The 102,090-nt window shown below is 52.6% G+C and carries 88 protein-coding genes, 2 rRNA genes and 2 riboswitches; of the genes, 20 read left to right on the forward strand and 70 right to left on the reverse strand.

Annotated features, from left to right (window positions below):
* A partial coding sequence (locus BLR08_RS31260) for an RICIN domain-containing protein (protein ID WP_176835584.1) occupies positions 1–1,077 on the forward strand: 1,077 nt, incomplete at its 5' end.
* Positions 1,078–1,418: 341 nt separating this feature from the next.
* On the opposite strand, the gene BLR08_RS22535 is transcribed toward BLR08_RS31260, so the two are convergent.
* The 22 genes from BLR08_RS22535 to BLR08_RS22635 all read right to left on the reverse strand — a co-directional run bounded on the left by BLR08_RS22535 (position 1,419) and on the right by BLR08_RS22635 (position 30,214).
* Positions 1,419–2,120, reverse strand: a complete 702-nt coding sequence (locus BLR08_RS22535) for an AlkZ-related protein (protein WP_072335595.1) — start codon at positions 2,118–2,120, stop codon at positions 1,419–1,421.
* Positions 2,121–2,311: 191 nt separating this feature from the next.
* Positions 2,312–3,250 carry an ABC transporter permease gene (locus BLR08_RS22540; protein WP_072335592.1) on the reverse strand — a complete coding sequence of 313 codons (939 nt, stop codon included), beginning with the start codon at positions 3,248–3,250 and terminating at the stop codon, positions 2,312–2,314.
* Complete coding sequence (locus BLR08_RS22545) at positions 3,243–4,175, reverse strand: ABC transporter ATP-binding protein (protein WP_072335589.1); 933 nt, start codon at positions 4,173–4,175, stop codon at positions 3,243–3,245. The genes BLR08_RS22540 and BLR08_RS22545 overlap by 8 nt, the downstream gene beginning before the upstream one ends.
* Positions 4,176–4,198: 23 nt before the next feature.
* Positions 4,199–5,278, reverse strand: coding sequence for a DUF4097 family beta strand repeat-containing protein (locus tag BLR08_RS22550; protein ID WP_176835585.1), 1,080 nt, complete (start codon positions 5,276–5,278; stop codon positions 4,199–4,201).
* Between the two features lie 2 nt (positions 5,279–5,280).
* Positions 5,281–6,012, reverse strand: a complete 732-nt coding sequence (locus BLR08_RS22555) for a hypothetical protein (protein WP_072335582.1) — start codon at positions 6,010–6,012, stop codon at positions 5,281–5,283.
* Entirely contained in the window at positions 6,013–6,711 is a 699-nt protein-coding gene (locus tag BLR08_RS22560; protein ID WP_072335579.1) for an ABC transporter ATP-binding protein, read from the reverse strand. It abuts the gene before it with no gap.
* Positions 6,712–6,714: 3 nt separating this feature from the next.
* Positions 6,715–7,092, reverse strand: coding sequence for a GntR family transcriptional regulator (locus tag BLR08_RS22565; RefSeq protein ID WP_083537445.1), 378 nt, complete (start codon positions 7,090–7,092; stop codon positions 6,715–6,717).
* Positions 7,093–8,153: 1,061 nt separating this feature from the next.
* Positions 8,154–8,993, reverse strand: a complete 840-nt coding sequence (locus BLR08_RS22570; RefSeq protein WP_072335576.1) for a hypothetical protein — start codon at positions 8,991–8,993, stop codon at positions 8,154–8,156.
* A 2-nt stretch (positions 8,994–8,995) separates the two neighbouring features.
* Positions 8,996–10,474, reverse strand: coding sequence for a DUF3696 domain-containing protein (locus BLR08_RS22575; RefSeq protein ID WP_072335573.1), 1,479 nt, complete (start codon positions 10,472–10,474; stop codon positions 8,996–8,998).
* A 93-nt stretch (positions 10,475–10,567) separates the two neighbouring features.
* Positions 10,568–10,819: an AAA family ATPase gene (locus BLR08_RS32165; RefSeq protein ID WP_371117618.1), complete on the reverse strand. Its 252-nt coding sequence runs from the start codon at positions 10,817–10,819 to the stop codon at positions 10,568–10,570.
* Positions 10,820–11,415: 596 nt separating this feature from the next.
* Positions 11,416–12,684, reverse strand: a complete 1,269-nt coding sequence (locus BLR08_RS22580) for an ISL3 family transposase (protein WP_072335570.1) — start codon at positions 12,682–12,684, stop codon at positions 11,416–11,418.
* 4 nt (positions 12,685–12,688) lie between these two features.
* Positions 12,689–15,931, reverse strand: coding sequence for a type I restriction endonuclease subunit R (locus BLR08_RS22585; RefSeq protein ID WP_072335567.1), 3,243 nt, complete (start codon positions 15,929–15,931; stop codon positions 12,689–12,691).
* A gap of 11 nt (positions 15,932–15,942) precedes the next feature.
* Positions 15,943–17,238 carry a restriction endonuclease subunit S gene (locus BLR08_RS22590; protein ID WP_072335564.1) on the reverse strand — a complete coding sequence of 432 codons (1,296 nt, stop codon included), beginning with the start codon at positions 17,236–17,238 and terminating at the stop codon, positions 15,943–15,945.
* On the reverse strand, positions 17,235–19,262 hold the full coding sequence (locus tag BLR08_RS22595) for a type I restriction-modification system subunit M (RefSeq protein ID WP_072335561.1): 2,028 nt from the start codon (positions 19,260–19,262) through the stop codon (positions 17,235–17,237). Before BLR08_RS22595 ends, BLR08_RS22590 begins: the two co-directional genes overlap by 4 nt.
* 450 nt (positions 19,263–19,712) lie before the next feature.
* Complete coding sequence (locus BLR08_RS22600) at positions 19,713–20,441, reverse strand: hypothetical protein (protein WP_072335558.1); 729 nt, start codon at positions 20,439–20,441, stop codon at positions 19,713–19,715.
* A gap of 196 nt (positions 20,442–20,637) precedes the next feature.
* On the reverse strand, positions 20,638–23,475 hold the full coding sequence (locus BLR08_RS22605; RefSeq protein ID WP_072335555.1) for an AAA family ATPase: 2,838 nt from the start codon (positions 23,473–23,475) through the stop codon (positions 20,638–20,640).
* Positions 23,472–24,050, reverse strand: a complete 579-nt coding sequence (locus BLR08_RS22610; RefSeq protein ID WP_072335552.1) for an ABC-three component system middle component 1 — start codon at positions 24,048–24,050, stop codon at positions 23,472–23,474. The genes BLR08_RS22605 and BLR08_RS22610 overlap by 4 nt, the downstream gene beginning before the upstream one ends.
* A 4-nt stretch (positions 24,051–24,054) precedes the next feature.
* Positions 24,055–25,488: a restriction endonuclease gene (locus BLR08_RS22615; RefSeq protein ID WP_143014436.1), complete on the reverse strand. Its 1,434-nt coding sequence runs from the start codon at positions 25,486–25,488 to the stop codon at positions 24,055–24,057.
* A 363-nt stretch (positions 25,489–25,851) separates the two neighbouring features.
* Positions 25,852–27,396, reverse strand: coding sequence for a 23S rRNA (uracil(1939)-C(5))-methyltransferase RlmD (gene rlmD / locus BLR08_RS22620; RefSeq protein WP_176835586.1), 1,545 nt, complete (start codon positions 27,394–27,396; stop codon positions 25,852–25,854).
* Entirely contained in the window at positions 27,383–28,372 is a 990-nt protein-coding gene (locus BLR08_RS22625; RefSeq protein ID WP_072335545.1) for a diacylglycerol kinase, read from the reverse strand. Before BLR08_RS22625 ends, rlmD begins: the two co-directional genes overlap by 14 nt.
* 361 nt (positions 28,373–28,733) lie before the next feature.
* Positions 28,734–29,513: a sirohydrochlorin chelatase gene (locus tag BLR08_RS22630; RefSeq protein ID WP_072335542.1), complete on the reverse strand. Its 780-nt coding sequence runs from the start codon at positions 29,511–29,513 to the stop codon at positions 28,734–28,736.
* 410 nt (positions 29,514–29,923) lie between these two features.
* Positions 29,924–30,214 carry a YerC/YecD family TrpR-related protein gene (locus BLR08_RS22635; RefSeq protein WP_072335539.1) on the reverse strand — a complete coding sequence of 97 codons (291 nt, stop codon included), beginning with the start codon at positions 30,212–30,214 and terminating at the stop codon, positions 29,924–29,926.
* Positions 30,215–30,530: 316 nt separating this feature from the next.
* Here BLR08_RS22635 and BLR08_RS22640 point away from each other — a divergent pair, with 316 nt between their 5' ends.
* A complete protein-coding gene (locus tag BLR08_RS22640; protein WP_083537443.1) occupies positions 30,531–31,109 on the forward strand; it encodes a hypothetical protein in 579 nt (192 codons plus the stop codon).
* Positions 31,110–31,690: 581 nt separating this feature from the next.
* On the forward strand, positions 31,691–32,701 hold the full coding sequence (gene namA, locus BLR08_RS22645) for an NADPH dehydrogenase NamA (RefSeq protein WP_072335536.1): 1,011 nt from the start codon (positions 31,691–31,693) through the stop codon (positions 32,699–32,701).
* Positions 32,702–32,812: 111 nt separating this feature from the next.
* Here namA and BLR08_RS22650 read toward each other — a convergent pair whose 3' ends face one another.
* Both BLR08_RS22650 and BLR08_RS22655 read right to left on the reverse strand, forming a co-directional pair.
* Positions 32,813–34,063 carry an ATP-binding protein gene (locus BLR08_RS22650; protein WP_072335533.1) on the reverse strand — a complete coding sequence of 417 codons (1,251 nt, stop codon included), beginning with the start codon at positions 34,061–34,063 and terminating at the stop codon, positions 32,813–32,815.
* Between the two features lie 196 nt (positions 34,064–34,259).
* Entirely contained in the window at positions 34,260–34,991 is a 732-nt protein-coding gene (locus BLR08_RS22655; protein ID WP_072335531.1) for a ThuA domain-containing protein, read from the reverse strand.
* A gap of 232 nt (positions 34,992–35,223) precedes the next feature.
* On the opposite strand from BLR08_RS22655, the gene BLR08_RS22660 reads away from it, so the two are divergent.
* Together BLR08_RS22660 and BLR08_RS22665 are read left to right on the forward strand one after the other, a co-directional pair.
* Positions 35,224–36,174: an AraC family transcriptional regulator gene (locus tag BLR08_RS22660; protein ID WP_072335659.1), complete on the forward strand. Its 951-nt coding sequence runs from the start codon at positions 35,224–35,226 to the stop codon at positions 36,172–36,174.
* Between the two features lie 91 nt (positions 36,175–36,265).
* Complete coding sequence (locus BLR08_RS22665; protein ID WP_072335529.1) at positions 36,266–37,153, forward strand: hypothetical protein; 888 nt, start codon at positions 36,266–36,268, stop codon at positions 37,151–37,153.
* A gap of 296 nt (positions 37,154–37,449) precedes the next feature.
* On the opposite strand, the gene BLR08_RS22670 is transcribed toward BLR08_RS22665, so the two are convergent.
* The 9 genes from BLR08_RS22670 to BLR08_RS22710 form a co-directional block, all read right to left on the reverse strand.
* Positions 37,450–38,835: a sulfatase family protein gene (locus BLR08_RS22670; RefSeq protein ID WP_072335527.1), complete on the reverse strand. Its 1,386-nt coding sequence runs from the start codon at positions 38,833–38,835 to the stop codon at positions 37,450–37,452.
* A gap of 48 nt (positions 38,836–38,883) precedes the next feature.
* Entirely contained in the window at positions 38,884–39,765 is an 882-nt protein-coding gene (locus BLR08_RS22675) for a carbohydrate ABC transporter permease (RefSeq protein ID WP_218131598.1), read from the reverse strand.
* A gap of 12 nt (positions 39,766–39,777) precedes the next feature.
* Positions 39,778–40,668: a carbohydrate ABC transporter permease gene (locus BLR08_RS22680; RefSeq protein WP_072335525.1), complete on the reverse strand. Its 891-nt coding sequence runs from the start codon at positions 40,666–40,668 to the stop codon at positions 39,778–39,780.
* A 42-nt stretch (positions 40,669–40,710) separates the two neighbouring features.
* Positions 40,711–42,054 carry an ABC transporter substrate-binding protein gene (locus BLR08_RS22685; RefSeq protein ID WP_072335522.1) on the reverse strand — a complete coding sequence of 448 codons (1,344 nt, stop codon included), beginning with the start codon at positions 42,052–42,054 and terminating at the stop codon, positions 40,711–40,713.
* A gap of 179 nt (positions 42,055–42,233) precedes the next feature.
* Positions 42,234–43,874 carry a response regulator gene (locus BLR08_RS22690; protein WP_072335519.1) on the reverse strand — a complete coding sequence of 547 codons (1,641 nt, stop codon included), beginning with the start codon at positions 43,872–43,874 and terminating at the stop codon, positions 42,234–42,236.
* On the reverse strand, positions 43,871–45,664 hold the full coding sequence (locus BLR08_RS22695; RefSeq protein ID WP_072335516.1) for a cache domain-containing sensor histidine kinase: 1,794 nt from the start codon (positions 45,662–45,664) through the stop codon (positions 43,871–43,873). The genes BLR08_RS22690 and BLR08_RS22695 overlap by 4 nt, the downstream gene beginning before the upstream one ends.
* Positions 45,665–45,762: 98 nt before the next feature.
* Positions 45,763–47,190: a family 43 glycosylhydrolase gene (locus tag BLR08_RS22700; protein WP_072335513.1), complete on the reverse strand. Its 1,428-nt coding sequence runs from the start codon at positions 47,188–47,190 to the stop codon at positions 45,763–45,765.
* 672 nt (positions 47,191–47,862) lie between these two features.
* Positions 47,863–49,017 (reverse strand): glycoside hydrolase family 88 protein, encoded by a 1,155-nt coding sequence (locus BLR08_RS22705; RefSeq protein ID WP_072335510.1) that lies wholly within the window; start codon positions 49,015–49,017, stop codon positions 47,863–47,865.
* Between the two features lie 31 nt (positions 49,018–49,048).
* Positions 49,049–51,709 carry a glycoside hydrolase family 2 protein gene (locus BLR08_RS22710; RefSeq protein WP_083537439.1) on the reverse strand — a complete coding sequence of 887 codons (2,661 nt, stop codon included), beginning with the start codon at positions 51,707–51,709 and terminating at the stop codon, positions 49,049–49,051.
* Positions 51,710–51,825: 116 nt separating this feature from the next.
* On the opposite strand from BLR08_RS22710, the gene BLR08_RS22715 reads away from it, so the two are divergent.
* The gene (locus BLR08_RS22715; RefSeq protein WP_072335507.1) at positions 51,826–52,734 is read left to right on the forward strand and encodes a helix-turn-helix domain-containing protein; all 909 of its coding nucleotides are present in this window, start codon (positions 51,826–51,828) and stop codon (positions 52,732–52,734) included.
* Between the two features lie 373 nt (positions 52,735–53,107).
* Here BLR08_RS22715 and BLR08_RS22720 read toward each other — a convergent pair whose 3' ends face one another.
* Complete coding sequence (locus tag BLR08_RS22720) at positions 53,108–54,709, reverse strand: ABC transporter substrate-binding protein (RefSeq protein WP_072335504.1); 1,602 nt, start codon at positions 54,707–54,709, stop codon at positions 53,108–53,110.
* A complete protein-coding gene (locus BLR08_RS22725; protein WP_083537438.1) occupies positions 54,706–55,254 on the reverse strand; it encodes an RNA polymerase sigma factor in 549 nt (182 codons plus the stop codon). The genes BLR08_RS22720 and BLR08_RS22725 overlap by 4 nt, the downstream gene beginning before the upstream one ends.
* A gap of 212 nt (positions 55,255–55,466) precedes the next feature.
* On the opposite strand from BLR08_RS22725, the gene BLR08_RS22730 reads away from it, so the two are divergent.
* Positions 55,467–55,742, forward strand: coding sequence for a GlsB/YeaQ/YmgE family stress response membrane protein (locus BLR08_RS22730; RefSeq protein ID WP_072335501.1), 276 nt, complete (start codon positions 55,467–55,469; stop codon positions 55,740–55,742).
* Positions 55,743–55,801: 59 nt separating this feature from the next.
* Positions 55,802–56,263, forward strand: a complete 462-nt coding sequence (locus BLR08_RS22735; RefSeq protein WP_072335498.1) for a YtxH domain-containing protein — start codon at positions 55,802–55,804, stop codon at positions 56,261–56,263.
* 1,092 nt (positions 56,264–57,355) lie between these two features.
* Here the strand turns inward: BLR08_RS22735 and BLR08_RS22740 are convergent.
* From BLR08_RS22740 to BLR08_RS22760, 5 genes are all read right to left on the reverse strand, one after another.
* A complete protein-coding gene (locus BLR08_RS22740; protein ID WP_072335495.1) occupies positions 57,356–57,673 on the reverse strand; it encodes a hypothetical protein in 318 nt (105 codons plus the stop codon).
* Between the two features lie 147 nt (positions 57,674–57,820).
* Complete coding sequence (locus BLR08_RS22745; protein WP_072335492.1) at positions 57,821–58,609, reverse strand: sigma-70 family RNA polymerase sigma factor; 789 nt, start codon at positions 58,607–58,609, stop codon at positions 57,821–57,823.
* On the reverse strand, positions 58,606–59,055 hold the full coding sequence (gene rsbW, locus BLR08_RS22750; protein ID WP_072335488.1) for an anti-sigma B factor RsbW: 450 nt from the start codon (positions 59,053–59,055) through the stop codon (positions 58,606–58,608). Before rsbW ends, BLR08_RS22745 begins: the two co-directional genes overlap by 4 nt.
* Positions 59,056–59,075: 20 nt before the next feature.
* Positions 59,076–59,438, reverse strand: a complete 363-nt coding sequence (locus BLR08_RS22755; RefSeq protein ID WP_371117626.1) for an STAS domain-containing protein — start codon at positions 59,436–59,438, stop codon at positions 59,076–59,078.
* Between the two features lie 161 nt (positions 59,439–59,599).
* The gene (locus BLR08_RS22760; RefSeq protein WP_072335485.1) at positions 59,600–60,052 is read right to left on the reverse strand and encodes a DUF948 domain-containing protein; all 453 of its coding nucleotides are present in this window, start codon (positions 60,050–60,052) and stop codon (positions 59,600–59,602) included.
* A 285-nt stretch (positions 60,053–60,337) separates the two neighbouring features.
* Here BLR08_RS22760 and BLR08_RS22765 point away from each other — a divergent pair, with 285 nt between their 5' ends.
* Positions 60,338–60,826 carry a Dps family protein gene (locus tag BLR08_RS22765; RefSeq protein WP_072335481.1) on the forward strand — a complete coding sequence of 163 codons (489 nt, stop codon included), beginning with the start codon at positions 60,338–60,340 and terminating at the stop codon, positions 60,824–60,826.
* Positions 60,827–61,015: 189 nt separating this feature from the next.
* Here BLR08_RS22765 and BLR08_RS22770 read toward each other — a convergent pair whose 3' ends face one another.
* On the reverse strand, positions 61,016–61,483 hold the full coding sequence (locus tag BLR08_RS22770; RefSeq protein ID WP_072335476.1) for an ATP-binding protein: 468 nt from the start codon (positions 61,481–61,483) through the stop codon (positions 61,016–61,018).
* Entirely contained in the window at positions 61,480–61,863 is a 384-nt protein-coding gene (locus tag BLR08_RS22775) for an STAS domain-containing protein (RefSeq protein ID WP_072335473.1), read from the reverse strand. Before BLR08_RS22775 ends, BLR08_RS22770 begins: the two co-directional genes overlap by 4 nt.
* Positions 61,864–62,061: 198 nt before the next feature.
* On the opposite strand from BLR08_RS22775, the gene BLR08_RS31275 reads away from it, so the two are divergent.
* A complete protein-coding gene (locus BLR08_RS31275; protein WP_176835588.1) occupies positions 62,062–62,220 on the forward strand; it encodes a hypothetical protein in 159 nt (52 codons plus the stop codon).
* A 252-nt stretch (positions 62,221–62,472) separates the two neighbouring features.
* On the opposite strand, the gene BLR08_RS22780 is transcribed toward BLR08_RS31275, so the two are convergent.
* From BLR08_RS22780 to BLR08_RS22810, 7 genes are all read right to left on the reverse strand, one after another.
* On the reverse strand, positions 62,473–63,048 hold the full coding sequence (locus tag BLR08_RS22780) for a hypothetical protein (RefSeq protein WP_072335470.1): 576 nt from the start codon (positions 63,046–63,048) through the stop codon (positions 62,473–62,475).
* A 34-nt stretch (positions 63,049–63,082) separates the two neighbouring features.
* Positions 63,083–63,463: a YflT domain-containing protein gene (locus tag BLR08_RS22785; protein ID WP_072335467.1), complete on the reverse strand. Its 381-nt coding sequence runs from the start codon at positions 63,461–63,463 to the stop codon at positions 63,083–63,085.
* Between the two features lie 52 nt (positions 63,464–63,515).
* Positions 63,516–64,688, reverse strand: a complete 1,173-nt coding sequence (locus tag BLR08_RS22790; RefSeq protein WP_072335464.1) for a glucose-1-phosphate adenylyltransferase — start codon at positions 64,686–64,688, stop codon at positions 63,516–63,518.
* Between the two features lie 207 nt (positions 64,689–64,895).
* A complete protein-coding gene (locus BLR08_RS22795) occupies positions 64,896–66,092 on the reverse strand; it encodes an ATP-binding protein (RefSeq protein ID WP_072335461.1) in 1,197 nt (398 codons plus the stop codon).
* Positions 66,093–66,102: 10 nt separating this feature from the next.
* On the reverse strand, positions 66,103–66,969 hold the full coding sequence (locus tag BLR08_RS22800) for a CheR family methyltransferase (RefSeq protein WP_072335647.1): 867 nt from the start codon (positions 66,967–66,969) through the stop codon (positions 66,103–66,105).
* Positions 66,970–67,019: 50 nt separating this feature from the next.
* Positions 67,020–70,700, reverse strand: coding sequence for a response regulator (locus tag BLR08_RS22805; protein ID WP_072335458.1), 3,681 nt, complete (start codon positions 70,698–70,700; stop codon positions 67,020–67,022).
* A 61-nt stretch (positions 70,701–70,761) separates the two neighbouring features.
* Positions 70,762–71,919: a PP2C family protein-serine/threonine phosphatase gene (locus BLR08_RS22810; protein WP_072335456.1), complete on the reverse strand. Its 1,158-nt coding sequence runs from the start codon at positions 71,917–71,919 to the stop codon at positions 70,762–70,764.
* A 305-nt stretch (positions 71,920–72,224) separates the two neighbouring features.
* On the opposite strand from BLR08_RS22810, the gene BLR08_RS22815 reads away from it, so the two are divergent.
* From BLR08_RS22815 to BLR08_RS22830, 4 genes are all read left to right on the forward strand, one after another.
* Positions 72,225–72,641, forward strand: a complete 417-nt coding sequence (locus BLR08_RS22815) for a YflT domain-containing protein (protein WP_072335453.1) — start codon at positions 72,225–72,227, stop codon at positions 72,639–72,641.
* A 314-nt stretch (positions 72,642–72,955) separates the two neighbouring features.
* Complete coding sequence (locus tag BLR08_RS22820; RefSeq protein WP_072335450.1) at positions 72,956–73,846, forward strand: polysaccharide deacetylase family protein; 891 nt, start codon at positions 72,956–72,958, stop codon at positions 73,844–73,846.
* Positions 73,847–73,983: 137 nt separating this feature from the next.
* A complete protein-coding gene (locus tag BLR08_RS22825) occupies positions 73,984–74,559 on the forward strand; it encodes an RNA polymerase sigma factor (protein ID WP_072335447.1) in 576 nt (191 codons plus the stop codon).
* Positions 74,540–75,841: a hypothetical protein gene (locus BLR08_RS22830; RefSeq protein ID WP_072335444.1), complete on the forward strand. Its 1,302-nt coding sequence runs from the start codon at positions 74,540–74,542 to the stop codon at positions 75,839–75,841. The genes BLR08_RS22825 and BLR08_RS22830 overlap by 20 nt, the downstream gene beginning before the upstream one ends.
* Here BLR08_RS22830 and BLR08_RS22835 read toward each other — a convergent pair.
* The 19 genes from BLR08_RS22835 to BLR08_RS22925 all read right to left on the reverse strand — a co-directional run bounded on the left by BLR08_RS22835 (position 75,835) and on the right by BLR08_RS22925 (position 95,517).
* Complete coding sequence (locus BLR08_RS22835) at positions 75,835–76,986, reverse strand: DUF3048 domain-containing protein (RefSeq protein WP_072335430.1); 1,152 nt, start codon at positions 76,984–76,986, stop codon at positions 75,835–75,837. The genes BLR08_RS22830 and BLR08_RS22835 overlap by 7 nt on opposite strands.
* 36 nt (positions 76,987–77,022) lie before the next feature.
* On the reverse strand, positions 77,023–77,775 hold the full coding sequence (locus BLR08_RS22840; RefSeq protein WP_371117632.1) for a dioxygenase family protein: 753 nt from the start codon (positions 77,773–77,775) through the stop codon (positions 77,023–77,025).
* A 245-nt stretch (positions 77,776–78,020) separates the two neighbouring features.
* The gene (gene trxA / locus BLR08_RS22845; RefSeq protein WP_072335424.1) at positions 78,021–78,335 is read right to left on the reverse strand and encodes a thioredoxin; all 315 of its coding nucleotides are present in this window, start codon (positions 78,333–78,335) and stop codon (positions 78,021–78,023) included.
* A 169-nt stretch (positions 78,336–78,504) separates the two neighbouring features.
* A complete protein-coding gene (locus BLR08_RS22850; protein WP_072335642.1) occupies positions 78,505–78,936 on the reverse strand; it encodes an RrF2 family transcriptional regulator in 432 nt (143 codons plus the stop codon).
* 142 nt (positions 78,937–79,078) lie between these two features.
* Positions 79,079–80,077 carry an ABC transporter substrate-binding protein gene (locus tag BLR08_RS22855; protein WP_072335421.1) on the reverse strand — a complete coding sequence of 333 codons (999 nt, stop codon included), beginning with the start codon at positions 80,075–80,077 and terminating at the stop codon, positions 79,079–79,081.
* 306 nt (positions 80,078–80,383) lie between these two features.
* The gene (gene purD, locus BLR08_RS22860; RefSeq protein ID WP_072335637.1) at positions 80,384–81,646 is read right to left on the reverse strand and encodes a phosphoribosylamine--glycine ligase; all 1,263 of its coding nucleotides are present in this window, start codon (positions 81,644–81,646) and stop codon (positions 80,384–80,386) included.
* Between the two features lie 166 nt (positions 81,647–81,812).
* The gene (locus tag BLR08_RS22865; RefSeq protein ID WP_072335418.1) at positions 81,813–82,544 is read right to left on the reverse strand and encodes an IMP cyclohydrolase; all 732 of its coding nucleotides are present in this window, start codon (positions 82,542–82,544) and stop codon (positions 81,813–81,815) included.
* A 26-nt stretch (positions 82,545–82,570) separates the two neighbouring features.
* On the reverse strand, positions 82,571–83,758 hold the full coding sequence (locus BLR08_RS22870; protein ID WP_072335415.1) for a phosphoribosylaminoimidazolecarboxamide formyltransferase: 1,188 nt from the start codon (positions 83,756–83,758) through the stop codon (positions 82,571–82,573).
* Positions 83,755–84,402, reverse strand: coding sequence for a phosphoribosylglycinamide formyltransferase (gene purN, locus BLR08_RS22875; RefSeq protein ID WP_072335412.1), 648 nt, complete (start codon positions 84,400–84,402; stop codon positions 83,755–83,757). Before purN ends, BLR08_RS22870 begins: the two co-directional genes overlap by 4 nt.
* The gene (gene purM / locus BLR08_RS22880) at positions 84,399–85,439 is read right to left on the reverse strand and encodes a phosphoribosylformylglycinamidine cyclo-ligase (protein WP_072335409.1); all 1,041 of its coding nucleotides are present in this window, start codon (positions 85,437–85,439) and stop codon (positions 84,399–84,401) included. The genes purN and purM overlap by 4 nt, the downstream gene beginning before the upstream one ends.
* A gap of 152 nt (positions 85,440–85,591) precedes the next feature.
* Entirely contained in the window at positions 85,592–87,142 is a 1,551-nt protein-coding gene (gene purF, locus BLR08_RS22885) for an amidophosphoribosyltransferase (protein WP_072335406.1), read from the reverse strand.
* Entirely contained in the window at positions 87,127–89,370 is a 2,244-nt protein-coding gene (purL, locus tag BLR08_RS22890; RefSeq protein WP_072335403.1) for a phosphoribosylformylglycinamidine synthase subunit PurL, read from the reverse strand. The genes purF and purL overlap by 16 nt, the downstream gene beginning before the upstream one ends.
* On the reverse strand, positions 89,348–90,043 hold the full coding sequence (gene purQ / locus BLR08_RS22895; RefSeq protein WP_072335400.1) for a phosphoribosylformylglycinamidine synthase subunit PurQ: 696 nt from the start codon (positions 90,041–90,043) through the stop codon (positions 89,348–89,350). The genes purL and purQ overlap by 23 nt, the downstream gene beginning before the upstream one ends.
* A gap of 21 nt (positions 90,044–90,064) precedes the next feature.
* Positions 90,065–90,313 carry a phosphoribosylformylglycinamidine synthase subunit PurS gene (purS, locus tag BLR08_RS22900; protein WP_072335397.1) on the reverse strand — a complete coding sequence of 83 codons (249 nt, stop codon included), beginning with the start codon at positions 90,311–90,313 and terminating at the stop codon, positions 90,065–90,067.
* 26 nt (positions 90,314–90,339) lie between these two features.
* Complete coding sequence (locus BLR08_RS22905) at positions 90,340–91,227, reverse strand: phosphoribosylaminoimidazolesuccinocarboxamide synthase (protein ID WP_072335394.1); 888 nt, start codon at positions 91,225–91,227, stop codon at positions 90,340–90,342.
* Between the two features lie 98 nt (positions 91,228–91,325).
* Positions 91,326–92,621, reverse strand: coding sequence for an adenylosuccinate lyase (gene purB, locus BLR08_RS22910; protein ID WP_072335391.1), 1,296 nt, complete (start codon positions 92,619–92,621; stop codon positions 91,326–91,328).
* A 110-nt stretch (positions 92,622–92,731) separates the two neighbouring features.
* Entirely contained in the window at positions 92,732–93,931 is a 1,200-nt protein-coding gene (gene purK, locus BLR08_RS22915) for a 5-(carboxyamino)imidazole ribonucleotide synthase (RefSeq protein WP_072335388.1), read from the reverse strand.
* Positions 93,928–94,413 (reverse strand): 5-(carboxyamino)imidazole ribonucleotide mutase, encoded by a 486-nt coding sequence (purE, locus tag BLR08_RS22920; RefSeq protein WP_072335384.1) that lies wholly within the window; start codon positions 94,411–94,413, stop codon positions 93,928–93,930. The genes purK and purE overlap by 4 nt, the downstream gene beginning before the upstream one ends.
* Before the next feature lie 174 nt (positions 94,414–94,587).
* Positions 94,588–94,689: riboswitch (purine riboswitch) on the reverse strand.
* Between the two features lie 138 nt (positions 94,690–94,827).
* The gene (locus BLR08_RS22925) at positions 94,828–95,517 is read right to left on the reverse strand and encodes a DUF6483 family protein (protein WP_072335381.1); all 690 of its coding nucleotides are present in this window, start codon (positions 95,515–95,517) and stop codon (positions 94,828–94,830) included.
* Between the two features lie 162 nt (positions 95,518–95,679).
* Positions 95,680–95,840: riboswitch (cyclic di-AMP (ydaO/yuaA leader) on the forward strand.
* A gap of 3 nt (positions 95,841–95,843) precedes the next feature.
* Between BLR08_RS22925 and BLR08_RS32035 the strand changes: the two genes are divergently transcribed.
* From BLR08_RS32035 to BLR08_RS22955, 6 genes are all read left to right on the forward strand, one after another.
* Positions 95,844–96,701: a stalk domain-containing protein gene (locus BLR08_RS32035; protein WP_072335378.1), complete on the forward strand. Its 858-nt coding sequence runs from the start codon at positions 95,844–95,846 to the stop codon at positions 96,699–96,701.
* Between the two features lie 179 nt (positions 96,702–96,880).
* The gene (locus tag BLR08_RS22935) at positions 96,881–97,579 is read left to right on the forward strand and encodes a polysaccharide deacetylase family protein (protein WP_072335375.1); all 699 of its coding nucleotides are present in this window, start codon (positions 96,881–96,883) and stop codon (positions 97,577–97,579) included.
* Positions 97,580–97,926: 347 nt separating this feature from the next.
* On the forward strand, positions 97,927–98,487 hold the full coding sequence (locus BLR08_RS22940) for a DoxX family protein (RefSeq protein ID WP_072335372.1): 561 nt from the start codon (positions 97,927–97,929) through the stop codon (positions 98,485–98,487).
* Positions 98,488–98,642: 155 nt separating this feature from the next.
* Positions 98,643–99,416 (forward strand): AAA family ATPase, encoded by a 774-nt coding sequence (locus BLR08_RS22945; RefSeq protein ID WP_072335370.1) that lies wholly within the window; start codon positions 98,643–98,645, stop codon positions 99,414–99,416.
* Between the two features lie 109 nt (positions 99,417–99,525).
* Entirely contained in the window at positions 99,526–99,870 is a 345-nt protein-coding gene (locus tag BLR08_RS22950; protein WP_072335367.1) for a PadR family transcriptional regulator, read from the forward strand.
* Positions 99,854–101,179, forward strand: a complete 1,326-nt coding sequence (locus tag BLR08_RS22955) for an FtsW/RodA/SpoVE family cell cycle protein (protein ID WP_072335364.1) — start codon at positions 99,854–99,856, stop codon at positions 101,177–101,179. Before BLR08_RS22950 ends, BLR08_RS22955 begins: the two co-directional genes overlap by 17 nt.
* A gap of 155 nt (positions 101,180–101,334) precedes the next feature.
* Here BLR08_RS22955 and rrf read toward each other — a convergent pair.
* Both rrf and BLR08_RS22965 read right to left on the reverse strand, forming a co-directional pair.
* Positions 101,335–101,451: ribosomal RNA gene (gene rrf, locus BLR08_RS22960) — 5S ribosomal RNA — on the reverse strand.
* Between the two features lie 222 nt (positions 101,452–101,673).
* Positions 101,674–102,090 (reverse strand): 23S ribosomal RNA (locus BLR08_RS22965); the annotation flags it as partial.

Genomic DNA, 102,090 nt, shown 5'->3' on the forward strand with positions numbered 1-102,090 from the left:
TTCATCACCAACAACACCAACGTAACAAATATAAGCATAGCCGACTCGAATGACGGTACACAGTTCAAAACCGCTGCGAAGGGAACGGTCAACTCGAAGGAGCAGATCTTCCTGTTCCAGCGGCAGAGCGACGGATCTTACAAAATAACCAATTCCCTCACCGGAAAGGTGATGGAGAACAAGAACGGCGTCCATGTTCTGGCCAACCCGGTGGCCCAGAACGCAAGCAACGATACGGCGGCGCAGCGCTGGTGGATCGTCCAGAACGGTACGAAATACAACCTGGTCAACGCGGGAAGCGGTATATTCCTGGACATCACCGCCAGTTCCGTTTCGCCAGGGGCGAACATCTTGATGTGGTTCAACTCGGGAAGCGCGAACGGGCTAAACTTCAGCTTGAATCCCGCGGGTCTGTCTATACGCTACGACTCCAACGGCGGCACGAACGCGCCGGCGCCGCAGATGAAGTATAGCGGCATCAACCTGAACCTGTCAGGGGAGATCCCGACCCGCACGGGCTACTACTTTGACGGTTGGGATACAAACAGCGCGGGAACTACCCGAGTATACACGCCGACACAGAGCTATACGGCAGACGCCAGCGTCACCTTGTACGCCGTATGGAAGCCAATCATTCTGGCGGCGGCTATCCAGGATGCCTATTATTTCATCACCAACAACACCAACGTAACAAATATAAGCATAGCCGACTCGAACGACGGTACTCAGTTTAAAACCGCTGCGAAGGGAACAGTTAACTCGAAGGAGCAGATCTTCCTGTTCCAGCGACAGAACGACGGAACATACAAAATAACCAATTACCTCACCGGAAAGGTCATGGAGAACAAAAATGGCATCAATGTTCTGAGCAACCCGGTGGTCCAGAACGCAAGCAACGATACCGCGGCACAGCGCTGGTGGATCGTCCAGAACGGTACGAAATATAACCTGATTAACGCGGGAAGCGGTATATTCCTGGACATCAGCGCCAGTTCCGTTTCGCCCGGGGCTAACATCTTGATGTGGTTCAACTCCGGAAGCGCGAACGGGCTAAACTTTATCTTGAAACGCACGTGATCGTATAAGGAGGGAGCTCAGTTAAGGCCACTCGCTGGGAAAAGTGGGAAATCCATTGTTCAAGTTTACGCTGAATTAATGTGGTAAGGCTTGTCGAGAACTGTGGAATTGATGAGGGAGCGCTATGGTACCCGCTCGCGACTGAGACGGATTATCCCGTGATCGGGGCGATGATGGTTTAATTGCTGAACCGAGCAGAGCTGTAAAATATCCCGTTCCTCGTTGTCAGCAGGAACGGGATTTTCTTGTGTAGACCCAGCGAGCGTTCTTGGATCGGCTACAATTGGATGGACAGTAAAATAGGGCTTGTAGAATAGACCTATCATACACGCCCTCCAATCTTAAAGTACAGATTTTTCATCTCGACCGCTGCTGTGATTTGTTTCTAAATGTAGTTTCTTTGCGAAGTATTTATAGGATTTATCGGTGCAAATTCTGGATAGTTCCGCTGCCAATAACATCTTTGCATCATTAAGGGACACATTGTCTTTAGGCCCCTTATTTGATTTAATCCATAATTCTGATGGTTCGTAACACATGCTGCTCCAACCTGAATCATTATCATTTTGCTTTGCTGTCCCAGTGATGACTACATCACCATAATTTTGTAGTTCAACAAGCGATTTTTCATACTCTTTTTTGGCTTCTTTTGCATCCAACCCTGATAATTTTCGTAAATTCCGTGAATCCATATTTCCATGCTCTTTCAAGACTTTATAAATGTGATAAGCCGTACTTGAAATAAGACCATCCTTATATCTCTCGTCTACCGTTTTGCCGGATGTTAGGATGGATCTGACTACAGGGAATAGTTGCGTATGAATAAAACATGCTTTTGAACCAAAAAACTTTCCATATGCAGCAATACCGTCTTGTACAATCCGAATTCTCCATAGCCACGGATCCGTTTCATTCCCTGTATGCCAATGATTATTTGCAGTCACAGCCGTCAACGATGGATATTCAGGAACAAAGTCTGAAAAAGGAAAAATCTTAAACTTTTCTACCAACTGTATAAATTCATCGTAATTTGAAACTCCCATTTTCGGCACACATCCTTAATCCATTGAGATTTCGTGATATAACTCAATTAAATTCCCTGCGGGATCTCTGAAATTTGCGGCAGCATAGCCCGAAACATTGCTCGCAATCCGCACGGTACTGTTCCATGCACCCTCACCCTCTGCCGACACGTTCCTTACATTATACAAACCGCTGCAGAGCGTGTACACCGTCAGGCCGCCACGTCCCGCCGGGTAAAGACCAGCCAGGAAGTGAGATTGAACAGCAGGTAGTAGACCAGCAGCATCATCACAGAGAAGGTGAGCGTCATCCCCTCCTGGTACGGCTTCCCGTGAAAATACTGCGTCAAGTCGAGATTCGCTAACAGCAGGTACTTGCTCCAGGCGTACGGCTGAAGCACCTCCAGCAGCATCATGCTGGCGAACAGCGCGAAGATCGAGAAGCCGATGGCCAGGGAGCTGCTGCGGAAGACGGTGGAGATCATGAACGCCATCGTCACATACATGATGGTGGCTACTCCATTCAACAGGTACGTCTGCCACAAGGTGGCGAACATGTTCTTCTCGACAATCTGTCCGGATGCATCGAAATCAAGCAGCGGTAAGTCCAGATCCTCGAACCCATAGAGCAAGCCATTCGTTAGCACCGAGATGACAAAAAGCAAGACGAGCAGCAGCAACCCGAACTGGATCATCGCTATATACTTGGATGCCATGATCTTGAGCCGGCGGGCCGGACGGATGAGCAGCAGCTTAATCGTGCCTGTGCTAAACTCCCCCGCCATGCTGTCGCCGGCGACAATCACGGTGAACAAGGTAATCAGAACGACCATCTCAGCGGCGGACATGGTGCCATCCCACATGGTTCCTTCTTCCGTGTGAATATTATGCTGCAGATGATAGTCGAGACGCAGGATCTGCTTCCGGAAATAGTCCTTCTGTTCCTCATTAAAGTTGGGCGCCTGAAGCTGCATTTCATAGTGCTGTTTCTTCAGCATGACCGCGTCCTGCCAGACCCCTCCCCGGCTTTCGTCGTAATACCATTCCATGATCGACAGCAGCAAGACGGCGGCGATCATCAGCCCGATCATCAGCAAGGTACGCGGCCGGCGATACAGCTTCATATTTTCGTTACGGATCAGATTAAGCATGGGTCGCACCTCCGGTCATCTCTAGGAACCGATCCTCCAGCGACGGTCGAAGCGCCTGGATCTCGTAGACCCGGACTTGCCGGCTCACGAGCTGAGCCAGAATGTCCGGAATGCGTTCGCGGTCGGTCTGAATCTCCAGGCCGGCCTCCAACGCCTGAACGGAGATCACGCCGTCAAGCTCGCCAACCGCCGCCACCGTGCCTTCGTCCACAGCATCCGTCTCGATTCGGTAGGTGCGAGCGACGTTCGCCCCAGCGACCAGCTCCCCGATCGGCTTTATATCGACGAGTCGACCCCGCTGAATAATTGCCACCCGATCGCACATCAGCTCCATCTCCGAAAGCAGATGGCTGGACACAATGACCGTAATTCCTTCATCCCGAGTCAGCTTGCGCAAATAGTCACGCAGCTCGCGAATCCCCGCCGGATCAAGGCCGTTCGTCGGCTCATCGAGAATAAGCAGCGACGGCCGGTGCAGCAGCGCCTGTGCGACGCCGAGCCGCTGACGCATGCCAAGGGAATACTTGCTGACCTTATCATGGATACGTTCCTCCAGCTTAACGAGTCGGACAACCTCATCGATCCGCTCCTTCGTCACACCCTTCACCATTCGTGCAAAGTGAATGAGATTCTGGTAGCCGGTCAGGAACTTGTACATTTCCGGATTCTCAACGATCGCGCCAACATGACGGATCGCTTGCTCGAAGCTGCTTCGAATACTGTGTCCCTTGATGCGGATATCCCCCGCCGTTAAGGTCATCAAGCCGACCATCATGCGGATCGTGGTGGTTTTGCCCGCTCCGTTCGGCCCGAGAAAGCCAAAGATTTCGCCAGGTACAACGTCAAAGCTGAGATCGTCGATAATGGTCGCGGGCCCAATGCGCTTGCTGACCCCGAGCAGCTGGACAATCGGCTCATTTGGCATCGGCTGGTCACTCCTCCCGTAGATTAGTTTGAATGAATCAGGACATCGCCACCGTGCGACTTCACGACCACGTTCCATGTTCCCTTGCCAATGGTTCCTTTCAACCGCGCCCCATATTCGCCGTCCTTCAACCGTTCAATCGGAAAAGGAAGCGTTGTCCGAACTGCGCCTCCGCTGACCTGTACATCGAGGGCATATCCGACTGTCTCCGGCAGAATGAGCGTGTTCGCGTCTCCCTCGGATTCCATGCGAATGTTGCCCTGAACCCGCTCGACCAGCGTCTCCGCCGATCCCTCGCTGCGTAGCTCAAGCGTGCCTGTTACCTCCCGAACCTGAACCTGGCCGCCCCGCATAGTACCGGTGACGTTCCCGATCATCCGTTCAATGACGTTGCGTCCTGACTCACTTTGGAGTGTCATGCCGCCAGTCCCGTTCTTAACCACCACCTGGCTGTTGTGGTTGGACAGTTGAATCCCACCCTTAATATCCTTCATATACACGTGGCCACGGGATGTCTTAACGTCGAGCGGACCGCTCGTACCGACAACCTCCACCAGACCGCCTTCGGATGACACCATAATCTCACTCTGAACCCCTGCAACAGCAAGCGTCCCTCCCTCATTCTGCAGCTGCAGCTTGACCCCATCCGGAACCGTCAGCACATACTCCACAGAAACCCCATCCATGTCCAGCTTCCGACCATTCGCCTCGGGATGCAGGTTCAGCACCCCTTGATCTACCTGGTCCTTTACTTGAACCGAATCCATACGGCGGCGAGCTGCAAGCGCATCTGGCGCCGTTACGGTCACCGTATAGTTCAGCCGCATACCCGAATCTGTGGAGCGCTGCACCGTGAGCTTGTTACGGACCGTGGCAAGTGCTACCTCCCGGACGCCAGATAGCTTAAGCTCGAGCTCGCGCTTTTCAGTCAGACTTACCGCCGATTGCACCTGGTTATGGGCAACCGTCCGCTGTTTATTTTCAAATACATCGCCAAACCGGTCAAACAGCTCTTCCTTGCGAAACGTTACGTCCAGAATGGAGAGGATGAACAACGCCGCCACCATGACCAGAACCACCAATCGCTTGCTACGCAGCCGCATCGTCATACCTCCACTTCCTTATCGTAAATATAGCCGCTCAGTCCAATGAGACACGCCCCAGCCAGGAACAGGATCAGAAATGGCCCGGAATGGAGAACATCGAACTCGCTGCCCAGCACAATATCCGGCGTCCATAGCAGAAGGCTGGCCAGCGGCGGACTTATCCGCAGGATCAACCAAAGCGAGCCGACAAACGCAAAGATCATGAACAGCCACTTCATCCGGGCAACGAGCTGGCCACAAAGGAAAGTGAACTGTACAAGAGCCACTAACACGAAGACGATCAGCAGATACATCCAAAACATGTGAGCCGTCAAATTCAGAAGCGAAGGCCAGAAGCGCGACCACTCCGCGTTTTGCAGATCCGCCCATTGTGTTCGCAGCAGCGAGAGAGAGAAGCTGAGGAGAATCCAGCATAGCGTGGCCACCAAGTGAGACACCACCGCCACCAGCTTGGCGGTCAGCACCTTCCATCCCCGAACCGGCAAGGCAAGGAGCAAATAAATCGAGTTGGACCGCCATTCCGTGTGTAACTGGTAGAAGCCAGTACCCACCGCAAGCACACCAACGAGGATCGCAGGCAATAGAAGCGAAAACACGAAGACGATGTCCTTCACCAAGGACGCGTTCTTGTACAGCAGGATCAGATGAATCAGCGTGACCAGACCGCCATAAACTGCAAATACCGGAAAGGTGCCTTTCCATTCTTTCTTGAATAGTTGTCGGAAGCCCATCTAGGCGTACACCTTCTCCCAAATCAACTCGAGCGAGCAGCCGTATTCGGCACGCAGCGCTTCGGCGGTATCGAATGTATGGACGCGGCCCTGCTGCAGGAATATCACGTCATCGAGCATCGGCTCCGACTCATTCACCGAGTGGGTCGAGAGGATAATCGTCTGCTCCTCCGAGCGGAATTCACTGATGATCGAGCGAATTATCTTCACCCGGGAAGACGGATCTATACCCGAAAAAGGTTCATCCAGCAGCACCAGCGGCACCTTCCGTGAAAGCGCAGCGATCAGCTTCAGGCGGGCTCGCAGCCCCTTCGACAGGTGACGAACCTTCTGGTTCGCGTCGAGCTCCATTCTCATCAGCATCTCGGCAGCCTTCTCCGGCTGCCAATCGGGATAGAATCCAGAAATAAACTGCAGCGTCTCGGTCACGGTCATCCACCCATATAGATGGTCGATCTCGGGAAGATAGGCCACATGCCGCTTGTTCTCCACGTCCGGCTCCCGACCGTTCACACGAATCGTGCCGGAGCTGGGATAGATCAGGCCGGCCATCATCTTCAGCAGCGTCGACTTGCCGCTGCCGTTCGGACCGAGCAAGCCAATAATACGGCCCTTGCGGAGCTGAAGGTCGACCCCGCGCAGCGCGTGCTTGAGCAAATATCGTTTATGAATGTCCTGCAGCTCGACGATGTTTTCCATAGTCTATCCCTCCCCGTCCTCTTGCGCCAGCTGCCGATGCAGCATCTGTTCCATCTCTTTGGCGTCAATCCCAAGACCACGCATTTCTGCGATGAATTGCCGCATGGCCTCCTGCGCCATCTCCGAGCGAAGCTGCTCCAGCAGCGTTGGGTTATTGCGGACGAACGTGCCTTGCCCCCGCAGCGTCTCGGTCAGGCCTACCCGCTCCATCTCCTGATAAGCGCGCTGCACCGTATTCGGATTCACCTGGGACATCTCCGCCCTTTCCTTATGCGACGGGATTTTATCGCCGGGCATGAGCTCCCCTCGCACCAGCGCTCTCTTGACCTCATCGACCATCTGCAAATAAATCGGCTTCGGGCTGTTAAAGTTCAGCTGCACAAGCCCCACCCTCCGTTCTTACGAACCAGTTCACTAGACAACTAGTGCACTATTATAATATTGGATTCTTCATGTGGTGTCAACAGCGTCTGGGCGTCATTTTACGGCGGGTCCCATAAGCGCTGCAATGAACGTAGCCATTCACGGGAGGTTGGTCGAAAATGATAGGTTATTTTGAGCATACAAGCACGAAACCCCAGTCTTAAGTTGACTGGGGTTTGCAGAAGTTTTGTTGATGAAGGCTTAGCTACCGTAGTTTGAGCAATATCTGTCATATCTCATTAATTTCGAATCTTCGAGATTACACATGTCTAGTGACGTCTGATATTTACATATTGGGTTTGGGTGTTCTCGTTAATTGTCAACACGGTATGTTGAGACTATGCATTCAACATGCACCGTATGCGGGAACATGTGGGAGTTGTTTGGGTTCTGTGTTAGTTGGATAAAACCCTTGATTTATAAGGGTTTTGTCCAATGCGTATTGATTGTTTTGTTTGAGTTTTATTGCTTGTTGACGATATTTGTCAACATGTCGTCAAAAATAAACAACATAGGATTACATAATCAACAGAGTCGAACCAGACCTCATCGATTCCAATGGAATAAACAGTAGGAACTCTTGTTATACAACGCATTTTTCGGTTTTATTTTCTACTGTATTTCTGCTGTAAAAAAAGAGACCCGCCAACAGAGCCTAGGTCTCGGGATTTTAAGGAAATTTCATGGTACATGATGTAAGGAACAGCTTGTTTTATATCCTTATATATCAAGGGTTTAGATCGATTTTCGAAAATCGCGGCATATTATTTTCAATGCGTCGCGGAAAGCCGAATTGCTCATTTCCTTCCAATCCGCCTTATAAAACTTGTTACTGACCTTTAACTCTTATACCATTTGGCCCCATCGCTGCCAGTGGAGAGATGGGCTTTGTACGCTTAGGAAAGAAGGAGAGAAAAACCTTGTGGGACAGCCTTTTTTTGAGTTTTATGTTTCTACGTTCGAGTGCGCCGCAACGATCAAAAATGAAAAACGTGACCAAAATGTGACCAACATCAAATTTATTTTTCTCCGTTTTGTTTTCTAGTTTTTTTTGATGGATGCTCTTTCAAAAAGTATTGCCTGATGTCTGAGGGTATCTCGTTAGGATTATCATTTTCATAGGCGTGATATACGTTATCCGTATGGGGACGGAAAACAATAAAAACTTCTTTATCATTATCATAAAAGTATAGAGCTTGAGAATTTCCTCTAGAACTGATTATTGAGTTAAATAACATCCTTTTTGCTATACTTTTATTAGCACTAAAAGGAGAACCCCAACCATATTCGGGATCATGCTTTGGATTCATTTCATACTTTCTTTTTGAACGTATCAAGAAATCGCTTAGCAATTCGCTATTTTGAATTGAAATAATTTCTTTTTCATCATCTGCAACAATAAGCTTCAGAAAATTGTTCCCTGGGTCTCTAAGATTACCCACCGTTACAAATGTTAACTCTTCATCGTCATCTTCATTTTTACTATAATTGTACAATGCTGAGAGTAAAATCTTAATTTCGTTTTGAAAATCTTCACTTAATAAATAATTGATGACCAATGGATCGGAATATATGTTTGGATACGAAAATTCCGGATATTCAATAATTCTATCTTGAACTTTTGCTAAAAATCTGTATATGCTCCTTGTTACATCAGAATTTTCATCTATTGCAGGGTAATGATTCTCTAACTCATCCTGAAAGTACTTCTTTAAAATAATTTTGTTATTGTTGGACTCTAATACGTCAATGATATCCATTAATTCAAATAAAATAATCTTGTACTTTTCAGGATACATTTCAACATCATTTGTTTCCCAGAGAAACATATTAGGGTCAAGGGCTGTAATATGATTCATTTCTAATTGCCGCCTTTAAAATTACTAAACATACTTACATTTTTTTTCATACTTTGTGCTTTAACAATTGCCCGAATGTCTTTATCTAGTTGATCAAAGAAATCCTGTGGCCAGTATTCTAAGGAACCTGCTTCGGTAAATTTCAAAACTTTGTATTCTTTATTTTCTATAAAGGTCAAATTTACCTTTTTCGCATCTAAAGTTCCTTCCGCAATTCTTCTTCTAAGTCTAGTTATAAAATGATCACTATGTGTCTCCACAATAACTTTCTTACCCGAAAGAACTAAACTATAAATAAAATCCAATAGTAAACTTTGAACGTTGGGATGTAGGTGTATCTCAGGTTGCTCTAAAATAAGGGTACTTCTAGATGGCGATATAAGTCCTTCAACAACTATAGGAAGTATCTGACTTACACCAAATCCAACATGATTAATTGGAACTTTTTGCCCCAAATCATTAAGCACTTCAATACGGTACATCATCCCACTTTGAATTGGGTTTACTTTTATTCTCAATGCCATTTTAAACACTCTACATATCCAATAATTAACTGCACTCTCAAGAGTATCCTTATCATCGTAATATTCAATGCTACCATTTTCATAATGTTTAAATTTATAAAAACTAACTAAACTAGTAGCCTTCTGTTCAAGTATATGAGCAGCATATTCCCCTTTATTTCCAATTTTTAAATTCGTATCATCATCATTTACATAAAAAGAACGGGGTTCATCCCTCAGTGGCCCTAAATAAGATACTCTCGAAAAATACCTAGTCATAACTTTTTCCAAAAAACTGTTAGATAAAACTGAGAAGAATTCGTCACTATAGTCCGCATCTGGATCAGAAGAGGTGGGTAGGCTTTCGTATGGAAAAAATTTATTGAAAGATATATTCGCTTTCCATCCATCAATATTTTTAAATACTATTGGTGCACCAGGACGGACCCTTTGTCTCAAATATTGAGAATAATCCTCTTTAAAAAAGAGCGCGCTATTAGTTACAACACTGTATTTATTTCCTCTTTCTCGTTTTAAATGTAAAAACAATTCAAAATCCTTAACTTCAAACTTCCAATTAACAAAAAATTCTTGAATATATAGGTTCGAATTGTTATTTTCGTATTTCACTTGCACTTCCAGCTTTTTTATCGCGCCCTTTTCAATTTTTTTGAAAAAAAGATGACTTTTCACTGCCTGTGGTATATCTTCATTAAAGAAGTTGAATCCCCATGACAAGTTATTTTTATTTTTCCCTTCATATACTATATCTTTATATTTTCCAAGAGAAACGTATGGCTTATTCAGTATAAGCTTTTGTGATGTTAGATTGTTTTCTAAAGTTTGTTTTATAACCAATAATAGCTGAATTAATGTGCTTTTTCCTCCACTATTTGCTCCAGAGATAATTGTCAAAGGTTTCAAATCATAATCATTAAGTTTTTCAATAGCTTTAAAATGTCCAATTGAGATTTTCAAATTTAATTTCCTTCCCAAATTCAAGTTTTAATTTTTAAGCTAATACATCTAAATAATGAACCCAACCCAATATAATCAACTTTGCTTTGTTATCTAAATAGACTGATTCATTTTGAACAAACCGAGCAAATCAGTCTTCTTTTCCGAGTCTAAAATATCTCGACTTTGTGTTAACAATACAAACTTGATTGAATCGATTACTGTCCATTTTCCAGCATCATTTTCACCAATAAGGACATTAAGACCTTTATTTAAGACGAGAATCAGTCCGGTGTTCACTGTTAGTTTCTTGACCAAATTTTCTGAAGTTTGTAATTCTGACTTCTGAAAGATACATAAAATCACCCCTCAATACATTGTTCATCTACTTCATTAATTCGACATTTTCCGCCATTTCCCTTTTATGGATACTAAAAACGAGAAACAACACCTATTGCTAAATGAAAATCCAGTAAATAAAACGTGTGACAACGCCCCAAATCATGACATCCTGGCAAAGATAAAAGCCTTTAAACACTCAGTAATCCATGTGTTTAAAGGCTTTTATAGTTATGGAACCTAGGGGATCACCCCTGGCCTCATCGCTGATAGTGGAGCGATGGGGTTTTGTATGTTAATGAAAATGCGAGAGAAAGCCTTATGGGACAAGACTTTTTTGTTTTTTATATTTTAACGTTCGAGTGCGGCGCGGCCCCCATGGAAAAATTGATCAAAAATGTGACCAAAGAAACTAAAGACTCAGCCAATATGCAATGTAAAGCTTAGTGGAGTCTATAAAATAAACCTGACTACAAAGTACGTAATCTTCATATTTGTAAATACCAGGCTGTATGATGTAACTTTATTTTTATAATAGTCTATTTCTAGGGTTGGAAACATCTATTTCTAGCCCTAGATCGTCAATCTGAAAGAAATCTTTACTTGGTTGGATTTTCTGATCCCTATTCCAGCTCACCGCTCTCAGCTTGCTTAAGTAGAGTTGGAATATGCGGCCCATACTCAACCTTCCCATGACCCGAGCGAATACCACTACCAACCTTGCGTGCCTCTGCCGAATACAACGTCTTTGCGCGAATAATCTCATAGCTGTACCCACGCCCTAAACGATTAGACATTTTGATAAAACCATTCAAACCTTCCGTGTAGGCATTGGTAATTGAGAATGGGGCATCCCAATATGCAAAGATGTCGTCATAGTGATTGTGAACCGTTTTGACCAGCCTTTTGAATGGTTCCATGCCTTCATCTGGCAAACTGTTTTTCCATGATTCAAAAGCGTTCTGAGCCTGCTGCTTGTCTGGTTCGTCATAGATTGCAAAGAAGCTCTCCTTAAAGTCATAAGCAATGGCCAGTTCTGGAATTTGTTGACGAACGATAGCAAGGGCTTCATGCTCGGCAGGTGTCAGATTGTCAGGTCGTTTAAGCGTCAGCCATCGAAAGGACTTTTTAACGTTAATTCTATCATCCTTGCTAAGTTGTATCTGATATTTCTTCCGCTCTTCTTCCAGCGCTTCCGATGCCATTTGGACAACGTGAAACTTATCAATAACCAGCTTGGCATTAGGCAAAAACTCAGCAAAGTAGAGTTTGAAAGGCTGCCACATGCCGGTACAAACCCACTCAACTTTTTCACAGTCGGGCAGATCCTTAAAGAATGGCTTCAGATGGTCTTGCGTGCGTTCCTCCAGCATTTCAAACACGTTGTTGGTAGCTAGATTAGTAATGACGCAACGATAACCACCGGCTAGATTTACTTCAGCAATTCCCATGATGACTGGCGTTTCATAGCGAACGGTTTGCTCAAGCTCCTTAATCAAATCATGGGCAATATTTTTCACCGTATTAACGGCAACGCCTGTTTGGTCTGCCAAGGCGCGGAGTGTAGTGCTAAGGCATTGCTGTTGGATGGCATCAACCAAGCGTTTAGTTGCTCGCCGCTTATCGTCCAAGAAACTCAGCTCAGGCATCGCCATTTTTCCGCAGCTTTCACAGCGAAAACGCGGCCTTTGCACTTCAAGACGAACAGGCTCCATATACAGCGGCATATCAGAAAACTTGTTCTTGCGTGTCCCATGCTTGTGCATTGGGATCTTGCAATCTGGGCACATGAACGCCTCAGCATCATCCGCCACCGCAACAATTATGAGTGCCTTGCTTTCTTTATACATATCTACTGGTTTAACGCCCGGCAAATTTAATAAATCAAGCATGGTGCTAGTCCAAATCCAGGTCTATATTCTTGCCATCGCGTAGCATTTCATAAATCACGTCAACCAGTGCGGACATACCCTGACGGTCAGATTTAAGTACCTGCGTGGCAAGCTTTTGATGGCTTGAAAGCGCCCGAACAACGGCTTGTTGCACAGCACCAGGCAGGTTTCCTTTCATCGCCTGTTCGCGGGTATTGCTCTCGACTTGCGCCATGACCACATCACTTTCTCCGGCAATCGACTTGATCTGATTAACAAAGGCAACCTGATCCTGAATCGGTGTTACTTCACCAAACAGGCTATTAAGCTTTTCAATAATTTCTTTCACGAACTTGGGCTTATCACCTGCGCCACCGCTACCGCCTGGGCCTATAGGTTGTAAAACTGGGTTTTCTTCCTCTTCTGACGGCTCTTCAGTACGACCTTTAATATCGAAGCCTGTCAGTACTAAACCCTTAAGATCTATAGTTTCTGGCGTTTCATTGTGAAGGCGCTTTTGCAATAGCTTGGCAAAGGCGGCGAAGTTCTCAAGCTCTGGGTCGCCAAAATCAATGAGTTGGGCAACATAAGAGTAGGTGCGGCAAAAGCGCCCCAAGTCTGACTTAAAGCCCAGCAACGATTTGATTTGCTCTGCGTATTCATCTTGATGATGATCGGCAGACTTCATGCCCGCCTCATCACCTTTAGCATGAGCCTTTTCAAATGCCGATTCCCAAGTTGCCATTGCATCACGGAGCATCTTCATCTTGTCGTTGTAAAGACGGGTAGTGCCTTCTGTTGCTGCATACAGCTCTTTGTGTTGTGGCGCCTGCGCGTGAGTAATATCGCGTATCGTTTTGAAACGAGCCTCTTTGAAAGCGGCTAAATCTTTTTCGGTATAAAGCCCATGCTCCTCTAAGCGTTCTTTAATTTCATAGACCACATTCAAGTCTTGAATATCGTCAATGTGCGCTCCATCGTCATATAGTGAAAAAGCGTAACGGACGTTAGCAGGGTCATTCACAAAGTCGATGATGAACACCTCATCCTTTCCAGGGGCCATGCGATTCAATCGCGCAAAGGTCTGCACAATTTCAACGTGATTGGCGATTTTCTTGTCCACGTACATGGCGACCAGTTTCGGTTGGTCAAATCCCGTTTGGAATTTGTCCGCAACCAGCATCACGCGATATTCAGGGCGGTCAAAAGCAAAACGTAAATCCTGACCTTGCACCTTGGGGTTCATGCTTTGTTCTGTAAACTCCTCGTTTTCGTCAACAATAAACACATCATCTTTGAATGCCTCATCATCATTGTGCATCACCTGCTTTCCGGTCATCTTGCCTGAGAAAGCGACCAGCGAATGAATGAAGCTGTATTCACTGTGTTGCTCTATATAGCGGTCAAAGGCTTTTTTATAACGAATTGCAGAAGCACGAGAACTAGTAACAACCATAGCCTTTGCTTTGCCATCTAAACGATGAGCTACGTTTCTCGAGAAGTGCTCAATAATGAATTGCACCTTTTGAGTCACATTGGTGGGGTGCAGTGCCATCCATTGGGCTAAAGCGCGTTTTGCTGCCTTGCCACTCACTCGTTTGCTGTCTTCAAGCTGTTTAGAAAGATTAAAGGCGGTTTGATAAGGCACATAGCCTTTAAGTACGTCCAAAATAAAGCCTTCTTCGATAGCCTGCCGCATAGTGTATTTATGGAAGGCTTTCGGCGGGTTCTCTTTGGATGGTGGCTTTGTCATGTCGTCAGGGCGGCCAAACAACATCAAGGTTGCATGTTTAGGCGTACCCGTGAAGGCAAAATAGCTGATGTTGTCAGGGCGAACGCGAGACTTTTGCAGTTGTTCTAACAGCTCATCCACCGTCATAGTGGACATTTTACCCTGACCACTCATACCCAATGCGGTTTGTAATTTGGCAGCCGTAGAACCCGTCTGAGAGTTGTGTGCTTCATCAATAATGACCGCAAAGTTCTTCCCCTTGAGGGACTTATCGGTAATGATGGCTTCCATCGCATAAGGAAACGTCTGGATGGTCACAACAATAATCGGGGTTCCAGCCAGCAGTGCTTCAGACAACTGCTTGCTTTTGGATTTAGAAGACTTCTGGCGGTCAATCGCGGCAATCACACCAAATTGGTGGTCAATTTGCTTTACCGCGTCCTGTAGCTGTCCATCAAGTACATTACGGTCGGTCACAATAATGACGCTGTTAAACACGGCTTCACCATTGTCTTCACGCAGTTTCACCAAATCATGAGCAGTCCAGGAAATGGTGCTGGTTTTGCCTGAACCCGCACTATGGTCAGCCAGATAGGTCATGCCTGCGCCATTCTTTCGCGCATCAGCAAGCATAGCATTGACCGCTATCCATTGATGAAAACGTGGAAATATCAGCGTTTCTTTCTTCGACCAATTGCCCTGAATATCAACGACATCCTTTTTCTCCACATAAACGAAGCTGTGGAATATGCGTAGCCACGCATCGGGTTGACACACTTCCTCCCAGAAGTAGGCCACAGGGTATTCAATGCTGCCATCAGTTTTTTTCTCACCCGGTGGGTTGCCAGCCCGTCCATCATTCCCCTTATTGAATGGCAGGAAGAAGGTATTCACGCCATCCAGTTTGGTTGCCATCATGATTTCAGAATCAGACATGGCAAAATGCACGACTGCACCACGCTTGAAGGTCAATAGAGGCTCTTTACGCTTGGTTTTTGGATCAAATGGCAAGCGATCTTGGCGGTATTGCTCCATCGCAGCCTCTGCCGATTGAGTGAAGTCCGTCTTTAGCTCAACCGTAGCCACAGGTAAGCCGTTGATAAAGAACACCAGGTCAATCGCAAATTCACGAGCGGGGTGATACTTCAACTCGGGCACAACACGCAAAATATTTGCTTTATAACGCTCAATCACTGCTTCGTTGCGCTTATCTTCGGGTGCAGTTTCGGTCATTTCAATCAGACCGCATCCGGCAATCGAGAAGCCCTGGCGCAGTACCTGTACTGTGCCTTGCTGCTCCAGCGCCTTGGTCAACCGCTCCATAACGACTTCAAGGGTTTTTGAGCCGTTTAATCGTTCCAGCTTATCCCACTTATCCTTCTGGCCGCTGTTCTTAATCCAGCTTTCAAGGTCATTCGGAAACAGCGCACGTTCAGTATCGTAACGTTTAGGGTCACCCAGCTTCCAACCTTGCTCTACTAGCCGGTCAATGATGTAAGTTTGGAAGTGCTTTTCCTGATGGGCAGATGAATTCATGCCTGTTCTCCTCACAAGTCTATTTGTCCAGTCACAGCCGCTGTGATAAATGCCGAACGGCGTTCTTTGAGCAAGTCTATGCTTCTTTGTGTTTTTGTAACGAGCATATCAATAGATTTAATGGTTTTGTCCAAATAATCCGCAATCTGAGCTTGTTCTGACACACTCGGGCAAGGTACTTTTACCTGACGAAAGTTGTTATAACTTAGGTCTTGCCCGTCCCTAATAAACATAGAGGTCGCCTGTAGCCCTTGAATGTATGTTATTGATTTGAATAAATAAGTAAAATAACCTACATGTGAAGCGGGGGTTGGTTTTAAGACGACATATGACGAACGAACACAACCGTTCGCTTTGACTCGTTCAATTCCCCCTTGAAAGCTTCTCATACTAATAACAAAATCGTTAATCCTTGCATGTTTCCTCTTTTCCAGATTTTTCACCGCCTGAGTTACCCTTCTGCCCTCAAGCTCCTGGAACTCTTCAAGAGGAATTACTCCATACTTTTGTGTAGCTGAAAGATGTTGATCATCTTCAAAAGCGAGTTGCTTACTTTCACTAAATAACCGATTCCCTGAAATGACTTCCCAGTGCTCCGGCACTTCCCCAATCCACTCAACACCAGAATCCTTCAATTTTACATTAGGGTTTAGCCCTTTGGTGACAGCATGAGTAATCAGTGCCTGTCGCTTTTCTTTTAGCAGTTCAATAAAGCGAGTTTTCTTGGTTATTAGGGTGTCTATCCGAGTTGTTTCACTTTCGAGAACTGAAGCAATTTTCTTTTGCTCTTTTTGACTGGGAATAGCAGTTTTAAGTCCTACAAGGGTCGAAGGGTTAATTGCTGGATAGCTTAATCCTTCTGAGTGAGCTTCGACAGCCTGAATAAACAAATCATTAAGAACTAACCATTTAAGGAACTTTGGCTCCAATTTGCCGGGACGAGACCGGAGAACAGCAAAACCCGTAGAAAAAATGCAATGAGCAAACTCATCACCCACCGATGCGACTGCTTTTAGGTAAGTTCTGACTGTTGATACAATAACATCGCCGGAATTTGCTTTCCGTCTGGCTCGGGAAGGTGCATTACCAAAAGACATTTCTTCAACTTTTGATATGCCTTCGTTGTAATTAGCCGACGAAATATCAACATAACTAATAGTTTCCTCTGGCTCCGTTGAGTCAGGAAGAGAATCATCATTATGAGAAGCAACTATTTTTAAGGGCTTTAACTCCCAATGTTCCGGCACCAGCCCAATCCATTCAATACCAGAATCTCTATAAGTCGAGTAAGGTTTGTAATCACTCATTCTGTTGCCACCTCTGCCAGTAGTGCGGCGATCTCACCTTCAACCTGCTTCAATTCAGCATCAATATCATCCAGTTTGCGCGGTGGCTGATATTGGTAGAAGAAGCGGTTAAAGTTGATTTCATATCCTACACGACCAAGCAGCTTGTCTTTGTCATCGGTGAAGCTTTCGTCAATGTAGGCATCGGGAACATGCGGCAGCACTTCACGAGCAAAGTAATCCTGAATGGATTCTAAGTAGGGCACGTTTTCATAATCGGTTAAATCCGTATCGGGAACCATATTGCCTTGTGCATCCAGCACAGGCTCTGCTTGAGGATCTTTATGTCCAAACGTACTCAGTAGTTCAGCGATAAAGGTCTTATTGGCCTTCACCTTGATATATTTTGCTTCATCCGACTTTACAGCTTCCTTTACGAATGTTTCTGCCCAGTTATAGTCCTTGGTTTCCCCTTTTACTGGCTTAATGGCTGCAAGCCAGAAGTCTTGATGCGCTGGTGTGAGTTTTTTCCAAACATCAGAAGATTCAAGCCTAGATAGCCCTTGCTCATCCAGTAACAGTTTCATGCGCAATGGGCGAAGCACTTTGATGCGTCGATAACCAAAGACACGATAATCGATCATTTTTGAGAATTTATCATTCTCAGCCGCTGAATAGATGTCCAAAATCTGGCGACGTTGATCATCGCTCACAATACGGCGTTTGTTACCTTCATTCTTGATGGGAGTCCAGAGACTGGTTGCGTTGATAAGCTGAACTTTATCTTTGCGGTGTTCGGTTTTTTTGTTGGATAAAATCCACAGGTAAGTGGCGATATTGGTTCTGAAGAAAATGTCCGTAGGCAGTGCGATAATGGCTTCAACAAGGTCATTTTCAAGCAACCAGCGACGTATTTCAGACTCACCAGAACCGGCACCACCGTTGAACATTGGGGAGCCAGACAATACGATAGCAGCACGACCACCGCCATTCTGTGGTAGTTCTAATTTGCTTGCCAAATGCATTAGGAACAGCATTGAGCCATCGCTAATCTTAGGTAGTCCTGGCCCGAAACGGCCTAAGTCACCCTGCTTGTGCTCTTTTTCAACGGCAGTTTTATCTTTTTCCCATCTTTTACCAAAAGGTGGGTTAGAAAGGCAGTAATGAAATCGTTCACCAGCAAATTTATCATTTGAGAGCGTACTGCCCTGAAGTATGTTTTTGGATAGATCACGACCTGGATCTGACTCCAGACGACGAATCAGCATACCTGCTACACAAACCGCATGAGTTTCAGGTTCAAGCTCTTGCCCATGTGGAACCAATACTGGTGGAATTTTATAGTGGCTACCGTAATCAGCAACATGGTTCATTGCATCGGTCAAGAATCCACCAGTCCCGCAGGTAGGATCGTACAAGGTTCTGATAAGACCAGGATTCTCTTCAAACAACGCATCATCGGGATCAAGCAATAACGCAGTAGCTAAATGTACGATGTCGCGGGGCGTCATGAAGTCCTCAGCGCCTTCATTAACCTCAGCACCAAAGCGACGGATCAGATGCTCGTAGATATTACTCATCACCCGATCAGGCACTGTGTCAGGGTGCAAATCAATGCCGGCGAAGTTCTTACAGATAGTGTATAGCAGACCAGCTTTCTCAAGTCGGATTATCGTATTTCCAAATTCAAACTCTTCAAAAATGGCTCTAGCATTATCGGAAAATTGGGCAATGTAATCTTCTAAATTGCGGCGCGTTTTAGTGCTGCCAAGCGTCGAAAGCGAATACTCCGAGGTATTGTAAAATGGGTAGCCAGCGGTTTGGCGTAAAATCGGATCAAGCTCAATTTCAGCATCCTTGAAGTTGTCGTAAGCTTCTCTTACAGCGTCTCTCGTAGATTCAAGAGCGCATTCCAAACGACGTAACAAAGTGAATGGTAGGATAATCTTACCGAAATCAGTATGCTTAAAGTCGCCCCAAAGATCTTCTGCGTTCTTCCAAATAAAATCAGCCTGCGATGCAGCCGAACCTGCGAATTCTGTCATATTTTCCTCCAACCAACTTTTGCACAAACAATACATTATATATGTGATAGTTGTCAACTAAGTTTTGCAAAAGAAAGATTGTGCTATGTTAAATGAATTTTGACGATCCAACCTCAGATTGCAAATAGCCTTATAATAATGCCATCAGCTACAAGAACAAGAAACTTACCATCTCTGACTACCGATTTGTACAAGATTTCGTTCTCCTTCACCAACTGCTTCAAACAATCTTACCATAAAACGAACCCATCAATTAATTCGAATTTGTCGACTTCGCCTTCGAGACGTTGATCGTGTAGCCGAACAGGTGGCTGATGCTGTCGATGTTGTCTTTCTATCCATACTTGCTTTTTCGCATTATTTATTGGTTTCTGAATTAAGGATTGATCGGCAAAACCAATCTCTAAATTAAATCTACCATAAAACAAAAATATCAATATTTAATATATATTATCCTAAGTCACTCTGCTTCTCGTCTTCTTCAATCTCAATCAGTAGTTCTTCTAATCTATGCACTAAGTTCTTTTTGAGTTGTGATTCACTAATCCACACGAACTCAAACATTTCCTTAATAATCCATTTCGATATTGTTATAGATATCATAATAACAATAAGTAACAGCGTGATACTAACGGCTAATGGGAAAGCCCGTTCGCTTATACTTGTCTCTTTAAAAAGTATTGTCAGAAACTGAACCCAAATAGGAACAAACAGTGAAATAAAGATTGTTGGTGCAATTAGAGAAGGGAGTTTTTTCCTCTCTATTTCTTTATAACAAAGATCAATTAGCTGCTTTAACTTTTCTTCCTTATAGAGCTTCTTCTCTCGTAAGTGGTCTATTAAAATTCGTGATTGCATTTTTTCAAACTCATCAGTTCTCCAAGAGAATCCCTTGTTTCGAAATCTGAACTTCTTCCTTACTATTTTTTTGGCTTTTGAATTCACATGGAAAAATAATCCTACACAAAGTACAAGTGAAATTAAGAATGAATTAAATGTATTTAGCAGTGTTCCAGCAAAATAAAAATAAAGACCTACTTTCACAACTAATTGCAAAGTAGTTAGATACAAACTTAACGCGAAAACAATGAATAGATGATATCTGATCTTTATCTCCTTAAATACCAAACTATAAGCAATCACGTTATTTTTGTAGAATTTTGTAAGTTTGTCAATCAAAAAGTTCAACCATCCCTTGTTTACATGTACTGTGGTTTTAAGTGCACTTTCAACTTATTATTGTTTTTTTGAAATTTCACCCTAAATCTTCCCTTTGTTTAAAACTATGAAACATCAAAACAAGAGACAATATAACTATAAACATCTATCGTTATGATAGTGGTTTATTGGTAATGTCTCTTATATGATGCATTAATTAATAACTTATTACAGGCCCTGAGCTATTATAATCAATATATCTTAATTGCTGTGTATTTAGAAACCTTAATTTCTTATTTAGTAATCGATATATCTTCTCGTCATGGGTACTTAATATCATTTGCTTATTAAAAGAGCCACTAAAAGAATGATCACTACTCATACTTCTAAGGATATCGATAAACGAAAGAATATTTATATCATCCATACTTTGAATAGGATCATCCAGAAGAATAGTTCTCAAATTTGTACACTGTTGCCTTAACGCTAGAGCTAAAAAAATACTAATCGCAACTACGTTCATTTGAGCTGTACTGAATGTAAAAGTTGGATTAACTTCTAACTGACTGTTATCATCCTTAAAGCACTTTATTTGTAGGGTGTTATTTCCTTGATTGTTAGTCGTTAACTCAAGCTTAATATTTGTGAAAAACGGATGAGGGTATATTCTTTTATAAATGTTATTAATTAATTCTTCATTATCATGTAGAATTTGATTGTTCATTTCTTCAACAAGTTTGTCAACTGCATCCATGATATTATCTACTTGTATTAGTATCTTTTTCTCTTCTTGATACTTTGAATTATGCTCATTTAATGTTTGTTTTAGATTTTGGAGTTCAAGATAGTCCTTGTTATTATTTAATGTTTCTTGCTGCTTTGTAAATTTATCTGATAAAAGTTCTAAATTACTTATAACGTCTACCAACAATTTTACTTCTTCCGTTTGTCTAGCGATATACATTTTCAATTCAGGATCAAAGTTACCGAATCCCGAATTAGACAACTTTTGTTCAAGGTTATTAATTAAAATTTTGCATTTATCTAATGTCTCTTGAGATACTTCAATATCAAGATCTTTGTAGCTATTTGTAATATTTTTTATTTCCTTCAGTCTTTGGTTTACATATTGCAATAATTCATTTGAATTATCTGGTAAACGTAATAAATCTATAATTTTTCTTATTTCATCTTGCTGTTCCTGAAGATTTTTCAATTTATTTCTAAGTTCATCTTTTTGATTTCGAAGTGAAAACAATTCTTTTTCAAACTTATTTACTAATTCAGAAGTAATTGTATACTTCTCTCTATAAAATTCGTTATAGTTTATTAATTGTTCGTTAAAAGAATTTATTAATTTAGTAAATTTATCCTCTATTACTTTTACCTTTTGTTCTAAGTTTTCTTGTATTTTTATATTCTCAATGATTTGAGGATTATTAGATGAAATTTTCTCATTGAGAATATTTAATAATAGATCTTTTTGAAATGTACTATTACATACAGGACAATCCGTTTCAGTCTTATCATTATGTAAATGTTGCTTGAGTATATAGTCACGTGTAAGATTTAATACATTTTTATAATCTTCTTCAGTATCTAACATTGAATTAATAAGTAATTTTATATTCGATAATTCATTACTTACTTCTTGTTTTTGTTTATTTATAGATTCGATTTCGGAAGTAAACTTCTCAATTGATTCTTCAATATTATTATTCTGTAGTGACAAAAGTAAGTCATGAAAGTTAATTATTTTTGGCGAAATGTTATATATACCTATACTGTTTTGTAATTTTATTAAAGAAGATTCAATCTTTTGTATTGAGTTTTGGAAGTTTATATTGTTGACTTTCAAAGGACTCGCCATAAATTCACTTATCAAATTACTGATCCCTTTTAATTTATCAATATCAGATGAATATTGTTCGATTTGTGATGTATAGGTACTTATTCTTGTGTTTATTTCAGTTTCTTGATTAGAATAATCGGCATATGAATTCCAATTTCTTATTATTGATTCAAGGTTTCTTTCTTCAATTTGTAGTGGAATTAATATCTCTAAAATTTCGACTTTCTTCTGGTTCAAATAGAATAAATCTTTATTTGAATAAACTTCTTCTGCATTTCTTATTTCATTGCTGATTTTGTTTTTTCTAATATTAAGATCGTTTATTGATGTTAATACTCTACTACTAATTTGTTTGCTTAATTCATTTAATGTCGATACATCGTTAGCATTAATGTTCCAATTTATTTTATCAAGATTAACTTGGTTTATATTATAATTGTAATTCTCGATACTACTTTGAAGAAACAGTTCAAATTTACTATGTCCATCAAAGTTCGTTAATTGGTCAGTATTTATCCGATTATTTAAGAAATTGATTTTTGTTGTTGTATCGGATATCACCTTCTCAATTTTCTCCATTTTCTGCGAAATATCATTCTTAATCTGTTTATAGGTCAATCCATACTCTTTAAATCTAGAAGTTCCAAGAAGGTTTGATATTTGGTTATAGCGTGCTGGCCCTTTTAATCCTTGTATAAAGTGTTTTAATTTATCTTGAGTTAGTAAGTGAAACTGTGTAAATACACTGGGAAAATCTAATTTGTCTCTCCATTCTTCACTAATTAATAAATCATTTAATTTATCAACTGCTTCTTGTTCATAATATCTTTTACCATCCGAACTTGTTAATGAAAGAAATGACTTGTTTGGCCCGTAATCACTAGCTCCATCAAAGTTTACTGCTTGTCGTGTGAGGATAAAGGTAGCAGACCGTGTTTGCAGCTCTACTTTTACTTCAGCCGGCTTTTCAAATGGCTGGTAGTTTATAAAATGACTTTTTGATTTTTCTTCGTTTGGTTCTTCATATCTGAATAATTTCCCTGTAAAGACCCATTCGATAGCATCAAAAAAAGATGTTTTACCATAACCGTTAGATCCCGAAAGGACAGTGAAATTGGAACCTTTAGTTAAATCAAATATTTGTTTGTTTCTATATCCTCTAAAATGATCAATACTCATTCGAGAAATAATAACTTCTCTCATAACTTCACCCTTAACTTTTCAATTATTTCTATTTTGTTCTTTCCTACATCGGCCAATAAATTGTCTGGAAAATCTTCTTTATCTAAACTGGCTCTTTTACGAAGATTCTCCAAAAAAGACTCATTCGTTATATAATTCTCCATTTTGTTTAATTTGTAATAATTATTTGTTACAGGCAGTTTAAAATTTAATGCTTCTTCAACTTTTGTGTTTTCAGAAACAGATAAAACCACTTTTTTGCAACAAAAACGATCTCTTTCAATATTATGAAATTCTTCTAAAGTTAGATTGTCTTGTCCAACGTAGATTAGTAAAAAGTATATGTCCCATCTAATATCGTTTTTTGAAAAACAATCATTTTGTAAATAGAGAGCAATATCAGTGTCTTGATCAGATTCCCAATTCTCAAACAAACTTTGCTTGTCATGATATACCTTACAAGCGAATATATATTTTTTTTCTTCAGAATCTATATAGTAGCAATCAATATTTTTTAATTTTTCATCAGATTTCTTATGAATCATAAATTTTTCGAAAAATCCATCTAATTTTTCATAAATTTTACTTTTCTCCATACGATCACCTACACAAGATTAATTTTAGAGATTGTATTAATTGGTCTTCAGACTCAAGCGTGTTGTAATTAAATGCATGTGCACAATGGTAAATGAAATTAAATTTCTCTCTTAGATTAGAGAACTCTTCTTTTCCCTGTGGAGTTTCTATATCTACATTTGATATTTCTGGGATAATATAATCAAAATTAACTTGGGCAGATCCTTGGCCCAACAAACAATTTGCAGCAGCTACATTATCAACTATAACTGTCTCAATAGAAGTTAAATTAGTATTTTCCTTATTAAAATGTTTTAATAGCTGTAATACAACTGAGTTGTACTCACGATTATCACTGGAATGTATATATGAAATGATTTTTCCATTTGGTAAGTTAATGGCTTGACCAACTGCAGAATTTAACTTGATATCAGGAATTATTAAAGAAATTAAACTCATATTAACCACTAAGTGTTTGATAAAATCTAAATTGTCTGCAAATTTAAATTTGCGAGGATTCTCAAATTTTCGGATAAATTTAAAGGGAAGCTTTATAGCACATAAGATTTTCTTAAATTCCTCCTCCCCGATATCACCGATCATAGCTAACACGTCTTCGACTTGTCTCATGATAATATCCTTAATTTTCGAGCATCTAACATCATTTATATTCTCAATCTCTGAATAAATTACCCCAAGCAATTCATCTAATGCCATATCTGGAACATCGGTAATATATACAATCTTAACTTCGAAGAATAATGGTACTACATCTGTTTGATGTCGATGTACAAGAAGATCAAGATCGACAGAATTTATTTTCTTATATTTGAGTTTTTCTAGAATCGCCAATAAAGCATCTTTCACTTCATCAGCTTTTAAGCTATTGAACGCAGTATAACTCTCAATAACAGAAGCAATCCATGAATCTAAATCAGGATCATGTCTCAGTTTATTCTTAACATCTGTTATTAGTTCAAGTGCAGGCCCAGAAAAATCATTAGATACAGAAAAGAAATACGTGAATTGTGTCAGGTCAGAAATTATTTTTACATTACTTAACAGAATATGAAGTCCAAATTTAATTATTTCTTTGGCTACTGATGGTCTATCAATTTTATTAGCATATCTTTTACATTGGATGGCACCGTTGCATTCACCAGACGAGTTTTGTAGTAACACATCAATTCCTCTTTCACCAACACCTTGCATTAATGTTGCTACCGCATACTCTCTTCTGAATTCAGCATTCTTTTCAATTTCCAACTTATGTAGTAAATAATTTAGAATTTCAAAAGGACGATCCTCTAGTCTCGAATAAGGATATCCTTCGACATTTAGTGCAACCGGTTTGCTTATAAGGGAAATTTCTTCTTCAAGTTGAAAATTTGTGGTTTTCACAAACATTAATAACAGCCCCATTGTATGATTTAAAATACAATATTCTACAAATACCACTATTTCCCTCTAAATTCAATTCTAAAAATCGACTTTTATTAGCATTCCAAGTTAAGACATGGTACTAATCGTAGAATTATCATTCTACTTAGAATAAACAAGAACCCCCTACACATTAGCTGCATAAAATGCAATTGTTACACAAAAGGCAAAGGAGCTTCTCTACATTTTACAGTAGAAAAGCTCCTTTGCTTTTTGTGGATTTATCTTATGGAGACGAGGGAAGTCGAACCCCTGTCCAAACCAATCCAATACGAGCTATTAATTTCGTCAACAATCAGTCAACTCTACTACTTTCTAGCCTCTGTTTCACACTTCCACTTCATCTGTACTACTCCCCAAATCCGCTGTACAACTGCACTCTCAGCCCTCTGTATCATTCCTCACCAACAAAGCTACTGATTCTACGTGCACCGTATGCGGAAACATATCCACCGGCTGAACCTCCACCGTCCGGTACCCGCCATCCTCCAGCACCTTCAAATCTCGCGCCAGCGTCGACGGATTACACGACACATACACCACCCGCTCCGGCTGCATCGCCAGGATCGTCTCCAGCAGCGCTGGGTCGCAGCCCTTGCGCGGCGGGTCGACCACGATCACGTCGGGGGCGATGTCCTGGTCGCGCCAGGCCGGGATGACCACCTCCGCGGGGCCGGCTTCGAACTGCACGTTGCGGATGCCGTTCAGCGCCGCATTGGCGCGGGCATCGTCGATCGCTTCGCGGACGATTTCGACGCCGTAGACCTGGCGCGCGCGCTGCGCCAGGAAGAGCGAGATCGTGCCGATGCCGCAATAGGCATCGATCACCACTTCTTCGCCGGCCAGCCCGGCGAAGTCAAGGGCCTTGCGGTACAGCACCTCGGTCTGTACCGGGTTCACTTGATAGAACGATCGTGCCGAGATCGCGAAACGGATGTCGCCGATCGTGTCGTAGATCACGTCGCGGCCCCACAGCACGAGCGTCCGGTCGCCGAAGATGACGTTCGTCTGCTGCGTGTTTATATTGTGGCAAATGCTTGTCACGCCCGGCACGGCTTCACGGATCAGGCCGACGAGCTCGTCCCGGTGCGGGATGGATTCGCCGTTGGTGACCAGCACGACCATGATTTCGCCCGTATGAAAGCCATAGCGGGCGACGACGTGGCGCAGCAGACCGCGGCCGGTTTCCTCATGATAAGCGCGGATACCGAGCGATTCGGCGGCCTGCTTGACGGCGCGGACGACGTCGTCGTTCTGCTCGTGCTGGATCAGACAGGCGTCCATGTCGATAATCCGGTGGCTGCCCTGGGCGTAAAAGCCTGCGACAAGGCCTCCTTCACGCTCGGCACCACCGTTGCCGACCGGCACTTGGGCCTTGTTGCGGTAGCGCCACGGCTCGCTCATGCCGAGCGTCGGATGAACGAGGATGCCGGTGGCGTCAGGCGCATCGGCCACGGCCAGCTTTCCGATCCGCTCGAGATTGTCGACGACGAGCTGCCGTTTCCAGCGCAGCTGGGCCTCGTAGCTCAGATGCTGGAGCTGGCAGCCGCCGCATTGGCTGTAGACCGGACAGGGCGCGGACACGCGGTCCGGGCTCGCCTCGACGATGCTCAGCAGCTTGGCGTAGCCGTACTGCTTCTTGAGCTTCAGTGCCTTGACCCGCACCTTCTCCCCCGGCAGCGCCCCGGGAATAAAAAGGGTATAGCCGTTCACCCGGCCTACCCCTTCGCCTTCATGTCCGAGGCCGACGATATCGGCGACGTATTCTTCGTTTTTAGCAACCGGCAGATCGCGAGGCTCAGCGGACGCTGCCAACGTACGGTTGGTGCCCGGGCCCCCGGAACGACGCTCTGCAGCGGATCTGCGGCGGGAGCCGTCTACAGACTTTGCACCGCCGCTGCGGCGCTTCGTTTTATTCGTCTTCATTTTCGCTATCGTCTCCGGTCTTCGGTTTCCACAGATTCATCAGATTCAGCGGATTCGTGTTCTTGTAAGTGGTCTGCCCGCTTTCATCGACGAAGATTTGCAGATGCTGCGGCAGGTTGGTGAAAATACATGGCAGCGTACCGCCGAATTCGCCGTCCAGATTAAGCTGGACGTAGTCCGGTGAAGTCACCTGGATATGCTTCGTTTGCAGATAAATGACATGCGGGTCGTTCAAATGCTCGCCGCGCAGCGCCAGCGAGACGATGCGGATGAATTCCGCAAGGTTGCACTTGCGCAGGATCAGCACATCGAACAGCCCGTCGCTGAGCGACGCATCCGGCGCCAGACGCTCGAAGCCGCCAACGGAATTGCTGTTGGAGATGAGGAACAGCATGACCTCTTCATGCAGCTCAACCTCCGGCGTGCGGATATATACTTCGATCGGGCGCAGCCGCGGCAGCTTCTCGAGGCCTTTCATATAGTAGGCCATCTGGCCGAGCAGTGTTTTCAGCTTGCTGGGCACCTCGTAGGTCAGCTCGGTCATCGAGCCTCCCCCCGCGATGTTGATGAAGTAGCGCTGGTTCACCTTGCCCACATCGATGGGACGGGCATGCTGACGCAGGATGACGTCGACCGCCCCCTCCCAGTTGCGGGGGATGTTCAGCGCTCTGGCGAAGTCATTGGTCGTACCCAGCGGCAAAATGCCCAGCGGCGGCCTGTTTTCTTTCTCGGCCATGCCGTTGATAACTTCGTAGAGCGTTCCGTCTCCGCCTGCGGCGATGATGATGTCGAAGCCCCGTTCTACCGCATCGGCGGCAGCCAGCGTTGCATCGCCCTCGCCTATGGTCGCATGTGTGCTCGTCTCCAAGCCTCCGCGCTCCAGGCGCTGCAAAATCTCCGGAAGACGCTTTTTCATCTCTTCGCGTCCCGAAGACGGATTATAGATCAACCTTGCCCGTTTGGCCCGTTCTGCCATCTCTTCTCACCCGTTCACATCAGTGTGACGCCCGCGGCGCCCCGACCTAGACCCCTTGTTACATTTGAAAATGACTGCCGTCTTGGAAATGAGCAACGGATGACCGCAAAAGGAGCCAGATTGCGCTCCAGCCGCATATCTTGTAACGCTTAAGCGCTTCCCGATTCCGTAGTCCCGTTGGCCAGCAGCACCGACTTGCTCCAACATCTTAATCTTCTCTTAACCGTTCCCACGCCGCTTGCCACTTTTGATCGCTAATAGATCGTTTTTGGGGCAAGCACCTTGCCGGACTTGTAGGACGAACAAGAATGGTGCATTCCTGCAAAATTCTTCACATGCCTCAGCTAGCGGCTCTTTGCTCCTAAGCATCGTACCCGCACCGCTCCAGCTCGCCGGCAATCTGACGTTCTATCCAGCGCGAGATGCCGGGATGCGGCAGCAGCGAACGTCCATTGTACCGGTAGGCTTGGCCGGCGAACCTCTCGGGTATCACATGCCCGGTGAAATATCCCTCGCTCAGAAAAAGGGGAGCAACCAGCAGCATACATCCGGGCATCCGCCGATTCCATGTCTGCAGCTTCCCAGGCACCTGGTCAGGCAGCAGCATGACGCCGTCCGCTCCGGCGAAGCCGCCGAGCTTCTGTATCCTAGCGGCCAGCTTCTTCAGCCCCCGCCGCCAGGCAAGGTGAAAGCCCTGCTCCACGCTGCCATGTCCGACGAGCAGCACGAGCTCCTGCTCCGGATTGTCGGAGAGCGGGCGCAGCTTCTCATACAGAATCTCCGCGATGACAGGATCGTCGTCGATCGGGCCCGCGAGATGAATGTTCGCCCTGATCCGAAACGGCTCCAGATCGGTCGGAAGCTGCGGGGACGGCTTGACGCCCAGCGCGTAGGCAATCTCATCGAGATGCGTGCTGCCGGAGGAAATGAACAGCGGGATGACTACGATATCCGTCACGCCAAGCGCTTCGAGCTCGTCGATGCCATCCTGAATCAGCCGCCCCTCTACCAGCTCCAGATAAGCGGAGACAATCGGCAATCCGGCCGGTACGCGCACCTCCCGGACCGCTTCATCCACGAGCTTGATCCACGCTTCGCTTCGGGAGCCATGACTTATGGCTAATACCCCGTATTTTACCACACGACTGCCCCCTCTCCAAAAAAGAATCAGGCTTCCCATCCCTGAACATGAAAAATCCCGCTCAGCTGCGACCGAGTAGGATACGGTTCTTGCTATGGATATAGCTGGCCTGCGGCTATCCGCAGCGCCAAATTACTGCGCTTGCCCGGCAAGGCAAGGTCCGAGGCACGTTGAGGCCGTCCTCTGCGGGCAGCAAGCATAGCGACCCGAACGAGCTCGCCGCGGCAGAGCTCCATTTAGGCAAGGCTACGGCCTTGGACGGTCGCCTATTCGGTTGAGGCTGGCAGCGGCGGGGCCGACTAGCCGTCCTTACAGACTATCGAGTCTCCGCCGCTACGTACAGGCAGCCTGTGCCTGCCCCGTCCATCCTCACAGCCGCGCGCAAGCCAAGCCGCCTGCAACCTGGAAGGCTAGCGGCCGAGCCGCTCCAGCGTCATTTTATATCCGTCATTGCCATAGTTCAAGCAGCGCTTAACCCGGGAGATCGTCGCCGTGCTTGCGCCTGTCTCCGCCTCAATCTGGTTATACGTGTTGCCCTTGCGCAGCATACGTGCCACCTCCAGCCGCTGGGAAAGCGACTGAATCTCGTTGACCGTGCACAGGTCGTCGAAGAACACGTAGCATTCTTCCATATCCTTAAGCGTCAATATCGCTTCAAAAAGCTGGTCTATCGCTTTATCATTCAACTTCTTCAATTGCATGAACTGTTCAACCCCTCGATAATCTATCAAACCCTATCTTACTCCGAAACGGGTTCGGTTTACAATGGATTCACACACTAGACAATCAAAGTATTCGACATGGACGTGTGAAATCCTCCCTTTACGTTTGTGAAACGTTGCAATTTTTATGCGGCAGTGCGCTAAATCACATATAGGCCAAAATCTAAATAACCGTGACAGGAGTCCATACCATCCATTTGCCCAGCACATACATTATACAAGGAAACGGATGATGGATGAAAGTCCGACCGCAGCAGGACTGCGGAATTACATGAGATAAAGGGATGAATTAGCCATGACGATGACGAAACAAACGATCGGCAACCGGGGCGTGCACCCGCATGCTTCGATGGCGCCGCCGGCCGGAGCCAGGCGGCCGACGTACGGGCACGCCGGCAGACCGCCGCTGCAGACGCGCAGCTTCACGCAAGCCGGCTATGCCGAGCCCGGAGCCTTCGGCGGCTACCCCGGATTAGGAGGGGCGGAGCTGCCTGTGCAGCAGACGGCTCTCATGCCTCAAGCCGCTGCTCCATCAACGGGAGGAGGAGCACTGTCCTCTCTAGCCTCCTTGTTCGGAGGCGGGAGCGGAGCTGCGGGAGGCTCCGGGAGCAGCTTCAATTTGCAGCAGGTCAAACAGCTTGTTGATCGTATGGGAGGCATTGAAGGAATCGTGGATACCTTCGGCAAGATGCAGAAGATGGTCCAAAGCGTTCAACAAATGGCTCCTATGGTGAAGCTGCTGATGGGATCCTTCGGCAAAGGCAAAAAAGCCGCCGCTGATAACGACGACATCGACGAAACGCGGCCCCGCCGCAGACGCCGCCGCAAGCGCAAAGGCAACGGACGCTTACGCAGGACGAGAGCACGGCGCTGATTCGGCCGCCGCCGCTATCCCTTCACTCTCACAAATGGCTGCATTCGGCAATCAAGCCGATTGCGGCCATTTGCTCGTATCTGCCGCTTGTCCGCCTGCCGCTGCTCGGCACTTGCTAACTTTCGATGCCACACCACGGCATGCTCCCCCGCCTGGACTCCCCATGCCCCGCCCAGAGAACCACTGCCTCCCCCAGCAGGACGAAAAGCCACGTGACAAGCTGCATAGCAATGACAAAAACCGGGCATGCTCGGAAAAGCGTCCACCACACTTCGCCTTCGGCTGATCTTGTGGTACACCTTCAGCTGATCTCGCAACGCCTCTGCGGCGCTCCGCCCTCAGCTGAACTTGCGCTGCCTTTCCAGCGCTCCGTCTTCCGCTGCTCTTGCGATACATTGCAGCGTCTCGCCTTCAGCCAAGCCTGCGATAGCCTTTGCTTGCCTTTGCCTTTGCCCTTGCCTTTGCCTTCGCCTTCGCCTTTGTCTAATCCCCATCAATATGCTATGATTAAATAATCACAGAACAAATTATTAACAACTTACATTTTTAAAGATAATAACGGTTAAGGATGTGGAATCTTCATGCTGTTTACTTCTTACTCCATTAAAAATCTTACGCTGAAAAACCGGATCGTCATGTCGCCGATGTGCATGTACGCATGTGACGACGAGAGCGGCCGGGTGCATGACTGGCACCGCGTCCACTACCCTTCGCGCGCTGTCGGCCAGGCGGGACTCATCGTCGTCGAAGCGACGGCCGTCACGGCCCAAGGCCGGATCTCCGCACGCGATCTGGGGATCTGGAGCGATGAGCACATCGCTGGGCTGAGTGAGCTGACCGGTCTGGTCCACAGCCACGGCTCGCATATCGGCATCCAGCTGGCCCACGCCGGACGCAAGGCGCTCGTCGAAGGGCCGATCGTCGCCCCTTCGGCCATCGCCTTCGACGAGAAGAGCCGCACGCCGGAGGCGCTAACGGAGGAACAGATCGGCGAAGAGATCGCCGCTTTCGCCGCTGGCGCCAGACGTGCCAAGGAAGCCGGCTTCGACGTGATTGAGATCCATGCCGCGCATGGCTATCTGATCAATGAGTTTCTGTCCCCGCTCTCCAATAAGCGCGACGACGCCTACGGCGGCGATAAGGACCGCCGCTACCGGTTCCTGCACGATGTGGTAGACGCGGTGAAGCGCGAATGGGACGGGCCGCTGCTTGTTCGCATTTCCGCTCACGACTACCATCCGGAGGGCTTGACGCCGGACGACTACGTCGATTATGCCCGCCGTCTGAAGGCGCAGGGGGTCGATCTGATCGACGTCAGCTCCGGGGCCGTCGTGCCGGCGATACCGCCGAATATCGGGCCGGGCTACCAGGTGCGTTTCGCCCGGCAGCTTCGCAGCGAAGCCGGCATCGCGACAGGCGCCGTCGGCTTGATCACCGAAGGAGCGCAGGCCGAAGAGATTCTTCAGGCCGGCAGCGCCGACCTGATTTTCATCGGCCGCGAGCTGCTGCGCGATCCTTATTGGCCGCGGACCGCGGCCGCACAGCTGGGCGTCAAGCTCGACGCCCCTCCATCTTACACGCGGGCTTGGTAAGCTCCAACCAGCCCCGTACAAATTCGCCGCTCCCAAGCATCCCGCGCGCGGCGCGCACCGGCAAGCCGCAGAGCCTCTCATAAGAGGACTCTGCGGCTTTTTCAGCTGGATTCAGCAGGCCGGAAGCTTGAGCTCGAACCTGGTTCCTTCTCCCTTCCGGCTCGTCACCTCGATCCGGCCGTTCATCGCCCGGACGATGCTGAAGGCGACCATCGTACCGAGACCGGTGCCTTTCGTTTTCGTCGTATAATACGGCGTACCGAGTCTTCGGACCTCCTCCGGCGTCATGCCGCCGCCATTGTCCTGGATGACAATGTGCACCTGCTGCTGGCTGCAGACGGCGCTCACTTCCAGAAGGCCGCCCTGCGGCATCGCTTCTATGCCGTTTTTCATCAGATTGATGAGGCATTGACGAAGCTTCTGGCGGTCTCCGAGCACTTCCCCTCCTCCTTCCTGCAGCAGCCGGATCTCTACCTTGCCGATCAGCGCGTAAGATTCCAGTACGCCGGTGACGTAGCGCAGCTCCTCCTGGATCGCGAGCCGGACGACACGCTCCGCCTCTGGCTTGGCATAGGACAAGTAATCCGTAATGATATGCTCGGCCCGCTGCATCTCCTCCAAGGCCAGCTTCACATATCTCGACTCCGGCTCCCGGCCGGCGCTGCGCTCCAGCAGCAGCTGGAGGAATCCCCGGGATACGGTCAGCGGATTGCGCACCTCATGGGACACGCTGGCCGCCAGATCGCTGATCACCTGAAGCTTCTCCAGCTGGGTCAGCTCCTCGCGCATCTCGATCTGACGCCTCATGGCTTCTATGAAAGCCGCGGTAAAGCCCGCGCTCACCGCCTGAATGGCAAGGCCGAGCAGCAGATGTCCCCCAATCCCGGCACAGGCAGCCTCTTCCGCGGCATGAATATGCCGGACGTAGGTGAATAGGGGTACGAGAACCGACAGTGTGGAGAAGCCGGATACCAGCAGAACTCTCGTGCGAGGGCCATATTTCCAGAAGCGGGGGATGCAAAGCTGAAGCAGCAGGAAGAGCAGCAGGTCGGAAAGCCATGAATCGCCGATCATATTTTGCCCAACCGTAAGATGCAGCACGATCAGCACCGCTGTAAGCACAGCGGAGACGAAATGACCTCCGTAAAGGGAAGCTATGATCAGAATGCTGAATTGGAGCTTTATCCCATACCCGTCCGTCAGCGGGATCGGAATAAGCTCGCACAGCAGAAGAGACACGGAGCAAAGAAGTGCATGGACCGTCTGATTGGCCGTCCCCTTGCGAGGGTCTATCCCGAAGACGTAGATTACGAACACGGGAAAGATGAGGAACAACAAATTGCTCAGCAAGGTCGTCAGCATAGGTGACATGCACTCCTTCGGATAGACAGTTGACGGACAGTTTTCTTTACTTTAAGACACTGTTTCGACATGTAATAGAACAGTTCCTGCTGTCTGTACCCAAACGAAAGCCGTCCTGCGAAAAAAAATCCGGCAAGCGCCCAAAGTCGCGCAAGCCGGATAAAAATGAGGAGGCACGCCCCCTCTCAAATTACAGTTAGCCTCTGCCCTTGATGGTCTCAAGCGGCTTGTGGTTGCCGTACTTCGGATACTCCCGCGTCGTAGGCTTCGCCCAGTGCGCCGCATTGCGGATGACGCGGCGGATCTGCTCGTTGTAATAGGTCGGGTAAGCCTCGTGACCGGGACGGAAGTAGAAGATCTTGCCTTGCCCCCGGCTGAACGTGCAGCCGCTGCGGAATACTTCTCCGCCTTCGAACCAGCTGACCATGATCAGCTCGTCCGGAGCCGGGATGTCGAAATGCTCGCCGTACATTTCTTCCTCCGGAAGGTCGATATATTCCCCGATGCCTTCCACGATCGGATGGTTCGGAGCGACGACCCAGATGCGTTCCTTCTCGTCGGCCTCGCGCCACTTGAGGTCGCAGCCGGTGCCCATAAGCTTCTTGAACACCTTGGAGAAGTGGCCGGAGTGAAGCACGATCAGTCCCATGCCGTGCAATACCCGCTGGTGAACGCGTTCCACGATCGCGTCCTGTACATCGCCATGCGCTTTGTGACCCCACCAGATCAGCACGTCGGTGTTGTTCAGCACGTCCTCAGTCAGCCCGTGCTCAGGATCGTCGAGCGTCGCATAGGTAACCTGCACGCCTTCCCCGAGGCCTTCGCCGATCGCGGTGTGGATGCCCTGAGGATAGACGGAGCGGATGTGTTCGCTTTCTTTTTCATGACGGAATTCGTTCCATACGGTAACGCGTACTTGCTGACTCATCTTGTATCCCTCCATAGTTCGAAATTCATACTTTCAGTATAGTGATTCAAAATGGGAAAAGATATGCTGAATTGTGCCCGTTCTGTATGCAAAACTGCTATCCGGCCGCGGGCCGTGATATACTGGAGAACGAGTGCGGCAGTCTGTAGTCTAGGGAATGCCGCTGTTGCAAAGAGCTAGAGAGCGAGGTACCTCCGCCGTGAAAACAGTGTTCACCGGGCAGCCGGATGTCATGATTGAAGATGTCGTTTACCAGAACCCGTTGTTGTTCTTGAAAATATGGGAGATCCGCTCCGACCCGGCATCCGGCCCGGCCGCTGCGTCTGAGCGGCAGGAAGCCCCTGCCGGGCCGGACCTGGAAGCTGAGCCTTGGCTGTGGCATTTCCATAAGGAAGTTGAATTTCTCGTCATTAAGGACGGCCGGCTCGGCGTGCAGACCAAGCATGATTACACCGTACTTGGTCCCGGCGATGTGATCGTGCTCGGCTCCTCTCAGCTGCACCGCACCCATCGTCTATCTCCAAATGAGCCGCTGAGCTATATTGTGTTCCAGGTCGATCTGACGCAGCATTTCGACCAAAGCACGCTGCCTTACCTGAGCTCGTTCTCCGAGCATACCCAGCCTCTGAGCAAGCTGAATTACATATTCGCCGAGCAGCCGCTCGTCCGGCAGGCGGCGGGCTCTCTCGTCTTGACGATATACCGCGAGGCCCAGGAACTCGCCCGGGGTTATGAGCTGGCCGTCAGCGCCGCGATCAGGCAGCTGCTGCTGACCCTGCTGCGGGCCGATACGCGCGGCGTGCTCGGCGGCGCACTGGATGCGGATCTGGTCCGGCTGCGCCCGGCGCTTGACTATGTGGACCAGCATCTGAGCGAGAAGATTACCGTCGAGGACGTGTGCGGGCTGCTTCATCTGAGTTATCATTACTTCATTAAGCTGTTCCGCCGGGTCATCGGCCTCTCGTTCATCGACTATGTGAACTATAAGCGAGTCAAGGCGGCCGAGAGGCTGCTGCTGACGCAGAGCGTAAGCATATCCGAAGTCGGCGACCTCGTCGGCATTCCGAATATGGCGCAGTTCTACAAGCTGTTCAAGCGCCATAACCACTGCTCGCCCAAGGTGTTCAGGCAGCGCATGCAGGGCGGACATGCTCTACTGGAGGCAGCCGTCGCCCGAAGCTAGGGCGAACGCATATCCGGGTGTGCTGTCTTTTCTCCGCACATGCTGTCTGCGCCAAGCAAATATAACACCGCAAAGGAGTGAGGCATGACAGATGAATCGTCATCTGAGCATTCTGCAATTCAAGCAAGCCTGCGCAGATTACCACTATAGCCAGGCGCAAGCGGCCCTCAAAAATCTGGCTGCCGGTCAAGCGCATATCCTGATCGCCGAGTTCAGCGCCATGCTGGAAGTGCTCCATACCGGCATCCATTTGGCTCGGGTCTCTGCCTACAAGCAAAGCACCGTCGATGTCAAAGCTTACATGAATTCGCTCGACGCCGCGACGCTCGAAGAGCTGCGCTATCTGGAGCAGCTCGTCCAGGCCAACCGGATAGATCATCTGTTTGATATCTCCGATGCTCTGGACATCACGATCCAACCTATTCAGAAGCGTAATGAACGAGGGAGCTACGAAGCCAGAAGCTTGATCCCTTATATGAGCGAAGTGAAGCAGTTTGCGGACGGCCTCATCCAAGCCATGGTAAACATCTATACGAGCAGCTCCGCTCACTACGATCAATCCTGGAGAACGGTCGATCTGCACCGCGCTTCGTACTACTGCCGGGTCTGCGGAGCGCCGGTCACGAAGATCATGAGCCACCTGGGTAATCTGAGCGGTATTTCGCTCAAGGAGAAAGAAAGCTATCTCCCGCGTGCGACCTACGTTTACGGGCATGAGGTCATCAAAGCCGAGCTGCTCCCGTGGAACGGGTCCAACGAAATTACGGAGGATGAGCTTGTCATCTCCATAGATAGCTTGGGCAGAGATGTCCGCAAAGACCCCGCGCCCGGCTGCTGCGGACCGGATTCATCCGTGCTGAATGTGTTTTGCCGGGAAGGCCACCCTATCGGGAGGGAGGCGGCGGATTGTTATATGCCTCATTGTATCCGCTTGCCGCTAACACATGTACAAAGACTTGAGACCCTGGACTTTATCTGACATCAGTCTCGCCAGACGTCCGGACAGCTGTCTTCCCGGGGCGGCCAGCTATATCGCATACCGGGCAAGCCCGCTGATCCGCTTACCTGCTCCGGCCGAGAGTCCGGAGCACGCAGCTACTACATAGTTACCCAAATCGAGAAGGCCCATGCATAATCGCATGGGCCTCTCGGCGCTCCAACGGAGTTCACTCTCTTTGAGCATTCATTCCGCATTCATTCCGCATTCATTGAGCATTCATTCCGCGTTCATCCTGCTTTCATCCTGCTTTCATTCTGCTTTCTTTCACTGAGCTTTCATTCATGCTTCTCGCGAAGGTTTGCGGTACGCAGCTCGTCGATTGTGACGCGGCGCTGTCCCTTCTCCCTAGCTGCAGCCGGCACGATCTCCGGCGCCTCTTCGCCGGCGGCGACCATCCGCCGGATCAGCCGCTCGCGCAGATCCGCGGCAACCTCAGCGTATGATTCGAGGCCGGCCAGGTTGTCCAGCTCGTACGGGTCGGCGGTCAGGTCGTACAGGAATTCTTCGGTATACGATTCCGCCCCGCCGTCTGCGACCGCATCCTTGTGCGGAGCGGAGACGCTGTACTTGAAGCGCTTCGTGCGGATCGCGCGTCCGACCTGGGACTCGCTGATCTGCAGGAACACCTCCTCAGGCCAGTCGGTCCGCTCCCGGCGCACGAGCGGCATGAGCGATCGGCCCTGCATCTGCTCCGGCACCCCGATGCCTGCGGCGTCGAGCAGGGTCGGCGGCACATCGACCAGACTGGCCAGCTCGCGGATCTGCCCGCCGGCCATAAAGCCCGGACCGTAGGCCGCAAGAGGCGTGCGTATCGAGCTGTCGTGGCAGGAGCGCTTGTACTCGCTGTTTCGCGTCTTGAAATGGCAGCCATGGTCCGACGTGAACAAAATAATCGTGTTCTCCTGCAGCCTGAGGCTCTTGAGCGCATCCATCAGCCGTCCGAGCGCTTCGTCCAGCCGCTTGACCATGCCGTAGTAGCCGGGCAGATGCCGGGCCGACGTGCCCCCGAGCTCGGCCAGATCCGGCGGCACATACCGGCTTGTGTAGCGTTCGGCGTAGCCGTCGGGTGCGGGATAATCGTCCCGGTGGTTCTGGTGATGCGGCTCGATGTAGGACAAGAACAAGAAAAACGGATCGTCCTTGCGCTCGGCCACATATCGTATAGCTGCATCCGTCATCGCATCGACCCGGTATCCGGGCAGATGGACGGCTTCCTCGTCATTGTTGTACATCACCGTATCGTAGGCGTCGGAGCTGAACTCCAGCACATTGGACGCCAGCCAGTGCTCATACCCGCCGCGCTGCTCGGCCGGCACCGGCTCCTTATTCGCCAGATGCCACTTGCCGATATAGCCAGTCGTATAACCCGCATCGCGAAAATAATGCGCGATCGTCTTCGTATCCTGAGGCAGCGGGATGCCGTTGCGGTAGCAGCCGGAAGCCGTTGCATATAGTCCCGTCTGCATGGAGGAACGCGCCGGTCCGCAGACCGGCTGGCACGTAAACGAATGATAGAAATGCGTGCCCTCGGTCGCAATCCGGTCGAAATTAGGCGTAAGCCCCATTGGATTGCCGTGTACGCCGGTCGTATCCCAGCGCTGCTGATCGGTAAAAAACACAATCACGTTCGGTCCGGCAGATCTTGGCTGTGAAATGGGCATGTCACACACTTCGCTTTCGGTAAAATTAGTGCCTTAAGGTCATTGGAATTATTCCTTGACCCCTCCTGCTGTTAATCCTTCAACCATGTACCTCTGCAAAAACATGAAAGCAATCAGCAAAGGAAACGTTGCCGCGGCGGCAGCAGCCGTCGCGCCGGACCAGTTGGCCGAATATTCCCCCAGGTAAGTCAAGGAAAGACCGGGGCTAAGCGTTCTTTTGTCGATATCGCTCACCAGGGTAAGCCCGAACAAGAAGTCGTCCCACGCGATCAGGAACGTATAAATCGCGATCGCCATAATGCCCGGCTTGGACAACGGCACGATGATGGTAAATAAGGTTTTGAACCTCGTAGCTCCGTCGATTTCAGCTGCCTCCTCCAGCTCCTTGGAGATTCCGTTAAAAAACGTTCTCATCAGCATGATGCTGAACGGCAGCGCCGTCATGGTGGAGGCCAAAACCAGCACAGTCAGCGTATTGAGCAGGTGCAGCGCTTGATACTGCGAGTAAAGCCCGATGACCAGCGTGACGGTCGGAAACATTTGAGCGGATAAAAATAACAGGGTCAGCAGGTTGCTGCCTTTGAAGCGAAAGCGGGATAACGCATAACCAGCAAATATTGAAACGAAAATGCATAGCGCGGTTGCCCCTGAAGCGACGATGATCGTATTGCGGTAGAAGGTCAGAAAGACGGACGACCGGATGACCTCCATATAGCTTCCCAGGTAGATGTTGACCGGAAACCATTTGGGCGGCAGCTGCATAAGCTCGCTATTCGTATTCAACGATGTAATGATAATCCAATAAACGGGAAACAAGAGGAAAAGAAGCATCACGCCCAGGAGCGCATAAGTAAACCCTTCCCCTCCGCGCCGCGGCCGTTTTCGTTCCCGTGCGCCGGCCTTCGGATCAGCCAGGACCATATTGCTCATGCTTGAAGCCTCCTATCTCTCATCCCGATTCATGATGCGTGTAAAAAATACGGAGAAGGTAAATAACAGTACAAGCCAGATTACGCCGATCGCAGAGCCTATCCCCATCTCATACTTGGAAAACGCCGTTTCATAGGTGAGAATAGCAAGCGAAGTCGTAGAGCCAGCCGGGCCTCCGTTCGTCAGTGTAAAAAACAGCGTAAACATCTGGAAATTATTGACGATCATAATGAGCGTAACGCTTGAAATGACCGGCTTCAGCAGCGGAAGCGTAATGTTGGTAAACAGCCTCCAGCCGCTCGCTCCGTCGATTTTGGCCGCTTCGTATAAGCTTGCGGATATATTTTGCAGGCCGGCGAGCAGCATGACCGATACGAGCGGCGTCTGTCGAAATACCGCCACGACGATAATGGAGGCAAGCGCAAAATCCGTGCTTTGCAGCCAGTTGATATTCGAGTCCATCACGCCGGTGGAAACGAGCACGTAATTCAATACGCCGTAATCGCTTTGATAAATCCACAGAAAGATAAGCGCCGTCACAATCGTCGGAATCGCCCATGGGATCATCACTATACTTCGGAAGAAAGACCGGAACCGGATGTTCCGGTTCAGCAGGAAAGCGAGCGTTAAGCCGAGCAGCAAATCTGCCGATACGGCGGCAACGACATAAATCAAAGTGATTTTTAAGGAATGATAAAAATCCGCCGAGACCATCAGCTTTTTATAATTTTCGAAATTATTCCAGTTGACGTCCGGAGCAAGCAGGGAATAGTCCGTAAAACTCATCACAACTGATTTCACCAGCGGGCTGACAATCGTCAGCCCGAGCAGCAGTACGGCAGGAAGCAGCAGGATCGCCGCGAACGATACATCTCTCTGATGCCTGGATAACCGCAAATTCATATGTGTTCTCTCCATTCCTGGCAAGCTGTACCCTAGCGCGCTTTATTTATACAGCTCTTTTATTTTCGGCATCACGGTCGAGATGGCTTCCTCCGCGCTTTTTCCCCCTTCGGTGACAAGCACGATCATATCCGTCGACGTTTTCATCGCGTTATCGAACTTGGGATTTGCCGCCGGGAGCGGTGACGCCGATTTCATTTGAGCGTTAAATACTTTCGCATAGTCGTCCTCGTTCATTTCAGGAAGAGAGGCTATCGATTTTCTGGAGGACATAATGCCGTTAAGCTTGTGATAGATCAGCATCGCATCCTTCGATACGAGGTATTTGACAAACTCCGCCGCTTCCGCTTTATTTTTGCTTCCCGCCGGGATAACGAGCTGATGCTCGGTGAACACCGTTTCGCTCTTGCCCGACTTGCCTACAGGCACGGTAGCGACTCCCCACTCCTTATCGTAGGCTTCGCCCTTCCCGCTCATCGTACGGAAGTTGGTGCGCCCGAAATCTCCGTCTATCAGCATGCCGAGCGCTCCGTTAGCGAACATCGGCCGCAGGTCCTTCATCATGGCTCCCTTGGGTGAAACCTTATTCGTAATCATATCTTTGACATACATCAGCGATTCCTTCAAAGCGCTGCCCTGATCGTAAACAATAGCTCCCTTGTCATCTACGAATTTGCCGCCGTAGGAATAAGCGATTCTCATCAGCATATTGCCGGTGTAGGAATCCGAAGCCCCGTTCTCTCCGATGCCATAGATCGGGTTGCCTTTGTCGTCCTTGCCCAGAGCCGCTATTTTCTTGGCCATCTCGATCATTTCATCCCAGGTTTTAGGCGGCTTCTCCGGATCAAGGCCGGCTTTCTTAAACAGCGCCTTATTCCAGAATAAAGCGTTCGGATGCGGAGCCCAAGGCATCGCCACCACTTTGCCGTCAAAGGTGACGCCGGCCTTGCTGCCGTCGACAATATCGTTAATCAGCTCTGCGCCGAGATGAGACTCCATCGGCTCGGCAATCTTGGCCCCGAAAAACGCCGGTGTGAAATTTTGGTTCGACATGGTCACATCCGGAGAGTTCCCTCCCGTAGAGCTTACCAGCACCTGATCCTTGAATTGGGCAAAAGGAATGCCGATGGACTTCACTTTAATGTTCGGATGCTTTTTCTCGAAATCGGCAATGAGCTGATTAAAAGCCTCTTTCGTCCCTTCCTCCACCGAAATCCAGTTGGCAAACGTAATCTCGACCTGCTTCGCTCCTGCTCCGGCATCCTTCCCGCCGTCCTTCGGCTGCGCGGAAGGCGCGGACGAGCTCCCGTCTGAACCGCACGCTGCGAGTGTCGCGGCCAAGCTCAACGAAGCTGTGCCGGCAATCCATGTTTTCCAAGTTTTCATTTCAGGCGCCCACCTTTTTGTATGAGTAATGTCGGCTTCATCCGCCGGTTATCTTTATTTTAGAAAAATCGCGCACTCTTATTTGGTGTAATCTTCGGTTCATTTAGTCGAATATTCGGTAACGCTGCCCGCGAAAACAAGGAAATCCTCCCTGCTTGCGCGCAGAAGAGGACTTGCCCTTAGTGTTTTATGAGGCTTGCTTGCCTGTATTCCAGCGGCGTCATTCCCGTCAGCTTCTTGAATACTTTAGTCAGATAGCTGCCGTCCGGGTAGCCGACCCGCTCCGCCAGCATACTGACGGTATCTTCGCCGGACCGAAGCAGCTCCTTCGCTTTTTCAATCCGGATTTGCGTTAAATAATCGTTAAAGCTGATGCCCGTCTCTTTCTTGAACAGCTCGCTCAAATACGTTTTGTTCAAGTGGGCGACATCCGCCGCCTGCTGGAGCGAGATGCCTTCCATATACGCAGCTTCCATGAAGGCAATCACTTTCTGTATCGTTGTGGTGTAAGGCTGTTTCCTGGCTTCGGTCTCCCGGATCAGCTGCTCCATACGATCGAACAGCCATGTCTTGACCTGCTCGAAGGTGGAAAGCTCGCCTAGCTCCCGGTGAACCGCCACATCGGGCTCATAGGCGGCCGCCCGCTTCGGAGAAGCCTCCTTGCGGCGCAAAGCCTGCTGCAGCATAAGGACGATCTCCAGGCTTAACGCCTTGACCTCCTGCTCCGTGCGGTGCTTGTCCGTTTCGATTTTGTCCATTAACGCTCTGACCTTCCCCATCGCTTCCGGATAGTGACTCTGATTCATGAGCTGCGAGGCGGCGTCCATCAGCTCGGAAGCCGCTTTATCGGGCAGCCCGCCTCCTGCGAAGGTATCCTCGTTGTGCCAGGCGATGCTTCTTTTCCCATAGAACCGTTTACGGTTCAGCGCTTCGCAGGCTTCTTGGAATTGAACCCCCAGCCGGTCGAGACCGCCGTAGGGCAGGCTGATCCCGACAGAGGCCGACACGTGAAGGAAGTTAGTCAAGTTGGCGACAATCCGGGTGGCGTCGTACAGCGTCGATTCGCGAGCGGATCTGCTTCCCGCCCCATGCGAATTGACGAGCGCGACGAACAGGTTCGGTCCGTAGACGAGGCTGCAGCCGCTTTTTCCTTCCGTCAGCAAAGTCTCGTCTATAATGTTGATCATGGCAGACTCAAGCAGTCCTTGATCGCGAATTTTCGCCGAGCGGATGGCGTTGCGGTAATCGTCAAGGCTGATGGCCATCACTATCAGGTTCCGGTCGTCGAGCCGAAGCCGGAACGTGTCCATTTTACTTCGAAATTCGCGAAGGGCAGCGGGCTTGCCGTGAATTAATTCAGTCAAATATAAGGAACGGAGCGCGTAATAATGATTGTTAATCGTGCTCTTGAGCGAATAAACCTCTTCCTCGCGGTCTTTCTTGAGGGCGAGCTCGGCTTGCACCTTCCGGAGCGTTTCCCGAAACTCATCGGCCGTAACCTCGGCTTTCAAGATATAGTCGCTCGCTCCGGACTTAAGCGCCTCGGATGCATATTGAAATTCGCTGTAGGAGCTCATAATGATGGATTGCACGGAAGGAAACTCTTCCTTTAACCGGCGAATCAATTCGATGCCGTCCATCACAGGCATCTTGATATCGGTAATAACAACGTCCACAGGCTCCACGGCGCATACCGCCAGCGCCTCTTTCCCGTTGCTGCACATGCCGCGAATCTCCAATTCGTCCAGGCCCGTTTTACGGACGAGCTGCTCGATCCACTTCCGGATCTGCGGCTCGTCATCGACGATAAGTAAGTTCATTGCCGTTTCAACTCCTCCACTCTCATAAACATGGGCCAGCGCACCATAACCATCGTCCCGCCGTCCGGAGGAATAACGATCTCGATGCCGCATTCCGTCCCGAAGTGCAGCTGCATGCGATGCTTGACGTTAGCGAGTCCCAGACCGCCGGATGCAGGCAGCGCGTTCTCCGCCGGATCGGCCGAAACCAAGCCCGCATCGAAGCCTACCCCATTATCCGCAACCGTGAAGCAGATGCAATCATGCTCGGCCCACCCCCGTATCCGGATGAAGCCGGCTTCGCCCTTGGGCTCGATGCCATGGAAAATAGCGTTTTCCACCAGCGGCTGCAGCAGCAGCTTTAAGGTCTTATAGTGCAGGATTCGCTCGTCGACGTCGAATTCCACGCTCAGCTTTCCGTCCTGCCTGGCGGACTGAATGTTTACGTAATGCTTAAGATTATCCAGCTCCTCGGCTATCGTAATATATTCGCTTTCCGCCGACAGCGATTTCTTAAGCAATTTCACTAACGAAACGACCACGGAATCGATCATCTCCGGCGGATGCGTGACGAGCATAGAGCGTATGGAGGCAAGGGTATTGTATAAGAAATGCGTATTAATCTGCGATTGGAGATTTTGCAGCTCGACTTTGCGCTTCATTTCCTGCTCTTCGATGACGAGCCCATGGAGCTCCTCGATCCGGGTGATCATCTGGTTAAACCGCTTGGCCAGCTCTCCGATTTCGTCGTTGCCGCTGACGTCCGAGCGTTCCCGCAAATCTCCCATCTCGACCTTCTTCATGCTGGCGAACAGCTTCCTGATCGGAACGGAAAGCCTTCTGGCGATGATGTAGGAAACTATGAACGATAAAATTAGCACAGCCCCGAGCAAAAAGATGTTTAACCACTTCATTTTATCGACATTTTTCAGCAGCATATCCATCGGCGTATAACATACGATTGTCCAGCCCGTGCTTCCCATGACGCGGTGCGTCACCAGCATGTCCGTCCCGTCGATTTTAATTTTGAAATGCTCGCCTTGGTCCGAAAACCGCTCGTAATACGGATAAGTCCCGATATTTCCGCCGACCTTCGCTTTATCCGTAGCCGAAACGATTTTCCCTTGATTATCGAAAATAAGCATGGACTCCTGCTCCTGCAGCACATCCTCGTATTGCTTATATAAAAAGCTCTCCCCAATGTTGATCAGCATCAGGCCGATCGTCGTATTGTTCTCGAAATCCTTAATCAGGCGCATGGCCGATATATAATGGTCCTCGTTAACGGTTGCCCGCATCTTGACCGAAGGATCGGAATACCAGAGAACGCCGCCGTCCAGACGGAGAACCTCCGGGTACCACGGCTCTTTCTTCAGCGCATCCACGCCGATCTTAGGCCCATCGTAGAAGGTATGAAGCTCAATCCCGTTAAACCCTATGATGGATGTATAATAATCCAGCCACGTATAGGCGTACCGGTAAGAAACGATCATTTTGGTCAGAAATTGCTTTTTCACTCTCTCCTGATAAGCCTGGTCTCCCGGGTTGCTGAGCAATAAGACCCGTAAATCCTCGTTGGAAAAGTAAATATTGGAGATCGCCGTCAAATCGGACGCCATAATCTCAAGCTTCTGGGAGATGGAGCGAAGCGACTTCGACTTCTCCGCGACCACCTGCTCCTCGATCGTCTGCTTCGTGATGGCCAGCGAGATATAGCTGAATAAGCCGAGCGGAAACAGAACAAGGCAAGCGAAGGCAATGAGCATTTTTTGCTGTACGCTGCTTTTTTGGATAAACATTTTATTCCACATCTATCTCTGCCACCCCGCCTGTCATGCTGCATAACCTAGGTCCTATCATACCACAGAAAAAGAGAGCCTCAGCGCTGGAGACTCTCAACCCGCTTCATTTATTGCACGAGCCACTTTGTTTTGTTATCGGTATTCGTTGTGTCGACCAGCCCCAGGCCCGCGCCATAAGGGAAAGCTCTTAACCACAGGCCCGAGCTTTTGTGAACAAGTCTGGAATAACCGCCCCCGGCGTCAACCAGCTTCCACTGTACATTGTCTCCTTGCCACTGCGGATCGATCAGGTTCACCTTGTTGCCCGCAGCCGTATTATTATGAAGATACTTGCCGGTACGTTTATGCTTCAGGCGGAAGTAGGTGCCGTCCACATCTTCCTTGATCCAGGTCGACTCCGCGCTGATGACGGTGCTCATATAAGGAAATTCCTCATTGTTGCTCATGCTCAAGTAGGTGGTGTCGGGGCCGAAGTCTTTTTTGAGCACGGTCCCCGTGTCCGTATTCTGATTGACCTTGTGAATATCGCCGGTCTGCGCGTCAATCGACAGCTTCGGATACCAGCTCATCGTTACATCCGTGTTGCTGTTGAACTGAAGCTCGTGCCACACGTACTTCCCATAATTAAAATGCTCGCCGAATGCCCCCGCATGCCTGTCGGTCATATACAAATAACTCGTTTCGCCGGTTCCGGCAACAGGGAGAATATAATTGCCCTGGCTTTCATAGGTGGATGGACTGCCGATGTTGAACAGGCTGGACCAGCCGCTGGAAATATTGGTCGAGTAGGCGTATTTGGCCTGATTGTAGCTCCAGCCCGTGGCGCCCGAGGTCAATAAGTAATAATAACCGTTTCGTTTGACCATCGCCGGCGCTTCCCGGTAATTTCCCGGCCATAACGTTGCCGTCAACGAATCAATGCTGAGATAATCCGCAGACAGCCGGTATATGTTCAGGTCTGCGTTCCCTCTAGCCGCCGAAATAAAATAACCTGTGCCATCGTCATCCTTGAACAATGTAGCGTCGCGCGACATATGCGTATTAAGCGGCCTTCCACGAGAAATGAACGTGTAATCTCCGTCGATCGTCGAGCTTACGGCAACCGCCGCTTGCGCCAAATTGTAATTGTCCCCCTCTTCGTAATGCATCCACATGACATATTGGCCGGTAGTATCGTTATAAATAATTTTCGGCCTTTCGATCTTGCACCAGTTCAAATCCGGATGGGAATTTTCCGTTAGAATGGCATTGACGTATTCCCAGTTTTTCAGATCGGCGGACCGGTACATATTAAGCTGCTTGAAAGTCATCCCCACATCCGCGTTTCGCTCCACGCCAAACCAATAATAATAGCTGCCTTCTTTAATAACCCCTCCCGCATGAGCTTGAATGGGATTGCCTGCTGTGTCGTTCCACTGATTGGCATTCACGATGACTTGCTCCGCCGCGAATGCCGAGCTTCCGCCAAACAACAGCATCAGACAAACCATGAACGGAATGCTCCGCCTCCAGGACAGCAGCCCTGTGTTTTGCATACTGACACCTCCTGATCTGGATTTAACGTGAAGGCATTTGCCCCACGACTTAAATGTAAGCGTTTTATAAAGAGTTCGGCTGTCTTTTCTTCGGCTATATTGGTCAAATGTTCATGTTTATTTGGCGATAATAGCCACGGATCATGGTCATGATCCTCTTAGGCAAAACAAAAAACACCCTCGTTTGAGGGTGCTCCGGGTGGTATAATGACTAGGACAAGTTCGGTGGAGTGGCCGCGGCTGAGCCTTCTGTGAAGGAGGTGATACGTCACGGTCGCGCTCGGAACGCTTTATCTAACGATGGATTCGTAAACGCGCAAAGAGAAAACCACCGGCTAAAGGTTAGCAGCCCCCGGTGGTTTTCGTAGGGAAATATTGTCCTGCACGCCGCGGTTGTTCCCCGCTTGTCAGACAAGAGAGTCGGACGGCCATCCGGCTCTTTTGTTAGGCTATACAAAAAAGGTATTAACAATACACCTGTAATATATTCATAATACAACAACTTCGTAGCCTTTAAAAGTCTTTCGAAACCTTTAAAAAGCACAGCATTAGCTTTCCAAGCTAGCTGTCCTCCTCTTTCGGAAGTCAGGTCATTGAAAAAATGCAAGGAGCAAGTACTCATTTAAGAGGAGCTTGCTCCTTTTTTCTGCATGCCGCTTGGGTAAGCTCGGCTTAGAAGATCCGCGTCTTCCAGCCTTTCAGCTTGGCGAGCGCTTCTACATAATAGTAATCGCCATAGATCAGCGATACGTTGATATTTTGCCCCGCGGGCTTGTTGCCTGTGCCTTCCAGCAGAATCGCTTCATGCTCCGGCTGATCCCATGTGGCGTAGCTGCGCGTAAGCGACAGCAGGATGCGGTTGGCCGCCTGGGCATACAGCTCGCCCTCGATGCCCGGCAGCGCCTCCGCCAGCTCGAGCAGGCCGGAGGCGGCGCAGGATGCCGCCGATGTATCGCGAGGCTCGCCGTCCAGCTGATCGGCGGCGCGGAAATCCCAATGCGCCACCATATCCTCCGGCAGGCAGGCCAGGAAATAATGCGCTGCCCGCTGGGCTGCGCGTAAATATTTCACGTCGCCCGTGTAACGGTACGTGTTGGCCATGCCATGAAGCGCCCAAGCGGCGCCCCGGCTCCAGGAGGAATGCGGGCCTGCGCCCTGCCCGCCCAGCGACTCGATCAGCTCGCCCGTCTGCGGGTCGAAGCTCAGAATATGGTTGACCGAGCCGTCCTCGCGGATGAACTTGTCAACGACCGTATCCGCATGCGCCCGGGCGATATGGTCGAAGCGGGGATCGCCAATCTCCTGCGCCGCCCAGAACAGGATCGACAGGTTCATGGAGGAATCGACGATCGCCCAGCCGGTTTTGTCCTGATTCCATGCCCGCAGGAACGAGCCCTTCAGGTTGAAGCGTCCTGCCAGGAAGTTCGCCGCCTGCAGCCCGCGGCGTTTGCCGTCCTTGTCATGAGTCAGCTTATATTTGATGACGGCGGTCGGCAGAAACTGAAACCCGACATCATGATGGAAATTATTATCCGTCCCCATCTTCTGCTCGAACTTCTCATCCCAGCCCCAAGCCGCTTCCTTGTATCGCTCTTCGCCGGTCATCTCATACATGATCCACAAAATGCCCGGCCAGAAGCCTGCCGTCCACCAATCCAGCCTCATGTCGTCATAGATGCCGTCCTCCTTGGCTACATGCGGAGACTTGTCGCCGAGCTGGGCGATCATCCGGTCTACCTTCTCTCCAAGCGCCTCCCACACCTCCGGCAATATATCCTCTAACCGTTCGGCTTGCTTCCACTTCTCCGTATACGTGCTTGCCTTCATATCTCCCGCGCCTCCCTTAAGTTCGAATGTGTTAATTGGACGATACCGTGATCCATGCCGTAGCCATACCCTCGCAAGCCGCGCTGACGACCGATACCCGCGCAGGGCCGGCCGGTCCCTCTGGTGCGCTCTCGCTAGGGCGCCCGGAGGTTAGCGAAGCTGCCGGTCCCCCGGCCGTGACGAAGTCGCGGACCGTGATCCCTGCAGGCAGGCCGCCGTGCGGGTCCACATAGATCCCGGCGCGGCCGCTGGCGAGCTGCACCAGGCGTGAGCCGCGGATCGTGCCGAGGTTGTCCAGCAGACGGCCGTCGCCGGCAAGTCCGAAGCGCACGAACTGCGCCGCATCCGGGCAAAATACGCCCTGCGCGTCTACCGCCTGCACTTCCACGTACACCCGGCCGTCCGCCTGCGGCTCCGCCTTGATCCGCAGCTCCGCCGGCTCGCCCCAGCTCTCCGTCTGATACACGAAGCTCAGCTCGTCGCTGACCGTGACGCCGTCTTTCACCGCTACGGCGCGTACCTGATTCTCGCCTGCAGGAAGAACGGTCTCCCAACGCAGACCCGCTGCGGGGAAGTTTTGGGAATCGCGCCTCCGGACCCCCAAGCTCTCGCCGTTCAGGAACAATTCGACCTCGTCCGCGTTCGAATATACCCTGATCTGTTTCCGCTCGTCGGGCGCCCCCCAGCGTACAGGCATCGAGTGTCCGTAGATGCGGACCATCGGCTTGCTCGTCCAGTAAGATTGGAAGACATAAAACGCTTCCTTGGGCGTCAAATCCCGTTCGACGATGCCCTTCATATTCAGATAAGGAATCGGCGAATCCGGCCGTACCGGCGTCGCAAAGTCCTTGAACGCCCACTGTGCCGCACCGGTCAGCCAGTCCATCCGCTCCTGACTCTTCAAGTACCAGTCGATCATCTCGCAGAAGTAGGTCTCCGACCAGTCGCCATCGCGCGATACGCGCGGCTCCCCGCCCGTCAGCAGATAGTCGCCGTCCCGCTCGTCCGTATCCGCCCCGCTGCTGCGGATAAATTCGAAGCCTGTGAACGTCTTCTCCACATGCCGGGTAGCCAGATTGTCCGCTCCCCACTCCATATGGAAGAACGAATCGACATTCTCGAACGCCGTCCGGCAGCTCGACTCATAGTCCGTGTAGATGCCGCGGTACCAGCCAGCCCAGATGGACGGCGAATACACATCGATGATGTCCTTGCAGAACTCGCAGCGGCGAATCGCCGTCAGCCGGCTCGGGTCCAGCTTGTGCGACAGATCGTGCAGCTCCTTCATGAAGACGCGGATCTCCTCCTGATCGAAGTGATCGAAGTCGCATTCCCAGTCGTTCTCGTTCCCCAGTCCCCACAAAATAACGGACGGATGATTATAATGCTGCTCGATCATGGCGGTCAGCATGTCGACGCACTGCTGCCGGTATTCCGGCCCGCCAAGCCCGCCCCGGCACCAGGGAATTTCCTCCCACACCAGAATGCCGAGCTCGTCGCACAGGTCCAGCACGATCCTGGACTGTTGGTAGTGTCCCAGCCGGATAAAGTTCGCGCCCATATCCTTGATCAGCTGCATCTCCTCACGGATCTGCTCCTCCGTCATCGCCGCGCCGACGGCGGCATAATCCTCATGCCGGTGCGTGCCGCGAAGCAGCAGCCGCTCGCCGTTCAGCTTGAACGGTCCTTGCTTGACGAATTCGAAGGTCCGCACGCCAAAGCGCTCCACCGTTTCCATCTCGCTATCCTCTGCCTGGAGCGTTACCGCGCAGGTATACAGGTACGGAACATCCGTCGACCAGAGCCGAGGCTGCTCGATGACCAATGCGGCGATTTCCTGCTGGTCATCCCAGATCTCGCAGGTTTTCTCCGCACTGCCGATCCGGCGGCCTTCGCTATCCTTCAGCTGGATCGTCAGCTTCACCTGGCCGCGGACAGCGTCGGGATTGTACAGCGAAGCCTTCACCCGGACGAGGCAGCGTCTGCTCCCCGCTCCGGACTCGCCGTTCACAGCCTCCGCATCAGCCGCATCTCCAGCTTCCGGCCCGGTCCGCTCAACCGCTTGCTTCTCCAGATTGCTTCCGGCAGCAGCCGTTTGCCCCAGCCCATCAGCCGCCGCTCCTCCGCTCCCTTGCGACAAGCCATGTACGTCGGTTTCCACATGCACCCGGGCCAATGACACTTGAGGCACATACTTCAGATTCAAATACCGGTAAATTCCTCCGTACAGATTAAAGTCGCTGGCATCGGAAGGGATCGTCTCCAGCTCCCGGCTGTTGTCGCAAGCGACGGCGACCGGCACCCGGCCCGCATAACGCTCAATCTGTCTGGCACGCTCTGCGGCCTCCGTAATATCCACGGTGAATTCGTCGTAGCCGCCAAGATGAGAGCCGACCTTCTCCGTGTAGACATACACATCGGTGCGCTGGCCGGCGCCCTCGAAGTGCAGCAGCGTTCTGCCCTTCGGATAAGGGTTATGGATATCGAGACGTGTCCGATACCAGCCCTGACCCTGATAATATTTGCCGTCGGGGTCCATCACATCAAGCCCGTTGTACGTATGCGGCAGCGTTACCGGCTCCCAGGGCACGTTATAGTGGTTCTGCAATTTATCCGCACGCCACACCTCCCAAGGACCGCCCAGACTTCCCTTGTAATGCTCCCAGCCTTCATTCAATCTCTGTTGCGTCACGCTGTCTTCCTCCTTCTCGTGCTGAATATCCTGTCTTTATCCTAGCAAAAAAAACGCTCTCAAAGTTTAGTCCGCTTATGATAAAATGTTGCTATATTACGATGGAGGCATTCGTCATGAAGACGCTGAATTATATGAATTTGAATGTGCATCCGGTCCAGCTTTCTTTCTTCAAAGACCGGACACATGAATTTCAGGAAATCTATCATGCCCATCAAGGCATGGAGCTGCTCATCGTCCATGAGGGGCATGGAGCGGTCGTAATTGAACAACAGCTGATCGAGGTAGTCCCGGGCACCATTCTCTGCTTCCGCCCGTTTCAGCTGCACCGGATTCGAATCCATAATTTGCCGCAGCAGCGTTATGTACGGTCGATGTTCGTCTTCGAGCCGGCCGTGCTGGAGCGGACGCTGGCGCCGTTTCCAGGGCTGAACGACTTTTTCCGCGCGCTCTGGAAGGCCCCCCAGGCTTGGCAGTCGTTCCAGGTTCAGGAGCTCGCCCCCTGGGAGATTTTGTTCAGGGAATATGCAGCCCGCGTTAAGTCCGCTTCAGCCCAGCATGCCGAGAGGCTGCTGGAGGAGCAGCTGCTGTTTTTGACCGCCTTCCTGCATCGCTTGAAAGCCGAATCCGCCGCTCTGCCCGCTGCTGCCGGCGGCCCCGTCCGACAGCTTCCTTCCAGCGCTCCTGGACACAAGGGCCAATCTACGGCGGAGCAGATCATGACCTGGGTGGAGGCCCATTATACAGAGCCGTTCGAGCTGGAGCGGCTGGCGCAAGCGATCCATCTCTCCCCGAACCATGTATCCGCCCTGTTTCGCCAGAACGTCGGAAGCACGATCACCGAATATGTAACCGCCCGGCGCATCCGTCAGGCGTGCTGGCTCCTGCGAACGACGGATATCAGCGTGCAGGAGATCGGGAGCCAGATCGGACTCGGCAACTTCTCGTACTTCTGCCAGCTGTTCAAGAAAAATGTCGGACTAACGCCTCACAAGTTCAGACAGTCGGCGGGCTCCCGGGTTTAATGAAGCAGCTCGCGCTTTCCGGAGCGGGTGCCGCATTCAAGCGTCCGCATCCTGCCTGTTCCTTTCCTTGCGGCAGCCATCCTGATCCCGCCTCGAACGCCTCACCGGATACACCGGTTGGTCGCTCATCGGGTAGAAGAACGTAACGCAGCGCGAAGAAAAGCCGTACCGAAGAACTCCCTTCGATACGGCTTTTTTCCGCTCCCTGCAGTAGTCTTCATGCGTACAGGCCCCCGCCTATGCTCGGCAACCGCCCGCCGCTGCCTGGCCTGCCAAACCCGAGCAGCAGAACCGGATGCGCGCGATCGCGGCAGCATCGGGCGGCCGCCCCGCTGCCCTGCCGCTCGGCCGCCTCGCCTCCTTCCGCGGCCGTCTACGGCTGTCCCTGCGCCTTCGTCCGCTGCTCCAGCAGCGCTTGCGCTTCGCTTTGCAGCTCGGGCAGCGCCTGATCGAGCGTTCGCTGCCCGGCCAAAATTTCAGCCGACTTCCGCCACAGCAGCCGCGAGAAATCCGCGTGTACAAAGTCGCTGTACGTCTGCCCCCCGCCGCTGGCAAATAACGCGGACGGAGGACGCAGCTCGAGGAGCGCCTCCATCCCCTTGCCGGGTATTCCCCCGACAGGCATCGCCGGGCTGTAGTCCGAGCCGGCCGCGGCCGGGAGCTCTCCTTCCCGCTCCTGAATAAATCTTACAAGCTCCCACGCGGCGCGCTGGCTTGACGAGCTGGCGCTGACGGCATAAATGCGGCCGATGGAGAAGGAGCTCGATTCGCCTGGCCGATCAAGACCGCCCGGCTCGCGGACAAGATCCCAGTCCAGTCTGCTGCTCAATACTGACAGCTTCATCGCATAACTGTAGGTCTGCAATGTCATGGCCGCTTTGCCCGCCGCGAACAGATCGCCCTCTGCCGAGCTTGCTCCTGCAGGTTTGCCCTTTCCCTCGGACTCTTGAGCCGGCGCCTGCAGATGCCCCTGTCTGACCGCTTCCAGCACAGCGCCCCAGGCTTCCTTCCAGCGGGGAACGTCCAGATTGACGCGGCCCGCGGAAGGGTCGACGACGGTCAGGCCCATGGCCGCAGCGGCCTGGATCGTCCATTCCGCGGCGGCTGCCGGCGTAGAAGCGGCGAGTCCGAAGACGCCCTCCCGCTTCCCTCCCTGCTCTCCGACCCGCACGGCCAACTGCAGCAGCTCCGGCCATGTTAAGCCTTCCTTGGGGTATTCGACCCCATATCGGTCGAACAACGATTTATTGTAATAGATCGCCGTCTGGCGGAAGCCGGGCGTCAAGCCATACAGCCGTCCTTCCCCTTGGCTGCGCAGCGCATCCACTAACCCGGCATGCATCCGCTCAATGGGAAACCCGTCCTGGCGGATCGCCGCATCCAGCGCGTACAGCCGTCCCTGACCGGCCAATTGCGCAAATTCGTCCGCTCTCAGAGCCATCACATCGGGCAGCTCTTCCCCCCGGGGCCAACGGCCTACCTCAGACCGCATCACGCTGCCGGTTAACGGCACGTCGCCCACCCGAATCAGCTCCAGCTGCACATTGGGAAATTTCTGCTGAAAGGCCGTCCCGTATCTGGCCATAAACCCGGTTTCGTCGTCAACCGATACTCGCAGCTTGTAGGCACGACCGGCATCCAGCGGAGGGGGCGCCTCCTGCAGAGGCTTCGACAGCCAGGGGATGCCTGCGGTCATCCGGTCGCTCTGAAGGATGCCGAACACGGCCGTTGTCCCCAGCAGCAGCGCCGCCGCCGATACTCCGAACAACTTGCTGCGGCGGGTGCGTACGGTCGGCCTTCTTAAGCGGGCTTCGATCCGGGTGATCGTCTGCTCCGAAAAGCCTTGCCGGCCTAGCGGCAATCGGGCGAGCCGGCTTTCCCACTCGGGTGCCTTTTCCTCATCGGCCGGCCTGACTGGGCCCTCGTCCGTCCGCCGGAATGCTTGAGCTTCCTCCTTCCGATCGGTTCGTCTCATACCGGCTCCCTCCCTTCTGCAGCAAGCTGCTGCGATACTTTGGCTCGCGCTCTGGACAGCCTTGACTTCACAGTGCCCTCCGAGATGCCGAGCATGCCGGCGATGTCCCGATAAGACAGCTGATGATGAGCATGCAGCAGCAGCACCTCTCTCAGCTTGGCAGGCAGCTGCAGGACGGTCGTCCAGATCGCTTCCTCCTCCAGAAATTCGATGGCCTGCGCTTCCGCAGACGCCGCCGCTCCCTCATGCCGGGGAGCCGAGAAGGGGATGACCCTTCTAAACCAGGCCGATCGCCATTGATCGCGCACCGTATTGCGCGTAATGGTCAACAGCCATGTGCGGACGCTGGCCTCCCCGCGGAAGGTAAACATCCGTTCGTAAACTTTAACAAATACATCCTGTGCGATATCGTCGGCCATGGTCGCCTTGCGCGTCAGGAAATACGCGTAATTCCATACGTCATCGCCGTAAGCTTGCATCAGCTCGGACAATATCTCATTTTTATCCATACCGCTTGCCAGCGATTTCAAGTATTCAAAGGCCACCCGGGTTCACCTCACATCCAATTGGACGATCCTGATCCTCAAAGGTTCCCTTCCCGTTAAAATTTGTCTGAACGTCCCGATATTGCTTTGATCCCAAGCCCGAGCCGCCTCTCTGCCGTCCGTCCCCGGCGCTTGACCTTTGTTTCACCCCGGATGGGGTCGGGTAAAAGTAGACAAGCAAGTTAATACCTAACGCAAGGAGCGTGAAGGACATGATAGGCGTACTGGTTACACTGATAATGGCAGTTGTGATTGGAGCTATCGGGTCAGCTCTTGCACCAGGCGCTATGCCCGGAGGGATCATCGGAGCGATGATTGCCGGCTTCGTCGGCGCTTGGATCGGAGCTTGGCTGTTCCGTCAGTTAGGAATCGGCGACCTCGGTCTTGTGATCGGCGGATTCGCCGTAATACCCGCGATTATCGGTGCTGCCCTGTTCGTTTTCCTGCTCGGCCTGGTCGCTCGCGGCATGAGCCGCAATGCAGCCTAATTGCAGCTTTGGTTGAATCACCTATTTCTATATGAAAATGAAAGAGGAGCTGAGGAGATATGAGTACAGTAGAAAGCAAACGCAGTGGTATGCTGATGGGAACCGTAGTAGCAGGCCTGGCGGGTGCGGCCATTGCCCTGCTGACAGCGCCCAAGACGGGCCGGGAGCTGAGAAGCGATCTGAAGGACCGCTTCCAGACCCTGCAGTCCAAAGGTGCCGATCTGGTTGACTCCTGCAAAACCAAAGCAGCCGAGACGATTCAGATCGTGAAGGAGCACAGCAGCACGATTGCCGACAAAGCTCAGGATATGAGCGGCAAGCTGGCCGATCAGGCGCAGAACGCGGCTGATAAGGCCAAGGATATGACGGAGCGTGCGGCCGACAAAGCTCATGAGCTGACGAGCAAAGCATCGGATAAAGCCCATGAGATGGCTAACAAAGCGGAGTCTTCCGCCAACGATGCCGTAGATCGCGCTTCGAGCAATGTAAACCGCATGGCTGAGCAAGCCGCTCGTTCTTAAGCCAAGCCGGACGCAGGCCAAGTCTTCGGCCTTCCGCAGCCGCTTAATCTTCCTCCGGGAAGGTTGAGCGGCTGTTTGCTGCTGGCTCGAGAGGCACTACAGAACAGCTCCGCCGGTTAACGCGCACTCGCGCCCAAGCACGCCGCACTTGTCAATTTCAGCCAAACGGACAAATAAAGTATATTCATCTGCCATACGACTCGACTCGATTCCGCCTGTCTATTAGGCTGACTATAACCAAAATAAAGGTACTCGTTAGGTCACCCTTTCAATTTTTCAGCCCCAGGCTCATTTACACGCTTTTTCGTATAAACGTTATCCCTTGGACCGCCAATAGAACGTATTTATACGATTTTCCTCACAAGTCCCCTATTTTTGCTCGCCAGCAGAGCGCATTTATGCGATTTTCCATATATGTCTTATACGTCGACCGCCAAAGGCGCGTATTTTATACGATTTTTCGTCTCCCCCTTTTGAGAGCGACCTAAAAATTCGGTGAATAAGAGGATAGAGCTCCGCTTGGGAATGAAAGAACGAAAGCAGCCGCCTTTGTAGGCAGGCGGATTTTCTCCGAAATGGGGTCTAAAACCAAAAAAATCTGGCTGCGACAGCGAGTGGAAACTCCGATCGGCGCAGGCCATGCGTTATTTACCGGAACTTTTAGAACAGCTTAAAGACAGAGCTAGTCCAACTAAACGCTCACTCGTCTCCCCCAAAGCAGCTGGATCGGACATACCTCTGCTCTCATGACGATTTCAAGCATACGAGTGCTGCCTTGGGGAATATCACTCACGAAATTATCTCAGAGTCCACAAACAGCAAGCACAGCTACTCCGGACGTAGCTGCGGCTAACCCGATCAGTATGCTGAGCCGGATAAGCGTCCTTCCCGTAAAGGACGCCGATTATACTATAAAACCTCCGGCGAAAGCTCCGCTCGCCCGCTTGCTTGCAGCCAAGCGCGATGTCCCCTGTTGAGGAGCCTGCCTACCTCTCCCCGCCAGCAGACACAAAGGCAAAAAACGGAACGCCTCCCGAGGAGGGCTCCGTTATTAGCTTCCATTCCTATTAGCTGCTGTGCCGAGCTGCTTGTCTACACCGTCTCCAATTCAGAGATCCAGCCGTTCTCATCCAGTTCCTTCTTCAGACATTGCTTGACGGAGAGCTTCTCCTTGTCCGGCTTGGCGAAATAGCCGTTCTCCAGATAATAACCGCGCTCCTTGGCCGCCGACAACAGGGTACAGAACTTTTCCGCTGCCTGGATGGCCTCTTCTTTGTCTGAGAACGTTTCCAAGGTGCTGCCGAATCCCAGCGGATTAGTTGAAGATTGAATTGACAGAATATATGAGCCATCCGCTTCTCGGACCAACACTTCGCTTCCGTGACATTTAATCAGATGTTTAACTGTCATGATATCCACCGCCTTAATGAATTAGGGATTGGCTTGCTAGGTGCTTGTCTATCATTACCCGTCCGGGAATTCGCTGAAACCCGTCCGGCCCGGCAGCGGCTTCAATTTTTTTCCACCAAAAAACGCATCCCATGAAAGGAACGCGTTTTATGAGCCGACACCAGGATGGCCGTTAGGTTCTTGAAAATACGCTTTCAACTTGTCCAGCGCCCGCTTCTGGATGCGGGATACGCTCATCTGGGACACGCCTAAAGCCTGCGCGATCGTTCGCTGCGATTGGCCTTCTACATAAGCGAGCTCCAGCACCTTCTGCTCCTCAGGCTTCAGGTGAACGAGCGCTTCCTGAAGCGCCAGCCGGTTGTCTACGAGCTGATAGGCATCGCTGGGGCTTCCTATGACATCCCCGATCGTAGAGCCGTTATCATCGGTGGAGAGCGGCGTATCCAGCGAGACATAGTGATAATAGTCGCGTCCGGCCAAAATTTCGATCGTTTCTTCCACGGAAAGCTCCATCTCTGCGGCGATTTCATCCACATTGGGGGAACGTTCCAACTTGACGGTCAACATATCGACGACATGCTGGATTTGGTTTCCCTTTTCCTTGATCCGCCTTGGCACCTGCACATACCACGACTTGTCGCGCAAATAATTTTTCATATGTCCGATGACGCTTTTCATCATATAGGCCTCGAACTGAACGCCGACTGACAAGTCAAATTGCTTCAGCAGCTTTAGTACTGACATCTGACCGACTTGGTACAAATCTTCGAACAGATCGGGACGGTTCCGGGACATTTTGCCAGCCGCCATCTTTACCATAGGCTCATACTCTTTCAGCAAAATAGTAGCGGTATCATTACAGCCGGTTTCCTGATATTTAATGATTAGCTCATCCGTATTTATCCCTGGATTCGATCGTTCCGAATTGGTTCTCATACCATTTCCTCGCTTCGAAGAACGCGTTTGGTCAGGCTCACTTCTGTACCGATGCCGGTTCTCACCTCGACATCATCCATCAGTGCCTGCATCAAATAAATGCCCAGGCCTCCCACATTGATTTCGTTAAGCGTCTTGTCATGTAGGGATTCGGCCCGCTCGGCTTTGGCTTCATAGTCGAAGCTTGGACCTTCGTCCTTGACCGTGATGCGCAGCCCGTCCTGGATTCTCTCGAAGCGGACCTCCATCACGCCGGGCCTGCCGGGCTCATAGGCATGAACCACGGCATTGTTGCAGGCTTCGGCGACGGCTACTTTCATATCTTCAATCTCTTCATAGGAAAATCCGAGCTTGGAGCTGATGCCATACAGCGTCAGACGAACCAAATCGATGTACTCCGGCTCAGCAGGGACAGAGAGACAAACCACGCGAGATTCCGAATTCATACGTATGCTCCGATCCTTTCTTATCCGTTTATGATCCGCGCTCCGGACGAATCCGCAGGGGGGCTCTGCTGTAAAAATGGGGTAATCCCCGTCAGGTCAAAAATTCGCTTTATTTTTGGAGGAATGTCTTCCACCAGAAAGTGGGCCTTGAGCACATCTCTGGCCTTTAATACTGATACAATCACACCGATCCCTGTGCTGTCAATGTATTGCAGATCCTTCAAATTTAAGACAAGATCACGACTCGTGTCCGCTATGTACGGATCAAGCGCCGAACGGAGCTCCGATACTTTGGAAAGATCAAGCTCGCCTTGCAGAAAAACAGTCGTAGCGTGGGGCGATTTGGCAGTGCGTACTTGAAAGACATTGGACTTTTCCATCATATTACCGATCCTTCCTCCCTGAATGCCGGCTTGTCTCGGGCAACCCAAGAAGCGGCATCCTGCAATCATTCCCTAGCTTATTACCCGGCAAGGGAAGGATTGAAACAGGATGCCGATTTATATTCCCGCACTTTCCGAACCGGATGAGCCGGATGGATGGATCAGTTAGTGCGGGCTACAGCGGATTTTTTAGTACCTTTCCAGGTATGCCAGATCTCCAGCAGCATAGGAACGGCTTGGATGATGCGGCCGATCGCTTCGCCGGTTTTCGGAGTTTCGGCCGGGACATTTTTGCGGATAGAGCCGGCGACAGCGGCGGTAGCTTCCTTCACTGTATCGGTCACTTCCTGAACGGCGTCTCCGATATTTTTCACCGAGTAGACGACCGGATCGATCGATTGGAGCTTGTTGCGCACATCGACTGTCACTTCATTAGTATGCCGCAGCAGCTCGGTCGCCTCCACGCTGATTCCGCCAATCTGCCCTTGAATTTCCTTCATCGTGACATTCGTTTGCGACAGCAGTTCAGTGACCGACTTGAGTGTTCTGATGAGATAGACCACGAGCGCCGCGAATGCGATCGCGACCACGGCTACGCTAATTTCAATTATCATGGATAATCCCTCCGTCATCATTTGTAATTATGGAATTGTGTAATTCTTACCCGCCTCTCCGTGGGGTGAAACGAGCCTCAGCCCGAATGATTCTTGATTCGTCAGGCCATCCTAAGGGTAAAGAAAATACAAGCAGGTAGGCGGTTTCCGCCCCCCTGCTCTGCCTCGGACAGACCCGCGGGAAGTCGGGACGCTGGGCTGTCCGATTGTCTTGAAAGGCTATCAGGCAGCGGCCGTGCCATGCGATTGCTTGCTACATATTACAAGTACTGGAGGTAGGGAATAATGGCAAAGGTTCTCGAAAAGGAAACCAAAACAACAGCAAAAACAACGGCTGCGGACAGCAAGCTGCTCAAGCTGCTTAATCAGCAGGTGGCCAACTGGTCCGTACTGCATATGAAGCTTCATCAGCATCATTGGTTCGTGAAAGGTTCAAGCTTCTTCGATCTGCATAAGAAATTCGAGGAATTATATAATGAAGCAAGCCTGACCATGGATGAAATCGCCGAGCGCATCCTGGCTCTCAACGGCTCGCCGGTGTCCACTTCCAAGGAGATTGGCGCGGCCACGACACTCAAGGAGCATGCGCCGCTGGATTCAGCCGAGGCTATGGTCAAGAGCTTGCGTGATGATTACAATCAGATCATCGATGAATTCAAGGAAGCGATGGATGTCGCTGAGGAGCAAGAGGACGAAGGCACTCATGATATGCTGAACACGATGCGTACCGATCTGCAGAAGCATGTGTGGATGCTGGACGCTTACCTGAAATAATAGCCGCCGCTAACAAAAGCCCGTCCAGACCAGTCGCAATTGCGCTGGCAGGGACGGGCTTTTACGTGTTATTGAGAGAGGCCTAACAAAAAAATCGCCGCCCTCTTCCTCACGGAAGCCGAACGGCGAATGGCGCATGGTCTCTCAGCCTCTTCTTATTTAAACAAAGCCTTAAGCTTGTCCGCTGGGTCAGGAAAGCCGCTTCAGCAGTTCAATGCTCTGAGCCGCCTGCGCGTCTTCTCCTGCAGGGATGACCCTCACTTCATCGACCAGCGCCTGCATCATATACAGACCGAGATGATCCATCTCGAACAGCTGCCTGTCTTCCTCCTGTGCTTGCTGGACCATGTCAACCGGGCTTCTGCCGACTTCTCCGAAGCTAAGCTTGCAGTTCTGGCCTTCCACACGCATCGTCAGCTCCCCCGGACGCATCGAAAACACGAAGCGGAGGGCCATAGCCGGTTCCACCGCCGCAAGTTGCAGCAAGGCATGATTACAGGCTTCTGTCAACGCTACCTTCATATCCTCGATAGCCTCATACGTAAAGCCCATCCGCACGGCAACGCCGTACAAAGTCAGGCGAATCGTATCGAGCTCTCCCATATCCGCTGGAACCGTCAGCACGACCTCCCGAGCTACAGTTTCCTGGCCGCTCATACCTTGTCCTCCTTAGATGGAGGGGACGAGGAGGCGCCTCCTGACTCGGCTGCAGATCCGCTCGCCGCGAAGGTAAGAAAACGCGTCAGGCCAGTCATATCGAACAGACGCTTAATCTTGGGGGGCACATGCTGAACTTGAATGCCGAGCCCGGAAGCCTGCCGCATCTTAAGCAGTGCTACAATCACACCGATTCCTGTGCTGTCGATATAAGCCAGCTCCCGCATATCCAGAGTGAGCGGAGTAGTCACATCTGATGCAAGCGCTTCGGTCTGGTGGCGAAGCATATCAGCCGAGCCCAAGTCAAGTTCGCCCGACAAGGACACCACATAACCGCCTGGTGTTGTTTGAACAGTTACCTGAAACTTCATCGCATCCATCTCGCTAGCCTCCTCCGTTCAGACATTTTCGTATACTTCCTAGAATACCAGATTATAAAGGCAATTTCACGGTTCTGGACAAATCTTTTAGGAAATGTAACCGCTCTTACCGTTCGATTCACAGCCCTTCTATCCGGGTAATAACAACCAAGCATAACTTGTCTCAAGTTTAAAAAAAAGTCCAAGGAGTGAGCATACATGAATCAATCTAAAAATGTTGATGTGGAGACAAAAACGGTAGAGAAAAAAATGGATTCGGGCATGGTAGCTTCCACCTTCATCAAATATGCCGCCTACGTCTTGATTTTCTTCGGATTTTTGTACTTCATCGTCCGCTATGTATTTCCGAAGTTCTAACGGAGCAAGCTGCCCCTGCGGAACCACGGAACGAGCACATCCACATAACTTCAAAAACCCTAATGGTCATAAAGCCATCAGGGTTTTTGTCCTTCCTCTCCTCCTCCTCAGACAAGCCAGGCGGCTCAGCAGACAGGCAATAAAGGAGCAGGCTTGACGCCCAGATAGCCGCGCCCACGGGAACCGCCCTGATAAGCTCTCATTAGGCAACAAAAGCTCTTAGCCTAAGCGGCCAGCTTGCGGCCGCTTGGACTAAAAGCCGTGATGAAACAAATGAACCGAAAGCAGGCTGCCATCCTCCGCATCAAGAAATACCTTCAGCGCATGCCTCTCCCGCTTGTATACGATTCCGTCCTCCGCCACCCAATCGGGCTCGCCCAAAACGGCTCTCAGCTTGTCCGCGTTCAGAGGCAGTCTTTCTTCATCAATCACGATTTCGCCTGCGCTTGCCGGGACGATGACAGCTTGAACCGATTGCTTATACAAGCCGACCTTGCAATCCTCGAACACGAGCACCCGCTCGTCCGGGAATAGTTGATCATCCTCCTCGCCGAGCGGCTCGCCCTTCAGCTCATAGATCGTCTTCAAGTCATCCGTAAGCGCCAATCCGTTAATCCGTTCCAAAGGGAGACGCCCCGCTGCCGCATCGGTCGCAGCGAAGCTTACCGGTTCCGCCAACGCGAGAATGGGTCCCTCTTCGGCATGTAAGCGAGATGCGGCCAGAGCGGGTGCCGGCTCGCGCCAGGCGTCCCCGGTTATTCCCCAGGAAGCGCCGGAAACTCCGACAACAAGAACGCCTGCTATCCATCCCATGCTCCATATTCTCATGCTGTCCCTCTCCCTCCGGGTACGGATTGCGATTCTAGCGGCTTGAAACGACCGGATTGTGCGGCACCCCCGCATCCGTTTGATGTAAAGCTTGATCGTCTACAGCGATCACGATATGTCCTTTGGCCATTTCCTTGGCATAATACTCGACAGCGGATTCCGAGAGTCCCAGGGACAGCAGCTTGTCCTTAAGCTCTGATCCCTTGCACTTGTACAGAGGAGTGGCGGTATGCGCCATCTTCTCTCCGACAAATCCTATCCGGCTCATGTATTGAGGGCGATTGAGGCCTGCTTCCTGAACGCCCTCATGAGCCAGAATTTGAATCTGATCGACTTCCCGGCCGGCCTGACGCAAATCGCTAACAGCTTTGCGCACTTCTTGCTCGCCGTTGGCTACAATAATCGAATGGAACATGCTGTTACGCCTCCTTATATACTGCCGGCCGGAATTCAGCCGAGGTTGATGTTTATCGTACAGGTTCCAATTGAAATTGTCCGATAGGCATATAAATTTTCGGGATTTTATCCCCACGCTTGGCTACCATCTCTCCATCGCCAACCACCGCTATCGTATTGCCTGACAAGGTGCCTACGGACGCCCCGTCCTCGATGACCGCGCCTTCGCCGATAATGGCGTTGCGGATGAAGACATTGGAGCCGATCCGCGCCTTCGGCATCACGACGCAATTCCGCAGCACGCTTCCTTGTCCTACCACGGCGCCTGCAGATACGACCGAACGCTCCACTTGCCCGTATACCGTCGCCTCTCCCGCGACAAGAGCTTGATGCAGACGAGCCGTTCCCTGGATACGCGGCTGCTTGTCCTGCGTCTGGGCGGAAGAATGCATCGGCCATGCTCCGCTATGGCAACGGAACTTGGGCTGGTCGCCGACAAGGTCCATGTGAGCTTCCCATAAGCTCTCCACGGTGCCGACGTCGCGCCAATAACCTTCGTACGAATAGGTTTGCACCCGGTCGCCCGCACGCAGCATAGCCGGGATCACATCCTTGCCAAAGTCATGGCTGGAGTCGGCTTGTCCGGCATCCTGCTCCAGCATCCGCTTCAAGTAAGACCACTTGAACACGTAAATGCCCATCGAAGCCAGGTTGCTTTGGGGATCTGCCGGTTTCTCGGCAAACTCTACCACTTGCCCGTCCGCATTGGTTTTCATAATGCCGAACCGGTGGGCTTCCTCCCAAGCGACGGGCGTCACCGCTATCGTCGCATCCGCCCCGGATTGCCGATGCCGTTCCAGAAGCTTGCGATAATCCATTTGATAAATATGGTCACCCGACAATACAAGAATATCTTCAGCATCCTGCTCCTGGAGATAAGCAAAGTTTTTATATACGGCATCCGCCGTTCCTGAATATACTCCGTCCTTGGGGGGGAGCAAGGTGATCCGGTTTGTCCAATTTTTGCCCGTTCCGATATGTTTATGCAAGGAAGAGGCCTGATATTGCGTCACGACCCCAATGGTCGATATTCCTGAGTTAGCACAATTGCTTAAGGCGAAATCAATGATTCGGTATTCTCCGCCAAAATGAACAGCAGGCTTCGCTTTGCTTTGCGTCAGCACGCCCAGCCTGCGTCCCTCGCCCCCAGCCAGCAAGATGGCCACACATGATTGGGACTGCATACTATCACCTTTGCCTCTCTATCGATATAATGAGGTAATTCACCCTTAGCGCTCGATAGTTATTTTTAACCATTACCCCCATAATTGAATCAAATAAAACGAAAGATATGACTCAGCGGCAAAAAATGTTTGCGTTTTCATCTCCTTAACCGCACAAAAAAGCCCCGCCTGCCAAACGCAGCGTCGGGACCTTCTTCCGTGCTTATGTTATTTGGCTATGCCCAGGTATTCCAGCTCCTCCAGCTCCTTGACCTGGATCGTAAACACGAACTCCGCTCCCTGCCTTTCGTTAACAGCCAGCTCTATCGTACCGCCCATCAACTGCACCAGATTTTTGCAGATAGCCAGTCCAAGACCGGTACCGCCATACTTGCGGGTCAGCGAAGAATCCACTTGGGAAAACGGCTGAAACAGCAAGTCCCGCTTCTCCGGAGGAATCCCGATGCCCGTATCGGCGACATGGAACTCCAGCGACAGCCGGTCTGCATGGCGGCCCGCTTCATGAACGGAGACATGAACGCCGCCGCGCTCCGTAAACTTGACCGCGTTGCCGATCAGATTGATCAATACTTGCCTCAGCCTGGACTCGTCGGCCACCAGCACCTCCGGAATTTGCCGGTCGATGTCATAGGACAGCTCGAGCGATTTGCTGCGGCATTCCGCATGAAAGATCTCGAAGGTTTCGATCAGGCAATTTTGCAGATGCACGGAATTTTCTTTCAGCTCCATCTTGCCCGATTCGATCTTCGTCAGATCCAGAATATCGTTAATAATATAAAGCAGCGCTGCGCCGCTGCGCCGGATCGTGTCCGTATACTCCTGCTGCTCCCCGCTCAGCTCGGTTTCATTCAATAAATCGGCCATCGCGATGACGCCGTTCAGCGGAGTCCGGATTTCATGGCTCATCATCGCCAGGAAGTTGGACTTGGCCAGCGCCGCCTGCTCCGCCTCTTCCTTGGCCCGCTCCAGCTCGCGCGTCCGCTCGTTCAGAAGCTCTGTCTGCTGCTGCAGCCTTTTCTGCGCCAGATACATGCTCGCAAAGCCTTCGATCTTGGACTTCAGCGTGCGCGGGACGAAAGGCTTCACGATATAGTCGATCGCCCCCACCGAATAAGCCGTGAACGCCATGTCCTGTTCATCGGGAGCGGCAGTTACGAATATAATCGGAACCGTCTTGGTTCTCTCTCTGGATTTGATCCATTGCGCCGTCTCAAATCCGTCCATGCCCGGCATCTGAACGTCGAGTACAATCACGGCGAATTCATGCTTGAGCAGGCACCGGAGCGCCTCTTCGCCGGAGGTCGCCTTGACCAGATCATAATGATGATCCTCCAGCACGGCCTCAAGCGCCAGCAAGTTCTCGGGTTGATCGTCTACAAGCAGTATGCGGATCGTCTCGTCCATTCCACCCACCTCATCTATGCTTCCGATAAATTTTTTCCTGGGGATCGATCGCCTCATAACTTTCCGCATGTCCCGTGAAAGCGATGGATTCCTTATGTCCGAGCACCAGTACGCCCGAACTGCTCAAGCTATCATAGAAAAGATTATGCACTTGATTCTGCAGCATGTTGTCGAAGTAGATCAGCACATTCCGGCAGAAAATAACGTGGAACTCATTAAATGATCGGTCTGTTACAAGATTATGCTGAGCGAACACGATTTTTTCCCGCAAAAAGGGATGGAATGTTGCCATCTCTCCCGAAGCCAGATAATAACGGGAGAAAGCGTCCTTTCCTCCGGCATGCATATAATTTTTCGTGTATTCCTGCATCTTCTTCAGCGGATAGGCCCCGCGCTCGGCCACCTGAAGCACTTCTTCGTTGATGTCGGTGGCGTAGACGCGCGCTTTGTCATACAAACCTTCTTCATACATCAGGATAGCCATCGAATATACTTCTTCTCCCGTCGAGCAGCCGGCATGCCAGATGCGGATGGCGGGCAGCTGCCGAAGCAGCGGCACCACCCGCTCGCGGAAGGCGGCGAACAGCGAAGGGTCTCTGAACATCTCCGTCACGTGAATGACCAGATCGCCGAGCAGGCGCTCCATGCAGGCCCGGTCATGCAGGACTCTTTCCTGCAGAGCGGAGACGGTCGGCAGCTTCTCCGCATGCACCCGATGCCAGATTCGGCGCCGGACGGACGGGAACGCATAATTGCGGAAGTCGTAGCCATACATCCGGTACAGCCCCTCCAGGAGCAAAATAATCTCGATTCGCTCCCGCTCCTCCTCTTCCTTGCTGAGGCTCTCTTCCTTGCTCTGAATATATACGTCGCTCATTCGGCGCAGCGAGTCCAGCTCGGGCAGCTTTCCCAGCGAGTCCCTGTCACTCATTTGCATAACCACACCCTCATGAGCGAAAGCAGTTGCTCCGTATGGATCGGCTTGGTGATATAGTCGGAAGCTCCTGCCTGTATACACTTCTCGCGGTCATCCTTCATCGCCTTCGCCGTCAAGGCGATGATCGGCAGACGGTCGAATCGTTCGTCCGCCCGGATCGTCCGCATCGCCTCGTACCCGTCCATTTCGGGCATCATAATATCCATCAGCACGAGATCGAAGTCCGGCTCGCGCTCCAGCTGCGCCAGCGCCTGCTTGCCCGTCTCGGCAAAAGCGACCTCCATGTCCAGTCCCTCGAGCAGGTTGGACAGAGCGAATACATTGCGGATATCGTCGTCGACCAGCAGCACCTTTCTGCCGGAGAACACCGCTTCGATGCTGTGCAGCTTCTGCAGCACCCGCTGCTTTTCTTCCGGCAGCTTCGTTTCGATCCGGTGCAGGAACAGCGACGTTTCGTCCAGCAGCCGCTCCGGAGATTTGACATCCTTGATAATGATCGACTCGGCGTATTTCTTGAGCCGCATCTGATCGCGTTTATCCAGCGTCTTGCCCGTGTACAATATGATCGGGATGCGGCGCAGCGCCTCGTCGGCCTTGATCCGGTCGAGGACTTCATACAGCGCCAGATCCGAATGCCCGTAATCGATCACCATACAATCGTAAGGCTGCGCCTTAAGCTGCCTGAGCGCTTCGCTTTCGTCCGACAGGGCGGTGATGCTGACATCGTCATGAGAGATCAGCTCGACCAGCCCGCTGTTACCCGTCTCTTCGGATTGAAGAATCAGCAGGGTGCGAAGATCGCGGTTTAGGAACGACTGGATATGCGCGAACGCCTGCTCCAGCTGCTCCTTGCCCGAAGGTTTCCTCAGCCAAGCGATCGCTCCCATCGACAGCCCCTGCTGAATCTCGTCCACGACCGAGATGACATGCACCGGAATATGCCGGGTAGCCGAGTCGCCCTTCAACTGAACAAGCACCGACCAGCCGTCGATCACCGGCAGCTGAATATCCAGCAGGATCGCGTCCGGCACATGTCTTCTTGCCAGCTGGAGGCCCGTATCGCCCTGCAGCGCCACGATCGACTTGAAGCCGCGGTTGCGGGCCATATCGAGCAGAATCGCAGCGAACTGCACATCATCCTCGATGATCAGCAGGACACGGTCCCCCGGCTCGATGCGGTCCCGATCATCTATCAAGGTTCCCAGCAGCGGGCTGTCAACGATTTTCCCCGCGCTCGGATAAGCCTGGACTTCGACTGCTTCCTTCACCTTTGAGACGGGGTAGGCTGAAGCTTTGAGCTTGATATCCGCTGCTGGAGCCGCTTCACGCACGGCATTCTCCAGCTCCAGCTCCTGCGGGATATACAGCGTGAAGCAGCTGCCCTTCCCCTCTTCGCTGCGAAGCCCAATCTCACCATGAATCAGCGCGGCAAATTGTTTGCTGATCGACAGGCCCAGACCCGTGCCGCCGTACTTGCGGCTGGTTGTGCCGTCGGCTTGCTGGAACGCTTCGAAGATCAGCTCCTGCTTATCCGGCGATATGCCGATTCCCGTATCCTCCACATCGAAGGCTATCATGGAGCCGCGCCCTTTGTCTCCGCCCGCGTGCGGGCGGATCGTTACCGTGACGCTTCCTTTTGAAGTAAACTTCAAGGCGTTGGACAGCAGGTTCTTGAGAATTTGCTGAAGCCGCCCGTAATCCGTTTCGATCCGGTCCGGCACGCTTTCCTGTACACGAATATCGAAGTCGAGCCCCTTCGTCCGGGCAAGCGGCTTGAAGGTTTTGTCGATCGAATCGACGATATCGTGGATCATCACCGTCTCGGGATGAACATCCATCCGTCCGGATTCGACCTTGGCCAGATCCAGTACATCATCGATCAGCTTGAGCAGATCGCAGCCGGACGAATAGATCGTCTCCGCATATTCGACCTGCTTGTCGCTCAGGTTGCGGTCCTTGTTCTCCTTAAGCAGCTGGGACAAGATCAACAAGCTGTTCAGCGGAGTCCGCAGCTCATGCGACATATTCGCCAGAAACTCCGTTTTGTAGCGGGAAGCCAGCGCAAGCTCAAGCGCCTGCTCCTCGAGCGACTGGTTGACAAGCTCGACCTGACGGTTAACCTCCTCCGTCGCCGTCACCTGCTCCTCCAGCTCAGCCGATTTGCGCATCAGCGCGTCATTGGTCTGCTCCAGCTCCTCCTGCTGACGCTGCAGCAGCTCCTCAGACGCCTGCAGCGCCTTCGTCTGCTCCTCGAGTCTCTCGTTGGACGCCTTAAGTTCATCCTGTTGCGACAGCAGCTCCTCCGACTGGGTTTGCAGCTCATCAGTCAACGCCTGATGGATGCGCAGCAGCTCCTCGATCTTAAGTCTGCTCTGCAGCATATTGAGCAGCACGCCTACGCGCTCCGACACTTCAGCGATCAGCTTCAGCTCCAGCTCCGAATTTTCCCTGAAGCCTACCAGCTCAAACACGGCGATAACCTCGTCTTCATACACGACAGGCTGGACGATCACGTTCATCGGCTCCATGCCGCCGTAGGAAGAACGAATCTCCCCATATTCGCCTGCATGGCCGGTGATCCGGATCTGTCTGCCGTCCTTGGCCGCCTGTCCGACAAGCCCTTGGCCAATACTCACCTCCCGGACAGCTTCGCTGTCTCCGGCCGCATATGAGCCGGCAAGCTGCAGCGACTTCTCCCTCATCGCGTCAGTATTCACCACATAGAAGGCTCCGCTGTAGGCCTGAAGCACGCGGGCCAGCTGACTGATGAAGCCTTCGGCAAGCTTCTCGACCCGAGTGCTCTCCTGAAGATTGCCATACAAATTGACAGCTTCCGTCTGCAGCCACAGCATATCTTCATTCAGCTTGTTCAGCTCCCGCTCCTTAAGCGCAGACTGCTCCAGATCATCGGCCAGCTGATTGAACATCCGGGCGACCTGGCCGAACTCGTCAGTCGATACGACGGGGATCCGGAACGAGCTTTCTCCCCACTTGGCATTGCTGAAGCTCGTAATCATCGTGGTCAGCACGCCAATCCCTCTGCTCATGCTGTGCACGATCCAATACATGATGCCAGCACCGATAAGAAGACCGAACAAGGTCAATATCCCCGTCATGTTGAACGTTTGCTTGTTCACGTTCAGCGTCGAGCTGACTTCCGCGTCCATGAACTGCTCCTGGAGCTGATTGAATTCGGCCATGGACTGCATCAGGTCATCCCTCAGCCTGGAGCCTTCACCGTTGCGCAGATCGATCGCCTGCTGCTTTTTTCCTTCCTGATACATCTGGATCGTCTGTTCCGTATAGACCACATAAGCATCCGTCCGCGCCTGGAGAGTATCGACCATGGAACGCTCGGTCGCATCCAGCGGAAGGGAGTCGATCTCCTGCAGCTTCTTCTTGACCGAAGCACCCAGCGCCCTCATCCGCTCCATCGTAATGCGGCTCGCCGCTTCGTCCGTGACCAGCAGCAAATTCCCCAGCGCCTGGGCCAGCTCATACGTATCCTTGCGCATCTGCATGCTCAGTTTGACCTTCTCGTAACGATTCCCGTAAATTTCCTTAATGCTATTATCCGTACTGGTGAGACGGTTGATTCCAATGCCAGCAAGTGTAAATAAAATGACGAGCAGAATCCCGAAGCCCAGCAGAAGTTTCGCTTTCATTTTCATTCTTCGTTACCCATCCTCATCCCCAGCCCCGTGGCCTTTTTATCCTGCATGTTGACACTCTTCAGAACGCTGTGACCAATACCAGGCAGATATCGTCCTTGCGCGCCTCCAGAATGTCCGCCGGCAGCACCTGCTGCACCAGATGCTCCGGGCACTGCCCTTCAATCACGTGAGCATGCAAGCAGTCGCGGAGCACGTCCGCCTCCGAGCTTTCATCCGGATAATCGGGCGGAAGCGGGAGCTCCTCCAGCAGTCCGTCCGTATATAACACGATGCGAATCGGCTGCTCGTAAGCGTAAACGCATTTGACGATATCCATCTGATCAAAAAAACCGACCGCGCAGCTGCCCTGGTCCAGCGCTACCGGCTCCTTCCCCTCCTCAAACAGAAAACCGGGAGGATGGCCGGCATTGACATATTCGATCGTCCGCTTGTGCGTATCGATCAGCAAATAAATGGCCGTAAAATAATAACTGACGCTCTCGCTCTTCTGGTTCAATTGATTCATATAACGGTTAAGCTCGGTTATAACGAACTCCGGCGATACAAATCTCGTAATCGTGTCCTGCATTACTGAGGAGATAAACATGCAGACAAGCGAAGAGGAGATGCCGTGTCCCATAATATCCAGGATGATGGCGCCGTAGCGATGCTCGTCGATCCGGTACCAGGCGTAGAAGTCGCCTGCCAGCTCGGAAGAGGGATAATAAGCCGCCCCGATCGACAGATTCTCCTGGACCAGCGGCAAGCTGAGAACACTTCCCTGAACTTGTCTGGCGAGCTCCAGCTCGCTGTTGATCCGCGCCTCATTCTCCTTGTGCCAGTCCTTCTCGAATTTGAGGCGGAGAGCCACTCGGATGCGCGCGATCAGCTCCACCTTATTGACCGGCTTCATGACATAATCGATCGCCCCGGCATCCAGCGCTTCCGCAAGCTTGTTGGAATCCCCGAGAGCCGTCACGATAATGACGGGAATATCCTTCATACGCTCATCCCCCTGGATGATGCGGCATGCTTCTATCCCGTCCATCTCCGGCATCATCATATCCATGAGGATCAGATCGACGGGGATTTTCCCCTCTTCGGCATGACCGTTCAGCCGCTTAAGCAGGTCGATCGCCGAAGATTCCTTCCAGAAGGAGCTGTATCCGGCGCTTTTTAATATTTTCTCGATGACGATAATATTGACCGGATTGTCATCCACAATCGCGATGTTCATGTCCTGTCGCTCCTTAGCCTGATTCAATGCCGATCTATGTCTTGGCTGCGTTCGAAGTTTCCTAAGACCCCATAATATTGTCCCGATCTTTTCATTATAGCGAAGTTTCTACTATTATGTAACCGTAAAGCCGTGATTTTGAAACACCAAAATGCTGATTCAACGCAGATTGCAGCGGGTAAGAATGGACAAGCAGGCCGGTTCCAGCGGCCGCACCGCTTCATGCCGCTTTAGGGCCCCCATTCACCCCTGACGCCTGGCCTTGGCATGAAGCGGCCATTTATATTAACGGGAGGGAATGTGCCATGAATACAAAAATTAAGCTCGTTGACCATACGGATCAAGTAGTTCGCGCCATCCGCGAATTTCGTGACGAAGGGCATCCGCTGAGTGAGATCTATGTGCTGGCTCATGAAACCGACCGTACGGATGAACTCAGCAAGCTGACCGACGCCAATACGATCGGCATGCTGGAAGAAGGAGTAGGCACGGCCTTCGCCAACCTGTTTCGCTCCAGAGGCGATCAGCTGCGAGCCAAGATCGAATCGATGGGCATCTCCGCGGCGGAAGCAGACCGCCTGGAAGCGGAACTCGATAAAGGCAAAGTGCTGGTGCTCGTCTGGCACGACGACGACAATCATGTACGGGACGAACAGGAAGCGGCTCTGCGCCGCGACCGCCGTGAGGAAACTTTCGTCCCTCCTATAGGCGGCGTTTATTAACCCGCATGTATGATCACGAGAGGCGGAAGCCTCCAGCCCATACAAACTGACGCATCCGGCAACGGACAAGCGTCGGTTTGTTTTGTGCGCATGCTGATTTTGCGAGAGACCCATCCTTGTCGCCAGTCATACCTATAATTGTATACGCTTTCCACCAACGGTACGCGTCCGGTTTCCTTCCGAAAATATTTCTAGCTTCAGCCTGTCAGATCGTGAACCGATATTCGATCCGTTTCGTCAAAATAGGTAATCATCCGCTGTGCTTCGACCCCATCCGAGCGCAGCCGATGTAGCCGATGAAAGAGGAAACGGAAATGGCAACACGATTAGAACTGGACCGCAAATGGATGTGGGCCGGAGCTTCCTTCCTGGGAGCCTCCGCCGTCCTGCTGACCACCCTCGTCTGGACCGAGGGGATGAGCGCACCGCTCCCCTCTCCCGACCCCCTAGTCTGGAACAGCGCAGGCGACAGCAGCCCGGCGATCCAGACGGCAGACGCTGCGCTGCCGCGCATAATGCCTGCAGCAACCTCCGCTGTCCTGGCGGAACAACCGTCCGCACCGCCGCAACGAACAGAGATCAAGACTCAGCCGGCCGCTTCGGAAGCAGCCCCTCCTCTCGCAGGCAAGCGAGTCGCCTTGACCTTTGACGATGGCCCCGATGCCAAGTATACGCCGGCCGTGCTCGACATTCTGAAGGAGCACGGGGTGAAGGCCACCTTTTTCGTCGTGGGCGACCAGGTGGACAAGCATCCGGATATCCTGAAGCGCATCCTGGACGAAGGCCATGCGATCGGCAATCATTCCCTCTCCCATGCCAATTTCTCCAAACTCACGGATGAGCAGATGGACCGGGAAATTGAAGAAGCGGACCGCCGTCTTCTTCGGATCGCGGGAGATGTCCCCCGCTTGTTCCGTGCGCCTTATGGCGCTGCGCCAGATCGGTTGAAGGAACGTCTGAAGGCGGCGGATCGCACGCTCGTAGGCTGGACCGTCGATACCCGGGACTGGGCGGGGACCTCGCCCTCTGAGATCATGGCGCTTGTCCGCAAACAGACCAAGCCCGGAGGCATCATACTGATGCACAGCTTCGGCGGCAGAAAGGGCGACTTGAGCAACACGCTCGAGGCGCTGCCCAAGGTGATCGATTACCTGAAGACAGAAGGCTATGCGCTTGTGTCGGTGCCTGAGACTGCCGGCCCCTGACCGGGCGCTGACGGAACGCTGACGTATGTACCGTTATCCGGACGAAACCTCTTTATTAATACCCGCGATCCAAGTACACTGGTAAGAGACTGAACTTTTGCCAGTACCTGATCGTCCAAAGATTAGAGGTGTCCGTTTTGGATTCGGAAGTTAACTTCGATTATTTAAAATACTTGTCCGACTGCACGGACAAAAAAGAAATTTTGCATGAGCTTATGACCGCCTACGGCAAGGACGTATGGAACTATGCCTATAGCATCACACGCAAGTGGGATCAGGCTGACGATATTACGCAAGAGGTTTTCATCAAGGTGTTTCGGAATTTGTATACGTTTCGCAGCGAATCATCGGTGAAAACGTGGCTGCTCGCCATCACCCGGAATATGACGCTGGATTACCGCAAATCCGCCTTCCTGCGGAAGGTTACCTTAGTGGATGCCTTCTCCGCCAAAGAAGAACAGGCTGCGGCTTCCTCGGCCGAGCAGGAGGTGATGGGCCGGCTTAGGATGAACGAGATGTGGGATCTCGTCCTGAAGCTGCCCGTCAAATATCGGGAGGTGCTCATTCTGTTCGCTCACCATCAGCTCTCGATGAAGGAGATAGCGGATGTGCTTGGGGTCAGCGAAGGGACAGTCAAGTCCAGGTTATTTCATGCGCGGGGCAAAATATCAAGGTTGAAGGAGAGTCTTGACCATGGAACCGATCGACAATAAGTGGAAACAGCAGCTAAGCAACGGCCCGTTCGATCAAGATGGCTTCACCCATGCCTTGCGCCAGCGCATCGAAGCCCGCCTGGAGCATGCAGACCCTCCGCGGGCCGCCCCGGTATGGAAACGGCCCTGGATAGCCGCGGCAGGTATGGCCGCCGTCCTTGGGCTGTTCATATTCACGCTGGGCGGGAATGAGCAGCTGCTCCCCTCCCCGTCGAAGACCGGGCTCGAGCACGAGCAAGCCCCTCAGACGGCTTCCGTCGTCATGAGGGATTACGAATCCTCCGTGCGGTCCGCCCTGCTTGTCGGGCTGCGGACCGACCGGAAACTGGCCTCCGGCCCGGGTGAAACCAGCGAATACCGCACCTTGCTCATCGCCCCCGATGGAGGCAGGCTGCGCGTAGCCGCCGAAGGCTCCGGCATTTTGATGCCGTACAAGATGGATTTCTGGCATCTGAGCGAGCAGTCAAGCCAGGACGTCCGGAACGGAGACTCTGCGCTCCGGTGGACCGCGACGCTTGCCAGAGCGGGCCGTTCCGCGCCCAAGTCCGGAGGCAGCCCGGCTCAGCCGCTTCGTCCATCGTCTGCGCTATCCGAGAGGCTGCTGTTCGTCGGCAATCGCTACGTCGCTATCGAGCAGCAGCTCACAGACCGGGATGAAGCGGGCGCCGCTAGAAATTCGCGGTCTGTGTGGGTCAAGGAAGTCCCTCAGCTCGCCGAACGAACGGCGGCTGTGGAAGCTTCATCCCTGCAGCAGCCCCATGTCAAGCTGAAGGATATATTCGGCAGCAGCGTCGAGCCTGTGCTGCGTCAGATCACGCCCGTTTTGCCGCCTGCAGCAGGACAGAGCCCGACGAAGGAAGCTTCTCTGGCCGATACGGCTGGCGAGAGCTGGACGGTCAGCCGTCAGCAGGGCCGCTGGATCGGCCAGGTCGCTTCGTACGAGACGGCCGGTTCCGGCGAGGGCGTCAGCTATCAGTTGAAGGACTTGCCGCTTGCGCTGCCCGTCGAGGTGGTCTCGTACGACAAGCTGACTCCGGATTGGACCCAGATCAAGCGAATGCAGCCGGCCGCTGTGGACGCTTATTCATCACCGAATCTGGATATCGTCCTTGTCGTTACCTCCACTCATCTCATTTTGTACCCGTACCAGGGAGCCTTGATCCCTTCGCCGCTGCTCACCATCGAGCTGACTCCGAGCGAATCGGTGATCATGGCCCATTGGGCGGTCGATCCGTACGTCGATCTTTGGAAAAAAAATGTTCCATCCTTGCTCGCTCAATAAACGACATGTTCCTCAAAAGTCGGCGTTTTCGGTACGATCATGACATGCGTCTGCCCCGGAACCAATGCGACCTCACGGCCCTGTTCATACCAACGGACAGGGCTATTTTCCTGCTCCCGCCTCCACTCGATCGTGATCGCCTTGCCCTGCTGAAACAACAAGGCCGGTCCCGAGCCGGTCAGCTTGACGTCCCGTCTCCCCTCGCGATCGAGCACCCGGTGCTCCGCTCCCATCACAATGACATTGGCCGCTTGCAGCGCCTCTCCATTATTCAGATCGATATGAGGAGCTTTATCGATAAACCGTTTATAAGAGCTTGTCGTCTGATCGTATTCATACGATACAAGATACGATTTGAGCAGGAACGTAATGTCTATCCTGGACGCGTCGACGCCGCCAAGGCCAACCGCCGCCCCGGTAGTCGTCGTGCCGGCAGTCGTCGTACCAGCTGACGTAGAGGCTGCCGCCGCCTCCGGCGTTTGGAGGAAGGAATAGACCGGCTCGGCATTTCCCTGCCCCGGGAAGCCGCGCTTGTCGGCCCCTTGCCTGGCGCTGTCTATACTCGTGTACAGATTATGCGGAGCCTTGCGGGACTTTTCTCGCCAGAAATAGGTGCCCGCATTCGTAATTTCATCCAGATTCTCGATTTTTTGCCTGCGAATCGTCTCATAGCCGTCAGGGCTCCCGCCTGCATGCACCTGCACGGCCCCATAGCCTTTGCCCAAGCTGATGAAATAAGGCCGAATACTCCGCACCGGTCCCACCGGGTCCGTCGTAGACCGGCTCTGATAGAAGGCGATCAGGCGGGTGATTTCGCCTTCGGCCAGCACCTCGAACAGAAGATCGGCCTGGGACAAGCCGCTCTGAGGTCTGGCCTGCGGGGCATTATTGACAACGACCATGACCGGTCTGACTTCATTGGGACTTGGAATCTTCATACCGGTAAGCGGGGCCGCATAGGCTGGCTCCGGCTTGGGAGCCGGAATGACCGGAGTGACCGGCTGGACTGTTCCTCCCCCCGGCTCTTGCTCCGGCACAGTTGCCGCCGGCGCGCCGTCCGGGCTGCAGCCGGCCGCTGCCCAGGCCAGCAGGCATGCGAGCAGAACAACCATCGTTCTGGAGCCGCTACGCTTGTCTTCTTTCATTCCATCACCTCTTCTGCAAATATACGCTTACCCTTATTATCCGAACATCCAACAGCTTAGTGACAACGAGCCGTACTGGTATTGGCGATGGAGCAGCTTGGCCTTCTTCCCGGAATGGGCCGATCCCATAGCGATCAAGAGCGGCGCGAGATGCCCGGCCCCTGCGACGGCATCTCCGGCATAGGGAGCCTCAAGGTCGTAGCGGAACAGCCGGCGTATATCCCAGGTCTCCAGACATTCGGCCAGCCACTCATCGAACGCAATGGCCCAGTCATCCGCCGCTGACTCCTGCCAGGATAGTTTTCCAAGATTATGTACCGTGCCTCCGCTGCCCAAAATGAGGATCTGCCGCTCTCGAAGCAAGGACAGCGCCCGTCCTATCCGGTAATGCTCCTCCGGGACGAGCGCCGGGTTGACGGACATGGAGACCACCGGAACATCTGCGAGCGGATACATCAGCTTCAATACGATCCAGGCCCCGTGATCAAGCCCCCTCTGATCGTCGAGCTCGCAGGAGATTCCCTCCTTCTCCAGCTGCAAACGAATCTGCAGCGCCAAGGCGATCTCTCCCTGAGCGCGGTATTGAATGGCATATAGCTCCTCGGGGTAGCCGAAGAAGTCGTGAATCGTCTCATAACGGACAGCGGACCCTATCCGCTGCGGCGCTGCCTCCCAGTGGGAGCTGAATATAACGATGGCGCGCGGCTTAGGAAGCTTGGAGGCAAGCAGGCTCAGGAAACGCCCGTACCGATGCGGCTCCGAAGCGAGCGTGGGCAGGCCGTGCGCCACAAATAGTGATGGAAATATGGATCATCATCCCCTTATCCGAAGCACGCAGCAGCCGCTCCTTCAGTATCCCTATCCTTTTCTCCCTGTCTGTGATTATACAACATTCGTCGCAGCCCGCTCCACTAACATTTGCTAATTCAGGAAAAATACAAAGAGACCGGAGCGCAACTGCTTGCGCTTCCGGTCTCGCTCCGACGGCCGCGGACGCCTCGTCCGCTTCAGCCTGCCTCATCTTTTCGGCCGGCTTACAGCTGGCCTTGTACCCAGTCTTCCAGCTGCTGCGCAGGCTTGAAGCCAACCTGAGTCCCTACCTCCACGCCGTCCTTGAACAGCTTCAGAGTCGGGATGCTCATGACGCCATACTGCCCGGCCGTCTCCGGATTATCATCCACATTCACCTTGGCGATCGTCACAGCATCGCCCATCTTGGCGCTCAGCTCCTCCAGCACCGGAGCGATCATCTTGCACGGACCGCACCAAGGTGCCCAGAAATCGACCAGCACCACACCTTCTTTAATCGTTTGGGCAAACTCGCTGTCTTTCACGCTAACAATAGCCATAATGGATCTCTCCTTTATATTTAGTCATGACTCCTATACTTACTGTCACCATTTTGGTAACAGATGAAACATGAAAATAACGCACCTCATACCAGCCGAACATCCGCTGCATGACCGTCCAGTCGGCCCAGGGAGAGAGCCTTCGCGCTTCGCGTACTGCGGCTCCCTGCTACGGCTTGGCCGCATGCGCCGCCCGCAACCGTTCCAGCACATCCGTGATCTTCATCTGTTCCAGAAACGTCAGCATACGGCTCTCCGCCTCCGAAAATATCCCGTCCATCACATCCGCCATATTGCAGGCGACCAGACAATCCTCTTCCACATCTCCCGAGCACCAGGATGGCTTGATGGACCCGATCGAGGTGACCCGGTAGATCTCGGCCAGCGTTACTTCCCCAGGCTCGCAGGCCAGCGTATAGCCGCCGCCGCTGCCTTCTCTTGTGGCGACATAACCGGTTTTCTTCAGACAGCTCAGTACCTTGCGCACACGTGCGGGATGCGTGCACACATTGGCCGCGATCATCTCGCTGGTAGCCATGCGGTCCGGACGATAGGCGAGCAGCACCAGGCTATGTACTGCAATTGTGAATTCGCTGTTCACACTGACCATCCTTTCCCTTCGAGCGTCTTACTGTTATTATAAATGTTACAGATTAACCTGTCAATAAGACAACATCTAAAAAACCGCCTATCCCCTTGTTTCGGGATAAGCGGTCTCGCAGCCTGCATAGGCCGGTAAGCCTTTAGGCTTGAATGCCGTAAATTTTGTACAGCTCATCCAGCATCAGATTCGCGGCTTTTACGCCGCCGGCCGTATTCCAGATGGCGTCATTTACCCGGTATACCTTGTTGTTCTTCACAGCGTTCAGGTTTTTCCAGAGCGGGTCCTGCAGCCACTCCTGCTCCTGCTTGCTGCCCTTGCCGTCTCCCGTTTCATAAGTGAAATAGAAGATCATGTCGCCGTCCGCCTCAGGCAGCCGTTCTTTCGGAATCTCCTCCGCGAAGTTGTCCTTCGATTTCACTACCGGACGCGCGATGCCGATCTGCTTGAATATAATTCCCGTAAACGTATCGGCCAAATAAATTCTCGTCTTGCCGGCCATAAACCGGACGACCGATACTTTCTGCTGTAGTTTGTCGCCGGCTTTGCTTTTGAAATCCTCTATCCGGTTGTCGAAGGCGGCGATGACCTTATCGCCCTCTTCCTTCTTGCCGAGCGCTTCCGCGTACAGGCGGAAATTGTTCTTCCACTCGCCGCGCAGCGTTTCCGAGAACACGGTCGGCGCGATCGCCTTAAGCTGCTCGTATACTTTCTCTTGGCGCATCTTGTTGCCGATGATCAGATCCGGCTGCAGCGAGGCGATCAGCTCCAGATTCGGCTGGCTTTCCTCCCCGAGCACGGTCACGCCTTCCATATCCGCTTGGATATGCTCATACCACGGATTTCCGGTAAAAGACTTCACCGCTCCCACCGGCTTCACGCCGAGCGCCAGCAGCGCTTCGGTACCTTCGTTTGTCAAAATAACGACACGCTTCGGAACGGCCGGGATTTCCGTTTCGCCCATCGCGTGCGTTACCTTATAAGGCTTTCCCGCCGCTGCCGGAGATTCCGGCTTGCCTCCCGCTGCTCCAGCCGCACCGGACGATCCGCTATCCTTCGTGCCGCAGGCGCTTATAACAAGCGCGAAAATAAGAATGATGGAAATTACAGCCGTCTGTTTTACATGGCGAATAAATAACATGATGCACATGCTCCCCCTATATCATTGCTTGAGTGACTTTAGTTGATCCATTCCAAATGATAATGATAACTTTTCTCAACAAAAGCCATCTCTTATCTTAGTCCCTGTTCAAGCTGATGTCAACCCTCGCTTGTCTTGAAATGTTAACCTTCTTCCTGTTATAGGAATTGCAATCTTTTTCCTGAGAGGCTGGCAGCATGCTTCCGTTCTGCAACCGATTAAGACGTTCGGCTGCGCAAAAAAAAAGCCGTACCGGTATACGGAATGATCCGTACCGGTACAGCTCTGTCAGCCCGGCGAATGCTGTTAGACCAGCGCCCGCTTTGCAATATCCGTGCGCATATGCTTGCCTTCGAAATAAATGCGGTCCGCCGCCGCATAGGCTTTCTGACGCGCCTCTGCGATATCGGCTCCGAGGCCCGTCACGCCGATGACACGGCCGCCGCTTGTCACAAGCTGACCGTTCTCGTTGACAGCCGTACCGGCATGGAACACCAGAGCGTCCAGCTCTTGATCGGCGCCCTCGATAGGCAGCCCCTTCGGATAGGAAGCAGGATAACCTGGAGAAGCGAGAATGACGCAAACCGCCGCTTCATCGCTCCACTCGATGTCCATCTGATCCAGTCGGTCGTTCAGGCTGGCCAAGAAGATATCGAGCAAATCCGTCTTCAGCCGCGGCAGCACGACCTGAGTCTCCGGATCGCCGAAACGCGCGTTGAACTCGATCGTTTTCGGGCCGTCAGGCGTGAGCATCAGCCCGGCGAACAGCACGCCGCGAAACGGGCGGCCTTCGGCAACCATCGCTCTGGCCGTCGGCTTCACGATCGTCTCGATCGCCTCGTCGATGACCGATTGCGGAATATGCGGCAGCGGCGAATAAGTGCCCATGCCGCCGGTATTCGGGCCTTGGTCGCCGTCGTACACGGCCTTGTGATCCTGCGCCGGAGACATCGGACGAACCGTCTCGCCGTCGACGAAGGCCAGGATGGACATCTCCTGACCGGTCAGAAATTCCTCGATGACCACCTGATTGCCTGACTCTCCAAACACCTTGTTCACCATAATATCCTGCAGCGCCTTGTCCGCTTCCTCCAGCGTCTGGGCGATGATGACGCCCTTGCCTGCAGCCAAACCGTCCGCCTTGATCACATACGGAGCGCGCAGCTGGTCCAGATAAGCGCGCGCCGGCTCGTAAGCTTCGAAAGACTCGTAAGCGGCTGTCGGGATGTTGTATTTTTTGAGCAGCTGCTTCGTGAATACTTTGCTGCCTTCGATGATCGCCGCATTTTGCCGCGGTCCGTATACCATCAGCCCTTTGCTCTCCAGGTGATCCACGATGCCCGCAGCCAGCGGATCATCAGGCCCGATCACGACCAGATCGATCGATTGGTCAAGCGCAAATTGGGCAATTTCCGCGAATTTATCTACCGCGATCGGCACGCACTCAGCTACCGCAGCGATCCCGCCGTTGCCCGGCGCGCAGTACAGCTCGCTGATCTTCGGGCTTTTCTTCAGCGCCCAGCATATTGCATGCTCGCGGCCGCCGCCGCCTACTACCAATACTCGCACCTGTCCCACGCTCCCCTTCGTCACTCCTGCATATTTATTCCTCAGGTCTATATCTATAGTCAGCTTCAGCTCTTCAGCCGCTCTGTACCGGATGAACGGACAATCGTCCTCCATATAAGGGATAACGCCCGTTCATCCGCACATTCAGCAGCCGCCGAAACCCGTTCTATTCCTTATTGCGGACAAGCAGCTCGCTTGCGCCGTCTTCGATCCGGATCGTTTTGACCAGCAGAGAGATCTTGTTTTCTTCGTTCAATGCGCTCCAGTACAGGTTCGCAATTTCCTCTGCGTCGTTCGCCAGCGGCACCAAAGCCGGTTCGCCTTGGAACGAAGGCAGCGGATTGCCGTCGCCTGCATACGTATGGATGCAGTGGCCGAAGCCCGGGAGCGCCTTCTCGTACGCATACGTATGACGCAGCGTCTGATCCTCCGTGTTGCCGGCCGACTTCAGAATCGACAGCTTGTACGCAAATTGCTTGTCGTTCAGGTCCACAATACCGCTGATGCGCGGCGTAAAGTTGGGAGCATCCGGCTCATAGGTCCGGGTAGCCAGCGCAGACTCGAACGAACCGCCGGCCTGCAGCGCTTCGTGGATCGTATCCGTCTGATCGCCGTTGGTCACGATATGGGCGCCGCCGGCATGCTTCACCGGATAATAAATGATCAGCGAAGGATCGGTCAGCTTCGCAGGGTCCTTCGCCTCCGTGCGGAGGAAGCCGTTCGGCTCCTCGATAAATACGCGGTTGCGGCTGTTCTCGCTGCGTCCCATGATCCAGTACACCTGGATCAGACGCGTACCGTCGGGCGTCAGGCCGATGATGATGCCCCGTCCCGGATAAACATTCTCTTGCAAGCCAGCCAGATAGGCTTCAGCTTGTGCGGCTCTTGTATGTGTCACGGCTTTTCCATGCCTCCGGTCATTTTTTAGTGATGGAATAAACGAACGCCCGAGTAGGACATAACCATGCCGTAGTCGTTGGCGGCTTGAACCACTTCTTCGTCACGCATAGAGCTTCCGGCCTGGACGACGTACTTCACTCCGCTGCGGCTGGCGCGGTCCAGGTTGTCACGGAACGGCAGGAATGCGTCCGAGCCATACGATACGCCTTGAAGCTTGGAGAGCCATTCGCGCTTCTCCTCGCGCGTCAGACGGGCCGGCACTTCCTCGAAGGCCGCTTCCCATGCCTGCTGCTCGACCGTCGTCAGCTCTTCCTCCAGCCACAGGTCGATGGCATTGTTCTGCTCCGCGCGGGAGAGCCCTTGGCGGAACTTCATATTCAGCGCCGTCGGATGCTGGCGAAGGAACCAGCGGTCCGCCTTGTCGCCGGCCAGACGCGTACAGTGGATACGGGACTGCTGTCCGGCGCCGATGCCGATCGTTTGCCCGTCCAGCGTGTAGCAGATCGAGTTGGACTGCGTATACTTGAGCGTGACGAGCGCGATCAGCATATCCCGCTTCGCATTCTCCGGCAGCTCCTTGTTTTCGGTAACGATATGCTCCAGCGCGCTTGCGTCGATAGCCGCGCCATTGCGCTCCTGCTGCAGCTTCAGGCCGAACAGTGTGCGCAGCTCGACAGGGTCCGGCACATAATCCGGGTCGATCTCGATGATCAGGTATTTGCCGCCCTTCTTCGCCTTCAAAATCTCCAGCGCTTCCTCCGTATAACCCGGAGCCACGACCAGATCGGACACCTCGCGCTTCAGCAGCTGCGCCGTGGAAGCGTCCACGATATCGCTGAGCGCCGCCGCATCGCCGAAGGAGGACATACGGTCCGCGCCGCGGGCGCGCGCATAGGCGGTGGCCAGCGGAGACAGCTCCAGCCCCTCGACGAAGTAAGCCTTCGCCAGCTCAGGCGTGAGCGGAGCGGCTACGGCCGCCCCGGCCGGGCTGACATGCTTGAACGAAGCCGCCGCCGGCAAGCCGGTAGCGCTGCGCAGCTCGCGGGCGAGCTGGAAGCCGTTGAGCGCGTCCAGCAGGTTGATAAAGCCCGGGTCGCCGCTGAGAATACGGATCGGCAGAGGACCGTCGGAGAACAGCTTGGCTTGCTTCTGATGCGGGTTCATGCCGTAACGCAGCTCAAGCGCGTTGCTTGTATTGACAGACTGGCTCATTGGTTACTCATCCCATCTTTTGTAGAATTATTTGCCTTGGCCTTGACGATTTTGTCCAGATCGATAATTCCTTGCGCGATATCTCCGATCACCTGCGGATACAGAACATGCTCGATCGGATGGATGCGCTTCTCCAGCGACTCCTCGGTATCTCCGTCCAGGATGGGGAGCGCGCGCTGCGCCAGGATGGGACCGCTGTCCAATCCCCCGTCCACCAGATGCACCGTCACTCCGGTCACCTTCACGCCGTGCGCCAGCGCTTGACGAACCGCGTGAAGCCCCGGAAACGACGGCAGCAGCGAAGGATGGATATTGATCATCCGGCCCCAATAGGCGTCCACCAGCACCTCCGTCAGGATGCGCATATAACCGGCCAATACGACAAGCTCAACCTGCCGCTCCCGCAGCTCTCGAAGAATCTCACGCTCATAGTCCTGGCGCGAGGCATATTCCTTGGGGCTGAACGTATAGACGGGCACGCCCGCCTCCTTCGCCCGCTCCACGACCTTGGCCTTCGGCCGGTCGCAGACCAAAAGCTCGATGGTGACATCGAGCCGGCCTTCCTTCACCGCATCCGCGATCGCTTGAAAATTGCTTCCGCTCCCCGATGCGAATACGGCGATGCGAAATGGAGCTTCACTCATACCTCGGCACCGTTGAACGTCACGATTCTGGTGCCTTCCGTTACGCGGCCCAGCGTGTACGGCCTCTCGCCGCTGTCGGCGAACAGCTCGGCAGCCTTGTCCGCATGCTCCTCGGCTACGATCACGACCATGCCGATGCCCATGTTGAATGTGCGGAACATATCGTTGTTGCTAATGCCGCCCTCGCGCTGCATAAGCTCGAAGATCGGCAGAATCGGCCAGGAGCCGTAGTCGATTTCCACGTTCACGCCTTCCGGCAGCACACGCGGAATATTTTCCAGGAAGCCGCCGCCCGTGATATGGGCCATGCCCTTGATCGGCACTTCCTGCAGCGCTGCCAGCACCGGCTTAACGTAAATCTTGGTCGGCGCGAGCAGCGCGTCGCCCAGCTTGCCGCCCAGCTCATCGATCGTATCGTGCAGGCTGTAGCCCTTACGCTCAAGCAGCAGCTTGCGCACAAGCGAGAAGCCGTTGCTGTGCACGCCGCTGGAAGCCAGACCGAGCACAACGTCGCCCGGCTTGATCGTGCTGCCGTCGATGATCTTCTTCTTGTCTACGACGCCGACTGTGAAACCGGCGATATCGTATTCGCCCTCGCTGTACATGCCCGGCATCTCTGCCGTCTCGCCGCCGATCAAGGCAGCGCCCGCTTGTACGCAGCCGTCGCTGATGCCTTTGACGATCGCTTCGATTTTCTCAGGGATTACTTTGTCGCAAGCGAGGTAATCGAGGAAAAACAGCGGCTCCGCGCCTTGAACGATAATATCGTTGACGCACATGGCAACCGCGTCGATGCCGATCGTGTCATGCTTGTCCATCGCGAAGGCGATCTTCAGCTTCGTGCCGACTCCGTCCGTACCGGATACGAGCACCGGTTCGTCGTATTTGTCCTTGTTCAAGCCGAACAATCCGCCGAAGCCGCCAAGCTCCGTCAATACTTCCGGACGCATGGTCGTCTTGACATGCTTCTTCATGCGTTCTACCGCTTCGTTGCCGGCGGCAATGTCTACTCCGGCTTGTTTATATGCATCGGACACGTGAGAGTTCCTCCTCAAATTCGGAATGGGCGCCCAGACTGTAGGCTGCAGGAGATTCCTAAGTTCCTAAGCCCTGCAAGGCCTGAGCCTGAGCTTGGTCAGTTCCGGTACCCATCTATTTATATCTGACTGTGCGGCAGCTCAGTGTTCGTCTAATCGCAGCCGCAGCCAAGCGCTTCTTCGTCTGGCACCGGCGTCGGATACTTGTTGTCGAAACAGGCCGTGCACAGTCCGCGGTTGTACTCGCTGGCCGGACGTCCGATCGCGGCCGACAGCCCGTCCTTGCTCAGGAAGTGCAGCGAATCGGCATTGATCGCCTGACGGATCTCCTCGATCGACTTCACCGCGGCGATCAGCTCCTTCCGGCTTGGCGTATCAATGCCGTAGAAGCACGGATTCGCGAACGGCGGCGAGCTGATCCGCACATGCACCTCGGACGCTCCGGCCTCGCGGAGCAGGTTGACGATGCGCAGGCTGGTCGTGCCGCGCACGATCGAGTCGTCGATCATGACGACTCGCTTGCCCTCCACGATGCTGCGCACTGCTGACAGCTTCATCTTCACGCCCTGCTCGCGCAGCTCCTGGCTCGGCTGGATAAAGGTCCGGCCGGTGTAGCGGTTTTTGATCAGACCCAGCTCGTAAGGAATGCCGGTCTGCTCCGCGTAGCCGATTGCGGCCGAGATGGACGAGTCCGGCACGCCCGTCACGATATCCGCGTCCACGAACGCCTCCATCGCGAGCTGGCGGCCCATCCGCTTGCGCGCCGAGTGAATATTCGTCGAGTCGATGTCGCTGTCCGGCCGTGCGAAGTAAATGTATTCCATCGCGCAGATCGCGCGCTGCTTGATCGGCGCGAACCGATCATGCGTGACGCCGCCCGTCTTCAGGTCAAGCACCAGCAGCTCGCCCGGCTCCACGTCGCGCTCATACTTGGCTCCGACGGCGTCGAACGCACAGGACTCCGACGCGAACAGCCGCGCCGTGCCCAGCCTGCCTGCGACGAACGGGCGCAGCCCGTGCGGATCGCGCGCTACGATCAGCTTGTCGCGCGTCAGGAACATGAAGGCGAAGGCGCCTTCCACCTGCAGCAGCGCGTCCTTCACAGCCAGCACGATATCGTCGTGCTTGGAGCGGGCGATCAGATGCGCCACGACTTCGGTATCGCTTGTCGTCTGGAAGATTGAGCCTTCGCGTTCCAGACGTTTCTTGATATCCGGGGCATTGGTCAGGTTGCCGTTGGTCGCGATCGCGAGATCTCCCTCGCGGTACTTGAACACGAGCGGCTGGGCGTTGGCCAGCTTGCTCTCCCCTGCCGTCGAGTAACGGACGTGCGAGATCGAGCAGTTGCCGACCAGCGTACCCAAGGTATCGTTGTCAAACACTTCCTTGACAAGCCCCATCCCCCGGTGATAGTTGAACGTCTCACCGTTGGTCGCACAGATGCCTGCGCTCTCCTGCCCCCGGTGCTGCAGCGCATGCAGCCCGTAGTAGGAAAGCGAAGCGGCTTCGCTATGGCCGAATACGCCGAATACTCCGCATTCCTCGCCCGGCTTGTCGAAGAAGCCGTCATGCTCATAAACGCCTTCATTGTAGTACTCGCCCGACCAGAGGCGCGGCGCGGCCGCATCCTCCGCGTTCGGTGATTTATCTAATCCGGTTTCCCGCTCAAGTCCTTGTCCGCCGACGATCAGTTCATCAGACATGGAATCGCATCCTTCCAAACCTTTTCTAGTTGAGTGACAGATGCATCAATCGCAGACACAGCGTTAACCGACACTTGCAGCTTCTCACCGCCGACCGTACCGAGCGCTTGCACCGGCACGCCGCGGGAGGACAGGAATTGCTCCAGCTCCGACGCCTTCTCCGGCGACGCGCTGAGCAGAATACGCGACTGGCTCTCGCTGAACAGCGCCAGATCCGCACGCAGTCCCGTCTCGAAGTTCACCTTTGCGCCGATTCCGCCGCTGATGCAGCTCTCGGCCAATGCTACGGCCAGACCGCCGTCCGACAGGTCATGCGCCGAAGCGACCAGACCGCTTTGAATCGCCGCCAGCACGGAATCCAGCAAGACTTTCTCCACATCGAGGTCGATAGCCGGAGGACGGCCTTCCGTCACGCCGTGGATGACATACTGGAATTCGCTTCCGCCCAGCTCCGCCTTGGTATCGCCCAGCAGCAGGACGATATCGCCCTCGCGCTTGAAGCCTTGGGTCGTGATATGGTCGAGGTCATGCACCAGGCCGACCATGCCGACGACCGGCGTCGGGTAGATCGCGCCCTTGGCGTTCTCGTTGTACAGGCTGACGTTGCCGCCGATAACCGGAGCGTTCAGCTTGCGGCAAGCTTCCGCCATTCCGTCGGTCGCCTTCTCCAGCTGCCAGAAAATTTCCGGCTTCTCCGGGCTGCCGAAGTTCAGGTTGTCCGTAATCGCCAGCGGCTCGGCACCCGTACATACATTGTTGCGCGCCGCCTCCGCGACCGCGATGCGTCCGCCCACTTCAGGGTCGAGGTAGACGAAGCGCCCGTTGCAGTCCGTCGACATCGACAGCGCCTTGCGCGAGCCGCGGATCGTTACGACCGCCGCATCCGAGCCCGGCTGAACGGCTGTGCTCGTCCGCACCATGTAATCATATTGGTTATATACCCATTCCTTGCTCGCTACCGTAGGGGAAGCCAGCACCTTGGACAGGGCATCGTTCAAGTCCGTTACTTCCGGGTAAGCCGACGTATCGACCGAAGCGTTCGCTTCGTAATAGGCCGGAACCGCGGATGGCTTATGGTACATCGGGCACTCGTCGACGAGCGCCGTTACCGGCATGTCGGCGACCAGCTCGCCCTTGTGAAAAAGCTTCAGGTTGCCGTCGTCGGTCACCTTGCCGACCTTCGGACAATCCAGCCCCCAGCGCGCGAAGATCGCGCGGGCTTGCTCTTCATGCTCCGGCTTGACGACGAACAGCATGCGCTCCTGCGACTCCGACAGCATCATCTCGTAAGGCGTCATGCCTTCCTCGCGCTGCGGCACCTCGTCGAGATACAGCTCCATGCCGTTACCGGCCTTGCTCGCCATCTCGGAGCTGGAGCATGTAAGACCCGCTGCGCCCATATCCTGGATGCCGACGACGATACCGGAGTTGATCAGATCGAGGCAAGCCTCCAGCACGAGCTTCTCCATGAACGGATCGCCGACTTGAACCGCCGAGCGCTTGGACTCGGACTCCGCCGTCAAATCCTCGGAAGCGAATGTCGCGCCGTGGATGCCGTCGCGGCCGGTAGCCGGGCCGACGTAAAACACCGGGTTGCCGACGCCCTTGGCGACGCCCTTCTGAATTTTGTCGTGATCGATCAGACCGACGCACATCGCATTGACGAGCGGATTGCCCTCATAGCTCTCGTCGAACATGATCTCGCCGCCGACCGTCGGAATCCCGATACAGTTGCCGTAGCCAGCGATCCCGGAGACGACATGCTCGAACAAATATTTTACCCGGTCATTCGTCAGACGTCCGAAGCGCAGCGAGTTCAATACCGCAACAGGGCGCGCGCCCATCGAGAAAATATCGCGGATAATGCCGCCTACGCCTGTGGCTGCGCCTTGATAAGGCTCAACCGCCGAAGGGTGGTTATGGCTTTCGATCTTGAATACGACGGCCTGATTGTCGCCGATATCGACGATGCCCGCGCCTTCGCCCGGACCCATCAGGACACGCGGTCCTGTCACAGGGAACTTCTTCAGCACGACCTTGGAGTTTTTATAAGAGCAGTGCTCGGACCACATGACGCTGAATACGCCGATCTCGACATAATTCGGCTTGCGGCCGAGGAACCCGCAAATTTTCTCATATTCGGAATCGGATACGCCGAACTGCTTGTAGATCTTCTGTTCTTCGATTTGCTGAGCCGTGGGCTCCTTAGCCGATAGCTGCTGCGCCATGCTTTTCCCTCCAAGTGCTCAAAATCGATGTAAACATCCGTTTGCCGTCCGCCGAGCCGAGAATCTCGTCAATCGCCCGTTCCGGATGCGGCATCATGCCGACCACGTTGCCCGCCTTGTTGCTGATGCCCGCGATGTCGTCCACGGAGCCGTTCGGATTGTTGCCTGCCTGATAACGGAACATGATCTGGTTGTTCGCCTTCAGCTCGGCCAATGTCTCGTCGTCGCAGTAATAGTTGCCTTCGCCATGCGCGATCGGAATGTTGATCAGCTCGCCCTGCGCGTACTCGCGCGTGAACGGGTTGTCATTGTTCTCCACCGACAGCAGCGCCTGATGACAGCGGAACTTCATCGAGTTGTTGCGCAGCAGCGCGCCCGGGAGCAGGCCCGCCTCCGTCAGGATCTGGAAGCCGTTGCAGATGCCCAGCACGTATTTGCCTTGAGCGGCCGCTTCCACCAGCGCATTCATGACCGGCGCAAAACGCGCGATCGCTCCGCAGCGCAAGTAGTCGCCGTATGAAAATCCTCCGGGAACGAGGATACAGTCGTATTTGGACAAATCGCTTTCCGTATGCCATACATATTCAACAGGCTGTCCGATCGTGTCCTCGACGGCCTTGAAGCAGTCGATATCACAGTTGGAGCCGGGAAATACCAATACCGCGAAATTCATCGCTTTCGCTCCTCCTTTGTCTTAAGCCTGAACCAATTCGAACCGGTAGTCTTCAATGACGGTGTTCGCCAGCAGCTTCTCGCACATGGCCTTCACGCGTTCTTCAGCCGCCGCGCGGTCCGCTGTATTCAGATCCACTTCCAGGTACTTGCCGATCCGCACCTTGCCGACCTCATCGAACCCCATCGAATGGAGCGCGCCTTGCACGGCCGTTCCTTGTACATCCAGTACGCTTTGCTTAATCGTTACATATACGGTCGCTTTGAACATTAGGAATGATTCCTCCCGGAAAATGGTTAGTTGGATGTCAAACGTTTGTAAATATCGCGGTACCGGCGGCTCGTCTCCACAACCACTGCGGCAGGCAGCGGCGCCGGCTCGCTGTTTTTGTCCCAATCGGTCGAAGAGAGGTATGTGCGGACCGGCTCCTTATCCATGCCGTCGATCTCGATATCGAGCTCATACTTGCTCTTGTCCCAGAAACGGGAGGAGTCCGGCGTGAAAATTTCATCGATCAGGATGATCTCGCCATCAATAAGTCCGAATTCGAACTTCGTATCGGCCAAGATGATGCCCCGCTCTTCGCAAAGCGCGCGCGCGAACTCGTACAGCCGGATGCTTTTCTCCTGCAGCTGAAGGGTCAGCTCCGCGCCGATCAGCTCCTTCATCCGCTCGATGGAGATATCCTCATCGTGGCCGACGTCGTTTTTCGCCGCAGGCGTGAAGATCGGCTCAGGGAAACGCTCGTTTTTGCGCAGACCTGCGGGCAGCTTGTGTCCGTTCACCTCGCCGGTCGCCTGATACTGTCTCCAGCCGCCGCCCGTAATATAGCCGCGGACGACGCATTCGATATCGATACGCTCAGCCTTCTTCGTGACCATGAAGCGGTCCTTCATCACATCCGCATCGGTGATCACATCCGCGATCCGCTCGATGTCGGCATGCACGACATGGTTCGGCTGAATCGCCGCCGTCTGCTCGAACCAGAACTTGCTGAGCGAGTTCAGCACGTCGCCCTTGTAAGGAACCGCCGGGCTGAGCACCCAGTCGAAGGCGGAGATGCGGTCGGTGACCGCGATCAGATAATGCTCGCCGAGGTCGTATAGCTCCCGGACCTTGCCTTTATACAGCAGCGGCGCTTTGACATACTCCTGCGCGCTGGAAATCGCCTGTTTCTCTCCCATGACCTGATTGGCCTCCTATTCGAACCTGTCTAGCCGGCTGCCGCAGCGTATGCCCCGCCTTGGCATCCGGCCTCATAACTCGCGTCCTAACTCGCGTCCTAGCTCAAGCCCAGGCGCTTGAAGATCGTATCGACATGCTTCAGATGCCAGCTCGGGTTAAACGCATCCTCGATCTCCTCGGCGCTCAGCACATCGGTAATCGCCGGCGTTTCCAGCACGATGGAGCGGAACGAGCGCTGCTCCTCCCATGCCTGCATCGCGCGCGGCTGCACGGTGTCGTAGGCCTGCTCGCGGCTGAAGCCCTTGTCGATCAGCTTTGTCATCACGCGGCCGGAGAACGGCACGCCGTACGTGCTTTGCATGTTGCGCTTCATATTCTCAGGGAACACGGTCAAGTTCTTTACGATGTTGCCCAGACGGTTCAGCATATAGTTCAGCAGGATCGTCGCATCCGGCAAAATGATCCGCTCAACGGAAGAATGCGAGATATCGCGCTCATGCCACAGCGTTACATTCTCATAAGCGGAGACCATATGGCCGCGGATAACGCGTGCAAGACCTGAGATGCTTTCGCAGCCGATCGGGTTGCGCTTATGCGGCATGGCCGAGGAGCCCTTCTGGCCCTTCGCGAACGGCTCCTCCACCTCGCGGAATTCGCTCTTCTGCAGCGCGCGGATTTCCGTTGCGAACTTGTCGAGCGAAGTCGCGATCAGCGCCAGCGTAGCCATGTACTCGGCGTGGCGGTCGCGCTGCAGCGTCTGTGTCGAGATCGGCGCAGGCTTGGTGCCGAGCTTGCCGCACACATACTCTTCGACGAACGGGTCGATGTTGGCGTAAGTGCCGACCGCGCCGGAGATTTTGCCATACTGCACACCATCCGCGGCAAACCGGAACCGCTCCAGGTTGCGTTTCATTTCCTCATACCAGAGCGCCATCTTCAGCCCGAACGTCGTCGGCTCCGCATGCACGCCGTGCGTACGGCCCATCATCGGGGTATCCTTGTAAGCAATCGCCTGATTGCGGACGATCTCCACGAAATTGATCAGATCGCGCTCGAGAATTTCATTGGCCTGCTTCAGCAGGTAACCGAGCGCCGTATCCACGACATCGGTCGAGGTCAGGCCATAGTGTACCCATTTCCGCTCCGGACCGACCTTCTCGGATACGGCACGGGTGAACGCGATCACGTCATGGCGCGTCTCCTGCTCGATCTCATAGATGCGGTCGATGTCGAAGGCCGCGTTCTTACGAAGCTCCGCCACATCCTCCTTCGGAATGACACCGAGCTCCGCCCATGCTTCACAGGACAAAATTTCAACTTCCAGCCATGCCTTGAACTTATTTTCTTCCGTCCAAATCGCGCCCATCTCAGGTCTTGTATAACGATCGATCATAGTCGTTCTCCCGCCTCCGTCTGCTTTACTTTTCTATTCTGCTTTTCCGACTTTTCCGGCCGTGTATCCTCACGCTATTACGCTATCCGCGCATTACGCTTAAACGCCGCTTAGTTCTTGCTTGTCCATACGCCTGAAGCTTCTATCCAGCGGAACGCCGCTTCCGGCGTATCCGCCAGCACGTTCACGTGGCCCATCTTCCGTCCGTTTTTGGCTTCCGCTTTGCCGTATAAATGAAGCTTCGCCGTCACGCCGGGCGCTACGGTCTCCGACTCCGGCCGCACGATCCAGTCGAGCAGCGGCTGAACGTGCTCGCCGAGCACATTCACCATCACGACCGGCTGCATCAGCCCCGGATCGCCCAACGGCAGGTTGCAAATGGCGCGCACATGCTGCTCGAATTGCGAGGTCCGGCACGCCTCCATCGTATAATGGCCGGAGTTATGAGGCCGCGGCGCCAGCTCGTTGACGAACAGCTCGCCATCCGCCGTCAGGAACAGCTCGACTGCGATCAGGCCGATCACGTCCAGCCCTTCGGCTATCGCCGCTGCCATCTTCTCCGCTCGCTCCACCACATCGGCAGCCACCCGCGCCGGCACGATGGACAGATGCAGGATATTGTTTACATGCTCGTTCTCCGCAGCCGGGAACGTCTTCACTTCGCCGCGCGGGCTGCGCGCCGCGATAACCGACAGCTCCTTCTCGAAGCGGATAAACTGCTCCAGTACCAGCTCCGTACCCGACTGGGCCAGCGTTTCATAAGCTTCGTCAATCTCCGCCTCGGAGCGGATGACCCATTGTCCCTTGCCGTCATAGCCGCCCATGGCGGTCTTCAGCACGCAGGGGAGCCCGAAGCGCCCTGCCGCTTCACGAAGGTCATCCGCGCTGCGGATCTCCGCATAAGGCGCTACCTTAACCCCCGCAGCTTCGATCGCCCGTTTCTCCCGCAGCCGGTGCTGTGTCGTGTAGAGCAGGCTGCTGCCCTGCGGCACGTACGATTCCTTCATAAGAAGGTCTGTTACGTTCGCGTCGACATTCTCGAACTCGTAGGTGATCACATCCGACAGCTTGGCAAGCTCTCTTGCCGCTGCAGCATCATGATAGGGCGCGATAATCTGCTCGTCCGCCACTTGACCGCAAGGCGAATCCGGCGTCGGGTCCAGGGTAGCGAAGCGGTAGCCCATCGCCCGTCCGGCGAGCGCCAGCATCCGTCCGAGCTGTCCGCCGCCGAGTACACCGATCGTGCCGCCCGGCGCGATCACCTTGGACGGATCATACGCACGCGCTTCCGTTTTCGTATTCGCCGTCATTCCAGCACACTCTTCTCTATGACCGTCTGCGCAATCCGCTCGCGCCGCTGCATGATCCGCTGCTGCAGCTGCGGATCGAAGGCCGCCAGCACCTGCGCCGCGTAGAGACCGGCGTTGGTAGCGCCCGCCTGGCCGATCGACATCGTGCCCACAGGCACGCCGCCCGGCATCTGCACGATCGAATAAAGCGAATCGAGCCCGCTCATCGTCGACGACTTCACAGGCACGCCAATGACCGGCAGCACCGTCTTCGCCGCCACCATCCCAGGCAAATGTGCGGCGCCGCCGGCGCCGGCGATAATCAGCTTGAGTCCGCGCTCGATAGCAGACTCCGCATATTGGAACATCAGGTCCGGAGTGCGGTGGGCCGATACGACCCGCTTCTCATAAGCAATCCCCAGCTCATCCAGAATCTCGCACGCATGCTTCATCGTTTCCCAGTCGGACTGGCTCCCCATAATAACGCCAACCTGCACAGACATGTTAAACCTCCGTTTACTGTCCGTTTCCGTTTCCCGGAAGCGGTCATATTGAGCCTTCCCTTACAATAAAAAACGCCCTTGGGACAACATGGAGCATAGCGCTCTTCAGTTATCGGCAGGACGACAAGAAACACCCCTAAGCGCAACTTAAGGCCAAGCACAACTTGTGCCGACCTCTTATTGACGCTTACTCGTAGTCCAAAAATTTAAGGTTTTCGGGTAGAGACTTTCGGGCCATATCCCCGACGTTATACGAGATTATTCAACTCCCAAGATGGCCGCGTTCCTGCCATTCTTTCACTCTCCCAGTTTAGCAGGGATTGACACATCATGTCAACTCTAAAACCCGAACATTCGATAATTATATAACTTCAATAGTTCGTATTTAAGCCTGTTCCAATCGGTTAATTCCGGCTATTCGCCAGACTGATTTTTCAAATCGATAAGTTCTTGGCGCGTTTGTCCAATTTCAGCCGCCGAGAGACCGCCCCGGATCAGCTCCGCTTCATCCAGCTGCGTCCATCTGTCCATCATTTTCAGGCCCCGTTCGACGATATCCCGTTTCATGACAGGCGAAGCCGCGGCTTCAGCCAATCCCAGCAAGTGAAACAAAGCATCCTCCGCCTTGGCCAAGCGGCCTGTTTCTTCATAATAAGGCATCAACAGCTCCAGCAGATCCTGGCCCTGCGGATACCGGCCCGCCGCTTCCAGCGCTTGTTCGATCCGCTGTTCAATTTCTTTTCTCAGCTCCTCATCCTCTTCGCTTTCTCGCACCAAGAGCAGCAGCTCGGCCCATCTGGCCCCTTCCCTGGAAGCCTGCTCCTGCTGGCCCTCCTCCATTAATATGACGCCGCGGGCCAGCATCATATCGCCCATCGCGAGCGCTTTGCCGGTATCCGGCCGGCCTCCCTGAGAGATCAGCTCCAGCAGATCCCGCACGGCCAATGCCTGAACCAGCTTGGAGTCGAGACCAACGAGCCGCTTCATCGCCTGATTCAATATTTGCATCCGCTCCTGCATAGCTTGTCCGCCTTTATGCATCATTTGTCCGATCACTTGCGCCGTCTGTTCGATGAGACGCATAATATAGTCCCTCTGATACATGCCTCCAGCTCCTCTCGATTCCTTTACTCTTTATTGTACCATTTGTTTCCCGTATGAGCTGTATTCTCTACTTGTTTCAATTGGATGCCGGATCTAAATGAGCCATTATAAGGAAGCCGCTGGATGAATTTATGCATTGAACGGCTTAGGACGTATATGATAAAGTCTTAAAAGCCGAATCGCACAGTTTTTGATGTACGTACGGGGGACGCAACACATGGGGTGAATAGACGATCTGCAGCCGGACTTCCAGCGGATCGCGCTTAGGGAAATCCTCTTCCCGAACCCGACAACTAACCTCGGAGGCTTGACAGGAGGGAAACGAATTGAATAAACACGTCAAAAGCATTCTGCTGGCATGCCTGTTCATGCTGCCCGCGGCAGTGACTTCTTCCGTGCCTGCCCATGCGGAGCTTCTTCATAAGGAAACCGATATCAAGGTGCAGATCAACGATCAGCTGATGCAGTTCACGGAAACCCAGCCTATCGTAGACAGCAGCTCCAAGCTTCAGGTGCCGGTCCGCGACCTTGCTGATAAGCTTGGCTATGAGCTGGATTGGCAGCCCGTGGGCTCTCAGATCCATATCACGATCGCCAAAGCTCAGCAGAAGCTTTCATTAACTACGGGAGAGCGTCAGGCAGCTTTAAATGAACAGCCTGCTTCGCTGGATACGCCTGCCCGAATCGTCGACGGCAGGGTCTATGTGCCTTTCCGGCTGATCGCCGATGCCTTCGGCTCCAGGACGCAATGGGATTCGCAGAATCGGATCGCGATCTTGTCGACGGACGGCCAATACTACGCTCCTGCCTGGTATCGCCCGCAAACGTTGACCAAAAACTATTCCAAGGCCATTGAAAATTACTCCAAGGTCATAGATGCGAAAGCGTCCGCCTACACCGCTTCGCCGAGTGAAAACGGCGGCTACGGCTCGCTTGACTATATGGGCAACCCGCTGCAGCTTGGCACCATCGCTGTCGATCCTGCGGTCATTCCGCTCGGGTCCAAGGTTTATATAGAAGGCTACGATCATGACGGTCTGCCGGTTGGAGGCATGTATGCGACGGCTACGGATACCGGCGGCGCCATCAAAGGGAATAAGATTGATATTTTCGTTCCGCAAAGCCGCGATCAGGTGATGAAATTTGGCATCCAGCAAGTTAAAGTTTATATTCTCGGCTCCTAGCAGCAGTCTTCCTGACTGCTGTTTTGCTTTGTTCGGCGATATACTGGCAGCCCAGTCGGTGAAAGCGGCCTTTCTCCTGTTTTATACGAAAAAGCAGTTAACAGGTTTTAGCGCTCATGCCTCCCTTCATTCTGACCAATACTAACAAGCAACATAACACTTGGGAGGTGGCGACGAAAGTGGAAACGGGAAAAAAAATCTGGCTGCTGGCGCTTTGCTTGCTGCTCGTCCCGTGCGGCCCCGTGCTGGCTGCCCCCGGCGGAGATGAAGTGGTCTGGAATGTAGAGACCGATCAGAAGCTGATTGCCCTTACCTTCGATGACGGCCCGAATCCCGTCTATACACCGCAGATTCTGGACCTGCTGCAGGCGTATGGGGCCAAGGGCACTTTTTTCGTGCTCGGCAAACGGGTTCAGATGTATCCTGCGATCGCCATCCGTGAGGTGAATGAAGGCCATGAGATCGCCAACCATACCTTTGACCATCATTACTTGAAAAATTATTCGCCCGACAGGCTTGTCAATGAGATCAGACAAACGCAGGACGTGATCTTCGATATTACCGAGCAGATGCCGCATGTGTTCCGTCCTCCAGGCGGGTTTTACAACGATCAGCTTCTGCAATCCATGAAGGAAGACAAACTGACAGTCGTCATGTGGTCCTGGTACCAAGACACGAAGGATTGGCGCAAGCCCGGCGCCAATAAGATCATCCAGCAAGTGCTCAGCAACGTGCACAATGGGGATATCGTGCTGTTTCACGATCTCGAAGGGGATTGCAGCCAGACGGTTGAGGCCCTGAAAGTGATTCTGCCTGAGCTGAAGGCAAGAGGGTATCAGTTCGTTACCGTATCCGACCTCATCTCCCGGACGCGTTAACGGAAAAGCCGGCGGGGGTGGCGGATTCAGCCCCCGTCTGCTTTTGCTCTACTGGCCAAGCTGTCGTCTCCTTCTGGCTGCCGCCATCTAATGTCCTGCTTTCTACAGCTCAAACTCCGATCTCCTCCTGGTGCCCGACATCTGCTGTCGTGCTCTCTACGGATCAAACTCCCGTCTGCTCCTACTCTCTTCCGGTCATACAAAATGAGCATCATTCCGGGGTTTTCAGCGAGTTTGCGCCCGCGCTATAATTTCTTTTTAACTTCTTTTATTTGTGATTTTTTTCACATACATACTTACTGAGGGGAGTTATACTTAAGCCATAAAGAACAAAGGAGCTGGTTCAAATGATGACATGGCTTAGAGAAAACCGATACGCTGCCGTATTGTTAACCTTCATTCGACTGTACCTCGGATTTAACTGGATGATTCATGGATGGGAGAAGCTGACTGCAGCCACCCCGTTCAACGCCGGCGGATTCCTGAAGAATGCGGTAGCCAATCCCGTTGTCGACAAAGCGACTAAAGAGCTGATCTACCCGAACTTTACAGCTTTTATCGAACATTTCGCCCTGCCGAATGCCAAGATCTTTAACTTCCTTATCCCGCTCGGCGAATTCCTGGTCGGTCTCGGACTTATCCTTGGCGCTCTGACAACGGCCGCCATGTTCTTCGGCCTTCTGATGAACTTCATGTTCATGTTCGCCGGAACAGTAAGCACCAACCCTTGGATGATTATGGTCGGCTTCATCATCTTCGCAGCCGGTGCCAACGCCGGTAGATTCGGACTTGATCACTACATTTTGCCTCTAATTAAAAAATGGACGCATCATCTGTTCCACAAAAATGACGCTGGCACCAAAGGAAAACCGATCGGCGGCAACCCGCTCGAACGCGCCGCCCACTAACCGCCGCTAGCTGCCCATCCTATTCCTGAACCGGGGATAGGAGTTTTTTTGCATTTGGATTCGAACGTAGGTTCGTGTTATAGTGTAGGAGATTGTAATTTTATGTTTGAGCGGTCTGCAGCAGACCTATTATTGCGCGAAAGGATTGTTGTCCAGTGCCTCCGACCCCACGCGACCCTTTTATCCGAAGTGTTGAGCTTGTGCGTGACCGTATTCCTTCTTTCTCGACATATCCGTTTCATTTGGACGCCGTGCGCAGCTTCTCCAGCTTGCCCCTGCATCCGAAGGTAACCTATCTGATCGGCGAGAATGGAACAGGCAAGTCCACCCTGCTGGAGGCGATAGCTATCGCCTGGGGCTTTAACCCGGAGGGCGGCACGATGAACTTTACGTTCTCGACGCATGCCTCGCATTCGGAGCTGCATCGCTATATCCGCCTGGTGCGCGGCATCAACCGTCCGCGTGACGGCTTCTTTTTCCGTGCGGAAACTTATTATAATTTGGCGACGAATATCGATGAGATGGACAGCGAGCCCGGAACCGGCAGGCGGATCATTGATTCTTACGGAGGAAAGTCACTGCATGCCCAATCTCATGGGGAATCGTTTTTTGCCGCTTTCGTTCACCGCTTCAGCGGTCATGGTCTATACATTCTCGATGAGCCGGAAGCAGCCCTGTCTCCGTTCAAGCAAATGTCCATGCTGGCCCGGATCCATTCCCTTGTGGGCAAAAACTCCCAGTTCATCATTTCCACACACTCCCCTATTCTGATGAGTTATCCCGATGCCGCGCATTATCAGCTTTCGGCAAGCGGCTTGCACAAGACGACGCTGGAGGATACCGATCATTATATAGTGACCAAGCAATTTATGACTAATCGCGAGCGTATGCTCAAGCATTTGCTGGAGGATGCTGCGAACGAGGAATAGAACAGGGCCAGCCGTTAGTTGACAAACTAATGGGCTGACACCTATGATAGTATACATAGATTTACGATACATAGTTATTCTATGTAAAGTGGAGAGGTGTATATAACTTATGAAGATTAGCAAAGAGCTGCTCAAAGGAACGACGGCCACGATGATTTTGACTCTGCTTTCCCGGCAAGCCCTGTACGGCTATGAGCTGGTCAAAGAACTGGAGGCCCGCTCGGGCGGCGTATTCAGTCTGAAGGAAGGCACCCTGTATCCGCTGCTTCATACCATGGAGGCTGAAGGACTGGTGGATGCCTCTTGGCTTGAGGTCGATGGACGCAAACGCAAGTATTATCACATTACAGATACCGGGAAAGCTCGTCTCCTTGAAAAAAAAGAGGAATGGACCTATTTCCGTCAAGCACTGGATCAGGTGTTGGGGAGGGAAAAGCGTGATTCGCTTCCATGATAACGTGCGCCGCTTTCTTGATGACGTATGCGCTGAAATCCGCTCGCGTGAGGCGCACCTGCCTATTCGCCAGGAGCTTGAGAGCCACTTGGAAAGCTTGGCGGAAGAACGGGAACTCAGCGGCTGCAGCCGCGAAGAGGCGCTGGCTTGGGCTATCGCCCAGATGGGCGACCCCCGCCTTATCGGGAAGGACCTGCATCGTATTCATCGTCCGAAGCCCGAATGGGGACTCATCACCATCATATTGGCATTCGCAGCCTTTGGCCTTATGGTTATATATGCGCTGGACCGCAGCAAGTCCTCAAACCCCGGAGTTTATCCGGATGCTATGCTATTCCTGATGCCTAAGCTAGCAGCAGTCGGTCTAGGATTAGCGATTATGGTTGGCTTGTACTTCTTCTCATACCGGAAGCTGCAGTCTATGAACTGGATTATATACGGAATTCTTGTGGCAGGTCTATTGCTTGTATCAACATTTAGCGGAGGCTCTGTTAACGGTTCCCTACGCTACTTATCTCTGGGTTCCTTCAACATCGATTGGATGGGAATCGCACCATTTCTGTTTGTCTTAACAGCGGCCGGATGTCTGCCAGAATGGTATGCAAAGCGAAAGCGTTTTGTTATCCACAATCTGGCCTTCTTGACCCCTGTTGTCGGCCTGCTGGTCTTATGTAAATCTACTCCCAATCTAGTTCTGCTCATCGTCGGTTATATGGCTGTTCTGGGCTCCGTCACTAAACGTTGGAAGACAACCTTAGCATTAGGTATAGGCAGCCTAGTCGGCTTCAGTGGGATTCGACTGGCCACGCGTCCATGGGAGATGGACAGGTGGCATGGGTACCTTTCTCCCGAGCAGGACCCCCATGGAAGCGGATATGTATACCGTAAAATTGCCGAAACCATCCAATCCGCCGGCTGGCTCGGACAAGGAGTAGACTCACCGCTTCCGCAATTTCCAGATATCCATAGCGGCCTTATCTTTACCTATAGCTTGTATAGCTTTGGATGGCTGGTTGGAATCGGATTTGCCGTAGGCGTTCTCTATATGCTGTCACGCTTATGGCACTCCTTTAAACAGGTGCGCGATCCGTTCGGCAAACATCTTGTTTTGGGGTTAGCCTCCATCATTGCCTTCCAGCTGGTATATAATCTGCTGATGGCGATCGGACTGTTTCCTTATTTGGACGTCCCGTTGCCTTTCGTCAGCTATGGCCTTTATCATGTGCTATATGAAATGGCTGCAGCAGGCATTATCCTCGGCATCTATCGTCGCAAAGATATGGGCTCCTCCTCTTTTAGAGCTACCTAGCTTAAAAGCTCTCCCGAGCCGCAAATGCTTACCAAATTCCTTAGGTCTTACGGTTCGGGAGAGCTTCATTCCTAGCCAATAAATTGGTTTTCCTGCCTCGTGCAAACATAAAAGAAGTCCGTACGGCTTAGGCCATACGGACTTCTTTTATGTTTGCTTGGCGACGTTCTACTCTCCCAGGACCCTGCGGTCCAAGTACCATCGACGCTGGAAGGCTTAACGGTCGTGTTCGGGATGGGTACGCGTGGTTCCCTTCCGCCATCATCACCAAACCGGATTTTTCGAGGATCGCTCCTCTGAAATCTCTGCGAGAAAATATCCCACAGTTCAAGGCGGCTTGCGCCTTGAAAACTGGATACGAAACATTGCTCTGCTGAATTTGTCGTTTTAGCTTTTGGGGCCCCCGCAAAGTACCAGGAATACGCTTCGTCAGCCTACTCTTCACTTTGTGGGGTATAGCCCATGCTTACGAAGTGGTTTACTCCGTAAACCTGTAGGATAAGCCCTCGACCGATTAGTATTCGTCAGCTCCACACGTTGCCGCGCTTCCACCCCGAACCTATCTACCTCGTCGTCTACAAGGGGTCTTACTTACTGGGAAATCTCATCTTGAGGGGGGCTTCACGCTTAGATGCTTTCAGCGCTTATCCCTGCCGTACTTGGCTATCCAGCCGTGCCTCTGGCGAGACAACTGGTACACCAGCGGTACGTCCATCCCGGTCCTCTCGTACTAAGGACAGCTCCTCTCAAATTTCCTGCGCCCGCGACAGATAGGGACCGAACTGTCTCACGACGTTCTGAACCCAGCTCGCGTACCGCTTTAATGGGCGAACAGCCCAACCCTTGGGACCTACTTCAGCCCCAGGATGCGATGAGCCGACATCGAGGTGCCAAACCTCCCCGTCGATGTG

The organism is Paenibacillus sp. cl123 (genome assembly GCF_900101595.1).
GTDB lineage: Bacteria > Bacillota > Bacilli > Paenibacillales > NBRC-103111 > Paenibacillus_G.

Coding starts and splice junctions, on each gene's coding strand:
- BLR08_RS22535 (WP_072335595.1), bottom strand. CDS start 2,120: ATGGGAGTTTCAAATTACGATGAATTTATACAGTTGGTAGAAAAGTTT.
- BLR08_RS22540 (WP_072335592.1), bottom strand. CDS start 3,250: ATGCTTAATCTGATCCGTAACGAAAATATGAAGCTGTATCGCCGGCCG.
- BLR08_RS22545 (WP_072335589.1), bottom strand. CDS start 4,175: ATGCCAAATGAGCCGATTGTCCAGCTGCTCGGGGTCAGCAAGCGCATT.
- BLR08_RS22550 (WP_176835585.1), bottom strand. CDS start 5,278: ATGCGGCTGCGTAGCAAGCGATTGGTGGTTCTGGTCATGGTGGCGGCG.
- BLR08_RS22555 (WP_072335582.1), bottom strand. CDS start 6,012: ATGGGCTTCCGACAACTATTCAAGAAAGAATGGAAAGGCACCTTTCCG.
- BLR08_RS22560 (WP_072335579.1), bottom strand. CDS start 6,711: ATGGAAAACATCGTCGAGCTGCAGGACATTCATAAACGATATTTGCTC.
- BLR08_RS22570 (WP_072335576.1), bottom strand. CDS start 8,993: ATGAATCATATTACAGCCCTTGACCCTAATATGTTTCTCTGGGAAACA.
- BLR08_RS22580 (WP_072335570.1), bottom strand. CDS start 12,684: ATGCTTGATTTATTAAATTTGCCGGGCGTTAAACCAGTAGATATGTAT.
- BLR08_RS22585 (WP_072335567.1), bottom strand. CDS start 15,931: ATGAATTCATCTGCCCATCAGGAAAAGCACTTCCAAACTTACATCATT.
- BLR08_RS22590 (WP_072335564.1), bottom strand. CDS start 17,238: ATGAGTGATTACAAACCTTACTCGACTTATAGAGATTCTGGTATTGAA.
- BLR08_RS22595 (WP_072335561.1), bottom strand. CDS start 19,262: ATGACAGAATTCGCAGGTTCGGCTGCATCGCAGGCTGATTTTATTTGG.
- BLR08_RS22605 (WP_072335555.1), bottom strand. CDS start 23,475: ATGAGAGAAGTTATTATTTCTCGAATGAGTATTGATCATTTTAGAGGA.
- BLR08_RS22610 (WP_072335552.1), bottom strand. CDS start 24,050: ATGGAGAAAAGTAAAATTTATGAAAAATTAGATGGATTTTTCGAAAAA.
- rlmD (WP_176835586.1), bottom strand. CDS start 27,396: ATGAAGACGAATAAAACGAAGCGCCGCAGCGGCGGTGCAAAGTCTGTA.
- BLR08_RS22625 (WP_072335545.1), bottom strand. CDS start 28,372: ATGGCAGAACGGGCCAAACGGGCAAGGTTGATCTATAATCCGTCTTCG.
- BLR08_RS22635 (WP_072335539.1), bottom strand. CDS start 30,214: ATGCAATTGAAGAAGTTGAATGATAAAGCGATAGACCAGCTTTTTGAA.
- BLR08_RS22640 (WP_083537443.1), top strand. CDS start 30,531: ATGACGATGACGAAACAAACGATCGGCAACCGGGGCGTGCACCCGCAT.
- namA (WP_072335536.1), top strand. CDS start 31,691: ATGCTGTTTACTTCTTACTCCATTAAAAATCTTACGCTGAAAAACCGG.
- BLR08_RS22650 (WP_072335533.1), bottom strand. CDS start 34,063: ATGCTGACGACCTTGCTGAGCAATTTGTTGTTCCTCATCTTTCCCGTG.
- BLR08_RS22655 (WP_072335531.1), bottom strand. CDS start 34,991: ATGAGTCAGCAAGTACGCGTTACCGTATGGAACGAATTCCGTCATGAA.
- BLR08_RS22660 (WP_072335659.1), top strand. CDS start 35,224: ATGATTGAAGATGTCGTTTACCAGAACCCGTTGTTGTTCTTGAAAATA.
- BLR08_RS22665 (WP_072335529.1), top strand. CDS start 36,266: ATGAATCGTCATCTGAGCATTCTGCAATTCAAGCAAGCCTGCGCAGAT.
- BLR08_RS22670 (WP_072335527.1), bottom strand. CDS start 38,835: ATGCCCATTTCACAGCCAAGATCTGCCGGACCGAACGTGATTGTGTTT.
- BLR08_RS22675 (WP_218131598.1), bottom strand. CDS start 39,765: ATGAGCAATATGGTCCTGGCTGATCCGAAGGCCGGCGCACGGGAACGA.
- BLR08_RS22680 (WP_072335525.1), bottom strand. CDS start 40,668: ATGAATTTGCGGTTATCCAGGCATCAGAGAGATGTATCGTTCGCGGCG.
- BLR08_RS22685 (WP_072335522.1), bottom strand. CDS start 42,054: ATGAAAACTTGGAAAACATGGATTGCCGGCACAGCTTCGTTGAGCTTG.
- BLR08_RS22690 (WP_072335519.1), bottom strand. CDS start 43,874: ATGAACTTACTTATCGTCGATGACGAGCCGCAGATCCGGAAGTGGATC.
- BLR08_RS22695 (WP_072335516.1), bottom strand. CDS start 45,664: ATGTGGAATAAAATGTTTATCCAAAAAAGCAGCGTACAGCAAAAAATG.
- BLR08_RS22700 (WP_072335513.1), bottom strand. CDS start 47,190: ATGCAAAACACAGGGCTGCTGTCCTGGAGGCGGAGCATTCCGTTCATG.
- BLR08_RS22705 (WP_072335510.1), bottom strand. CDS start 49,017: ATGAAGGCAAGCACGTATACGGAGAAGTGGAAGCAAGCCGAACGGTTA.
- BLR08_RS22715 (WP_072335507.1), top strand. CDS start 51,826: ATGAAGACGCTGAATTATATGAATTTGAATGTGCATCCGGTCCAGCTT.
- BLR08_RS22720 (WP_072335504.1), bottom strand. CDS start 54,709: ATGAGACGAACCGATCGGAAGGAGGAAGCTCAAGCATTCCGGCGGACG.
- BLR08_RS22730 (WP_072335501.1), top strand. CDS start 55,467: ATGATAGGCGTACTGGTTACACTGATAATGGCAGTTGTGATTGGAGCT.
- BLR08_RS22735 (WP_072335498.1), top strand. CDS start 55,802: ATGAGTACAGTAGAAAGCAAACGCAGTGGTATGCTGATGGGAACCGTA.
- BLR08_RS22740 (WP_072335495.1), bottom strand. CDS start 57,673: ATGACAGTTAAACATCTGATTAAATGTCACGGAAGCGAAGTGTTGGTC.
- BLR08_RS22745 (WP_072335492.1), bottom strand. CDS start 58,609: ATGAGAACCAATTCGGAACGATCGAATCCAGGGATAAATACGGATGAG.
- rsbW (WP_072335488.1), bottom strand. CDS start 59,055: ATGAATTCGGAATCTCGCGTGGTTTGTCTCTCTGTCCCTGCTGAGCCG.
- BLR08_RS22755 (WP_371117626.1), bottom strand. CDS start 59,438: ATGATGGAAAAGTCCAATGTCTTTCAAGTACGCACTGCCAAATCGCCC.
- BLR08_RS22760 (WP_072335485.1), bottom strand. CDS start 60,052: ATGATAATTGAAATTAGCGTAGCCGTGGTCGCGATCGCATTCGCGGCG.
- BLR08_RS22765 (WP_072335481.1), top strand. CDS start 60,338: ATGGCAAAGGTTCTCGAAAAGGAAACCAAAACAACAGCAAAAACAACG.
- BLR08_RS22770 (WP_072335476.1), bottom strand. CDS start 61,483: ATGAGCGGCCAGGAAACTGTAGCTCGGGAGGTCGTGCTGACGGTTCCA.
- BLR08_RS22775 (WP_072335473.1), bottom strand. CDS start 61,863: ATGGATGCGATGAAGTTTCAGGTAACTGTTCAAACAACACCAGGCGGT.
- BLR08_RS31275 (WP_176835588.1), top strand. CDS start 62,062: ATGAATCAATCTAAAAATGTTGATGTGGAGACAAAAACGGTAGAGAAA.
- BLR08_RS22780 (WP_072335470.1), bottom strand. CDS start 63,048: ATGAGAATATGGAGCATGGGATGGATAGCAGGCGTTCTTGTTGTCGGA.
- BLR08_RS22785 (WP_072335467.1), bottom strand. CDS start 63,463: ATGTTCCATTCGATTATTGTAGCCAACGGCGAGCAAGAAGTGCGCAAA.
- BLR08_RS22790 (WP_072335464.1), bottom strand. CDS start 64,688: ATGCAGTCCCAATCATGTGTGGCCATCTTGCTGGCTGGGGGCGAGGGA.
- BLR08_RS22795 (WP_072335461.1), bottom strand. CDS start 66,092: ATGGACGAGACGATCCGCATACTGCTTGTAGACGATCAACCCGAGAAC.
- BLR08_RS22800 (WP_072335647.1), bottom strand. CDS start 66,969: ATGAGCGACGTATATATTCAGAGCAAGGAAGAGAGCCTCAGCAAGGAA.
- BLR08_RS22805 (WP_072335458.1), bottom strand. CDS start 70,700: ATGAAAATGAAAGCGAAACTTCTGCTGGGCTTCGGGATTCTGCTCGTC.
- BLR08_RS22810 (WP_072335456.1), bottom strand. CDS start 71,919: ATGAACATCGCGATTGTGGATGACAATCCGGTCAATATTATCGTCATC.
- BLR08_RS22815 (WP_072335453.1), top strand. CDS start 72,225: ATGAATACAAAAATTAAGCTCGTTGACCATACGGATCAAGTAGTTCGC.
- BLR08_RS22820 (WP_072335450.1), top strand. CDS start 72,956: ATGGCAACACGATTAGAACTGGACCGCAAATGGATGTGGGCCGGAGCT.
- BLR08_RS22830 (WP_072335444.1), top strand. CDS start 74,540: ATGGAACCGATCGACAATAAGTGGAAACAGCAGCTAAGCAACGGCCCG.
- BLR08_RS22835 (WP_072335430.1), bottom strand. CDS start 76,986: ATGAAAGAAGACAAGCGTAGCGGCTCCAGAACGATGGTTGTTCTGCTC.
- trxA (WP_072335424.1), bottom strand. CDS start 78,335: ATGGCTATTGTTAGCGTGAAAGACAGCGAGTTTGCCCAAACGATTAAA.
- BLR08_RS22855 (WP_072335421.1), bottom strand. CDS start 80,077: ATGTTATTTATTCGCCATGTAAAACAGACGGCTGTAATTTCCATCATT.
- BLR08_RS22870 (WP_072335415.1), bottom strand. CDS start 83,758: ATGAGCCAGTCTGTCAATACAAGCAACGCGCTTGAGCTGCGTTACGGC.
- purN (WP_072335412.1), bottom strand. CDS start 84,402: ATGAGTGAAGCTCCATTTCGCATCGCCGTATTCGCATCGGGGAGCGGA.
- purF (WP_072335406.1), bottom strand. CDS start 87,142: ATGTCTGATGAACTGATCGTCGGCGGACAAGGACTTGAGCGGGAAACC.
- purL (WP_072335403.1), bottom strand. CDS start 89,370: ATGGCGCAGCAGCTATCGGCTAAGGAGCCCACGGCTCAGCAAATCGAA.
- purQ (WP_072335400.1), bottom strand. CDS start 90,043: ATGAATTTCGCGGTATTGGTATTTCCCGGCTCCAACTGTGATATCGAC.
- purS (WP_072335397.1), bottom strand. CDS start 90,313: ATGTTCAAAGCGACCGTATATGTAACGATTAAGCAAAGCGTACTGGAT.
- BLR08_RS22905 (WP_072335394.1), bottom strand. CDS start 91,227: ATGGGAGAGAAACAGGCGATTTCCAGCGCGCAGGAGTATGTCAAAGCG.
- purB (WP_072335391.1), bottom strand. CDS start 92,621: ATGATCGATCGTTATACAAGACCTGAGATGGGCGCGATTTGGACGGAA.
- purK (WP_072335388.1), bottom strand. CDS start 93,931: ATGACGGCGAATACGAAAACGGAAGCGCGTGCGTATGATCCGTCCAAG.
- purE (WP_072335384.1), bottom strand. CDS start 94,413: ATGTCTGTGCAGGTTGGCGTTATTATGGGGAGCCAGTCCGACTGGGAA.
- BLR08_RS22925 (WP_072335381.1), bottom strand. CDS start 95,517: ATGTATCAGAGGGACTATATTATGCGTCTCATCGAACAGACGGCGCAA.
- BLR08_RS22940 (WP_072335372.1), top strand. CDS start 97,927: ATGATGACATGGCTTAGAGAAAACCGATACGCTGCCGTATTGTTAACC.
- BLR08_RS22950 (WP_072335367.1), top strand. CDS start 99,526: ATGAAGATTAGCAAAGAGCTGCTCAAAGGAACGACGGCCACGATGATT.